Annotated in this window: 71 protein-coding genes and 2 pseudogenes; 35 read left to right on the forward strand and 38 right to left on the reverse strand. The window is 71.8% G+C overall.

The features are described 5' to 3' along the window. Positions 1–106: 106 nt before the first annotated feature. Genes ggt through ACWDLG_RS40640 form a run of 5 tightly spaced genes read right to left on the reverse strand, consistent with a single transcriptional unit; the run spans position 107 to position 6,356 of the window. Positions 107–1,945: a gamma-glutamyltransferase gene (ggt, locus tag ACWDLG_RS40620; RefSeq protein ID WP_449930274.1), complete on the reverse strand. Its 1,839-nt coding sequence runs from the start codon at positions 1,943–1,945 to the stop codon at positions 107–109. A gap of 3 nt (positions 1,946–1,948) precedes the next feature. Beyond that, on the reverse strand, positions 1,949–3,412 hold the full coding sequence (locus ACWDLG_RS40625) for an APC family permease (protein WP_449930275.1): 1,464 nt from the start codon (positions 3,410–3,412) through the stop codon (positions 1,949–1,951). Between the two features lie 22 nt (positions 3,413–3,434). Then, complete coding sequence (locus ACWDLG_RS40630; protein WP_354915409.1) at positions 3,435–4,058, reverse strand: flavin reductase family protein; 624 nt, start codon at positions 4,056–4,058, stop codon at positions 3,435–3,437. Next, the gene (locus ACWDLG_RS40635; RefSeq protein WP_449930276.1) at positions 4,055–5,167 is read right to left on the reverse strand and encodes a hypothetical protein; all 1,113 of its coding nucleotides are present in this window, start codon (positions 5,165–5,167) and stop codon (positions 4,055–4,057) included. The genes ACWDLG_RS40630 and ACWDLG_RS40635 overlap by 4 nt, the downstream gene beginning before the upstream one ends. A 10-nt stretch (positions 5,168–5,177) precedes the next feature. Further along, entirely contained in the window at positions 5,178–6,356 is a 1,179-nt protein-coding gene (locus ACWDLG_RS40640) for a cytochrome P450 (RefSeq protein ID WP_354915404.1), read from the reverse strand. Positions 6,357–6,753: 397 nt separating this feature from the next. Between ACWDLG_RS40640 and ACWDLG_RS40645 the strand changes: the two genes are divergently transcribed. Genes ACWDLG_RS40645 through ACWDLG_RS40670 form a run of 6 tightly spaced genes read left to right on the forward strand, consistent with a single transcriptional unit; the run spans position 6,754 to position 23,163 of the window. Then, positions 6,754–11,214, forward strand: coding sequence for an amino acid adenylation domain-containing protein (locus ACWDLG_RS40645; RefSeq protein WP_449930279.1), 4,461 nt, complete (start codon positions 6,754–6,756; stop codon positions 11,212–11,214). A 13-nt stretch (positions 11,215–11,227) separates the two neighbouring features. Then, entirely contained in the window at positions 11,228–11,425 is a 198-nt protein-coding gene (locus tag ACWDLG_RS40650; RefSeq protein ID WP_354915398.1) for an MbtH family protein, read from the forward strand. Further along, a complete protein-coding gene (locus tag ACWDLG_RS40655; RefSeq protein WP_449930281.1) occupies positions 11,422–14,676 on the forward strand; it encodes a non-ribosomal peptide synthetase in 3,255 nt (1,084 codons plus the stop codon). Before ACWDLG_RS40650 ends, ACWDLG_RS40655 begins: the two co-directional genes overlap by 4 nt. A 12-nt stretch (positions 14,677–14,688) precedes the next feature. Then, positions 14,689–15,981 (forward strand): LLM class flavin-dependent oxidoreductase, encoded by a 1,293-nt coding sequence (locus ACWDLG_RS40660; protein WP_449930283.1) that lies wholly within the window; start codon positions 14,689–14,691, stop codon positions 15,979–15,981. Next, entirely contained in the window at positions 15,974–17,680 is a 1,707-nt protein-coding gene (locus ACWDLG_RS40665; protein ID WP_449930285.1) for a fatty acyl-AMP ligase, read from the forward strand. Before ACWDLG_RS40660 ends, ACWDLG_RS40665 begins: the two co-directional genes overlap by 8 nt. Beyond that, the gene (locus ACWDLG_RS40670) at positions 17,677–23,163 is read left to right on the forward strand and encodes an SDR family NAD(P)-dependent oxidoreductase (protein WP_449930287.1); all 5,487 of its coding nucleotides are present in this window, start codon (positions 17,677–17,679) and stop codon (positions 23,161–23,163) included. Before ACWDLG_RS40665 ends, ACWDLG_RS40670 begins: the two co-directional genes overlap by 4 nt. Before the next feature lie 82 nt (positions 23,164–23,245). Here the strand turns inward: ACWDLG_RS40670 and ACWDLG_RS40675 are convergent, their stop codons facing one another. From ACWDLG_RS40675 to ACWDLG_RS40685, 3 genes are read right to left on the reverse strand one after another with little or no spacing between them, the layout of a single operon-like run. Next, positions 23,246–23,599: a DUF3703 domain-containing protein gene (locus tag ACWDLG_RS40675; RefSeq protein WP_449930289.1), complete on the reverse strand. Its 354-nt coding sequence runs from the start codon at positions 23,597–23,599 to the stop codon at positions 23,246–23,248. Next, on the reverse strand, positions 23,596–24,312 hold the full coding sequence (locus ACWDLG_RS40680; RefSeq protein ID WP_449930291.1) for a cation transporter: 717 nt from the start codon (positions 24,310–24,312) through the stop codon (positions 23,596–23,598). The genes ACWDLG_RS40675 and ACWDLG_RS40680 overlap by 4 nt, the downstream gene beginning before the upstream one ends. Continuing rightward, the gene (locus ACWDLG_RS40685; RefSeq protein WP_449930293.1) at positions 24,309–24,719 is read right to left on the reverse strand and encodes an ArsR/SmtB family transcription factor; all 411 of its coding nucleotides are present in this window, start codon (positions 24,717–24,719) and stop codon (positions 24,309–24,311) included. Before ACWDLG_RS40685 ends, ACWDLG_RS40680 begins: the two co-directional genes overlap by 4 nt. Positions 24,720–24,909: 190 nt before the next feature. Here ACWDLG_RS40685 and ACWDLG_RS40690 point away from each other — a divergent pair, with 190 nt between their 5' ends. Both ACWDLG_RS40690 and ACWDLG_RS40695 read left to right on the forward strand, forming a co-directional pair. Beyond that, positions 24,910–25,932, forward strand: a complete 1,023-nt coding sequence (locus ACWDLG_RS40690; RefSeq protein WP_449930295.1) for an MASE1 domain-containing protein — start codon at positions 24,910–24,912, stop codon at positions 25,930–25,932. 127 nt (positions 25,933–26,059) lie between these two features. After that, the gene (locus ACWDLG_RS40695; protein WP_449930297.1) at positions 26,060–26,992 is read left to right on the forward strand and encodes an NAD-dependent epimerase/dehydratase family protein; all 933 of its coding nucleotides are present in this window, start codon (positions 26,060–26,062) and stop codon (positions 26,990–26,992) included. A gap of 252 nt (positions 26,993–27,244) precedes the next feature. Here ACWDLG_RS40695 and ACWDLG_RS40700 read toward each other — a convergent pair whose 3' ends face one another. Next, the gene (locus ACWDLG_RS40700) at positions 27,245–27,484 is read right to left on the reverse strand and encodes a hypothetical protein (protein WP_449930299.1); all 240 of its coding nucleotides are present in this window, start codon (positions 27,482–27,484) and stop codon (positions 27,245–27,247) included. A gap of 214 nt (positions 27,485–27,698) precedes the next feature. On the opposite strand from ACWDLG_RS40700, the gene ACWDLG_RS40705 reads away from it, so the two are divergent. The 3 genes from ACWDLG_RS40705 to ACWDLG_RS40715 all read left to right on the forward strand — a co-directional run bounded on the left by ACWDLG_RS40705 (position 27,699) and on the right by ACWDLG_RS40715 (position 31,611). Beyond that, positions 27,699–29,657 carry a S9 family peptidase gene (locus ACWDLG_RS40705; protein WP_449930301.1) on the forward strand — a complete coding sequence of 653 codons (1,959 nt, stop codon included), beginning with the start codon at positions 27,699–27,701 and terminating at the stop codon, positions 29,655–29,657. A gap of 108 nt (positions 29,658–29,765) precedes the next feature. Next, entirely contained in the window at positions 29,766–30,311 is a 546-nt protein-coding gene (locus ACWDLG_RS40710; protein WP_449930303.1) for a GNAT family N-acetyltransferase, read from the forward strand. A 97-nt stretch (positions 30,312–30,408) separates the two neighbouring features. Further along, positions 30,409–31,611 (forward strand): DUF6004 family protein, encoded by a 1,203-nt coding sequence (locus ACWDLG_RS40715; RefSeq protein ID WP_449930305.1) that lies wholly within the window; start codon positions 30,409–30,411, stop codon positions 31,609–31,611. A 202-nt stretch (positions 31,612–31,813) separates the two neighbouring features. Here the strand turns inward: ACWDLG_RS40715 and ACWDLG_RS40720 are convergent, their stop codons facing one another. Beyond that, a complete protein-coding gene (locus ACWDLG_RS40720) occupies positions 31,814–32,794 on the reverse strand; it encodes a LysR family transcriptional regulator (protein WP_449930307.1) in 981 nt (326 codons plus the stop codon). A gap of 92 nt (positions 32,795–32,886) precedes the next feature. Between ACWDLG_RS40720 and dnaE the strand changes: the two genes are divergently transcribed. From dnaE to ACWDLG_RS40740, 4 genes are all read left to right on the forward strand, one after another. Next, a complete protein-coding gene (gene dnaE / locus ACWDLG_RS40725) occupies positions 32,887–36,429 on the forward strand; it encodes a DNA polymerase III subunit alpha (RefSeq protein WP_449930309.1) in 3,543 nt (1,180 codons plus the stop codon). Further along, positions 36,429–36,746: a DUF6300 family protein gene (locus ACWDLG_RS40730; RefSeq protein WP_449930311.1), complete on the forward strand. Its 318-nt coding sequence runs from the start codon at positions 36,429–36,431 to the stop codon at positions 36,744–36,746. Before dnaE ends, ACWDLG_RS40730 begins: the two co-directional genes overlap by 1 nt. A gap of 254 nt (positions 36,747–37,000) precedes the next feature. Beyond that, positions 37,001–40,402 (forward strand): protein kinase domain-containing protein, encoded by a 3,402-nt coding sequence (locus tag ACWDLG_RS40735; RefSeq protein ID WP_449930313.1) that lies wholly within the window; start codon positions 37,001–37,003, stop codon positions 40,400–40,402. Beyond that, entirely contained in the window at positions 40,399–41,775 is a 1,377-nt protein-coding gene (locus ACWDLG_RS40740) for a protein kinase domain-containing protein (RefSeq protein ID WP_449930315.1), read from the forward strand. Before ACWDLG_RS40735 ends, ACWDLG_RS40740 begins: the two co-directional genes overlap by 4 nt. 120 nt (positions 41,776–41,895) lie before the next feature. Here the strand turns inward: ACWDLG_RS40740 and ACWDLG_RS40745 are convergent, their stop codons facing one another. Beyond that, positions 41,896–43,053, reverse strand: coding sequence for a cytochrome P450 (locus tag ACWDLG_RS40745; protein ID WP_449930317.1), 1,158 nt, complete (start codon positions 43,051–43,053; stop codon positions 41,896–41,898). A gap of 44 nt (positions 43,054–43,097) precedes the next feature. After that, a complete protein-coding gene (locus ACWDLG_RS40750; protein ID WP_449930319.1) occupies positions 43,098–44,561 on the reverse strand; it encodes an MFS transporter in 1,464 nt (487 codons plus the stop codon). A 130-nt stretch (positions 44,562–44,691) separates the two neighbouring features. Between ACWDLG_RS40750 and ACWDLG_RS40755 the strand changes: the two genes are divergently transcribed. The 4 genes from ACWDLG_RS40755 to ACWDLG_RS40770 all read left to right on the forward strand — a co-directional run bounded on the left by ACWDLG_RS40755 (position 44,692) and on the right by ACWDLG_RS40770 (position 48,051). Continuing rightward, positions 44,692–45,204, forward strand: a complete 513-nt coding sequence (locus ACWDLG_RS40755; RefSeq protein ID WP_449930321.1) for a MarR family winged helix-turn-helix transcriptional regulator — start codon at positions 44,692–44,694, stop codon at positions 45,202–45,204. 328 nt (positions 45,205–45,532) lie between these two features. Then, positions 45,533–46,549 (forward strand): alpha/beta fold hydrolase, encoded by a 1,017-nt coding sequence (locus tag ACWDLG_RS40760; protein ID WP_449930323.1) that lies wholly within the window; start codon positions 45,533–45,535, stop codon positions 46,547–46,549. 170 nt (positions 46,550–46,719) lie between these two features. Continuing rightward, positions 46,720–47,076 (forward strand): PRC-barrel domain-containing protein, encoded by a 357-nt coding sequence (locus ACWDLG_RS40765; RefSeq protein ID WP_449930325.1) that lies wholly within the window; start codon positions 46,720–46,722, stop codon positions 47,074–47,076. Between the two features lie 447 nt (positions 47,077–47,523). Beyond that, entirely contained in the window at positions 47,524–48,051 is a 528-nt protein-coding gene (locus tag ACWDLG_RS40770; RefSeq protein ID WP_449930327.1) for a carboxymuconolactone decarboxylase family protein, read from the forward strand. Between the two features lie 77 nt (positions 48,052–48,128). Here the strand turns inward: ACWDLG_RS40770 and ACWDLG_RS40775 are convergent, their stop codons facing one another. The 3 genes from ACWDLG_RS40775 to ACWDLG_RS40785 form a co-directional block, all read right to left on the reverse strand. Continuing rightward, entirely contained in the window at positions 48,129–49,361 is a 1,233-nt protein-coding gene (locus ACWDLG_RS40775; protein WP_449930329.1) for an MFS transporter, read from the reverse strand. Continuing rightward, on the reverse strand, positions 49,358–50,428 hold the full coding sequence (locus ACWDLG_RS40780) for a PLP-dependent cysteine synthase family protein (protein ID WP_449930331.1): 1,071 nt from the start codon (positions 50,426–50,428) through the stop codon (positions 49,358–49,360). Before ACWDLG_RS40780 ends, ACWDLG_RS40775 begins: the two co-directional genes overlap by 4 nt. Before the next feature lie 72 nt (positions 50,429–50,500). Continuing rightward, entirely contained in the window at positions 50,501–50,881 is a 381-nt protein-coding gene (locus ACWDLG_RS40785; RefSeq protein WP_449930333.1) for a hypothetical protein, read from the reverse strand. A gap of 133 nt (positions 50,882–51,014) precedes the next feature. Here ACWDLG_RS40785 and ACWDLG_RS40790 point away from each other — a divergent pair, with 133 nt between their 5' ends. Together ACWDLG_RS40790 and ACWDLG_RS40795 are read left to right on the forward strand one after the other, a co-directional pair. Next, the gene (locus ACWDLG_RS40790; RefSeq protein WP_449930335.1) at positions 51,015–51,386 is read left to right on the forward strand and encodes a hypothetical protein; all 372 of its coding nucleotides are present in this window, start codon (positions 51,015–51,017) and stop codon (positions 51,384–51,386) included. Positions 51,387–51,468: 82 nt separating this feature from the next. Next, positions 51,469–52,089: a DUF305 domain-containing protein gene (locus ACWDLG_RS40795; RefSeq protein WP_449930337.1), complete on the forward strand. Its 621-nt coding sequence runs from the start codon at positions 51,469–51,471 to the stop codon at positions 52,087–52,089. Positions 52,090–52,284: 195 nt separating this feature from the next. Here the strand turns inward: ACWDLG_RS40795 and ACWDLG_RS40800 are convergent, their stop codons facing one another. From ACWDLG_RS40800 to ACWDLG_RS40825, 6 genes are all read right to left on the reverse strand, one after another. Beyond that, entirely contained in the window at positions 52,285–53,826 is a 1,542-nt protein-coding gene (locus tag ACWDLG_RS40800) for a multicopper oxidase family protein (protein WP_449930339.1), read from the reverse strand. 82 nt (positions 53,827–53,908) lie between these two features. Next, positions 53,909–54,499 (reverse strand): hypothetical protein, encoded by a 591-nt coding sequence (locus ACWDLG_RS40805; protein WP_449930341.1) that lies wholly within the window; start codon positions 54,497–54,499, stop codon positions 53,909–53,911. 54 nt (positions 54,500–54,553) lie between these two features. After that, complete coding sequence (locus ACWDLG_RS40810) at positions 54,554–54,988, reverse strand: cupredoxin domain-containing protein (protein ID WP_449930343.1); 435 nt, start codon at positions 54,986–54,988, stop codon at positions 54,554–54,556. A 322-nt stretch (positions 54,989–55,310) separates the two neighbouring features. Continuing rightward, a complete protein-coding gene (locus ACWDLG_RS40815; RefSeq protein WP_449930345.1) occupies positions 55,311–57,689 on the reverse strand; it encodes a heavy metal translocating P-type ATPase in 2,379 nt (792 codons plus the stop codon). Between the two features lie 103 nt (positions 57,690–57,792). Then, on the reverse strand, positions 57,793–58,221 hold the full coding sequence (locus ACWDLG_RS40820; protein ID WP_449930347.1) for a pyridoxamine 5'-phosphate oxidase family protein: 429 nt from the start codon (positions 58,219–58,221) through the stop codon (positions 57,793–57,795). Positions 58,222–58,328: 107 nt separating this feature from the next. After that, positions 58,329–59,351, reverse strand: a complete 1,023-nt coding sequence (locus ACWDLG_RS40825; RefSeq protein ID WP_449930349.1) for a fatty acid desaturase family protein — start codon at positions 59,349–59,351, stop codon at positions 58,329–58,331. Between the two features lie 292 nt (positions 59,352–59,643). On the opposite strand from ACWDLG_RS40825, the gene ACWDLG_RS40830 reads away from it, so the two are divergent. Next, a complete protein-coding gene (locus ACWDLG_RS40830) occupies positions 59,644–60,321 on the forward strand; it encodes a response regulator (RefSeq protein ID WP_449930351.1) in 678 nt (225 codons plus the stop codon). A 43-nt stretch (positions 60,322–60,364) separates the two neighbouring features. On the opposite strand, the gene ACWDLG_RS40835 is transcribed toward ACWDLG_RS40830, so the two are convergent. The 4 genes from ACWDLG_RS40835 to ACWDLG_RS40850 all read right to left on the reverse strand — a co-directional run bounded on the left by ACWDLG_RS40835 (position 60,365) and on the right by ACWDLG_RS40850 (position 63,220). Beyond that, positions 60,365–60,724 (reverse strand): hypothetical protein, encoded by a 360-nt coding sequence (locus ACWDLG_RS40835; RefSeq protein WP_449930353.1) that lies wholly within the window; start codon positions 60,722–60,724, stop codon positions 60,365–60,367. Between the two features lie 8 nt (positions 60,725–60,732). Then, entirely contained in the window at positions 60,733–60,855 is a 123-nt protein-coding gene (locus ACWDLG_RS40840) for a hypothetical protein (protein WP_449930355.1), read from the reverse strand. 32 nt (positions 60,856–60,887) lie between these two features. Continuing rightward, positions 60,888–61,913 (reverse strand): alcohol dehydrogenase catalytic domain-containing protein, encoded by a 1,026-nt coding sequence (locus ACWDLG_RS40845; protein ID WP_449930357.1) that lies wholly within the window; start codon positions 61,911–61,913, stop codon positions 60,888–60,890. Positions 61,914–62,335: 422 nt separating this feature from the next. Continuing rightward, complete coding sequence (locus ACWDLG_RS40850; RefSeq protein ID WP_449930404.1) at positions 62,336–63,220, reverse strand: RNA polymerase sigma-70 factor; 885 nt, start codon at positions 63,218–63,220, stop codon at positions 62,336–62,338. Between the two features lie 255 nt (positions 63,221–63,475). On the opposite strand from ACWDLG_RS40850, the gene ACWDLG_RS40855 reads away from it, so the two are divergent. The 3 genes from ACWDLG_RS40855 to ACWDLG_RS40865 all read left to right on the forward strand — a co-directional run bounded on the left by ACWDLG_RS40855 (position 63,476) and on the right by ACWDLG_RS40865 (position 68,553). Beyond that, entirely contained in the window at positions 63,476–63,952 is a 477-nt protein-coding gene (locus ACWDLG_RS40855) for a carboxymuconolactone decarboxylase family protein (RefSeq protein WP_449930359.1), read from the forward strand. A gap of 28 nt (positions 63,953–63,980) precedes the next feature. Continuing rightward, positions 63,981–65,321 (forward strand): FAD-binding oxidoreductase, encoded by a 1,341-nt coding sequence (locus ACWDLG_RS40860; RefSeq protein WP_449930361.1) that lies wholly within the window; start codon positions 63,981–63,983, stop codon positions 65,319–65,321. A 325-nt stretch (positions 65,322–65,646) separates the two neighbouring features. Then, the gene (locus tag ACWDLG_RS40865) at positions 65,647–68,553 is read left to right on the forward strand and encodes a YbhB/YbcL family Raf kinase inhibitor-like protein (RefSeq protein WP_449930363.1); all 2,907 of its coding nucleotides are present in this window, start codon (positions 65,647–65,649) and stop codon (positions 68,551–68,553) included. Positions 68,554–68,639: 86 nt separating this feature from the next. On the opposite strand, the gene ACWDLG_RS40870 is transcribed toward ACWDLG_RS40865, so the two are convergent. The 7 genes from ACWDLG_RS40870 to ACWDLG_RS40900 all read right to left on the reverse strand — a co-directional run bounded on the left by ACWDLG_RS40870 (position 68,640) and on the right by ACWDLG_RS40900 (position 74,510). Further along, complete coding sequence (locus ACWDLG_RS40870; protein ID WP_354915282.1) at positions 68,640–69,308, reverse strand: hypothetical protein; 669 nt, start codon at positions 69,306–69,308, stop codon at positions 68,640–68,642. A gap of 103 nt (positions 69,309–69,411) precedes the next feature. Next, a complete protein-coding gene (locus ACWDLG_RS40875) occupies positions 69,412–70,386 on the reverse strand; it encodes an Rv1681 family radical SAM protein (RefSeq protein ID WP_449930365.1) in 975 nt (324 codons plus the stop codon). After that, complete coding sequence (locus ACWDLG_RS40880; RefSeq protein ID WP_449930367.1) at positions 70,380–71,171, reverse strand: Rv1680 family SBP-like protein; 792 nt, start codon at positions 71,169–71,171, stop codon at positions 70,380–70,382. The genes ACWDLG_RS40875 and ACWDLG_RS40880 overlap by 7 nt, the downstream gene beginning before the upstream one ends. Further along, positions 71,171–72,289: an Rv1679 family acyl-CoA dehydrogenase gene (gene fadE16 / locus ACWDLG_RS40885; RefSeq protein ID WP_449930369.1), complete on the reverse strand. Its 1,119-nt coding sequence runs from the start codon at positions 72,287–72,289 to the stop codon at positions 71,171–71,173. Before fadE16 ends, ACWDLG_RS40880 begins: the two co-directional genes overlap by 1 nt. 41 nt (positions 72,290–72,330) lie before the next feature. Next, positions 72,331–72,672 carry an Rv1678 family membrane protein gene (locus ACWDLG_RS40890; protein WP_354915270.1) on the reverse strand — a complete coding sequence of 114 codons (342 nt, stop codon included), beginning with the start codon at positions 72,670–72,672 and terminating at the stop codon, positions 72,331–72,333. Further along, positions 72,669–73,187, reverse strand: a complete 519-nt coding sequence (locus ACWDLG_RS40895) for a DoxX family protein (protein WP_449930372.1) — start codon at positions 73,185–73,187, stop codon at positions 72,669–72,671. Before ACWDLG_RS40895 ends, ACWDLG_RS40890 begins: the two co-directional genes overlap by 4 nt. 96 nt (positions 73,188–73,283) lie before the next feature. Continuing rightward, a complete protein-coding gene (locus ACWDLG_RS40900) occupies positions 73,284–74,510 on the reverse strand; it encodes a hypothetical protein (RefSeq protein WP_449930374.1) in 1,227 nt (408 codons plus the stop codon). 185 nt (positions 74,511–74,695) lie between these two features. Here ACWDLG_RS40900 and ACWDLG_RS40905 point away from each other — a divergent pair, with 185 nt between their 5' ends. The 3 genes from ACWDLG_RS40905 to ACWDLG_RS40915 are packed head-to-tail and all read left to right on the forward strand — an operon-like array spanning position 74,696 to position 77,041. Then, the gene (locus ACWDLG_RS40905) at positions 74,696–75,361 is read left to right on the forward strand and encodes a glycosyltransferase family 2 protein (RefSeq protein ID WP_449930376.1); all 666 of its coding nucleotides are present in this window, start codon (positions 74,696–74,698) and stop codon (positions 75,359–75,361) included. After that, positions 75,358–76,035, forward strand: coding sequence for a TIGR04282 family arsenosugar biosynthesis glycosyltransferase (locus ACWDLG_RS40910; RefSeq protein ID WP_449930378.1), 678 nt, complete (start codon positions 75,358–75,360; stop codon positions 76,033–76,035). The genes ACWDLG_RS40905 and ACWDLG_RS40910 overlap by 4 nt, the downstream gene beginning before the upstream one ends. A gap of 10 nt (positions 76,036–76,045) precedes the next feature. After that, complete coding sequence (locus ACWDLG_RS40915; RefSeq protein ID WP_449930380.1) at positions 76,046–77,041, forward strand: NAD-dependent epimerase/dehydratase family protein; 996 nt, start codon at positions 76,046–76,048, stop codon at positions 77,039–77,041. Between the two features lie 73 nt (positions 77,042–77,114). Here ACWDLG_RS40915 and ACWDLG_RS40920 read toward each other — a convergent pair whose 3' ends face one another. From ACWDLG_RS40920 to ACWDLG_RS40930, 3 genes are all read right to left on the reverse strand, one after another. Then, the gene (locus ACWDLG_RS40920; protein WP_449930382.1) at positions 77,115–77,963 is read right to left on the reverse strand and encodes a cytochrome c biogenesis CcdA family protein; all 849 of its coding nucleotides are present in this window, start codon (positions 77,961–77,963) and stop codon (positions 77,115–77,117) included. Positions 77,964–77,993: 30 nt separating this feature from the next. Beyond that, a complete protein-coding gene (locus ACWDLG_RS40925; protein WP_449930384.1) occupies positions 77,994–78,539 on the reverse strand; it encodes a TlpA family protein disulfide reductase in 546 nt (181 codons plus the stop codon). Between the two features lie 99 nt (positions 78,540–78,638). After that, positions 78,639–80,516 (reverse strand): LamG-like jellyroll fold domain-containing protein, encoded by a 1,878-nt coding sequence (locus ACWDLG_RS40930; RefSeq protein ID WP_449930386.1) that lies wholly within the window; start codon positions 80,514–80,516, stop codon positions 78,639–78,641. 255 nt (positions 80,517–80,771) lie between these two features. Between ACWDLG_RS40930 and ACWDLG_RS40935 the strand changes: the two are divergent. Together ACWDLG_RS40935 and ACWDLG_RS40940 are read left to right on the forward strand one after the other, a co-directional pair. Further along, positions 80,772–81,059 (forward strand): annotated as a pseudogene (locus tag ACWDLG_RS40935) (acyl-CoA-like ligand-binding transcription factor); the annotation flags it as partial. A 73-nt stretch (positions 81,060–81,132) separates the two neighbouring features. Continuing rightward, positions 81,133–82,635 carry an FAD-dependent monooxygenase gene (locus ACWDLG_RS40940; protein WP_449930388.1) on the forward strand — a complete coding sequence of 501 codons (1,503 nt, stop codon included), beginning with the start codon at positions 81,133–81,135 and terminating at the stop codon, positions 82,633–82,635. 396 nt (positions 82,636–83,031) lie between these two features. On the opposite strand, the gene ACWDLG_RS40945 is transcribed toward ACWDLG_RS40940, so the two are convergent. Then, positions 83,032–83,871 (reverse strand): LysR family transcriptional regulator, encoded by an 840-nt coding sequence (locus ACWDLG_RS40945; protein WP_449930390.1) that lies wholly within the window; start codon positions 83,869–83,871, stop codon positions 83,032–83,034. Between the two features lie 105 nt (positions 83,872–83,976). On the opposite strand from ACWDLG_RS40945, the gene ACWDLG_RS40950 reads away from it, so the two are divergent. From ACWDLG_RS40950 to ACWDLG_RS40965, 4 genes are all read left to right on the forward strand, one after another. Next, positions 83,977–84,702 (forward strand): SDR family oxidoreductase, encoded by a 726-nt coding sequence (locus ACWDLG_RS40950; RefSeq protein WP_449930392.1) that lies wholly within the window; start codon positions 83,977–83,979, stop codon positions 84,700–84,702. 73 nt (positions 84,703–84,775) lie between these two features. Beyond that, positions 84,776–85,699 (forward strand): NADP-dependent oxidoreductase, encoded by a 924-nt coding sequence (locus tag ACWDLG_RS40955; protein ID WP_449930394.1) that lies wholly within the window; start codon positions 84,776–84,778, stop codon positions 85,697–85,699. Positions 85,700–85,796: 97 nt separating this feature from the next. After that, entirely contained in the window at positions 85,797–86,525 is a 729-nt protein-coding gene (locus ACWDLG_RS40960; protein ID WP_449930396.1) for a DUF1876 domain-containing protein, read from the forward strand. A 145-nt stretch (positions 86,526–86,670) separates the two neighbouring features. Next, positions 86,671–87,750, forward strand: coding sequence for a carboxylate-amine ligase (locus ACWDLG_RS40965; protein ID WP_449930398.1), 1,080 nt, complete (start codon positions 86,671–86,673; stop codon positions 87,748–87,750). A gap of 116 nt (positions 87,751–87,866) precedes the next feature. Here the strand turns inward: ACWDLG_RS40965 and ACWDLG_RS40970 are convergent, their stop codons facing one another. After that, positions 87,867–88,238 (reverse strand): isoamylase early set domain-containing protein, encoded by a 372-nt coding sequence (locus tag ACWDLG_RS40970; protein ID WP_449930400.1) that lies wholly within the window; start codon positions 88,236–88,238, stop codon positions 87,867–87,869. Positions 88,239–88,430: 192 nt separating this feature from the next. Then, positions 88,431–90,944: a cation-translocating P-type ATPase gene (locus tag ACWDLG_RS40975; RefSeq protein WP_449930402.1), complete on the reverse strand. Its 2,514-nt coding sequence runs from the start codon at positions 90,942–90,944 to the stop codon at positions 88,431–88,433. A gap of 225 nt (positions 90,945–91,169) precedes the next feature. On the opposite strand from ACWDLG_RS40975, the pseudogene ACWDLG_RS40980 reads away from it, so the two are divergent. Then, positions 91,170–91,383 (forward strand): annotated as a pseudogene (locus tag ACWDLG_RS40980) (histidine kinase); the annotation flags it as partial.

Here is a 91,383-nt window from a genome sequence, read left to right on the forward strand (position 1 = left end):
ATTGAAATGGTGAGTGTAGTCAAGACGGGTGATCTCCCGAGCGGGCCCGGGCCCGGCCGGGCGGCGCGGTGTCCGGGGGCGGTCCCCCGGACACCCGGGTCGTGCGTCAGCGGGGGCGGACGACGAGGGCGCTGCCGCCGCCGAGGCGGGTGGGTTCGGCCACGGCCAGCACACGGTCGCCGTCGAGGAACTCCAGGGCGGTGGCGGCGCCGAGCGGCCACGGGGCCCAGGGGGGCGGCTCGAAGGCGTGGCCACGAGCCGTCAACGCGGCGCCGTACTGCTCGACGAAGCCGGGTTCGGCCAGGGTGACGGGCAGGTTGAGCTGGCCGGCCCGGGGAGCGGCCACCGCCTCGGGCAGGGGCATCCCGAAGTCGACCCGGTTGAGCAGGATCTGGATCACGGTCGTGATGATGGGCGTGCCGCCCGGTGACCCCAGCGCGAACAGCGGCCGGCCGTCACGGAGCACGATCGTCGGCGCGATGGAGGATCGCGGCCGCTTGCCCGGCCCGGCCAGGTTCGGCCCGCCGGCCGAAGGGTCGACGGTGAACCCGGACAGCTGGCTGTTGAGCAGGAACCCGCGCCCGGGGACGACCAGGCCGCTGCCGCCGATCTCACCGAGGGAGACGGTGTAGGAGGCCACGTTGCCCCAGCGGTCGGAGACCACCAGGTGCGTGGTGTGCCCGCCTTCGGCGGACGAAGCGGCGGACGGCGAGGCCGACGAGGGCGCGCCCGGGGCCTGGCACGGCTGGTAGGAGCCGTCGGGCGAGCCGGGGGCGGCGGGGTGCGGCATGGCGGCAGGCCCGATGAGGCAGGCGCGTTCGCGGGCGTAGCCGGGGGACAGCAGCTCCGACACCGGCACCTCGGCGAAGTCGGGGTCGCCGACGTAGCGCTCGCGGTCGGCGAAGGCCAGCCGCGAGGCCTCCAGGTAGCGGTGCAACGCCTCGACCCGGTCGGCGGGCGCGTCCATGGCCGACAGGATGGCGAGAACCTCGCCCACGGTGGTGCCGCCGGAGGAGGACGGCGGCATGCCGTACACCTCGAGGCCACGGAAGCGGGATCGGGTGGGGGCGGGTGACAGCGTGCGGTAGGCGGCCAGGTCACGGGCGGCCATCAGACCGGGGCGGATCCGGCGGCTCGCCGAGGGGGCGACGGGCGGCTGCTTGACGGTCCTGACGATCTCCCGCGCGACCGGGCCGCCGTAGAACCAGGCGGACCCGTGCCGTGCCAGTTCCTCGTAGGTGCGGGCCAGGCCGGGGTTGCGGAAGACCGAGCCCACCGGCGGCGGCCGGCCGCCGGGCAGGAAGAGATCCTTGGCGGAGCTGACGTCGGCGAAACGGTCCTGGTTCAGCGCGGTCTGCGCGTTGAACTCGGCGTCGACGAGGAAGCCGGAGCGTGCCACGCGGATGGCCGGGCGCAGCGCCTGCCGCAGCGGGATGGTGCCGAACGCGCGCAGGATCGTCTCCCACTGGTGCACCACGCCGGGGACGCCCACGGTCAGGCCGCTGGTGACGATCTCGTCCTCGGGGATGGGCGTGCCGTCGTCCAGGAAGGAGTCGGCCCGCATGGCGGCGGGGGCGCTCTCCCTGGCGTCCAGGCTGTGGACGCGGCCGGTGCGGGCCTCGTAGTACATCAGGTAGCCGCCGCCTCCGATGGAGGTCATGTGCGGTTCGGTGACGCCGAGCGTGGCCGCGGCGGCGACCGCGGCGTCGGCGGCGTTGCCGCCCCGCCGAAGGATCTCGAGGGCGGTACGGCTGGCGTCGGGGTCGACGGTGGCCACGGCGCCGCCGGTGCCCTCGGCGACGGGCCGTCTGCCGTCGGCGGTCACCGGTTCGGCCGTGCCCTCGGTGGCAGGCCGCTCGTCGTCCGAGACGGCGGCCGCTCCGGGCACGGGGATCATGCAGGTGCCGACGATGAGGCAGAGCGCGGGGTGCAGGATCTTTCGCATGGCTCACGGCTCCCTGTCGGCGCCGAGCCCGATGCCGGCGTACACGTCGGGGCGGCCGGCACGGACACGCAGCGCCCAGACGACGCCGGCGACGGCGGCCAGCGGGTAGATCGCGGGCAGGATCCAGCGCCAAGGCGAGCCGGGGCCGACTCCGAGCACGGTGTCGAAGTTGCCCACCCCGAAGGCGAGGACGACGCCCAGCGCGCAGCCGGCCAGCCCGGGGGCGATCAGCCGCCGCCAGAGGTTCTCGACGCCCGGCCGCCGGGCGAAGAAGACGATCACCGCGACGGAGGTGACGACGAGCAGGGCCAGGGTGCCGAACCCGCCGAAGCTGCCGACCGCGACGAAGAGCTGCCGGACGGGGTCGAGCCCGGCGGCCGCCCACAGCACGATGACGAGCAGCGCGGCCCCGCTCTGGGCCAGGGAGCCGGCCACGGGCGCGCCGCGCCGGGAGGTGCGCGCGAAGACGGCGGGCAGGGCGCGCTCGCGCCCGAGGGCGAAGACGTAGCGGGCGATCGCGTTGTGGAAGGCGATCAGCGAGGCGATCACGCTGGTCGACCAGACGATGTAGGCGACCGAAGCCGCGCCCGCCCCGGCGTTGGCGCCGAGCAGGTTGAAGAACAGCGCCGAGCTCTCCCCCTGGGAGCGCGCGACGACCTGGCCGGTGCCGGTGGAGACCGCGGTGCTCCAGGCCGACAGGGCGTACAGGCCCGCCAGGACGGCCAGGGCGAGGAAGGTGGCCACCGGAATGGTCCGCGCCGGGTTCTTGGCCTCCTCGGTGAAGACCGCCGAGGACTCGAAGCCGGCGAAGGAGGCGATGGCGAAGACGAACAGCGCCCCCACCCCCGGCACGAAGAGCTGCTGCGGGCTCAGCGGCGCGAGATCCAGGCCGCCGGCGGCCGGGTTGAGCAGGTTGGCGGCGTTGAAGAGCAGCACGACGGCCAGCTCGCCGAGCAGCAGGACGGCCAGCACCTTGCTGTTGACGTCCACGCGCAGCATGCCGAGCAGCGCGACCACGGCCCAGGCCACGAGCGCGACCGCCCACCAGGGCACGGTCAGGCCCGACAGTTCGGCGACCAGGGGACTGGTGGCGGCGCCGACCAGCCCGTAGAGGCCGATCTGCAGGCCGTTGTAGGCCAGCAGCGTCATCCAGGCCGCACCGACCCCCAACGGCCTGCCCAGCCCCTGCGCGACGAAGGCGTAGAAGGCGCCCGCGTTCCGCACGCGGCGCGCCATCGCCAGATAGCCGAAGGAGAACAGCGCGAGAACCGCGCCCAGCAGCAGGAAGGCCAGGGGGAGGCCGAGCACGCCGGTGATGGCGTAGGCGGCCGGCACGCCGCCGGCCACCACGGTGAGCGCGGCCGTCGCCGAGATCACGAAGTAGACCACGGCGGGGATGCCGAGGCGGTCGCTGGCCAGGCCCCGCGCGGCCGGCCGGAGTCGGGGTGGTCGGTCGGTGATCGTCATCGGGCAGCTCCGTGGGTGTGCGTCACGTGAACACGTGTGGTGCGGGTTCTTCCTCGGGCGTCATCTCGGGGCTGAGCCGCCCGTAGCGCCGGGACAGCCGGAGCACCGGGTCCAGCAGCGCGCTGTCGACCCGCCCGTCGTCCCACACGCTGGGCTCCACGTGGATGTGCACGACCCGGCCGATCACGAGGTTGCCGTTGCCCACGGGGTGCACGTCGACGAGCCTGCACTCCATGTGCGCCTTGGCCTCGGCGACACGGGGCGCGCGCACCACGGCCGACGGCGCCGCGGTGACCCCCACCTCGACGAACTCGTCCAGCTCCGGCGGGAAGGACGAGCCCGAGCGGTCGAGCATGTCGAGCAGGCTGCGGTCGGCGACGTTGACGACGAACTCCCGCGTCGCGCGGATGTTGCGCAGGGTGTCCTTCTCGCCGATGGAGCTCACGGCGATGTGCGGCGGGTGGTCGGCGACCAGGCTGAAGTAGGAGTACGGCGCGAGGTTGCGCCGGCCCGACATGGACTGCGTCGACACCCACGCGATCGGCCGCGGCACGACGAGGGAGGTGATGAGCTGGTACAGGTCGGGCTTCGGCAGCGCGTCGGGGTCGATCTCCCGGCCCGTGGCGAGTGTCGGGGACACGGTCATCTGGTCGTCACCTCATCGGGTCTGCGGCTTGTCGCGGTCACCCAGCGATCGCCGAACCGCATGTACTGGCAGTAGGCCGCGGCACGCAGGTGCCGCATCTTGCGCAGCGTGCTGGCGGCGTTCTGGACGGTCGTGCCCGGCTGGACCAGCGAACGCTCGCCGCCGACCATCGTGTCGGCCACGATCACGTGCCGCTCCAGGTCGATCAGGTCGGCTTCGAGCACGGCGTTCCTGGCCTCCGCGAGGGCCGGCGCGCGGGCGGCGAGCTCGTCGTAGGGGGCCGGCAGCTCCTCCAGGAGGCGGCCGAGCGCGGCGCGATACCTGCGGTGCTCGAGCTGCATGACACCCGTCAGGTTGGTCCGGACGTGCGGCGGGGCCATCGTGGGCCGGACCACGTCCAGGTAGTAGCGGGCGGGGAAGGCGCAGGAGTGCACCATGGCCGCCGTGAACCCCCTGACCAGCACGGCCGCCTGGTCCATGGCCGCGGCCGCGGGCTCGTCGCGGCCGTCGCGGGCCAGCTCCGCGGCCCGGTCGAGCCGTTCGGCCGCGAGCAGGTTGAGCAGGAAGTAGTAGTGGTGGGCCAGGAACCAGCGGTCCATCCAGTCGCCGCCGGGCACGTACCACGACTCCGGCGCGCTCTCGGAGGAGGGGTCCGCGAGCTCGTGGCTGGGCTGCGGGCGCAGCAGCTCCATCACCGTGATCATGCTCTCGACCTCGCACAGGAGGTCGTTCGGGTCGAGCATGGCGACGTCGAGGTCGGCGAGCATGCGGGAGATCAGGATCGCGGCCGTCGTGGCCTGCTGCTCGGCGGTGAGGGGAGCATGCCGGATGCGGAAATAGTCCGAATGCACGGGCACGGGGGGCGGGTACGCCGACGGATCAGGCAGCGGGACGGCCGCCGCCAGCGACCTGGCCACGGCGTCGGTGGCCACCGCGGCCTGCCGTACGGGCCGGCCCGAGCCTGAGCCGACGGCGGCCACGACGGCGCGCAGGGCGGCCAGGCCCTCCGCCCAGAGCCCGCACAGGGAGGGGCGGAGCAGGGCGGTGGCGCGCTCCACCGGGTCGGCCAGCAGCGCCATGGGGACGGCGCTGCCATGGCGGGTGTTCATGGCCTCTCCCTCAGCCGATCGTCGCGGACACCCGGCCCAGGCTGACCGGCATCCGGGACAGCCCGCGCAGCGTGGCGTTCTCCCACCACTGCAGCTCGCCCGCCAGCCGCACCTCCGGATAGGTGCGGAACAGCGTGGTGAGCACGACCCGGCCCTCGATCCTCGCCACGGCGTTGCCGAGGCAGGAGTGGGTGCCGCGGCCGAAGCCCAGGTGCGGGTTGGGGTGCCTGGTCAGGTCGAGCTCCTCGGGCCGGTCGAAGCGCTCCGGGTCACGGTTGGCGGCGGCGAGCACGGTGACGACGAGGTCGCCGCGGCTGATCTCCCGCCCGCCGACCTCGGTGTTTTTGGTGCACATGCGGCTGACCACGTGGACCGGGCCGGAGAAGCGGACCAGCTCCTCGACCGCCGTGTCGACGTCCTCCAGCGTCCCCTCCAGCAGCTCGGGATGCCTGAGGAGGGTGGTGACGGCGTTGCCGAGGAAGCGCGCGGGCACCTCGAAGCCGGCGTGCCAGAAGGCGCGCAGCGAGTTGCACAGCACCTCGTCGGAGTAGTCGAGCTGGCTGCGGTTGTCGGCCACGTAGGCCGAGATGCCCTCGGTGGGCTCGCCGGCCAGCCACCGGGCGACGTAGTCGCTGAAGGCCTCGCGGGCCGCCAGGCCGGCCTCCTCGCTGTCGGGGTCGAGCCCGGCGTCCATGCTGCGGTGCAGCTGGTCGTTGCGCCGGCGCCACTCCTCGTCGGCCTCCGGCGGCGGCATGCCGACCAGGCGCGAGATGGTGCCCAGCGTGAACGGCGTGGCGAAGTCGTGCACGAAGTCGAAGGTCTGCCGGTCGCGCAGGCCGTGGAGCAGGACCTCGGCCCGCTGCCAGGCGTCCCGCTCCAGCTCGCCGAAGTCCTGCGCGCGCATCGCGTCGATGGCGAAGTGCCGCAGCGGCGTCTGGTCGGGCGGGTCCAGGGTCTGCAGGCTGAGCAGCGGCCCGGGGGTGGGCACGCCGACCTTCCTGAAGTCGGTGGTGAACAGGTCGGGGTTCTTCAGCGCGTGGGTGCAGTCGGCGTGCCGGGTCAGGATCCACGCGCCGAGCTGCTCGTGCCAGTAGACCGGATCGGTCTCCCTGAGCCTGCGGTAGATGGGATACGGATCGCGGATGACTTCCGGGTCGAGCGGGTTGAACAACTCGTCTCGCTTGCTCACGGCGACCTGCCCATCCGGCCTGAGGGCCGACTCTGATTCGTGCGGCGGTGGCGGGAATCGCGGCCCGAATTCCGGTAATTGATTCAGGCCGCGATCCACCGGTTTTCATTAGTGGAGGTAACGCACGTCGATCCCCTCCTCTCCGGTTCCCGGCAGGGCTTGGAAGTCGAGGATGTAGGGCGTGATACCGCCTCCGCATAGCCCTCATCATCGAGCGCCAGCACCTCGGATTCTTCGGACCATCAACCGATCCCGTCAAGAAACTCAGACAGATCTTTCGATCCCCTTCAGATACGCAAGAAGTCCGTCAGGAACGGCCGTACGGCATTTTCACTTATTAATGTGACCAGAACTGGATAGTCCAATGAATTGCGCCCGACAGAGAGGACGCGGTGCGGTGTCAACAGTTGCCGATGAGGTCGGCCGGCTATCGGAACAAGACAAACGCGCGCTCCTGGCACAGCTCCTCGGCCAGGACGGTGACCAGGGCGGGGAACGCCTGCTACCCGCGCAGCGCCGCTACTGGGTGTTGCACCAGATGGCTCCCCAGCTGCCCACACACGTCGTCCGCGTGCTCGAGGTCGGCGGAGAGCTGGACCACGAGGCGTTGCGGTCGGCGCTGGCCGCGCTCACGGACGCGCGCGAGGAACTGCGGGCGCGCTTCCTGTCGATCGAGGGCAGGCCGGTACGGCCCGTCGCCGACGCAGGGACCGTCGCGCCGGAGCTGAAGACCTTCTCTGTCGCCGACGCCGAGGAGCTTCGCAAGGTCAGGCACCGCGAGGCCGGCCGCCCCTTCGACCTGGAGACGGCGCCGCTGCTGCGGGCGGCGGCCATCAGGGTCGCGGAGGACCGGCACGAGGTGGTGCTGACGGCTCACCAGGTGGTCTGCGACGAGGTCGCCATGGACCTGATCGTCGGCCAGTTGCTGGAGGCCTACGACGCCGTCCGGCGCGGCGAGCGGCCCGAGCCGCAGCCCAGCGGGATTCCCTACGCCAAGGTGGTCGACCGCCAGCGCGCCTGGCTGCGCACCCCGCTGGCGCGCCGCCAGCTGGCCTTCTGGGCCAAGGCGCTCGCCGGGATCACGCCCGTCGACCTGCCCACCGACCACCCCAGGCCGGTGGGGCGCATGCCGTCCCTGCGCGGCGCCAGGCGAAGCCGTACGCTCGGCGCGCAGGCCGCGCGCGGCGTCGGCGAACTGGCCGCGCGGTGCGAGGCGAGCAGGGCGTCGGTGCTCCTGGCCGCCTACGCGGAGGTGCTGGGCCGCTACACCCGCGAGCGTGACATCGCCGTCGGCATCCCCGCGCCGGGGCGCGACCACACGCAGAGCGAGATCCTCGCGCCGCTGGAGAACACGCTCGTGATCCGCGCTTCCCTGGCCGACGAGCCCACCTTCGAGGAGCTGGTCCGCAGGGTCCACGCCGCCTGGGCCAAGGGCCGCGACCACCAGCTGATCCCGTTCGAGCACATCGTCGGCAAGGTGCAGCCGGACACCGACCTCGGCAGGGCGCCGTTGCACCAGGTCCGGTTCGTCCCCCACCAGGCGGCCGAGCCGCGGCGTTCGGGCGGCGCCACCTGGACCGCGACCCCGGCCGATGTCGGGCTGTCCGCGTTCGACCTGAGCGTGCACCTCGTCGAGGGCGCCGACGGCGGCCTCGACCTGCACGCCGACTACAGCACCGAGCTGTTCAAGCCGGACAGCGTGGACCTGGTGCTCGGCCACATCGAGGTGCTGCTGGCCGCCGCGGCGGCCGATCCCGGCAGCCCGAGCCACCGCCTGCCCATGCTCTCCGACCGCGAGCTGGACACGGTGATCGAGCAGTGGAACCGCACCGACAGCCCCTTCCCCGGCGACCGGTGCCTGCACGAGCTCATCGCCGAGCAGGTGGCGCGCACCCCCGACGCGCTGGCCGTGGTGGCGGGACCCGACCGGCTGACCTACCGCGAGCTCGACGAGTGGGCCGGCCGGCTGGGCAACCGCCTGCGCGCCGAGGGCGTCGGCCCCGAGACCCTCGTCGGCGTCGTCGCCGGCAGGCGGGTGGCCACCGTGGCGGCCTTCCTCGGCGTGCTCAAGGCGGGCGGCGGCTACGTCCCGCTCGACCCCGAGCAGCCGGCCGAGCGCACCCGCGCGATGATCGCCGACGCGGGCATCAGGATCGTCGTCGTCACCGACCCCGAGGCCGCGGCGCCGCAGCCCGAGCCGGGCGAGGCGTGGATCGACGTCCACGGGGTGGGCGAGGAGTCCGCGGACCTGGCGCCGGCGGACGTCGACCCGGCCAACGTCGCCTACGTGATCTACACCTCGGGCTCCACCGGGCAGCCCAAGGGCGTCGTGGTCCCGCACCGCCAGATCGTCAACTCCACGCTGGCGCGCGGCGCCGACGGCCGTCCAGCCCCCGAGGCGTACGCGATCCCGGTCTCCCTGACCTTCGACGCCTCCGCCGCCGGGCTGTACTGGACGCTCGTCAGCGGCGGCCGGATCGTGCTGCCCAACGAGGACGAGGTCGGCAACCCGGCGCTGCTGGCCCGGCTGGTGCAGGCCGAGCAGGTCACGCACATCACCCACATGCCCTCCTACTACCAGCTGCTGCTGGCGGCGGGCGGGCGCAAGCTCATCTCGCTGCGCGACATCTCGGCCGGAGGCGACGTCTTCCCCTCGCAGCTGGCCGTCGACCACTACCGGACGCTGCCCTGGGCCAAGCTCTACAACGACTACGGGCCCACCGAGGTCACCGTCTGGGCGACCGCGCAGCTGGCCAAGGCGGACGAGGACGGCGCCAGCGTGCCGATCGGCCGCCCGATCCAGAACACCAGGATCTACCTGCTCGACGAGGAGCTGAACCCGGTCCCGATCGGGGTGCCGGGGGAGATCCACGTCGCGGGCGAGGGCCTGGCCCGCGGATACGTGAACGCCCCGGGCCAGACGGCCGACCGGTTCATCCCCGACCCCTTCTCCCCGGCCCCGGGCGGGCGGCTCTACCGGACCGGCGACCTGGCCAGGTACCTGCCCGGCGGGCAGCTGGAGTTCATCGGCCGGGCCGACACACAGGTCAAGGTCCGCGGCTTCCGGATCGAGCTCAGCGAGGTCGAGAACGCGCTGCAGCGACACCCCGAGGTGCTCAGCGCGGTGGTCGACGTCCGGCGCAACCTGGCCGGCGACGAGAACGAGCTGATCGCCTACGTGCTCCCGGCGGAACCCGGGCGGGAGGTGGACACCGAGCACCTCACGGCCCACCTGCGCACGATCCTGCCCGACTACATGATCCCGGCCACCATCGTCGTGTGCGAGCGGTTCCCGCTGAACGCGCACGGCAAGGTCGACCGCAAGGCGCTGCCCGACCCGCAGGTGCGCACCGTGACGGTGCCCACCGAGGCCGTCCCGCGCAGGCGCATCGAGCGCGAGATCGCCGAGGTGTTCGCGGAGGCGCTCGGGCTGCCAGGGGTCGGCCTGCACGACGACTTCTTCTCCTTCGGCGGCAGCTCGCTGCAGCTGTCCAAGGTGGGCGCCAAGCTTGCCCAGGTCTACGGGCTGGAGCTGCCGCTGCACGCGCTGTTCAGCACCCCGACCGTGGCAGGCGTGGCCTCCCGCATCGAGCTGTTCGAGCGCGAGGGCTTCGAGGGACTGCGCGCCACCCGCGACCCGGCCGACGACCTGGACAGGGAGGCGTTCCTGGAGGAGTCGATCACCGCGGAGAACCTGCCGCTGGCCGACATCTTCTCGCCCAGGGCGGTCCTGCTCACCGGCGGCACCGGCTACTTCGGCGTCTTCCTGCTCGACCAGCTCATCGCGCAGACCACCGCGGACATCTACTGCCTGGTGCGGGCCAAGGACGCGGCCGCCGGGCTGGCCCGGCTCAAGGCCAGCTGCGAGCAGTACGAGGTGCCCTGGGACGACCGCTTCGACCGGCGGGTCAAGGCCGTCAACGGCGACCTGGGCCGGCCGCTGTTCGGGCTGTCGCCCGAGCAGTTCGACGACCTGGCCAAGCTGGTGGACGTCATCTACCACAACGGCGCCCTGGTCAACTTCTCCATGCCGTACTCCGCGCTCAAGGCCCCCAACGTGGACGGCACCGTCGAGATCCTCCGCCTGGCCTCCCGCTACAAGGCCAAGCAGGTGCACTTCGTCTCCACGATCGACGTGTTCATCGCGGGCCACATGACCCGGCCCTTCCTTGAGGTGGAGCTGCCCAGCAAGCCGCCCCAGGTGCCCTTCAGCTACCCGCAGAGCAAGTGGGTCAGCGAGAAGATCATCCTGAAGGCCAAGCAGCGGGGCCTGCCCATCACGATCTTCCGGCCGTCGATCATGATGGGGCACCCCAAGACGGGCGCCTGCCACGCGCAGAACTACGTCCTGACGGCGCTGCGCGGCTTCCTCGAGTTCGGCATCCTGCCCGACTACGCCGAGTCGATGAACGCGATCACGCTCGACTACGCGAGCGCGGCCATGGTGCACGCCTCCCGGCAGGAGTCGTCGGTGGGCAACATCTTCCACCTGTGGAACACCGACGCGATCTCCCACAACATGCTGTACCCCTGGATCCGCTCCTACGGCTACCCCTTCGAGGTCGTGCCGTTCGACGAGGCGCTTGAACTGGCCATCAACGCCGGTCCCGACCACCCGATCTACCCGATGGTCCCCGTGCTCCTGCTCTACTCCAGCGGCGACGCCGGCGTGGAGATGACCATGGAGACCGAGGACGCCATCGACAACCGGCTGGAGTGCGTCAACCTGCTCGAGGCCATCAAGGGCACCGGCTGGGAACCCGCGCCGCTGAACGAGAAGTACATGCACGACTGCCTGGACTTCCTCGTCAGACACGGCCAGCTCGACCCGCCCGACCGTTACCCGCGCAAGCGCTGACAGGAGAGGACCGATGAGCGACATCGACGCCGCCACCTTCACGGTGGTGGTCAACCACGAGGAGCAGTACTCGGTCTGGTGGGCGGACCGGAGCCTGCCGGCCGGGTGGCGGGAGGCGGGCTACCGCGGCACCAGGAGCGAGTGCCTGGCCCACATCGACCAGGTCTGGACCGACCTTCGTCCCCTCAGCCTCAGGGAGCGGTCACAGTGAGCGACGCGAAGCAGGGCTCCGAGCTGTCGGAGCTCAAAGCGGCCCTGCTTCGCCAGTGGCGTGAGGGCAGGGTCGCGGCACCGGCGACACCGGTCATCCCGGTGCACGGTCCCGGCCCCGCGCCGCTGTCGTACGCCCAGCGCCGCCTGTGGTTCCTGGACCAGCTGACCCCAGGCTCCTCCGCCTTCAACCTCAGCCACTGCGTGCTGCTCGACGGCCGGCTGGATCCGGCCCTGCTCGCGCGGGCACTGGACGACCTGGTGGCACGGCACGACACGCTGCGCACGGTGATCAGGGTCGTGGACGACGAGCCGCTCCAGATCGTGGACGAGACGGCCAGGCCGTCCCTGGAGACCGTCGACCTGCGTGACCTGCCCGCCGCGCAGGCTCTCGAGGCGGCCCTGAGCAGGGCGAGGGCGGCGGTGGACGGGCCGATGAACCTGGCCGGCGGCCCGCTGGCCCGCCTCCTGCTCATCCGGCTGCCCGAGCAGGACATGCTCGTCATGGTCGTGCACCACATCATCGGCGACGGCTGGGCGCTGGCCGTCGCCCTGCTGGAGCTGTCGTCGGCCTACCAGGCCAGGGCCGCGGGCAGCGCCCCCGTGCACGACGCGCTGCCGATCCGCTTCGCCGACGTCGCCGCCCACGAGCGCCGCAGCGGCGGCCAGGCCGGCGACCTGGCGTACTGGCGCGACCGGCTGGCCGGGATCAGCCCGCTCCGACTACCCGCGGACGAGCCCCGGCCGCCGGAGTTCACCACCGCCGGCGACTGGCGGGCGCTGCCGTTCCACGACGACGACGACGCCCTGATCCGCGCCGCCGCGCGCGCGGCCAACGCCACGCCGTACATGGTCCTGCTCACCGCGCTGGCCGTCCTGCTCAGGCAGACGACCGGGGTGCGGGACATCGCGATCGCCGGCGTGGTCGCGGGCCGGGACCTGCCGGAGACGCGGGGACTGATCGGCAACCTGACCAACACCGTGGGGCTGCGCGTCGACGTGGAGACCCGGCAGAGCTTCCACGAGCTGCTGGCCTCCGTCAGGCGGACCTGCCTGGAGGCGCTGGAGCACCAGCACGTGCCCTTCGACCTGCTGGTGGAGGAGCTGGACCTGCCCAGGGACGCCTCGTCGAGCGGGCCGTTCCCTGTGACGTTCGTGATGCAGCCGCCCTCTCCCGTCAGCGACTTCGCCGGCCTCCGGTTGGAGCCGGTCCAGCTCGGCTGGCGTACCGCCCGCGCCGACCTGGAGTTCTTCCTCTGGGAGCGGCCCGCCGTCCACGGCAGCCTGGTGTTCCGCGCGGACCTGTTCGGCCCGGACACCGCCGAGCTGCTGGCGCGCCGGTTCGTGGCGACGGTGCGGACGCTGCTCGCGCGGCCCGACACGCCGATCGCCGAGCTCGACCTGCCCTCCGCCGAGGAGCGGCGGGAGCTGGCCCGCCTGGCGACCGGCCCGCGGCGGGAACGGCCGCCGGTGTGCCTGCACGAGCTGATCGCCCGGCACTGCCGCGAGCGGCCGGAGGCGGTCGCCGTGACCGGCGCGCTGACGTACGGCCGGCTGGACCGCCGGGCCAACCGGCTCGCGCGACGCCTGGCCCAGCTGGGCGTCGGGGCGGAGTCGATGGTCGCGGTGTGCCTGGAACGCTCGCCCGACCTGGTCGTGGCCGCGCTCGGGGTGCTCAGGGCGGGCGCGGTCTACGTCCCGATCGACCCGGCGCACGGCCCGCGCCGCCGCGCCGAGGTCCTGGCCGACAGCGGCGCCACCGTCGTGATCGGGACGGCGGCGCCCGACCTCGTCCTGGACGAGGACGAGGACGACGCGCCCCCGGACGTCCCCGTGGCACCGGAGAACCTGGCCTACATGATCTACACCTCCGGGTCGACCGGCACGCCCAAGGGCGTCGAGATCAGCCATCGCGCGGCGGTGAACTACGTGCACTCCCTGTCCGAGGTGCACGGCATCGGCCCGGACGACGTGGTCGGCGCGGTCGCCAGCCCCGCCTTCGACGCCTCGATCGCCGAGATCTTCGGCACCCTGGCGCTCGGCGGCCGGATCCACCTGGTCGATCAGGACGACCTCGGCGACGGCCTGGAGAACGCGTTGGCCGAGGGCGGCGTCACGGTCCTGTCGGCCACCCCGACCCTGTGGCGGCTGCTGCGCCCCGGCAACCTGCTCCTCACGGCGCTGGTGGGCGGCGAGCGGGTCAGCCGGCGGCTGGCCACCGAGCTCGCGGCCACCCAGCGGGCGGCCTGGACGCAGTACGGTCCCACCGAGACCACGGTGTGGGTGACGGTGGCCGCGCTCACCCTCGACTCCCCGGTTCCGCTGGGCGAACCCATCGCCAACACCCGGGTGCACCTGCTGGACGAGGAGCTGAGGCCGGTCCCGATCGGGGCGGTGGGCGAGATATGCGTGGGCGGGGTCGCGCTGGCCAGGGGCTATCACGGCCGGGCGGCGGCCACGGCGGAACGCTTCGTGCCCGACCCGTTCGCCGCCGTGCCGGGCGAGCGCCTCTACCGGACCGGCGACCACGCCCGCTACCGCCCCGACGGCACCCTGCAGTTCATCGGCCGCAACGACGACCAGGTCAAGGTGCGCGGCCACCGGGTGGAGCCGGGCGAGATCGAGGCGGCCATCGAGGCCAACCCGCGGGTGCGTGAATGCGCGGTCGCCGTCCAGGACGACCTGCTGGTCGCCTACCTCGTCAGCACCAACAAGGCCCTGTACGAGGACACCGAGCTGATCCCCGCGGTGCGCAGGCGGCTGCGCGAGCAGCTGCCCGCCTACCTCGTGCCCGACCGCTTCGTGCTGCTCGACGAACTGCCCAGGACCCGGACCGGCAAGACCGACAGAGCGCGGCTGCCGGCGCCCGCCCAGGGAGAAAGGACATCCGGCACGCCGTACGTCGAGCCGTGCACGGAGCTGGAGATCGAGCTGGCCGCGCACGTCGCCGAGTACCTCGAGGTGGACCGGATCGGGCTGCACGACGACTTCTTCGACCTGGGCGGCAACTCCATCCGCGCCGCGCAGCTGGTGGTGCACCTGCAACGCCGCTACGACGTCGAGCTGGTGCTCCAGAAGGTGTTCCGCACCCCGACGCTGCAGAACCTGGCGCGGATGATCCAGGAGGACCTCGACCGGCGGCGGCAGCTCGCCGACGAAGGGGAACGCATCCGCTCCCTGGTCGAGGAGGTTCCGGCGGACCGGCTCGACGCGTTGCTCGCGGGCCTGCTCGGCGAGCGAGAACAGAGTTAACGGAGGTGAGCCATGCGGTTCGGCATGTTCTTCGAGCTCCAGCTGCCCCGGCCCTGGCGCCAGGACAGCGAGCAGGAGCTGGTCTCCAACGCCCTGGAGTGGGCCGAGCTGGGCGAGGCCGCGGGCATCGAGTACGCCTGGGCGCAGGAGCACCACTTCCTGGAGGAGTACTCCCACTCCACCGCGCCCGAGGTGTTCCTGGCGGCGGTGAGCCAGCGCACCACGCGCATGCGGCTGGGGCACGGCATCACGCTCATGCCGCCCGCCTACAACCATCCCGCCAGGGTGGCCGAGCGTATCTCCATGCTCGACCTGGTCAGCGGCGGGCGGGTCGAGTGGGGCACGGGGGAGTCCAGCTCCCGGCTCGAACTGGAGGGCTTCAGGGTCAACTACATCGAGAAACGCGCCATGTGGGCCGAAGGCGTGCGCGAGGCGGCCCGGATGATGACGGCCGAGCCGTACCCGGGCTACCAGGGTGAGTACTTCTCGATGCCGCCGCGCAACGTGGTGCCCAAGCCGGTCCAGCGGCCCCACCCGCCGCTGTGGGTGGCCTGCACCAACCGCGACACGCTCAAGCTGGCCGCCCGGCTCGGCATGGGCGCGCTGACCTTCTCCTTCATGGACGCCGGGGAGGCGCGGTTCTGGGTGCGGGAGTACTACGACACCTTCAAGCGCGAGTGTCAGCCCATCGGGCAGACCGTCAACCCCAACATCGCGATGCTGGCCGGGGTCATGGTCAACGAGGACGGCGACCTCGCCCGCGCCCGCGGCGTCGAGGGGCAGCAGTTCTTCAAGTGGGCGCTGGCGCACTACTACCGGTTCGGTGCGCACGTGCCGGGCCGTACCAACCTGTGGGAGGAGTTCAAGCGCACCGAGCCCGAGCCGATGGCGGGGCTGGGGGCGGTCGGCACCCCCGAGGAGGCGGCCGAGCACTTCCGCGGGCTGGAGGAGGCCGGGGTGGACCAGCTCATCCTGCTCCAGCAGGGCGGCCGGTACGAGCACGAGCACATCTGCGAGTCCCTGGAACTGCTGGGTCGCCGGGTGCTGCCCGAGTTCGCCGAACGGCACGCCGAGCGCGAGCGGGCCAAGCAGGCCGACCTGGCGCCCTACATCGACAAGGCGATGGACAGGGTCACCCCCATCGAGGACGTGCCGCCCCCGGTCGTGGAGTCCTACCCGCGGCTGTGGGAACGCGACGGAGTCACCGTGCAGCAGGTGGGCACCCAGCGCGCGCTGGACGCCGCCTCGCTGTGGCGGCTGCACATCGGCGGCGCGGGCGGGGGAGAGAGGCCGGGTCATGGCTGACACCCTGGTCGGGCTGGTCCGTGAGCGTGCGCAGGCCGGCGGTGACGGACACGCCTACGGCTTCCTCGTGGACGGGGAGCAGGACCTCAGGTCGATGACGTACGGCGAGCTGGAGCAGCGGGCCGCCGCGATCGGCGCGCTGCTCGGCGAGCGCGTCGCCCCGGGCGGGCGGGTGCTGCTGGTCTTCGAGCCCGGCCTGGACTTCCTGGCCGCCTTCTTCGGCTGCCTGTTCGCGGGCGTGGTCGCGGTGCCCGTCTACCCGCCGGCGCCCGCGCGGCCCGACGCCGGGCTCGCGAGCGTGGCGCGGGTGGCCGCCGACTGCGGCGCCGAGGCGGTGCTCGCCTCCCCGCTGACGGTCGCCCTCGCCCAGGTCGCCGCGGGCCTGGACGCGCTCCGGGGGCTGCCGTGGCTGGTGCCCGACGGACGGCCGGCGGACGCGTGGCGCGCTCCCAGGGTCCGGCCGGACACCGTGGCCATGCTCCAGTACACCTCCGGTTCGACCGGGTCGCCCAAGGGGGTCGTGCTGCGCCACCGGCACCTGCTTGGCAACCTGGCCTCGATGGACTGGTTCACCGGCCGTCCCGCCACCGGGACGGTGGTCTCGTGGCTGCCGCTCTACCACGACATGGGCCTCATCGGCACCGTGCTCTACCCGCTGTTCCGCGGGATGCCCTGTTACCTGATGTCCCCGATGCACTTCCTGCACCGGCCGCTGCGCTGGCTGGAACTCATCAGCAGGGTCGGCGGCACGATCAGCGGCGGTCCCAGCTTCGCCTACTACCTGTGCACCCGGCGGGCCGACGCGATCCCGCAGGACCGGCTCGACCTGTCCAGCTGGGAGGTCGCCTTCAACGGGGCCGAACCCATCAACCCGGACGTGGCGCGGGCCTTCGAGGCCGCCTTCGCGCCCAGCGGCCTGCGGCCGGGCACGGTGGTCGGCTGCTACGGCCTGGCCGAGGCGAGCCTGATCGTGACCGGCGCGCGGCGCGGCGAGCCGAGGTTCGCCCATGTGCTGCGCGGGGAGCTCGGCGAGGGCAAGGCGGTGGAGTGCGACTCCGCCGACCCGCGCGCGGTCGAGCTGGCCGACGCGGGTGGCCTGCCCCCTGATCACGACGTGCGGATCGTGGACCCCGGGTCGGGGCGGGAGCTGCCCGACGGCGTGGTGGGCGAGATCTGGGTCGCGGCGCCCGGCGTGGCCGACGGCTACTGGCGCAAGCCCGAGGAGACCCGGGCGGCGTTCGGCGCCCGGCTGCCCGCCACGGACGCGGGCTATCTGCGCACCGGCGACCTCGGGGTGCTGCGCGACGGGCGGCTGTTCGTCACCGGCAGGCGCAAGGACGTCGTGATCGTTCGTGGCCGCAACGTCTACCCCCACGACATCGAACGGGTGGCCCAGCAGGTGGACCGCCGCCTGCGTCCGGGCGGCGGGGTGGCGTTCTCGATCCAGGGGGCGGACGGCGAGGGCGTCGCGTTGCTCCAGGAGGTCACCACGCGGGATCCGGAGGAACTGCGCACCCTGGCGGCGGCGATCGCCGGGGCCGTCCTCGCCGACCAGCAGGTGCCGATCTCGCGGCTGTACCTGGTGCCCCCTCGCAGCGTGCTCAAGACCTCCAGCGGCAAGCCCCGCCGGTCGGCGACCAGGGACGCGCTGCACAACGGAGACATCACGATCTTGTACACGGACGGTGATATCTCGTGAACCGGGATGATCTGCGGGAGTGGCTCACCACCCAGGTCGCCGAGCTGGGCAGACGGAAGGACGCCGACCCTGAGCAGACCTTCGCGGCCAACGGCCTCGACTCGGTGCGCGTCGCCGAGCTGGCCGAGCGCATCGGCCGCCGGCTGGGGCGGCTCATCGACCCCGCCCTGCTGTTCGAGCACTCGACGATCGCCGCGCTCGCCGCCCACCTGAGCCGCCTCGACGGCGGCGGGGACGCCTCGGCGCCGCGGCCCGTCGGCGGCTGGGCCGTGCCCGCTTCCGGTTCCGGGCCCCTGGGCGCCGCCACGGCCGCGGCCGGCCCGGCCCCCGGCCCGGTCGCCGTGGTCGGGCTGGCCTGCCGCATGCCCGGTGCGGCGGACGCCGAGCAGTACTGGAACCTCCTGTTGACCGGCACCGAGGCGGTGCGGGAGGTACCACAGGACCGGTGGCCCGACGGCGTGGCCGACTCCGACCCGGCCGCACCCGGAAAGCTGATCAGCACCCGAGGCGGTTTCCTGGACGGCCTGGCCGATTTCGACGCGGCCTTCTTCCGCGTCTCGGAGGCGGAGGCGCTGCGCATGGACCCGCAGCAGCGCCTGTTGCTGGAGACCAGCTGGGACGCCATGGAGGACGCGGGCAGCCCACCGGGCCGCCTGAGGGGCTCACGCACCGGGGTCTTCGTCGGCATCGCCACCGGCGACTACGCCCATCGCCAGGTGTCCGACCCCGACCGCATCAGCGTCCACACCACCACGGGCAACTCCTTCGCGGTCGCCGCCAACCGGCTGTCGTACTTCTACGACTGGCACGGCCCCAGCGTCGCGGTGGACACCGCCTGCTCCTCCTCGCTGGTCGCCACCCACCTGGCGATCCGCGCCCTGCGGGCGGGCGACTGCGACCAGGCCCTCGCCTGCGGGGTCAACGCGCTGATCGAGCCGGAACCCTCCATCGGGCTGAGCAAGGCGGGCATGCTCGCCCCCGACGGCCGCTGCAAGCCGTTCGACGCCGCCGCCAACGGTTACGTGCGCGGTGAGGGCTGCGGCGTCGTCGTGCTCAAGCGCCTGGAGGACGCGCTGGCCGCGGGGGACCGGATCTACGCCGTCCTCAGGGGGAGCGCGGTGAACCAGGACGGGGCGTCCAACGGCCTCACCGCCCCCAACCCGGCCGCCCAGCGCGCCGTCCTGCACGAGGCCTACGCCGATGCCGGGCTGGCCCCCGCCGACGCCCGGTACGTGGAGTGCCACGGCACCGGAACCCCGCTCGGCGACCCCATCGAGGCCGGCTCGCTCGCCGCGGCCCGCGGTCCCGAGGCGGGCGAGTGCCTGATCGGCTCGGTCAAGGGCAACATCGGGCATCTGGAGGCCGCGGCCGGAGTGGCCGGGCTGATCAAGACGGTCCTGGCCGTGCACCACGGCCTCATCCCGCCCAGCCTCCACTACTCCACCCCCAACCCGCGCATCCCCTTCGACGAGCACCGGCTCCGGGTGGCCGCCCGTCCGGCGAACTGGCCGGACGGGCGTCGCCTCGCGGGCGTGAGCAGCTTCGGTTTCGGGGGGACCAACGCGCACGTCGTCGTCGGCGAGGCTCCCGCCACCGCGCCGGCGGCCCCGAGCGCGGGCCCCCTGCTGCTGCCCCTCACCGCGCGCGGTCACGACGAGCTCGCCGAACTCCTCTCCCGTACGGCCCGCCGCATCGACTCCGCCGACGAGCCGGAGATCCTCGCGGTGGCCGCCACCATGGCCACCCGGCGCACGCACCACCGCCCCTACCGGACGGCCGTGGTCGCGGGCGGTCCGGCCGAGCTGCGCCAGGCCGTCGCCGCGGCCCGGCCGGAGGCGTCCCCTGTCCCCGCCGCGCCGCCGCGCGTCGCCTTCGTCTTCTCCGGCCAGGGCAGCCAGTGGCCCGGGATGGCCCGCGCGCTCCTGACCGGCGAGCCGCTGTTCCGCTCGGTGATCCGCCGCTGCGACGAGGCGGCGCGCGAGCTGCTGGGCTGGTCGATCGAAGCGGCGCTCGACGGCGGTGAGCCGGTGGACCTCGAGCACACCGCGGTGGCCCAGCCGCTGATCGTGGCCGTGCAGATCGCCATGACCGAGCTTCTCGGCTCCTACGGCATCGTGCCCGCCGCCGTGGCGGGGCACAGCGTGGGCGAGATCTCCGCCGCGGTGGCCGCCGGCGAACTGGACCTCGAGGCGGGGATGCGGCTGGCCGTCGCGCGCGGGCGGCTCATGGCCGAGGCCGCACCCGGCGGCGGCATGCTCGCCGTCGGCCTGCCCGCCGCCGAGGCACGCCGGTGGTGCGAGGACGGCGTCGAGGTGGCCGCGGTGAACGCGCCCACCGCCACCGTGCTGGCCGGCCCGGCCGACAGGCTGGCGGAGGTGGCGCGGGCCCTGACCGAGGCGGGCGTCTTCGCCCGGCGCCTGCCCGTCGCCTACGCCTTCCACTCCGCGTCGATGGCGCGGGCCGCCGAACTGCTCGACGCCGAGCAGGCCGGGTCGGCCGGGTCGGCCGGGTCGGCCGAGCCGGAGGTGCCGCTCTATTCCACGATCACCGGCCGCCGCGTGACGGTGACGGACGGCGAGCGGTGGGGCCGCGGGGTCCGCGAGCCCGTCCTGTTCGCCGACGCGGTCACCGCCGCGCTGGACGACGGCGTGGACGTGCTGCTCGAGGTCGGGCCGAAGCCGGTGCTCCAGGCTTCCCTGCGCGCCCTGGCCGGAACCCGCGCACGGGTGCTGACCTGTGTCGACGACGGCGATGGGCAACAGCTCGCCGTGCTGCGCACGCTGGGCGCGTTGTTCGCGCTGGGCGCGGCCGTCCGGTGGCGGCGCCTCTACCCGTCCGGCTCGCCCGTCGTGAGCGCCCCGGTCACGCCGTGGCGCCGCCGCCGCTTCTGGCTGGACCGCCCCGCGGGCGACCGCCGCGCCGGCGCCGACCCGCTGCTGGGCGGCGCGCTGGACCTGGCCACGTCGCCGGGCCACACGATCTGGCAGGGCGACCTGGACCCGGTGACGCTGCCGTACCTGTCCGACCACAAGGTCGGCGAGCAGGTGGTCTTCCCCGCGGCGGGCTACGCGGACCTGCTGCGCCGCGCGGGCGGGCGGCACGAGGCGGTGGCGGGGCTGCGCCTGCACCGCCCGCTGGTGCTGGGCGGCAGACGCCGCCTGCAGACGACCCTCGACAGGGAACGGCGGACGGTCACCGTCCACGCCCGCGAGGACGACGGCCAGTGGCGCGAGCACGCGGCCGGACGTCTCGTGGCCGCCGCGCCCGCCCCCGCCCCCCTGGACCTGGCGCGCGTGCGGGCACGCTGCCCGCACGAGGTCGCGGGCGCCGAGCTGTACGAGCTGCTGCGCCGGCACGGCCTCGACTACGGGCCCGCCTTCCGCGGGGTCGAGCGGGTGTGGAAGGGGAGCGGCGAGGCGCTGGGCGTGCTCTCCGGCGGTGGGGATCGCGTCCGCCTGCTCGACGCGGCCTTCCACGTGGTCGCCGCGCTCGTGGACCCGGGCCGCGGCCCCGCCCTTCCCGTCGCCGTCGAGGAGCTGACGTGGTGGGCCGAGCCGGACGCGGCCACCCACGTGCACGTGACGCTCGGAGCGTCGAGTGGCGCGGAGCTGACCGCGGACCTCGACCTGACCGGTGAGGACGGGGCACCGGTGGCCCGCGTCACCGGGCTCACCCTGCGGCGTGCCGTCCTGGACCCGCAGGCCGCCCGTCTGCCCGGACTCCGGCTCTACCAGGTGACCTGGCGCCCCCGGCCCGTCCCCGCCTGCCCGACCGGCCGGTTCCCCGGCGGCTGGGTGGTGATCGCCCCGCCGGGGGAGCGGCTGGCCGACCGGCTGGCCGAGCGGGCGGGATTCCGGATCTGCCGCACGACCGGAGATCTCCGGCTGGACGCCGGGGAACTGTCGATCGACCCGGGCCAGGCCGGCCACTACCGGCAGCTCGTGCACCACCTGACGGCCACGGGCCCGCTGCGCGGCGTGATCCACCTGCCCGGCGCCGACGCGGACACGGGGACGCTGTCGGCCGCGCTGCTGCTGCGGGCGCTGTCGTACGGCATCGCCGGGCAGACCCCGCGGGTGCTCTTCGCCACCACCGGCGCCCAGCCCGTGGGCGGGCACCCGGTGCGCGACCCGTTCGCCGCGGCCGTCTGGGGGCTGGCGAAGGTGATCCCGCTGGAGCACCCCTCGCTGGAGTTCCTCTGCCTCGACCTCGACCCCGACGATCAGGACCCGGTGTCCACGATCCGCGAGGAACTGGCGGCGCCATGGGCGGACGCCGAGGTCGGGTACCGCTCCGGCCTGCGGTACGTCAGGCGGATCGCGCCCGACGACGGACCGGTGGGCCCGCCGGTCACGGTCCGTGCCGACGGCGGCTACGCCATCACCGGCGGCACCGGCGCGCTGGGCCTGCGGGTGGCCGCGCACCTGGTCGAGCTGGGCGCCCGCCGGCTCGTGCTGATCGGCAGGACGGCACGCGAAGGCGCCGAGGTGTCCGCCTGGCGGGCGCGCGGCGTGGACGTGCGCGTCCTGGCCGCGGACGTGTCCGACCGCCACCAGCTCGACGGCGCGCTGCGACAGGCCCGGGCCGGCGGGCCGCTGCGCGGCGTCGTCCACGCGGCCGGGCTGCTGCACAACGGCCCGCTGCTCGACCTCGAAGCCCGCGGGGTGCAGGACGTCTTCGGCCCCAAGGTGTCGGGCGCCCGGCACCTGCACGAGCTCACCTCCGGTGACGAGCTGGACTGGTTCGCCCTCTTCTCCAGCGCCGCGGGAGTGCTCGGCTCGCCGGGCCAGGCGGGGTACGCGGCGGCCAACGCCGTCCTCGACGCCCTGGCCCACCACCGCAGGGCCGAAGGCCTGCCCGCGGTCAGCTTCGACTGGGGACCCTGGGCGGCGGGCATGGCCGCCGCCTGGGAGACCGACAACGACCGCGAGCTGCGCACCGCGGCCAGGGCCATCCTCCCCGACGCCGGGGCGGCCGCGTTCGCGAGCCTGGCGGCGGGGGAGCGCGCGCAGCCCGTGGTGCTGCCGTTCGACCTGCGGAACCTGGCGCAGTTCTACCCGTCCGACACGGGCCGGTCGTTCCTGTCCGAGATCGCCACGGCCGAGGTGGACCGGCTGCGGTCCATCGGCACGCAGTCCTCGCACCGGCCCGACCTGGCGACGGAGTACGTCGCGCCGCGCAACGACCTGGAGCGGCAGATCGCGGCGATCTGGCAGAAGGCGATGAGCATCCAGCCCATCGGCGTCCGGGACGGATTCTTCGAGCTCGGCGGGGACTCGGTGATGGCCAACCAGATCCTGATCGACGTCAACCGCGCCCTGGGCGTCACCGTCTCGCCGGAGCGGGCCTTCGACGACTTCTCCATCGCCAACCTGGCGGTGCTGGCCGAGCAGGAGATGCACCGGCTGCTGGACTCACTCACCGACGAGGAGGCCGAACGGCTGCTGGCCCAGGGCAGGGCCGCCCACAGCACGAGCACCTGAGCCGACGGCGGCCCGCGACCGGGATCGGGCGCCTCCACCGGGAAGGCCCGATCCCGTCGCGGGCCGCCGGCGACGCCCGCGATCAGGCGGCGGCGTGCAGCAGCTCGGCGAGGTCGGCAGGCATCGGCATGGGCTGGGTCAGGCCGACCCGGGCGCGGCCCGTGTTGCCCTCGGGATAGCGGCCCAGCGCGGAGCCGGGCGCGGCCACGATGATCCTGATCACCTGCCCGAACGCCTCGCGGCGATCGCGCTGGGCGACGGCCAGGGCGAACATGGCCACGTGGTTGCGGGTGTGCGGCCACGGCCAGGGCTGGGACAGGATGTGCGCCCGTTCCAGATGCCGCCATCGGGCCGCGTCGTCGGTGGCGGCGCGGGCGGCGCTCATCTCGGCGCGGTACGCGGCCCGCACGTGAGCGGGCATCGGACGGCCGGTCATCGGGTGTCCTCCGTGGTGTTCGAGCAGCAGCCATCGCCGCAGGCGACGGACGTGGCAGCGGCCGACCGGCGCGACGACGTGGCCGGTACGGCGCAGCAGCCGTCCCCGCGCCAGGCCGCCCGCCCTTCCCTGACCGCCACGCCGGCGATCACCAGGGCGGCGACCGGGTCGGCCCACGACCAGCCGAACAGGCTGTTGAGCGCCAGCCCTGCGAGCAGGACCGCGGACAGGTAGGTGCACAGCAGCGTCTGCCGGGAGTCGGCCACCGCCGAGGCCGAGCCGAGCTCGCGGCCGGCCCGGCGCTGCGCGGCCGACAGGAACGGCATCACCAGCAGGGACACCGCGGCCAGGATCAGCCCCGGCGTGGAGTGATCGGACTGCCCGGCGCCGAGGAGCGCGCGCCCGGCCTCGACGGCGACGTAGGCGGCCAGCGCGAAGAACGAGATCGCGATGACCCGCAGCGCGGTTCGCTCCCGCCGCTCGTGGTCGGCGGCGGAGAACTGCCAGGCCACCGCCGCGGCCGAGGCGACCTCGACGACCGAGTCCAGACCGAAGCCGATCAACGCCGCCGAGGAGGCGATGCCGCCGGCCGTGATGGCGACGGCCGCCTCGATCACGTTGTAGGTGATCGTCGCCGCGACCAGCAGCCGGATGCGGCGCCGCAGGACGGCGCGCCGCGCCGGGTGCGGGCCGGGCAGGTCCAGCGCGGTCACGACCCGCCCTGTCCCGCGACGAGATCGGTCCCGTCCGTGTGCTCGTCCGCCGCGATGCCGTGGACGGGGCACAGGGCGACTGCGTGGCCGGTGGCGGCCAGCAGGTGCTCGGCCGAGGCCAGCAGGTCCATCAGCTCGGGCCGGGTCAGGGAGTAGAACGACTGGCGGCCCGCGGGCCGGTAGTCGACCAGGCCGCAGTCGCGCAGGCAGGACAGGTGCTTGGAGACCGTGGACTGGGCCAGGCCGAGTTCGCAGGTCAGATCCACCACCCTCGCCTCGCCTCTGGCCAGCCGCTGCACGATGCGTAGCCGGTTCTCGTCGGACAGGGAGTGGAACAACGCGGCCGCGGGGGACATCCCCGCGGCGATGTCGGCGCTGACGCACCGGCCACCATCGTTGATCGCCATAGGGCGATGATATCCCAAAATTGGATCGATATGGAGGGCGCTGCGAGGTGCGGCGGCCTTCGTCGCGGTGGGCTGAGTGATCGCGTCGTCCCAGGTCGGCGGGCATGTCAAGCCTTATACCGGGAGCCGCGGAGCGATAAGGTGGGGCAGGCAGCCTCGGCCTGTTCGACTTTCTGCGTGGTGAGGCTTCGTGGGGCACGACGGAGGGCTCCGGGGTCATGCTGCGACGGGCCTGCGCGTCCTGCTGGTCGCGGGCCTCTACGTCGCGGCGGCCAAACTGGGGCTCCAGCAAGAGCTGGTCCGGGGGCAGGTCACGCCGTTGTGGCCACCCACCGGCATCGCCCTGGCGTGCCTTCTGCTGCTGGGCGTGCGCATGTGGCCGGGGATCACCCTGGGCGCCTTCATCGTCAACATCACGCTCGGCCCGTCGATGCCCGCGGTCGTGGCGATCTCCGTGGGTAACACGCTCGCCCCGCTGTGCTCCTACCTCCTGCTCACCAGCGTGGGGTTCCGCAGCTCGCTGCTGCGGTTGCGGGACGCGCTCGCGCTGGTGTTCCTCGGCGCCCTGGCCGGGATGCTGATCAGCGCCACGGTGGGCAGCGCCACGCTGGTGCTGGCCGACGTGGTACGGCCGGGCGAGTTCTGGCCGACGTGGTCGGTGTGGTGGACGGGTGACGCCATGGGCGTGCTGGTGGTCACGCCGTTCCTGCTCGCGCTCCACCGGGCCTTCCAAGGGCCGTGGCACCCGAGTCCGGCCCGGGTGGCGGAGGCGGTGGCGTTGCTGGTCAGCATCTTCCTGGTGACGCTGCTGGCGACGAGCAGCTCCATCAACCTGCTGTTCCTCGTCTTCCCGTTCCTCATCTGGGCCGCCCTGCACTTCAGGCTGCTGGGCGCGACGGCCTGCGCGCTGGTCGTCTCCACCGTCGCGATCGTCGCCGCCGCCCGCGGCACCGGCCCGTTCGCGCACCATGATCTGCTGGTCGACATGGTCACGCTGCAGGCCTTCAACGGGTCGGCGGCGCTGACCGCGCTGCTGCTCGCGGTGATCATCGCCGAGCGCGACCAGGCGTACCAGAACATCGAGCAGATCTGCGCCCGGCTCGTCGCCATGGCGACCAGCCTCGAGCGCGGCCAGATCGTGAAGCCGTGGCCGGCCCCGCCTGAGCAGGACTCGTCACCGACCCGCCACGCCGACAGCGAGCTGCCGGGCTGACCTGTCCCGAACTGTCACATCCGGACGGGCTGTCTCGTCCCATCCACCGGAGCGGCGCACGCCGACGTCGATGTGCACAGGGAGGACAGGTGTCGAACCACAAGCACCACGCGAAGCGAGGGTCGCGATGAAGGTGCTGCTCGCCGGGGCGACCGGCGCCATCGGGCTGCCGCTGCTGTCCGCGCTGGAGGCGGCGGGTCACCAGGTGACCGCGATCATCCGCGACCCCGCCAAGGGGCGGCTCGTCGAGGATCGCGGCGCGATCGCGGTGGTGGCCGACGTGATGGACCGGGACGGACTGCTGCGCGCCGTGGACGGCCGCGCCGTCGACGTGGTCATGCACCAGGCCACGGCGCTCCGCGGCGCGCGCCGCACGCTGCGCCCCGACGACCCCACCCTCGCCCTGCGCGGCAGGGGGACCGCGCACCTGCTCGAGGCCGCGCGCGTGACAGGCGCCCGGCGCTTCGTCACCCAGTCGCTGATCACCGGGTACGGCTATCGCGACCACGGCAGCCGGGTCCTGACCGAGGACGACGTCTTCGGCCTGCGCGTCGGCAACGTGGGCGATCTGGTGACGGACGCCAGCGTGGCCACCGAGCAGCAGGTCTTCGCCGCGGACGCCATCGAGGGCATCGCCCTGCGCTACGGGATGTTCTACGGCAGGAACGCGTTCAGCGACATGTTCGCGGACCTGATGCGCAGGCGAGCTCCCGTGCTACCGCGGGGCAGGACGGCAACCACGTCGTTCATCCATGTGGAGGACGCGGCGGCGGCCGCGGTCGCGGCCATGGAACGCGGCAGGGACGGGCAGGCCTACAACATCGTCGACGACCACCCGGCGAGCTGGCGTGACTTCATCACCGCGGTCGCCCGGGCACACGGCACCCCGCGGCCGCTCGCGCTGCCCCGGTGGATGATGCGCCTGGCCGTTCCCTACCTGGGACATCTGATGATCGACACCTCGATGCGGGTCTCCCATGCCAGAGCGACGCGAGAACTCGGCTGGACCCCGACCTACCGCGACCTGCGGGCGGGTCTCGGCCTGGCACCTTCGAGCTGAGCCGCGGTCGTGACGCCGAAGCGCGTGGTCGGCCGTCCGTGTGATTGATCACGAGCCCCGGTCCGCCTTCCCGGCGCACCGGGGCGTTCTCACCGACACCCGTCATCGCCGACCGGGCGGAATCTGCACGCCGTGTGCCTGGAGCCGAGAAACGATCAGATCTCGAAGCTCACGTTCCTGAGCGGCCCTGTCGTGATGTCCCACCCGGTCACCGGTTGCCGCCCAGCGCTCGAGGACGTCAACCGTGAGAAGTCATTGGGCGATCGTGAGTTTGGGTTTCACGATCTCGTCCGGCGGCGGCCACTTTCCTGAGTCCGGAACGCCGGGTGTCCACTGGGCGATCTGATCCCAACCGGCCCGTCGGACGCTGCGCGCGAGGTCGGCCCGCTGACGACTGCCGTCGACCGTCTCGACGCCGGCGTCGTTGTCCATGCACGCGTCGACGAGCCCCCACTGACGGAGGGGCATCGCGATGACGAGGCCGACACTCATGACGGGCATGGTGCCGAGATCGCGGGAGGCGGTCAAGGTGGGAATCCGGGAAAGGCTACGTCGCAGCCCTCGGAGGTCCTTTCATCACTGGTAGCTGATCTGGTGCTGATCTCGTTCCGGGTGGAGGGCCTGCCGGAGATGCCCGGTCGTCACGGATCTGAGGCATGATCGCCGTCGGGCGGATCAGCACCTTCGACGCTGGGGGACGAGTCTCATGAGTAAGGTCACGCCGCAGCTGATCGTGGACGGTGCCGCGCCGCTGCACCCGGTGATCTCTCCGGACGGCCGGCGGGTGGCCTACACGGTCGCCGCGATCGGGCGGAACGAGCAGCACTCGAGCAGCGCGATCTGGGTCGCCGCGACCGACGGGAGCGCACCGCCCAGGAAGGTGACCGCGGGTACGGCGAAAGACTTCATCCCGCGCTGGGCGCCCGATTCCGGCTCGCTCTTCTTCGGGTCGGATCGGGTGGAGCGAGGCGCCGTCCAGATGCATCGGATATCGCTCGACGGCGGCGAGGCAGAGGTGCTGACCACCTGGAAGAGCGGGATCTCCGACCACCTTCCGCTCGCCGACGGCCGGCTGGTCGCGGTGGTGGCCGAGGCGCAGCCGACGGATGAGGACGAGTGCCGGCAGGCTGAACGCGACGACGCCAAAGTGTGGGGAGAGCGGGTGCCTCACGGCCGGTTGTGGCTGCTCGACCTGGACACCCGTCAGTTCCGCGAGGTGGACGGATTCGGCGACAGGCACGTCGTCGAGCTGGCGCAGCGTCCGGACGGCGGACCGCTCGCGGTGCTCACTTGGGCCACCCCGGACATCGATCCTGTCCGCTTCACCTGCGACCTGCATGTCGTCGACCTGGAGACCGGCAAGGTCCAGGATCTCGGCCCGGCGGGGTTGGAGGCGTCCTCGCCGACCTGGTGGAACACGGACGGCAGCTGGCATCTGTGCTACCTGGCGACGACGCCGCCTGGTCCGGTCGGGGGCCGCGCCGTCTTCGATCTCACCGTGCCCGAGTCCGGCGCTGCGGGGAATCATCGGAATCTGACCGGCGGCATGACCGTCTGCCCGTCGGGTCTGGCGCAGGTAGCCGACGGGCCGCCGCTGGCGCTGTTCGCCGACGGGCTCGACACCGCGGTCTACCGGCTCGATCCCGAATCGCGGCGGTTCCAGTGGATGTCCTCCGTGGAGGGCCACGCCGCCTCACTCACCGCGAGTCGCTCGGGCGAGGTCGTCGCCGCGCTGGCGAGCACGGCGTACGAGCCGATGAACGTCCACGCCGGGCCGCCTGCCGGTCGGCTCATCCGGCTCAGCGACACCAGACCTGAGCTGCGCGAGCTCGGGTGGGGAAGGCAGGAACGCCTCTCGTACAAGGCGTCCGACGGGCTCGACCTCGACGGGTTGCTGATCCTGCCGGCTGGGAGAAGCCGCCACGACGGCCCGTTCCCGCTCATCACGCTGGTGCACGGCGGGCCGTACGACAGGCATGCCGACCGGTTCATGCTCAGCGTGAACCCGTCCGGGCAGTGGCTCGCGACCGCCGGCTACGCCGTCTTCCTGCCCAATCCACGGGGCGGCGAGGGGCACGGGCACGCGTTCGCCGCGGCCGTGGCGGGCGCGGCCGGCATGGACGAATGGACGGACATCGTCAGCGGCATCGACCTGCTGATCGCCGACGGCGTCGCCGATCCGGAGCGGCTCGGAATCGGCGGGTGGAGCCACGGCGGGTTCATGGCCGCCTGGGCCGTCGGACAGACGAGCCGGTTCAAGGCCGCGGTGATGGGCGCCGGCATCAGCGACTGGGGCATGCTCGTCGCGACCGGTGAGTGGGGAACCCTGGAAGCAGGGCTCGGTGGAAGCTGCGGCTGGGAGGACACCGGCCCACACTGGCACGACCAGGTCAGCCCCATCGCGTACGCCTCGAAGATCCGCACGCCGGTGCTGATCCTGCACGGCGAGGACGACACGAACGTGCCGGTCGGCCAGGCCACGTACTTCCATCGTGCGCTGCGGTGGTTCGGGGTCGAGCACGAGTTCGTCGTCTATCCGAGAGAAGGCCACGCGATCCAGGAGCGCAACCACCAGCTCGACGTGCTGCGGCGCACCCGCGCGTGGTTCGACCGGTGGCTCGCCGATCCCGCATCGGACCGCACCCACGGAGCGGCGGCTCGTTGATCTCCCATCTAGAGTGCGAGCACGGGGTGTCCGGGTCTGCCGCCGCGAACCGATGGTGGGCGCCTTCCCTGCGTCTGCGGAGCCGACTGCCTGAAAGGTGACTGACTGGTGACGGGGTTGAGAACTGAGCGGCTGGTGCTGCGCCGCTGGCGTGAGGAGGATCTGGACCCGCTGGCCGTGATCGACGGAGATCCGGAGGTCATGCGCTTCATCGGCGACGGTTCGGTCCGCACCAGGGAGCAGACGGCGGCCGCGCTCGCGTTCATGGAGCGGAACTGGGACGAGCGTGGCTTCGGATTGTTCGCGGTGGAGCTGCGCGAGACCGGGCAACTGGCCGGCTGGGCCGGGCTGACGGTCCCCGGCTTCCTGCCCGAAGTGCTGCCCGCTGTGGAGATCGGTTGGCGGCTGGGACGGCAATTCTGGGGCCGGGGTATCGCCACCGAGGCAGCCGGAGAGGCACTGCGCTTCGGATTCGCCGAGGCCGGCCTGGATCGGATCATCAGCATCTGCCACGTCGATCACCACGCGTCCGTCCGCGTCATGACGAAGCTGGGCATGCGCCAGGAACGCGAGACGGTCGTCCCGGCCCACGGGCAGCCGGTGCGGGTCATGGCGATCACCCGGAGCGAGTTCGAGGCCGTCCACGGCGGCTGATCCGCAGGGGTGACGCCGTATCCTCACAGGTCATCGTCATCATGTCCGGCTGGTGGTCCTGCCGGATCAAGCCGAATCCGTAACGTACTGTGATTGCATGAGTGCTTTGCGTGAGACTTATGAGTCTCTGAACCTCGAGCCCAAGCCGATCCGGCCTCACGTCCTCGCCTGCGCGAGCGTGGTGTTCGGCGACGACTACTACGCCGGCCGCCGTGAGGAGATCAGCCTCTCCGGGTTCGTCCAGCTCAACAAGTGGCCGATGCCCGGCTTCGAGCACCGTGTGGACGAGCACGGCCATGCCGAGTTCGACCTGGAGCTCATCAGCGCTCCCGAGGTCGGCATCAAGGGCTTCAGCTACGAACTCGACGACCGCGTCCAGGTGCTGGCCAACCCGTTCCTGCCCAACACCGGCCGCATCCGGCAAATCGTGCCAGGCAAGAACTTCCCCGCGGAGCTTCGCCTGCGGCACTTCGGCATCCTGGAGAGCAGCACGCTGCGGCTGGCGCACCGCAACGTCATCACCCTCTGCGGGATCGTCGACCATGTTCCGCCCTTCAAGAAGCCGCTCACCGGGCCCCTGTTCGGCCGTCCTCGCGGCGACGGCCCTTTCGACATCGCCCAGGCGCCGAACGTGCTGCGCGGCACCACCCTGCCCGAGGCGTGGTACCCGGCGGACGACGAGAACGAGCCAGTGGGGATCACGCCCACACTGTTCTTCGCCCCGAGCGCGGCCCCGTACCTGTTCATGCTGGTCGACCCTTCATTGATCATGCAGGTGTCAGTGGAAGGCGCCATCGAGGTCGAGGTCGGCGGCAAGACGGAGCGCGTCGAACTGGCCGGCGACCACGCCAAGGCGGCGGGGGCCGAAATCCTGCTGTTCGGGCCCGACAAGCACGGCGAGGGCACCGGGGTGCTGGCCCAGTTGGCTCGCGCCGCCCTGGTGGGCCACTGCCCCGCGCTCGGCGGCCGGGTGATGTTGCGGGCGAGCTGGTCCCGGCCGTCCGGCGGCACGCTCGGCGAGGGCACCGAGGACAGCCTCAGCCGGGTGCGCTTCCCCAGCGAGCTGCACCTCGACGCCGAGTTCGAACTCGTCACCCCGCACGGCACCCTGTACGCGGCCAATCCCGTGCACGTCGGCGGCAAGCTCACCGACCTGGAGCTCACCGGCAGCGAGCTGACCCTGCAAGGCGCGGACGCGCCGCTCGTCACCACCGACGGGACGGTCAAGGCGCGCCTGACCGGCATTCGGCTCGCCCTGCGGGCAGCGATCGTCGGCGAGCACGCCGCCGTCAACAGCTGACACCCCGCCACAAGGCAAGCGACCATCGCCCATCAGGGCAAGCCTGCTCTCTGTCCTGTCGACCTTCCCCGGGCACGCCACACAGGGTGCCCGGGGAAGGTGTATCCAGCGCCGCAATGTGTGATCTGAGCGGCCCATCGCCTGGCTGCCGGCCGGGGCCGTCTGCCACTCCGGATGCTTGGCGATCAGGCCCAGGCGCCGGCTAGCGCGGTCCTGGGCCGGCGGCGATGACGGCGCGGTCGGGGTCCGGCAGCCACTGGTGCCGCGGGTCGAACGGCCGGAAGGTGGCCTCGACGAAGCGGATGAGCCGGGCCAGCACCGGGTGCTGGTTCTGCCGGTGGCACAGCAGCGAGCACGGGTACACGGGCACGGGCTCGACGATCGGGACCTGGACGGTGCCCGGATGCCAGGGGAGCCGGCACAGCTTCCCCACAAACCCGATGCGCTCGACGGCGCCGATCTCCTCCACGAAGTACTCCCAGCCGAAGTCCGGCCCCGAGGCGTCGATCCGGATGTCGAACGCGGCGCCGAGGAAGCGGTAGAACTCGGCCCACTCGCTGTCCGGGACGTTGCCGGGCATCCACACGGTCGATCCCGACAGCTGTTCCATCGTCACGTCCCGCCGCTCGGCGAGGGGATGGTCGCGGCCCACCAGCAGGTGCAACGGTTCCAGGTAGGCCGGGACGTACCGGAGGTCCTCCTCCAGCGTCCCGCTGACGCGGGCGAAGGCGGCGTCGACGGACCCGCGGGCGAGCGCGCCGCGCGCCGATCGCAGCCCGTTGGAGGTGACGACGTCGATGTCGACGTCCTCGGCGGTCTGGTGGAAGGCCCGGATCAGGTCGATGGACCCGAGCCGGGTGTCCAGCACATCGACCCGGAGCGACCGGCGCCGGCCGCGCAGCACCTCGAGTGCCTGGTCGGCGATGCCGACGAGGGCGCGCGCGTGATGCAGGAACGTCCTGCCGTCCTCGGTGAGGTCGGCCCCGTTGCGTGACCGGAAGAACAGCCGCACACCGAGGTCGGACTCCAGCTTCGCGATCCGCTTGGAGACGGCCTGCTGGCTGATGCCCAGCCGGGCCGCGGCCTCGCTGAAGGACCGGTCCTCGGTGACGGCGACGAAGGCGCGGACCGTGCCGAGATCGAGGTCCGCCCCGCCTCGCTCGACAACCGATGGTTGTGGCATATCGGCGTGTCGATTGTTGGACAACCGGGCCTGCTCTCGGGTCGAATGCTCGGGTTCGCAGCCGAGCCTACAACTGGGAGGCGTGGTCTTCGGTGAGGTCATTCGTCCATCTCCACGTGCACACCGAGTACAGCATGCTCGACGGCGCCGCCAAGGTCGGCCTGCTGATGGACGAGGTCTCCCGGCAGGGGATGCCGGCCGTGGCGATGAGCGACCACGGCAACGTGCACGGCGCGTACGAGTTCTACCGAACGGCTCGCCGGGTGGGGATCAAGCCGATCATCGGCATCGAGAGCTACGTCGCGCCCGCCTCTCGGCACCAGCGGCAGCCGGTGTTCTACAGCGACAACCTGGCGCTGCGCCGCTCCGACGACGAGACCGGCGAGGGCGGTGACGTCTCCGGGCGCGGCCTGTACACCCACATGACGATGTGGGCGGCCGATGCCCGGGGCCTGCGCAACCTGTTCCGCCTGCAGTCCCGCGCCTGGCTGGAAGGACACGTCCAGAAATATCCGCGCATGGACGATGAGCTGCTCGCCGAGCACAGCCAGGGCCTCATCGCCACGACCGGCTGCCCGTCCGGCCAGGTGCAGACCCGGCTGCGGCTCGGCCAGTACAGCCAGGCCGTCGAGGCCGCCGCCCGCTGTCGCGACATCTTCGGCCCGGACAACTACTTCCTGGAGTTGATGGACCACGGCCTCCCCATCGAGCGCCGGGTCCGCGACGACCTGCTCAGGCTCGGCAAGGAGCTCGACCTGCCGCCCCTGGCCACCAACGACTCGCACTACGTCACCGAGGACCAGGCCCAGGCGCACGACGTGCTGCTGTGCGTCGGCACCGGCAAGCGGCTCACCGACGCCGGCCGCTTCCGCTTCGGCGGCAGCGGCTACTTCGTCAAGTCCCCCGAGCAGATGCGCGCGCTGTGGGACGGCGAGGTGCCGGGCGCCTGCGACAACACCCTGCTGGTCGCCGAGCGGATCGGCGACTACGACGAGGTGTTCGCCCATCGGGACCTGACGCCGCGCTTCCCCGTCCCCGAGGGCGAGAGCGAGTCCAGCTGGCTGCGCCAGGAGACCCTGCGGGGCGCGCGGCGCCGCTACGGCGGGCACCCGCCGCAGGAGGTGCTCGACCGCATCGACTACGAGCTGTCGGTCATCGACACCATGGGCTTCCCCGGCTACTTCCTGGTGGTGGCCGACATCTGCCGGTACGCCCGGGAGAACGGCATCGGCCTGGGCCCCGGCCGCGGCTCGGCGACCGGGTCACTCGTCGCCTACTGCACGGGGATCACCCAGCTCGACCCGATCGAGCACAAGCTGATCTTCGAGCGTTTCCTCAACCCCGAGCGCGTCTCCATGCCGGACGTCGATCTCGACTTCGACGACCGGCGGCGCGACGAGATGATCGACTACGTCACCCGCAAGTACGGTGACGACCGGGTCTGCCAGATCGTCACCTTCGGCACCATCAAGGCCAAAGCCGCCATCAAGGACTCCTGCCGCGTGCTGGGCCTGCCGTACGCCCTGGGCGATCGCATCACCAAGGCGTTCCCCGCGGCGGTCGGCGGCAAGGAGATCCCGCTGGCCGCCATCCACGACGAGCACCACGCGCGCCACGGCGAGGCGGCCGAGCTGCGCCAGATGTACGAGCAGGACCCCGACGTCAAGCAGGTGATCGACACCGCGGTCGGCATCGAGGGCCTCACCCGCGGCACCGGCATCCACGCCGCGGGCGTGATCCTGTCCAGCGAGCCGCTGATCGACGTGATCCCGCTGGCCAGGCCCAAGGCCGACGGCCCGGTCATCACCGGTTTCCCGTTCACCCAGGCCGAGGACATGGGCCTGCTGAAGATGGACTTCCTCGGCCTGCGCAACCTCACCGTGATCGGCGACGCGATCGCGGGCGTCCGCGCCAACAAGGGCATCGACATCGACATCTTCGACGTCCCGCTCGACGACGCCAGGACGTACGAACTGCTGGCCCGCGGTGACACGCTCGGCGTCTTCCAACTGGACAGCGGCGGCATGCGGGTGCTGCTGAGACTGATGCAGCCCACCACGTTCACCGACATCGCCGCGGTGAACGCGCTGTACCGGCCCGGCCCGATGGAGATGAACGCCCACACCAACTACGCGCTGCGCAAGACCGGCAGGCAGCCGGTCGAGCCGATCCACCCCGAGCTCGGGGAGGTCCTCGAGCCCATCCTGGGCGACACCTACCATCTGGTCGTCTTCCAGGAGCAGGTCATGGCCATCGCCCAGCAACTGGCCGGGTACTCCCTCGGCGCCGCCGACATGCTGCGCCGCGCCATGGGCAAGAAGAAGAAGGAGGTCCTGGACGCCGAATGGGACCGCTTCTCCACCGGCATGCGCGAGCGCGGCTTCGCCGAGGAGGCGATCACGGCGGTCTGGGACGTCCTGGTCCCCTTCAGCGGCTACGGCTTCAACAAGTCGCACACCGCCGGCTACGGGCTGGTCTCCTACTGGACCGCCTACCTCAAGGCCAACCACCCCAGCGAGTACCTCGCCGCGCTGCTCACCTCGGTCGGCGACGACAAGGACAAGATGGCCGTCTACCTGGCCGACAGCCGGCGCCTGGGCATCAGGGTGCTGCCCCCCGACGTCAACGCCAGCCGGCTCGACTTCGCCGCCGTCGGCTCCGACATCCGCTTCGGGCTGGGCGCCGTGCGCAACGTCGGCGCCGGTGTCGTGGACGCCATCGTCGCCACCCGGGAAGCCGCCGGCCACTTCACCGACTTCAACGACTTCCTCGCCAAGGTCCCGTCCGCCGTCTGCAACAAGCGCGTCATCGAGTCGCTGGCCAAGGCCGGCGCCTTCGACAGCCTGCGGCATCATCGCAAGGCCCTGGTCGCGGTCCACGAGCAGGCCGTCGACGCGGTCATCGACGTCAAGCGGAACGCGGCCCGCGGCCAGGAGTCGCTGTTCGGGCAGCCGGGCGAGAGCGGCGCCTTCTCGATCGCGATCCCCGAGGGAGAGTGGGACAAGGCCACCCTGCTCGCCTTCGAACGCGAGATGCTCGGCCTCTACGTCTCCAGCCACCCGCTCGACGGCGCCGAACGCGTCCTGGACGCCAACCGCGACACCACCATCGCCGACCTCCTGGCCTCCGGACGGCAGGACGGCGTGTGCCGCGTCAGCGGCATCGTCTCCGGCCTGCAGCGCAAGGTCACCAAGCAGGGCAGCCCGTGGGCGATCGTCACCCTCGAGGACCACGACGCCGCCGTGGAATGCCTCATCTTCCCCAAGACCTACACCCTGTACGGCGAAGCACTGGCCCAGGACCGCGTGATCTCCGTGCGGGGACGGATCAACGTACGCGACGAGACGGTGAGCGTCTACGGCGAGGAGGTCAAGCTCCTCGACGTCTCCCAGGCCGGCACCGAGCCTCCCGTGGTGATCTCGGTCCAGGAGGCTCAGCTGAACCCGCGGCTGGTCCGGGAGTTCAGGCACATCCTGACCGCCCATCCCGGCCGGGCTCCCGTCCACGTGCGCGTGCACCGCCACGGGACCACCAGCGTGCTGATGGACCTGCAGCCCTTCCGGGTCGCACCGGAACCGGCGTTCTACGGCGACGTCAAGGCGCTGCTCGGGGCCAACGCGATCGGCCACGCGTGATGGGCGACTGGCCGTGCCCCCGATGCCGCGCCGACAGCGTCCTCGCCGTCCTGCGCCGCCCCCACGCCTGGACGAACACATCGGGAAACCCGGTCCGGGGCCACAGCGACGTGCTCCTGTGTGCCCGCTGCGACGCGGACGATCCCCTCACCGGCCCGATCATCACGTACTTCGCCGTCCACGGATCGGCGCGGCCGGAGAACGTGGGGCAGCTCGCCCGGCTCCTGCTGCGCTGGGTCGACCGGGCGCGACCGCCGGCGCCGGACGAGAAGGCGCTGCGAGCCGAGGCCGAGGCTTGGCGCCGGGGCGAGCTGTGACCGCCGGCGATCAACGCCGCCCGCCCGGGTGGCGGGCCGGCGGCGGGTCCCGGCATCGGACCGGGTTCCCGTGCGAGACACGGGGGTGTGGCGCTGGACGGCCGGGCGGCGGCGGCCACCACCAGCGCCGATCCGACCCGTGATCGCGAAGTGTCACTGGAGCTTCCAGTGCCGTGAAATTTTGCGCCATCAGTGCCGATATCCCCGTACGGACATTGGCTAGGGTGATGCGGGTGGATGACGCGGCGGGGTCCATGAGCGAGCCTTGGCGGGTCGGTGATGTCATCGACGGCCGGTACGAGGTGACCCGCGTACATGAGCACGGCGGGATGGGGCTGGTGTACCGGGTCCGGCACCTGCTGTGGGGCGCCGATCTCGCGGTGAAATGCCCCCGCTCCGAGCTGTTCCGCGACGCAGCCGACAAGGAGCGGTTCGTCACCGAGGCCGAGGTGTGGGTGTCGCTGGGGCTGCACCCGAACGTGTGCGCCTGCCACTACGTTCGCACGCTCGGCGGCATTCCTCGCGTGTTCGCGGAGTACGTCGCGGGCGGCAGCCTGCGTGACTGGATCGACGACCGCAGGCTGTACGAGGGTACGGAACGTGAGGTGCTCACCCGCATCACGGATTTCGCGATCCAGACCGCGTGGGGCCTTGAGCATGCGCACAGCCGTGGCCTGGTGCACCAGGACATGAAGCCCGCGAACGTCCTGCTCGATGAAGAGGGCACCGCGAAGGTCACCGACTTCGGGCTGGCCAGGGCTCGCGCCGTCGCCACGACGACGCCCACACGCGACAGCGCGCCCGGCGTCAGCGTGCTGGTCCCTTCCGGTGGCCTGACCCGTGCCTACGCCTCGCCTGAACAGGCCTCTGGCGAGGCGCTGGGCAGGCGTACCGACATCTACAGCTTCGCGGTGTCGGTGCTGGAGATGTTCACCGGCGGGATCAGCTGGATGGCGGGGCCGATCGCGGGGGAGGCGCTCGCGGCCTACCGCACCGAAGGACCGGGCGCAGCCGGGCTTCCTGCCATGCCCGGTGAACTCGCCGACCTGCTTGAGCGGTGCCTGAGCTTCGACCCCGCGGATCGGCCGGGCACGATGGCCGAGGTCGCCACCAGCCTGGCCGGGATCTACCAGCGGATCTCGGGTGGCCTCTATCCACGTGCCACGCCTGTGGCGGCCGATCTGCGGGCCGGCGAGCTCAACAACAAGGGAGTGTCGCTGCTCGACCTCGACCGCACGACCGAGGCTCGGGAGACGTTCACCGCGGCGCTGGCGGCGGACCCGCAGCACCTGGAGGCCACCTACAACGCCGGCCTGCACCAGTGGCGCCACGGCGAGATCACCGACGAAGAGCTCGTCACCGGGCTCGAAGCGATCCGCGCCGATGCCGGGGACCCGCGGCAGGCCCGCCACCTGCTCGCCCAGGTACAGCTCGAGCGCGGCGACCTCACCGCCGCCCGCGCGCTTCTCGAAGAGATCGGTGACGAGCCCGAGGTCCAGGCGGCCATGCGGACCGTCCAGTCAGGACGACTCACCGACGCGCGCTGTGTCGAAGCCAGAGCGATCCCGTGGGCGCTGTATCGGGATGACGAGCTGACCGAACCTGACGGGCCGTACAGGATGGGCCCTTACATTCTCACCAGCCTCACCCCCGACGGTCGGCTGCTGCTGACCGGTGGCCGCGACGGCATGGCGAAGTTATGGGACCTGCGCAGCGGGGAGTGCCTACGGGAGATCAGGGCGCACAGCGGAGAGCTGTGCTCGGTCGCTCTCACCTCTGACGGACGCTTCGCCGCCTCCACGGGCAAGGACGAAACCCTGCGGCTGTGGGATCTCGGGACAGGACGCTGCGTGCGCGCGTTCCCACTCGAACCGCCGCCCCGGTTCGGATACGCGACCAATCCTGTCGCGCTGAACGCCGACGCGAGCACGGTGCTGGTGTCGAACGCGGACGGGCCGATCCAGGTCTTGGACGTCCATGGCGGAAAGATCAGGCGGACCCTCGCAGGGCTCGCAGGCGGCGTGCGCTCGATCGAACTGACCGCCGACGAGGGCTTCCTGCTCTCCACCGGCAAGACCACAGGCGAAGTCCGGCTCTGGGATCTGAGCTCAGGCCGCCACCGGACGATCCGCGCCGCCGACACTCCGACGGTCAGCGCCAGTTGCCTTGACCCGGGGGGCCGTTTCGCGGTCATCGGCGCCAAGGACGCCACGATCAGCTTGTGGGACCTCCGCACCGGCCGCTGCCTGCGGACCATGAAGGCACCCTCCGAGGTGGAGACCCTGTCACTGAGCGCGGACGCGCGTTTCGTGCTCTCCGGCTCGATGGACAAGACCGTCCGCCTCTGGGATGTCGCCGGCGGGCGTTGTCTGCGGACCTTCCGTGGGCACCGCTCCGCTGTGCGTGCCGTACGGCTGAGCGTGGACGGCCGCTCCGCGGTCTCCGCGGGCCAGGACAACGCGGCCCGCACGTGGGGCCTCCCCCTCGATTGGAGCGCCGCACCGCAGCTGAGCAAGCCGCGGCGGCACGAGGAACTGAGCCGGCTCGCCACCGAGGTCGAGGCCCTGGTCTCCGAGGCGGAGCAGGAGATCGCTGCCTCCCGGTACTCGCACGCGCTCGACCTGCTCACCCGGGCAAGGGCGATCCCTGGTCACGAGCGAGCGGCTCAGGTGCTCACCGCCTGGCGGGCGCTGGGCCGGCACACGGTCCGTATCGGCCTGCGGGGGGTCTGGCCGACGACGACCTTCGCCGGGTACTCCGTCGCACTCTCCGCCGACGGCAAGATCGCGGTCACTGACGGCGGCGACGGGGCCGCCCGGCTCTGGGACGCCGCCAGCGGAGCCTGCGTGCGCGTCCTTGAAGGCCCTGCGAGCGCGTTGAACGACCTCGCCCTGAGCGCCGACGGCCGACGAGTGCTGGCGGCAGGGCACGATGGCAAGCTCCGGCTGTGGGACGCGGGGACCGGTAAGTGCCTGCATGTTCTGTTCGCGGCCACTCACAGCGCGCACTCGGCGCGGTTCTACGACGGCGGCCGGAAAGCGGTGGCCGCCGTCAATGACAGGCTGCAGTTCTGGGACCTGGCCGAAGGCCGCCTCCTGCGGGCCGTCGAGAAATGTGACATGGCGGACTCGATCTGGGTCAGCCCTGACGAACGCGTCGCCGTGACAACCGGTCGAAGCACGAAGATCACGCTGTGGAATCTCCGAAGGCAACGGCGGTTGCGCGTCCTGGAGGGGCACGAGGACCGGGTGAGGTCGGTGTCCATGAGCACCGACGGGCGTTACGTGGTGTCGAGCGGCGACAGGTGCATCCGGTTGTGGGACGTCGCGTCGGGGGCGTGCGTGCGAGTTCTCGAGCACCCGGGCTATGCCATGGAAGCCAGGCTCAGCAGCGACGGGCGCTTCGTGCTCTCGGCTGACGGCGACTCCGTCCTCAGGGTCTGGGATGTCCAGAGCGGGCAGATGCTGCGTGCCCTGGAAGGACACCACAGGCGGATAAGCGGGCTCGCGTTCGCCCCCGACGGTAGCTTCGTCCTGTCCGCGGGCGGCGGGACCGTCCAGCGCTGGGAGCTCGACTGGGAACTGGCCGCACGCGAACCAGTGGACACGGCCGAACACCGAGGCGCGATGTGGAGCAGGATTTGGAAACGGCGATGACGCGGCCGGCCACCGTCACGTTGAAACTGGTCAAGGGCACGCTCGCCACGACCGACTACGTGTTCGACGAGCGGACCACCTGCGTGCTCGGCCGCGCCGACGACTGTGAGCCGCAGTTGCCGAACGACAAGGACCACAGCACCGTCTCCCGGCATCACTGCCTGCTCGACCTCAACCCGCCCGACGCGCGCATCCGCGACTTCGGCAGCCTCAACGGAACCTACGTCAACGGCAAGAAGATCGGCCAGCGCGAGGCGCACCAGACGCCCGAGGAAGGCGCAGCGCTGTCGTTCCCCGAGTACGACCTGGCCGACGGCGATGAGATCAGGATCGGCGAGACGGTCTTCAGGGTCGGCATCCTGCCCGCCGAGGGCGTGGTGAAGCGCACGCTGGAGCTGGCCAGGTGCAAGGTCTGCGACAGGGAGGTGGGCAGCGAGGTCGGCGCCCGCTCCGGTGCGTACGTCTGCGCCGCCTGCCAGGCCAAACCGGCGGAAGTGGTCGCGATGCTGCTGAACCTCGCACGCGGCGGGCGCCGCGACCTCGCCTCCGTCGCCGGGTACACGATCCTTCGCGAACTCGGCCGAGGCGGGATGGGCGCGGTGTTCCTCGCCCGCCACGAGAGCACAGGCGAGGAAGTGGCACTGAAGGTGATGCTGCCGAGGGTGGCGGCCGGCGCCGAAGCGCACGCCCGATTCCTGCGCGAAGTGCAACTCACCAGGGCGCTGCGACACCCGAACGTCGCCGCCCTGTACGACGCCGGATCAGCAGACGGCACGTTCTACTTCACCACGGAGTTCTGCGCGGGAGGCAGCCTCGACCAGCTCCTGAACCGCAGGGGCGGGCGCCTCCCCGCCACGGAGGCCGTCAGCCTGGCACTGCAGGCGCTGGAAGGCGTGAGACACGCGCACGAGCAGGGCATCGTCCACCGCGATCTCAGTCCGCAGAACATCCTGCTGAGTAAGGAGGCCGACGGCACCCTTGCGGCGAAAGTGGGCGACTTCGGCCTCGCCAAGGCCTTCGACCAAGCCGGACTGAGCGGGCTGACCAGGACGGGAACGGCCGCGGGCAAGCCCTGGTACATGCCCCGCCAGCAGGTCGTCAACTTCCGCAACGCCTCGCCCGCCGTCGACGTCTGGGCGCTCGCCGCCTGTCTCTACCACGCCCTGACCGGCCAGTACCCGAGGGATTTCCCCGCAGGAAGGGATCCGTGGCAGATCGTCCTGCAGTCACCGCCGGTGGCGATCCGCCGCAGGGACCCAGGCGTACCCAAAGCACTGGCCGCCGTCATCGACAGAGCGCTGCAGGAGAAGCCCGCGATCGGTTACCAGAGCGCGGCCGACCTCCACGACGCGCTCCGCACCTTGACCCCGTGACCGCGGCTTACGCGCCCACCCGGCAGCCGCGATGGCCCTGGTCAAGATCGCCGGGGGGCGAGGGAGACGCCGACGCCACCAGGCCACGGCCGCCGGCCGGCTACAACTGTCGAAGGGTTATCACCCCCGGAGGTTCACCGGGAGAGCGGTCAACCGGCTTCCCTGGATGCCGCCGAGGTCGGTCTGCTGGAGTTCGGCGAGCGGCACCGCGAGGCGTGCGCTGGGGAAGTCGGCCCGTACGACCGCGACGATCGCGCTCAGCTCGAGTTGGGCCAGTTGGGCGCCGGTGCAGTAGTGGGGGCCGGCGCCGAAGGTCAGGTCCGGTCCGATCGACCGGCCGGGATGGGTGTTGATGCCCTGGATGTCGATGAGCACCGGGGAGCGGGCGGGCAGCCGTACCCCGGCGAGCTCGATGTCGGCGGCGGTGAACCGCCAGAGGCTGAAGGGCGCCGGCGCGTGGCGGCGCAGCGTCTCCCGGACGAAATCCTCGATCGTGACCTCCTCCGCTGGGACGCCGTCGCCGTCGAAGACGTGAGCGAGAAGGAATCCCAGCGACGGGTCGGTGGTGAGCTGACCGGCGTAGATCAGCGTGAAGATCAGGTAGTGCATCTGGGCCTCGGTGAGCTCTTCGGGGACCCGTTCGCGCAGCTCGGCGGCCAGGCCGTGCCGGCCCTCGTCGAGTGCCGCGGCGGCCAGTTGCCCGAAGGCGGCCATGGCCGCGCTCACCTCGCGGGGGTCGGCGCTGTGCATGCCCCGGCAGGCCGCGATGGCCTGGTCGATCCGGTCGAGGGGTACGCCGAGCACGTCGCAGACCACGGTGAGGGGGAACCGGGTGGTGAAGTCGGCCATCAGGTCGACCGTCTCACCGGTTGCGGCGAGTGCGGTGAGCTGATCGCGGGCGAAGCTCGTGATCCGTCCGGCGTAGTCCTGCATCCGCCGGGCGGTGAAGAGGGGAGCGTGCGCCCGGCGCAGCCGCGCGTGCGCCGGGCCGTCGAAGGTGGTCAGCGACGGCTGCGCGGCTGCGGTCGGCTCCAGTCCCGCGGTTCGCGGGTCCCAGTGCGCCGGCGCGTAGGCGGTGTCTTTCACGATGTGCGGGTGGACGAGGGCCTCCCGGGCGAGGGCATCGTCGGTGATGATCCATGCCGGGCCGCCGGCCGGGGCGTCGGCCCGGACGATGGGACCGGCGGCGCGCAGGGCGGCGCGGGCGGGATGGGGTTCGCCGATCCCGCGGACGGTGACGGCGAACGGGTCGACGGTGGCACGGGGCGCGTCGGTCATGGAGTCTCCTTGGGGGTGGTCTGGATCGGAGGGTGCGGCAGGCGTCACGTGTGGGTGTTCTTGGGGAGGAGGAACATGAGCGCGGCCGCGGCGGCGTAGCAGGCGATCTGCCAGGGCAGGATCGTGGCGAGGGCGTCGCCGTACGCGACGAGACCGGAGGCTCCGTCGCGCAGGGAGCCGTCCAACCGGGCGAAGAACACGACGCCGAGGACGGCGACGCCGAGCGCGTTGCCGATCTGCGTGATGGTGGTGAGGACACCGCCCGCGGCTCCGGCGTCCTGGGCGGGCACGCCGGCGAGAACGACGTTGATCAGGGACGGGGCGGTGAGACCCAGCCCCAGACCTCCCATGAACAGGGGCATGGCCAACTCCCAGGAAGAGGGCTCGCCGCCATCGCCGACGACGAGGAGCAGTACGACCTGGGACGCGGCCAGGAGCAGCGCGCCGTAGACGAGAAGGGCTCGACCGGCACGGTGAGCGAACCGGACGCCGATCCCGGAGGTGATGATCGAACCGACGGCGTACGGCAGGATGACCAGCCCGGTTTCGAGGGCGGTACGTCCGGCGCCGAGCTGGAGGTAGAGGGACAGCAGCAGGAAGAAGGAACCGAGCGCTCCGAAGAACAGCACGGAGACCGACAGGCCGGTGGCGAAGGCGCGTACGCGAAGGAGCGCGGGGTCGAGGATCGGCTGCGCGCCCCGGGCGACCAAGCGCCGCTGCCTGAGGAGGAACACGGCCGTCGCGGGAGCCGAGAGCGCCAGGACGGCGAAGCCCCACCAGGGCCAGCCCCACTCGCGTCCCTGGATCAGGGGCAGGAGCAGGAGCGTGGCGGCGGTGGCGGCCAGAACCGCCCCCGTCAGGTCCAGCCGGGTACGGCCCGGCGAGCGGGATTCGGGCATGGCTCGGGCCCCTACGATCAGCGCGATGATCGCGATCGGCACGTTGACCCAGAAGATCGCCCGCCACCCCAGACCGAACAGGTCGGCTTCGACCAGAAGCCCGCCGAGCAGCGGTCCGGCCACCGAGGCCAGACCGAGCACGGCACCGTAGGCACCCAGAGCCCTCGCGCGTGCGCCGGGCTCGAATGATGCGCGGATGACGCCGAACACCTGCGGGATCATCAGGCCGCCGGCCAGGCCTTGCGCGACGCGCATGCCGACCAGCGCTCCGGGGCTCGGCGCCAGCCCGCAACCGGCCGAGGCCAGCATGAACGCGGCCAGCCCCAGCAGGAAGACGCGGCGGCGCCCGTACAGGTCACCGATGCGGCCCCCGGTGATCAGGCCCGCTCCGACCGAGAGCGTGTAGCCGGCCAGCATCCACTGCAGTGCGGCCTGGCCGGCGCCGAGGTCCTGGGCGATCGCCGGGGCCGCCACGCTGACGATCGTGGCATCGAGGAGCTCCATGAAGGACGCGGTGAGGACCGCGGCCAGGACGACGGTCGCCGTGCGGCCGGTCAGGAAGAGCGCAGGTGCCGTTCGGTCGCCGTGGCGGCGGGTGGGGGTGGTCATGCTGGGCTGAACTCCCTTGTCAGGAGGCAATGGGATAGCATGTCTGCGCAACACAGTAGCTGCGTCACGCAGCAAAAGTATCACGAACTTCACTGCGCGACGCAGCGAAATAATGGGGAGGGGTGCCACGATGGCGGAGCCGGGACCGGGCAGAGAAGCGCTACTTGCCGAGGTCACGAAGGACGTGGTGCCAAGCTGGGCGATCCTGGTCGTTCAGCTCAACAGCCTGGTCGCCGAGCGGCTGGGGGTCACCGACACCGACGTGCAATGCCTTCACGTACTGGGCCGTCACGGCCCGACGACACCGGGCATCCTGGCCAAGCACGTGAACCTCACCACCGGATCGGCCTCACGCATGATCGACCGGCTCGTCGCCGCAGGCTGCGTCCGCCGGGTGGCCGACCCTCACGACCGCAGGAAAGTGCTCATCGAGCCCACCCAGGAAGGACTCGACCGGGTCAGTGCCGCCTACTCGGGACTGATCACCCGCACACGAGACGACCTCGGCGACTTCGACGACGCGGAGCTCGCCACTATCGTCCGATTCATGAGAACGGCCGAACGCAGCACCGCCGCCGAAATCCACCGGCTCCAAGCCATGGACGGCAGCGCGGGAGTGCACGCCCAGCACACCGCTGGTTAGCCGACGTCGGGAACCCATCGAACGACGGCGGGAAGGGACTGGCGCGCAGCATTGCCCAGGTCGAATTCGCCCGGCCAGGAGAGCACGCGCGGTTGTCCGACGAGAACGTCGCGCCTGCTGCCCGGCCGTTACCGGCGTTGCCGGCCACTGCGGGCTGCTCGCGGTGTGGTCTGGCCATTGATCGTTTCTGGTCGCAGGACCGGCGATGTCGGTGGTCGGTCGGCGGGTGTCCACGATCCCCCTCATCTGGTCGCCCTGACGTCGGGATTAGGGTGAAACTCGGCGGAGGAATGAGGTGCCGAGATCGACGATCGGCAAGGAGACCTCGATGGACTACGACCTATTCGAACAGGGCGACATCCAACTGCAGAGCGGCGCCACACTGCGCGACGCCAAGCTGGCTTACAAGACCTACGGCGAGCTCAACGCTGACAAGAGCAACGCGATCGTCTATCCGACGTGGTACTCGGGCCAGCACTACGACAACGAGTGGCTCATCGGCGAGGGCATGGCACTCGATCCGTCGCGATATTTCATCGTCATCCCCAACATGTTCGGCAACGGGCTCTCGTCGTCGCCGAGCAACACCCCGCCGCCACATGACGGGGCACGGTTCCCGGACGTGACGATGTACGACAACGTCCGAGCCCAGCACCGTCTCATCACCGAGCGGTTCGGCATCGAGCGCCTGGAACTCGTCACGGGCTGGTCGATGGGGGCCGGGCAGACCTACCAGTGGGCGCTCAGCTACCCCGAAATGGTCCGTCGGATACTCCCCTTCTGCGGCTCGGCGAAGACCAGCATCCACAACATCGTCTTCCTTGAGGGCGTCAAGGCTGCGCTCACCGCCGACTCGGAGTGGAACAACGGCTGGTACCGCGAGCAGCCGCGGGTCGGACTTCGGGCGATGGCCCGCGTCTACGCCGGCTGGGGTTTCTCCCAGCAGTTCTACCGGGAGAAGCTCTACGAGCGCGAGCCGCTCCGCTACGGCTCTCTGGAGGACTTCCTCGTCGGCTTCTGGGAGGGGTTGTTCCTCAAGCGCGACGCGAACAATCTCCTCACCATGCTGTGGACGTGGCAGAACGCCGACATCGGCAAGACCCCGGGTTTCAGCGGCGTCGAGGCGGCACTCGCCGCCATCCGCACACCGGCGATCGTCATGCCGGCCCAGCAGGATCTCTACTTCCCGCCCGAGGACAACGAGTGGGAGGTCGCCCACATGCCCCTTGCGGAGCTGCGGATCATTCCCGGCTCGTGGGGGCACTTCGCCGGAGGGGGGCTCAACCCGGTGGACACGAAGTTCATCGACAACGTGCTCAAGGAGTTGCTCGCGCGGGAGGTCTAGGAGCTGTTTCTCAGCTCTCCTGACGGTGGGCACCGGTTTGTCGCTCTTGGTCATCCCAGCACCGTGACCGGCAGATTTGCGCAATCCCGTGCGGGTAGAGGTGCCGCGACCGGCCCACCGTGGCGCCGGTCCGGGGGCGCAATCTGCCACTGAAACGCATGGAGACGCGTATGACGTACGGGATCTGGGAGTATCGGCCCTCGTCCAACTACAGCGCGGACGCCGGCCTGGTCGGCTACAAGGTCGAGGCGACCGACGGCTCGATCGGCAAGGTCGACGAGGCCAGCGAGCAGGTCGGCTCGGCCTACCTCATCGTCGACACCGGGCTGTGGATCTTCGGTAAGAAGGTCATGCTGCCCGCCGGCACCATCGACCGGATCGACACCGAACAGCAGAAGATCTACGTCGACCGTACCAAGGAGGAGATCAAGAACGCTCCCGAGTACGACCCCGACAGGGGCCACGACGACGTGGACTACCGCGAGCGGATCGGCGGCTACTACGGCCCGTTCTACGGCGGTGCCTAGCCCCGATGCCGTGCAGTTGACGGCGGATGTGTGGCCGCTCCCGCAGACGACCAGTCGGCGCAGGCTGGGCAGGTGCAACGTCTCCAGAGCGACCTGGATCAGGCTCGTGGTGTGCGTGAGCAGCCGGTGGGCGAAGGGAGGAGCTGCGTCAAGCGCGCGCCTCAGCCCTGCTGGATGCGGCTGGTCCTGGGTCCGATCATCAGAGCGCTGATCGCGGCCCTGGGTTCAGCCTGTTACGCCCGCCACAGCGCGACCGGGCGTATTCGTCGGCCATGACCCCGCCGCCGACGGGTCGCATGGGTGCATGCCGGAGAAGTTGATCACACGTGCCCTGGCGGGTCCCGCGCCCCGCGTGGGGGCGCCGCACCCATCAGGGCCGCGGCCAGGTCCGGACCGGCCTCCTCGTGTTATACGGTAGGGGGGTACCGTACGTTGAGGAGGAGACGCATGCGACGCCTGACGGCACTGGACCCGGCAGACGCACCCGAGAAGTCCCGGGAGCTGTTGAACGACATCATCGGCAGGAGGGGCGGCGTGGGCCAGATGGTGTCCACGATGGCCCACTCACCTGCGCTGCTGCAGGGATACCTCGACTTCTCCAAGGCCATGAAGCGGACGAAGCTCCCGCGGCCGCTCAGCGAGAAGATCTCGCTGGCCGTACAGGAATGGATCGGTTGCGCCTACTGCCTCGACGCGCACGCCGAGGCCGGTCGCGCGGCCGGCCTGAGCGAGGCGGACATCGCGCTCGCCCGCCAGGGCACCTCCGTCGACGCCCGTGAGGCGGCACTCATCGCCGTGGCCGTTCGCGTGCTGGCCGAGCCGTCCTCGCTGACCGACGAGGACGTGGCGGAGCTGCGGGCGCACGGCTGGAGCGACCGGATCATCGCGGAGATCGTCGGCCTGGTCACCCTCAACCTGCTGACGGGCGCCTTCAACCTTCTCGCCGGCCTGGAGCCGGCCGAAGAGAGCGTGTAGGGGGCGGGCCGTCACCCCGGCCGGCTCCGGGACGGCCGCGGCCGATGGCGCCCGCGGCCGTCCCGGCGGAGGCCGTCCTACGCTCGGGCGATGCGGCCGGTCGCCGGGGCGCGGTCATCGCGGCCGGCGGGGCCGGCGGGGGCTCGGCCCTGCAGGTGCACGGCCGCCGCGCACGCCCACCCCACGACGGCCAAGCCGCACCACGGCAGCGCGGGAAGACCCAGCGACCGGCTCGCGTCGAGGGCCGCGCCGGTGAGCAGGTTGCCCACCGCGACGCCGATGCCGGACAGCGTGCTGTAGAACCCGTAGGAGGTCCCCACCAGCCGGTCGCCGCCCAGCTCCGTGATCGTCGCCATCTCGAACGGATAGACGACCATCGTGGCCACGGTCAGCAAGGCGGTGGTGAGCAGCACGGGAGCCAGCACGAGAGCCGGTGGCGGTGTCATCGGAACGGCCAGCGGCAGGAACGACGCCCCCATGAGCGTCAGACCCCGCACGATGGCCTGCCGTGCCGTCCATCGGGCCCTGATCCAGGCGGTCAGCCGTACCTGGCCCGCCACGGCCAGCCCGCCGGACACGGCGAACAGCAGCATGACGCCGACCTCGCCTCCCGTGAGCCGCCGCACCTCCAGCGGCAGCCCGAGATAGACCTGGAAGTTCAGGACGTACGAGCCGGCCATGGCCAGGGAGAACAGCAGCAGGGGGCGGTTGCGGAGCACCTGCCGCCAGCCGTACAGGATGGATCCGTCACGGTGGCCGGCCCGCGCGGGCATGGCCCTGACCTGCGCGACGGCCAGGAGGGCGAAGAGCGCGGCCGCCACCAGACACGTCAGCCGGAAGCCCGCGCCCTGGAGAAGCAACCCGATGAGCGGCCCGATCAGGATGCCGGCCTGGTAGAAGACGTTGAAGGCGGCGAACGCCGCCACCTTGCTGTCGCCCGCTTCGTGGGCGAGGTAGGCGCGCGCGGCCGGGTTGAACAGGGCGCCGGCCAGCCCGGTGAGCGCGGAGGCGATGATCAGCACGGGTACCGCCTCGGCCAGGCCCAGCAGCGCGAATCCGGCGGTGCGCAGGACCAGCCCGGCCAGGATCATCGGCTTGTAGCCCAGCCGGTCGGCCAGGCTGCCGCCGAGCAGGAACATGCCCTGCTGGCTGAGGTTGCGCACGCCGAGGATCAGCCCGACGAGCCAGACGGCCAGGCCGAGGTCCCCGGCCAGATGGTTGGCCAGGTACGGCATCAGCATGTAGAAGCCGATGTTGATGGTGAGCTGGTTGACCAGCAGCAGCCTGATCGGCTTGGTGAACGACCTCATGGCGCCACCGGGTCGATGACGGTCGTGCACCGGGTCCAGCGCCGCACTTCGGTGTCGAGCGGGTGGCCCACCTCGTCCGGCTCGGGATCCGGCTTGCGGGAGAGCAGGCCGTGGTCGTCACAGTAGGCGTCGTTGTAGATCGTGTCGGCGTAACGGTGCGGACCGTCGGGGAAGATCGCGGCGATCCGCGTGCCGTCGGGGTGCGTCCTGGCCAGCCACGAGGAGACCAGGGCCACCGCGCCCACGCTCCAGCCGCCGCTGGCGTAGTGCCCCGACGCCAGGCGCCGGCAGGCCCAGACCGCCTCGTCGGGCGCCACCCAGTGGATCTCGCTGAAGCTGTCGTAGGCGACGTTGCGCGGATGGATGCTGCTGCCCAGGCCGCGCATCAGCCGCTGCCGGGCGGGCTGACCGAAGATCGTCGAGCCGATCGTGTCGACTCCGACCAGGCGAACGCCGGGGCAGAGCCGCCGAAGCGTCCGATAGACGCCCGCGCTGTGACCGCCGGTGCCGACGCTGCAGACGAGCACGTCGATCCGGCCGAGCTGGTGGGCGAGTTCCCTGGCCAGGTCGTCGTAGGCGCTGACGTTGTCGGGGTTGTGATACTGGTCGGGGCAGTGGCTGCCCGGGTTCTCCTCGAGGAGCGCGCGCACGCGCTCGCGCCGTGCCTGCTGCCAGCCGCCGGTGGGGTGCGGCGCCGGCACCGTGTCGACGCGGGCGCCGTAGGCGCGCAGCAGCCGATGCATGGCGGGCTCCATGCCGGGATCGGTCACCAGGACGACCGGGTGGCGGTAGACGATCCCGGCCAGGGCCAGTCCCAGTCCGAGCGTTCCGCTGGTCGACTCGATGATCGAGGCTCCCGGCCGGAGCGCTCCCCTGCACCGCGCTTGCGCGATCATGTACAGCCCGGGGCGGTCCTTGATGCCGCCGGGGTTGCATCCCTCCAGCTTCGCCCAGAAGCCGCGCTTCCCGTCGCCCCAGAGTTCCGGCACCCACAGCACCGGGGTGTCGCCGACCAGGCTCGACAGTTTCGGCGCACGGCAGAGCCGGCGCCTCTCGGTGGTTCCCATGATGAATGTCCTTGCCATGACGCGTGCGTACGGATGTCTCGGGCAGGCGTGTGCCGGGCACACGCCTGCCTGCTACACCCGTGTCACGCACACCATGGTGAGGATGGCGACCCCGCTCGGCTTGGCGGCGTCGGCCGGCCGGTCCGGCCGCGACAGGGGCCGCTCCGTCAGTTCCTCGGCGGCCACCCGCGCGCCGGCCGGTACGGCGAGGCCGGACCCTGGGCTCGGCTGGGTGGCCGGCATGTCGCAGCTCTCGGTGTGTTCGTGGCTGCCTGGAGCATGGTGGTGCGAGTGAGAGGTGGTGGCGCCCGCCGCGTGAACGTCGGCGGCGGCGTGGTGACCGTGCGGGCCGAAGGCGCACATCAGGAGGTGGAGCACGACGGTGACCGCCAGCAGCCCGAGCACGATGGAAGCTCGGCGAGCTGGCGTCCGTGGCGCGCGGCTCCAGGTCACGCTGACGACGCTAGCTCACTGAACGTATGCATTGCTTCTACACTGAGTTAACGAGATGTGCGAGTCGCGACGCTGTCCTTTCCGGAGTTCGCGATCTACTACAGTGGATAGGACGTGTGATCGGGGGAGTGCTGTGATCAAGGGAGCGGGCGCGAGGCTGCCGCGCTGGCTCGTCGTGGTCGCGCTCGCCTTCGGTGTCGCCTGCATGCACTCGCTGGGCCACGTGAGCGCCGATCACGCGATCTCCGAGCACGCGATGCCGCACCACGGGCAGACGCCCCAGGTGGTGCCGCAGGGCGGTGACACACCCGGGCTCGACCCGACGGCGGTGTGCCTGGCCGTCATGACGCCCTTCCTGGTGCTGTGGCTCATCGCCGTGAAGGGGAGCGCCGGACGGCGCCTCCTCGTCGTGCCGGTCTCCCTCCCGGGCCCGGACCGGTTGGCCAGGCCGCCACCCAGGAAGACGGCGGTGCGCCTGGCCGAACTCTCGGTTCTCCGCGTATAGGCCGGCCACTTCCGCGGACAGCCGGACCGGCCCTGTCCGCGGCACGGTCCAACGCATCGGAGATCGAGAGAAGGCAAGCAGTATGGACGACAACCGATCCGGAATCCGCAGGCTCGCGCTGACCGCGGTCGCGGGAGCGGCATCCCTGGCGGTGCTGACGGCGTGCGGCGGCGGCGCGACGGCCGGGCACGGCATGAGCGCCACCGGCGCCCCCGCCGTGACGACGACCGGCGCCCAGCCTGGCGCCGGCTTCAACGACGCGGACGTGATGTTCGCGCAGATGATGATCCCGCACCACCAGCAGGCGGTCGAGATGGCCGAGCTGGCCGGGACCCGCGCGTCCGGCGCGGAGGTCAAGGACCTGGCCGTGAAGATCAAGGCCGCGCAGGATCCCGAGATCCGGACCCTGCGGGGCTGGCTGAAGGACTGGGGCAAGCCCGAGTCGGCCGGGCACATGGCGGGCCACGGCATGTCGGGGATGATGAGCGAGGACGACCTGAAGAAGCTCGAGGCGGCCAAGGGCGCGGCCTTCGACCGGCTGTTCGCCCAGCAGATGATCGCCCACCACAACGGGGCCATCGAGATGGCCAGGACCGAGCAGGCCCAGGGGTCCAGTCCCGCGGCCAAGGAGCTCGCCAAGACGATCGAGACGACGCAGCAGACCGAGGTCGCCCAGCTGCAGCAGATCCTCGATCGGCTCTGAGCGGGTCAGCGGCGGCGTCAGGGCGAACCGACGCCGCCGCTGAACGGCCGATCGTCCGGGTCCCGGTCGCCGGCGACAGCGGCGGCGTGGGGCGAGCCCCGATGCCGCCCCCGAACGGCCGATCGCCCGAGGCCCGGCCCTACCGGGACGCGGGCGATCGGGGCCTGCGCCCGTCGCGGGCGCAGGCCTGGCCGGTTACCGCAGGTAGCCGAGGAGCGTCATCATGCCGGACTCGGCGTGGTAGACGTTGTGGCAGTGGATCATCCACAGCCCCGGGTTGTCGGCGTCGAAGTCGACGTCCAGCGTGCCGTTCGGCATGACGATCGCGGTGTCCTTGCGGATGCCTCCCGAGGCCAGCGCGAACGTGTGGCCGTGCAGGTGCATCGGGTGCCACATGGTGGTGCGATTCACGAACGACAGGCGGACCCGCTCCCCGGAGCGCACCGCGGAAACGAGCGCCGGGTCGTACTTCCTGCCGTTGATCCCCCAGTCGTAGGCCATCATGCCGCCGGTGAGCTCCAGCTCGATGGTGCGGTCGGGCTTCCTGGGTGCGAGCCGTACGGCCTCGCCGGGGCGGAGCTCGGCGTAGCGCACCACCTCGCCCTCGAGTTCGCGTGGGCGCAGGTCCGGCTCGGGCGGCGCGGGGGTGCGGCTGGTGCGGATCAGCCCGCGCGCCACGGCGTCCTTCCCTTCCGCGAGGGCGACCAGCGGGAACACGCCGTCCTTGAGGGTGACCAGCACGTCGTAGCGCTCGCCCATGCCCAGCAGCAGGGCGTCCGTCTCGGCCGGCCGGACGGCGAAGCCGTCGGTGTGCGTGACGGTCATGCGGTGCCCGGCCAGGGCCACGCGGAAGGCGGTGTCACCGCCCGCGTTGATGATCCGCAGGCGCAGCCGGGTGCCCGGCCTGGCGCGGAAGGTCTCCGGCGCGGTGGCGATCCGGCCGTTGAGCAGGAAGTGCGGGTAGCGCACGTCGCCCGCGTCCCCGCCGAGAAGCACGCTGGTCGCGCCCATCAGCATGTGCGTGGCCGTCTCAGGCCGGGGCGGGGTCGTGCCATGGTCCATGCCCGGCATCCGCTCAGGCGTGGCGGTCGCCGTACCCCCGCCGTGATCCATGCCCATGCCGCCGGACAACGCGGCGAGCACCTCGTCCGGGGTGCCGGTGATCCCGTCCAGCCAGTCGTCGAGGACCACGATCCATTCGTCGTCGTAACCCAGCCGCTCGTCCGGGTCCTCCACGATCAGCGGGGCGTACAACCCGCGGTCGAGCTGGGTCCCGGTGTGCGGATGGAACCAGTAGGTGCCCGGATCGGGAGCGGCGAACTCGTAGGTGTACGCGGTGCCGGCGGTGACGGGCCGCTGGGTGACGGCGGGCACGCCGTCGGCGTCGTTGCGGAGGGCCAGACCGTGCCAGTGGACGCTGGTGTCGGTGGGCAGGTCGTTGGACAGGCGGGCGCGGACCACCTCGCCGGCCTTGACCCGCATCGGGGTGCCGGGGATCCGGCCGTCGTAGGCCCAGGTCCGCGCGATCGGGCCGCCCAGGTCCACCTCGGCGGGGGCGGCCCTCAAGCGGAAGTCGCGCACCGCTCCCGTACGGCGGGCCCGCTCGGCGGCGCGGACCTGTTCGCTGGTCGGGCTGAGGAACGGGGACGAGGGGGTCTGGGCGCACGCGGTGAGGGCGGCGCCGCCCAGCAGGCCGAGACCGGCCCTGAGCAGGGTACGCCGGCTGATGTGGTGCATGATCGATGCCTCGCTGAAGGTCGTGCTGACGGATGGGCGGGGACCGGACCGGGCGTGGAGCCGCCGCGGTCCGGGTCTCCGCTCAGGTCCGCAGCACGACCGTGCGCGTCAGGGTGAGCGACAGGGGAGGCGTCCCCGCAAGCGCGGGCGGCGCTCGCCGTCCGGTACCTGGTCGGAGCCATGCGTCGAACGGGTCGGCCAGCCGCATCCGCAGCGGGGCCAGGGCCAGCAGTGCGGCGATGATCGCCAGGCAGATCGACACGGTGCCGGGCGCCCCGCCCGGTGCGTGGCCGGGATCGGCGTCCGCACGGCCGGGATCGGCGTCTGGACGGCCGGGATCGGCGTCTGGACGGCCGGGATCGGCGTCTGGACGGCCGGGACCCGCATCCGGGTGGCCGGGATTCGCCTGTGGGTGGCCGGGACCCGCATCCGGGTGGCTGGAATCGACGTCTGGACGGCCGGGGTCGGCCTGTGGGCGGTTGGGGCCGGCGTCCGGCCTGGCGGGGTGAGCGCCTTCCGGGTGGAGCGCGCCCGTCGTCGTGTGGGGCGTGGCGTCGTGCCGGTTGTCGAGGTGCCCGAAGGTGTGCATCGCGGCCACGCCCACCATGAGGAGCACAAGGAGCAGAAGGCGCGACAGCGCGCCGGTCAGCGATGCCTTCCGCTCCATTCCCACGGTCGCATGCTACCGGTATCTCCTATGGAGCGTCGTAGAAAGGTGGTCCGCCGCTCAGGTCACGGTGAGGGTGGTCTGCATGCCCTGCGCCCGGTGATTGTCGATCGGGCACCACACCGCGTACCGGCCGCGCTGAAGGGTGACGGTGAACCGGCCCTTCTGGCCGGGTTCGACGGTCTTCGACTGCTGTCCCTTCTTCATGCCCGGCCCTGTGATCGCCATCGCGTGGGATGTCTTGCCCACGTTGTCCAGCACGAAGGTGTAAGTGCCGGCGGGCAGGGCGTTCCTGGCGAAGGCGAAGGAGAACTCCTTCATCGTCACCTCCACCAGGGAATTCTTGGCGGCGGCGGACGGCGACGCGGTCGCGGTGGCAGGACCGGGCGCCGCGGACGCGGCCTGGAGACCGCCGGCGCCGGCGAAGCCCGTGACGGCGAGCAGGACGACCGCCGCTCCGGCTCCGGCCAGTGGAAGCTTGTTGATCGCACGCATCGAGTGATCTCCTCCCTGCGATCGCGACGCCCGGCGTGGAGGCTGTCGGGCGCGGCCGTTCCGGATCGGCGGCGGGGCCGCCGCCTCTGCCGAACACGTACTACCAGCCATAGTGAATTCTGCCCGGATGTCGGGCGGCTATCCTCCGCGCCGCGTTTTTGCCGTCAGCCGCCGGTCGGCCGTGAGCGCCGCCCGGACGTCATCCGCCGGTCGGCCGAGACCCTCCGCTCGGCCGTCAGCCGCCGCCCGGCCGTGACCGTCGCCCGGCCGTGACCCTCCGCCCGGCCGTCGGGCGTCCGGGCGGTGGCTCAGGGCCGCGGGGTCATCGAGGCGGCCCGGGGAGGCGGAGCCGCTTCAGGGCGAGCGCGTTGAGCGCGACGATGACGCTGGACCCGGACATCGACAGGGCGGCGATCTCCGGACGGAGCACCAGGCCGAAGGCAGGTTCGAAGACGCCCGCCGCGATCGGCAGCGCGATCGCGTTGTAGCCGACCGCCCAGCCCAGGTTCTGCCGCATCTTGCGCAGCGTGCCGCGGCCGATGGTCAGGGCGGTGGGGACGTCCAGCGGATCGGAACGCATGAGCACCACGTCGGCGGTCTCGATCGCCACATCCGTGCCCGCGCCGATGGCGATGCCGAGGTCGGCCCTGGCCAGTGCGGGGGCGTCGTTCACCCCGTCGCCCACCATGGCGACCTTCCGGCCGCCGGCCTGCAGCTCGGCGATCCTGGCCGCCTTGTCGCCCGGCAGCACCTCCGCGATCACCGTGTCGATTCCCAGCCGCTCGGCGATCCGCCGCGCCGTGGCCTCGTTGTCGCCCGTCAGCATGATGACCTCGACGCCCGCCTCGTGCAGGGCCGCCACCGCCGCCGCGGACGTCTCGCGCGGCGCGTCGGCGATGCCGAACAGCCCGGCGGCCCGACCGTCCACCGCGGCGATCACGGCCGTGCGCCCGCCGGCGGCCAGCTCCTCACGGCGGCCGGCCAGCTCGCCCAGCTCGATGCCTTCGGCCGCCATCAGCCTGCGGTTGCCCACCACGACGCGGCTCCCGTCCACGACGGCGATCGCGCCATGGCCTGGGACGTTCTCGAACGTGACCGCACGCGCGGAGTCGACTCCCCGCCCGTCGGCCTCCCGGACGATGGCCTCGGCCAGCGGATGCTCGGACTCACGCTCGACGGCGGCGACCAGGCGCAGCAGCCGGGCCTCGCCGATGCCCTCGGTGATCACGTCGGTGACCTCGGGCTCGCCCTTGGTCAGCGTCCCGGTCTTGTCCATGACGACCGCCTGGATGCGGGCGGCGCTCTCCAGCGCCATCGCGTTCTTGAACAGCACGCCACGCTTGGCGCCCAGTCCCGTACCGACCATGATCGCGGTGGGTGTGGCCAGGCCCAGGGCGTCCGGGCAGGTGACGACCACCACGGTGATGGCGAAGAGCACCGCCGTACTGAGGCCCGCCCCCGCCACCAGCCAGGCGGCGAAGGTCAGGGCGCCGCCGACGAGAGCGACGAGGACCAGCCAGAACGCCGCCCGGTCGGCCAGCCGCTGGCCGGGCGCCTTGGAGTTCTGCGCCTGCTGGACCAGCTTGACGATCTGGGCGAGCGCGGTGTCGGCTCCCACCTTGGTGGCCCGCACGCGCAGGGTGCCGTTCCTGTTGATGGTCGCCCCGATGACGGTCGAGCCGGCGGTCTTGTGCACCGGCAGGCTCTCGCCGGTGACCATGGACTCGTCCACGTCGCTCTCGCCGTCCTCGGCCACTCCGTCGACGGGGATCTTGGCGCCGGGCCGTACCAGCAGGAGATCGCCCGTGACCACCTCGGCCGTGGGCACCTCGACCGGCTCGCCGTCGCGGACGACGAGCGCCTTGGGCGGCGCCAGGTCGAGCAGGGCCCGGATGGCGTCGTTGGCCCCGCCTCTGGCGCGCATCTCGAACCAGTGGCCGAGCAGCACGAAGGCGGCGAGCACGGTGGCCGCCTCGTAGAACACCTCGCCGCCGCCGGTGAAGGTGACGATGACCGAGTACAGCCAGCCCGCCCCGATGGCCACCGCCACCAGCACCATCATGTCGAGCGTGCGGGCGCGCAGGGCCCGCACCGCGCCCTCGAAGAAGATCCACGACGAGTAGAAGATCACCGGCAGGCTGAGCAGCAACGCCCACACGTCCTCGCGCAGCCCGAACGGAACCGGCACGCGCAGGCCGAACACTTCGCGCCCGATCGGCGACCAGATCAGGATCGGCACCGACAGCACGGCCGCCACCAGGAACCGGTTGCGCATGTCGGCGACCATCGCCTCCATCGACATGCCGGCGTGATCGCCGTGCCCCGTCAAGTCGTGCGGCGACGGCTCACCCTCGTGGCCCGCACCCGCCGCCTTCTCCCGTACGGCGGTCGCGGCGCCGTGGCGCGCGTGCGCATCCCCCGGCGGGTCGGGCTCCAGCATCGGATCGCAGATGTGGGCCGGCACGGACTGCCCGGCGCAGTGATAGCCGCACTCCCGCACCCACCGGCGCAGGTCGGCCACCGACGTGGCCCTGGGGTCGAACACCACGGTGGCCGTCTGCGCCACCGGATTGACCTCGACGTCCAGCACCCCGGGGCGGCGGCTCAGGACCGCGTGCACGACGCTCTGTTCCGAGGCCCACCGCAGCCCGCTCACGTCGAGGATCGCGGTGCTGCGGTCCTTGAGCTCTCCGATCGACACGTCCGCCTCCGTCCGTCCGGCGGCGCCGCGCCCCACGGCGCCTGTCCCGTTAACTACTATGCAAAATAGTTAGGCGTGGCGCACGCGAGGGTCGGCGCCAGCGTCAGGAAACGTCCAGGGCCGTGCCGTACAGGCGGGAAAGCTTGATTTTGATCACCACGCGCCGCTCGAGCGCCTGCTGCTCCAGGAAAGCCGTCGGATCGGTCACCTCTCCGGCGAACGCCAGCAGTTCCTCGGGACTGTCCAGCACCTCGGCCTGCCCCTCGGCCACCGCGAACGACCACACGTCGGGGCCACTGACATGAAGGGCGACATGCGGGTCGTTACGGACCTGCCGCGCCTTCAGCCGGTCGGCCGTGGTGGAGATCCGGATGACGCGCTCGACGGGGCTCCAGCGGTACAGGACGGTCGACATGGCCGGGTGGCCGCTGCGCTTCACCGTCGCCAGCACCCCGAACTGCTGCTTCTGCAGGAGTGACTCCAGTTCCTCGGGGGTCAGGCGGCGCGGGGCGGGTCCAGTCTGCTCACTCATGGGCCCTTCCTATCAGCCGAACCCGCGCACCTGGCGCCCCACCGCCTCGCGCGGGATCGGCGGCCCCTCGACCAGCAGCCTTCGCCCTGGCGGGCGGCGCCGGGGCGCTACACGGCGCGGATCGGCGCGCCCACCGTGTGCAGGTGGCGGAGCATCAGCCGGTAGGACTCCAGCAGCCCCGTCTCGCAGTAGGGGAGTCCGATCTCGGCGCAGTACTCCCGCACGATGACCTGGGCCTTCCCCAGGTGCGGCGTGGGCATGTTCGGGAACAGGTGATGCTCGATCTGGTAGTTCAACCCGCCCATGGCGGTGTCGATGAACCAGCCGCCGCGAACGCCGCGGGTGGTCAGCACCTGGCGGCGCAGGTAGTCCAGCTCCTCCCCGGGCTTGAGGGTGGGCATGCCCTTGTGCCCGGGCGCGAACACCGACCCCATGTAGAGACCCCACAGCCCCTGGTGCACCACGAGGAAGACCAGCGCCTTGCCGGGGGAGAGCACCAGGAAGAGCGCGGCCAGGTAGGCGATCACGTGCGCGGCCAGCAGCGTGCCCTCGACGAGGCGGTGCTTGACGGCCGGGTTGCGCAGTGAGCGGAAGCCCGACACGTGCAGGTTCAGGCCTTCGAGCAGGAGCAGCGGGTAGAACAGCGCCGCCTGACGACGTCCGATGAACCTGGACAGGCCGCTGCTGGCCCTGGCCTGGTCGGTGGACCAGACCAGGATGTCCGGCGCGACGTCCGGATCCAGCTCCTCGTGGTTGGGGTTGGCGTGGTGGCGGGTGTGCTTGTCCATCCACCAGCCGTAGCCCATCCCGATCATGAGGTTGCCGGCGACCCACCCGCTGATCCTGGTCGGGCGCATGGTGCGAAAGACCTGGCGGTGGGCGATGTCGTGACCGAGCAGTGCCACCTGGGCGAACATGATCGCGAAGAAGGCGGCGACGAGCACCTGCCACCAGGAGTCGCCCAGGGCGAAGAAGGCGGCCAGCCCGGCCAGGTAGAGTCCTGCGACCAGCGCGATCCTGCGCGCGTAGTAGCCGGGCCGGCGCCTGAGCAGCCCGGCCGCGGTGACGCGTTTGAGGAGCCGAGCGTAGTCGCTGCCGGTCTGGGGCCGGACACTCTGAACGTTGGACATGCCGAGGAGTCTGGCCAGGATCCCTCCTGGCGGGGATCATGGCTGCACCCGTCTCGATGGGAGGGTAAGCCCTACCATCGGAGTACGGTTGCCCGCCGGTCAACCGGTCGCGGACCGTCGGGTACATGACCGCTCCTCGCTGCGGTGGGCCGGATGCCGGGCGGGTCCGCTGTTCGGCGGACCCGGCAGGCCGGCAGGGTCCGCCATCCGGCGGAGTCGGCCGATGCCGCGGATGGTTACGATCGGTGGCCATGACGATGACCCGGCTGCCGGACGTCCGAGGAGCGACATCATGACGATCTCGGTAGCGCTCGTCGACGACGAGGTGATGGTCCGCGTGGGCCTGCGCATGGTGCTGAGCGGCGAGCCGGACATCGAGGTCGTCGGCGAGGCCTCCGACGGTGTCGAGGCCCTCGACCTGGTCGCGCGCACCCGGCCGGACGTCGTGCTGATGGACGTGCGCATGTCCAGGATGGACGGGCTGGAGGCGTCACGGCGGCTCGTACGGGATCACCCGGACAGCAAGGTCATCGTGCTCACCACGTTCGACGAGGACGAGCACGTCGCCGCCGCCCTGCGCGCCGGGGTCAGCGGCTTCCTGCTCAAGATCGCCCCACCCGAGCAACTGGTCGAGGCGGTCCGGACGGTCGCGGCCGGCGGGGGACTGCTGCACCCGGCGGTGACCCTGCGGGTGATCGCCGCCTTCGCCGGTCAGCCGGAGCCCACCCGCACGACGAGCCGGACAGCCGAGCTGGACTCGCTCACCAGCAGGGAGACGGACGTGCTGAGGATGCTGGCACAGGGCCTGACGAACACCCAGATCGCGGCCCGGCTGTACCTGGGCGAGGCGACGGTCAAAACCCACCTGTCCCGGATCCTCATGAAGCTCAACCTGGCCACCCGCGTCCAGGCGGTGGTCTTCGCCTACGAAAGCGGCCTCGTCCGCCCCGGAGAGCACGACCGTCCCTAGCCGGATGTCGCCGGCCTGTGTCCTCCTCGTCGAGGTGCCTGCGTCAAGGCTTCCAGGCGTAGCACTCGACCTCGGCGCGGCGGAAGGGGAGACCCTTCGCGACCGAGTCCTTCACGCACGCGCGTTCGGAGGGGCTCAGTCTCAGCTCGCCGCACACGCTCACCCCGGAATACGTGCGGCAGTCCAGCGTCGGGTCGGCTCGCCCGATGCGATAGGTCCGCCTGACCTCCGAGCGGCACTCGGCCCGCGCATCCGGCGTGTCCGCGTACCGGCACTGATTGATCAGGATCTCGTACTGCTGCTCGCTCACCTCATGCACGGGGCCGATCCCGCCCTGGGCTGAGCCCGCGGACAGGCCGAGGACGGCCACCACCCCGAGCCCGGCGACGACGATTCTGTTCATGATTCCCCCTACAGCGATCCCACCAGGCATCCTTCGGGATGCCGTCGGTCGAGCAGGCAGAGCTGGTTGTCCTCGGGATCGGCCGGCACGACGAAGCCCTCGTCGCCGGCCCGGACCGGTGGGGCCGCCACGGGAAGGGCCAGGCGTCCCGCACACGAGATATTCAGTTACCGGTGGTCAGGACCATGCGGAAGCGGGCCTGACCGGACATCATCTTCTGGACCGCCGCGCCGGCCTCCTCCAGCGGGACCTCCTCGGTCCAGGCCCGGACGCCGCTCTGGGTCGCGAACCTCATGGTGTCCTGGGTGTCGACCGCGATGCCCGAAGCGTGGCCGTACACCCGCCTGGCCCCGCTGACGAGCTGCAGGGGCGTGATGTCCAGCGGCTCCATGTCGACGCCGACGATGATGAGCTCACCACGGCGCCCCATCCCGTCGACCGTCGCGGACATCGCCGCGGCGTTGGTCACCGTCGCCAGCACCACCTTGGCTCCCCCGTACGTCTGCAGCGCGTCGGCGGTCTGCTCGGTGGCGCTGTCGATGTAGCGGGACGCGCCGAGCTTGTGAGCCAGCGACGCCTTGTCGGGACCGCGGGCCATCGCGACGGTGTTGAAGCCCATCCTCGCGGCGAACTGCACGCCCAGGTGCCCCAGGCCGCCCAGGCCGAGGACCGCGACGGTGTCGCCGGGACGCGCGCTGCTGCGGCGCAGCGCGTTGTACACGGTCACGCCGGCGCAGGCCAGGGGCGCGGCCTCCACCGCCGTCAGCTCGTCCGGGACCGCGGCCAGGGCGACGGCCGGCACCACGACCGAGTCGGCGAACCCTCCGGCGTACGCGGCACCCGGCACCTGGAGCTCGGGGCACAGGACGCCGTCGCCCTCCCTGCAGGCGTCGCAGTGGCCGCAGCTGCCTCCGTACCAGCCGACCGCCACCCGGTCACCGACGGACCAGCCGGTGACGTCGCCGCCGACCGCGTCGATACGTCCGGCGATCTCGTGTCCTGGCGTGACAGGGAAGGTGGTGCCCGGGAGGTGTCCGCCGGTGATCAACGCGTCGGAGTGGCACACCCCGCACGCCTCGACGGTGATCCGCACCTGGCCCGGGCCCGGCTCCCGGGTATCCACCCGGACCAGGGACATCTCCCCGCCGGGCTCGGCGACCTGCATGGAACGGTGTGTGGTCGCAGCCATGCCGGCTCCTTTCTCTCGAGGCTTCGCCGGCTGTCCTTCGCCGGCAGGAGGAGCACCCGTCACCCTGCCGTTCGCATCGGGCTCACCGAACGGGGCGGAAGAAGGGTGGCTCTGGCGGTCCGGAACCGGGCTGGACACCCGTCGTGCTCCGGTCCCCGCGTGGGGCAGCGCCCCGGCACCTGAGCGCCCGGGAGAAGTCCTCGGCACGGTCCACGTCGGCGACCGGCCCCACCACGACCTCGAGCTTCATGTCCACGAGCTCGGCTCCTCCCGTCCGGTGCCGGTGGCCTGTGCGTGCCGCCGGGGCTGCTGTCGTGCCGGGGGGAGTGCTCCCTTCTACAGTCGCGCCCCTCGCCGCCGAAGTCCAGGCGACCACCCTGCGTCCTTCGCTGTCGGCGGTGCGGTCGGGCGGGTCGCCGGGTTCAGCGGTGCAGGGCGGTCTCCCGCTCCATGCGCGACAGCTTCTCGGGATTGCGTACGGCGTAGAGCCCGGTGATGAGGCCGTCGTCGATGCGTACCGCCATGACGGTGTCGATCTCGCCGTCGCGCCGGAGGACCAGCGCCGGGTAGCCGTTGACCTGTGCCGGCCGCAGCGACGCCGTGGGGGTGATCCTGCCCAGCACGTGGGCCACCCGGTCGGCCCCCACGACGGGCGCCGGCGCGGCCTGCACGACTCCGCCACCGTCGGCCAGGAGGACGACGTCCGGCGCGAGGATGTCGAGCAGTCGTTGCAGATCGCCGGTTTCGATCGCCCGCTGGAACGCCTCGAGCGCCTGGCGGGTCTCGGCCGCGGACACGACCCCGCGCGGCCGGCGCGCGGCGACGTGCGATCGTGCCCGGTGGGCGATCTGGCGCACCGCGGCCTGGCTCTTGCCGACGGCTTCGGCGATCTCGTCGTACTCCAGATCGAACACCTCGCGCAGCACGAACACCGCCCGCTCGGTCGGTGTGAGTGTCTCCAGCACCAGCAGCATCGCCATCGAGACGCTGTCGGCCAGCTCGACGTCCTCGGCCACGTCGGGCGCGGTCAGCAGCGGCTCGGGCAGCCAGGGGCCGACGTAGGACTCCTTGCGCCGGCCGAGCGTACGCAGCCGGCCCAGCGCCTGCCGGGTGGTGATGCGGACCAGGTAGGCACGCTGATCCCGTACGGTGCCGAGGTCGACGCCCGCCCATCGCAACCAGGTCTCCTGCAGGACGTCCTCGGCGTCGGCGGCCGAGCCGAGCAGCTCGTAGGCGACGGTGAACAGCAGGTTGCGGTGGGCGACGAACGCCTCGGTGGCGGAGCGCCGGTTGTCGTCCTGGCTCATGCCCCCGCCGCGGTCTTCGGGCGGGGTCTGCGACGTGCCGTCCAATGTGTGGCTCCTGTTCGCTGTCGACTGTGTCACCCACCAGACACCGGGTCCCGCCGTTTTGTGACACCGGGACGGCAGCCGGTCCGTACCGCCCGCGGCGCCGGTTGTGGCGCACGCCACACACCAGCGCTGTCACAAGGATCGGGTCGTCGGCATCTTGTGTTCGTTCAGCGCAGCACGCGACAACACGAACAACGCAAGGGACGCATCATGGAACCTCGCTTGAACCTCTTCAGCAGCCCGCTCGCGGCCAAGTCCATGAGGTACTTCGCCTCGGCGAGCAAGGTGATCACCGATGGCTCGACGCTGCCGGCCGCGACTCGGGACCTGGTGATGCTCCGCGCCAGCCAGATCAACGGCTGCGGCTTCTGCACCGACATGCACACCAAGGACCTCGCGCACGCAGGGGAGAGCTCGGTGCGCATCAACCTGGTCGCGGCCTGGCGGGAGACCACGGTGTTCACCGACGCCGAGCGCGCCGCCCTGGAGCTGACGGAGCAGGGCACCCGCATCGCTGATGCGGCCGGTGGCGTCCCCGACGAGGTCTGGGCGAACGCCGCCAAGCACTACGACGAGGAGCAGCTCGCCGCGCTGGTGTCGATCATCGCCCTCATCAACGCCGCCAACCGCCTGAACGTCATCGTCCAGCAGCCCGCCGGCGACTACCAGCCCGGCCAGTTCGGATGACGAGATTCTCCCGTGTGGAAGGAACATCATGAGCTCAGCGCTTGAAACCCTTCGCCGTCACTTCGGCGGCGACATCATCGAACCGGGCGGAGCGGAGTACGAATCGGCTCGTCGCTCGGTGCTGGCTTCGGGCAGTCCGGCCTATGTCCTGCGGCCCGAGAGCGTCGGTGACGTGCAAGCAGGTCTCAGATTCGCTGCCGGCGCGGGGCTGGTGCTCGCCGTGCGAGGCGGCGGCCATGGCTTCCCGGGCTTCGGCACCAACGACGGCGGCGTCGTGCTCGACCTCGGCGAGCTCGCGGACGTCGAGATCATCGACAAGGAGCGCCACCTCGTGCGGATCGGCGGCGGCGCCACCTGGGGGCAGGTCGCGGCCGTCCTGGCCCCGCACGGCCTGGCGATCTCCTCGGGCGACACCAAGAGCGTCGGTGTCGGTGGGCTGACGCTGACCGGTGGCATCGGCTGGAAGGTCAGGAAGTACGGCCTGGCCCTGGACAACGTGGTCGCCGCAGAGGTGGTCACGGCCGCCGGAGAGGTGGTGCGTGCGAGCGCCGAGGACAACCCGGAGCTGTTCTGGGCGATTCGCGGTGGCGGCGGCAACTTCGGGATCGTGACCGCCTTCGAGTTCGCGGCACACCCGACGACAGACGTCTTCTACGGCAGGATCGCCTTCCCGGCGGCGGAGGCGGCCGGCGTGCTCCAGGGGTGGGCGGACCACCTCCGCACCGCCCCCGAAGAGCTCACCTCCATCGTGGTCTTCGCCAATCCCTTCGCCGGCGGGCCGGAAGCGCCGGTCGAGATCCAGGTCGCCTTCGACGGCGATGACCCGCGGCTCGCGGCGCGGGCGATCGACCCGATCCGCCGGCTCGGCACGGTGATCGACGACGATGTCGCGCTGAGACCCTATGCGGACACGCTCGTGGATGGCGCGACCCCGCCGCCTGGCATCCAGCTGCTCACCCGAAGCGCGTTCGTCGACAGGGGATCGGTGCCCGAGGTCCTTCGGATCCTTGCTGAGGTGGGGGCGTCGGAGCGGTCGCCGTTGATCGCCGTTCGCAGCGTCGGCGGGGCGGTGTCCCGGATTCCGGACGATGCCACCGCCTACGCGCATCGCCGAGCCGAGTTGATGTTCGTGACCACCACCGCGGGTCCGCGGCCGGTCGTCGAGGCCGCTCGTCCTGCTCTGGAAGCGATCTGGGAGAGACTCGCGCCTCACGTCAACGGCGCCTACGCGAACTTCCTCGCCTCCGCCACCGAGGAGGACGTCGCCGCGATCTATCCACCGCAGACCTATGAGCGGCTCGCGGCGGTCAAGCGTCAGTACGACCCCGGCAATCTGTTCGCCGGCAACCACAACGTCCGACCCCGGTAGGCCCGGCGGACGAGTTCGGACAGCAGGGAGGAGCCGGCACCCCTTCCTCGACGGGACGCACGGCATGCGGGAAGCGGTCGGGCGACCGCCGCCGATCGTCAAGACGCGTCGTAGACGGAACCCCCCGGCTGGAGCCGGGGGGTTCCGAAGCGCTCCATCGGGGTGCCGCGCCCGGCGTGCGAGCTGCGCGGTGATCGGCCGGTACGCCAGTGGCGGGAGGTCTCCCGGGATGTGTCATCTCGCTTGACAGGCCTCGTCGGGAATGATCCCATCAATCGCAAGTTAGGAAATATTCTTAACTATCACCCCCCGCTTAGGAGGATCCATGCGATCTCTCTCCCGGGCGCGCGCGTTGGCCGGCGCGCTCGTGGCCGCATTACTGGTGAGCGCGTTGCAGGCGGTGCCCGTCGAGGCCGCGCCTACCCGGTACGAGGCCGAGGACGCGACCGTCTCCCAGGGCGTGGTGGAGTCCAACCACGCGGGCTTCTCCGGCGCCGGCTTCGTCAACGGCGACAACGTGGCGGGCAGCCACGTCGAGTTCACCGTCAACGCCGCCACGGCCGGCCAGGCCACGATCGGCATCCGCTACGCCAACGGCACCACCGCCGACCGGCCCGCCGACATCGCGGTCAACGGCAGCGTGATCTCGGCCGGGCACGTCTTCGCCGGCACCGGCGCGTGGACCACGTGGACCACCGCCACGTTCACCGCGCCCCTCACCGCCGGTACCAACAAGATCCGTGTCACCGCCACCACGGCCAACGGCAACCCGAACCTCGACTTCGCCGACGTCGAGGTGGCCGCGCCGAGCACCGAGCTGCAGGCGGAGAACGCGACCATCTCCCAGGGCGTGGTGGAGTCCAACCACGCCGGCTTCACCGGGACCGGCTTCGTCAACTACGACAACGTGGTCGGCTCCCACGTGGAGTTCACGATCAACGCCGCCACGGCCGGCAACTACGAGGTGAAGTTCCGCTTCGCCAACGGCACCACAGCCGACCGGCCGATGGGCGTCTCGGTCAACGGGGCGGCGGCCACCAACGTCAGCTTCCCCGGCACCGGCGCCTGGACGACGTGGGTGGAGAAGACCGTGACCGTCCCGCTGATCGCCGGCGCCAACAAGCTCCGCGCCGCCGCCACGACGGTGAACGGCGGACCCAACCTGGACCGCATCACCGCCACGGTGCCGCCTGACGGGCAGCCGCCCACCGCGCCGGGCAACCTCAGGGTCGTCGGCGACGTACGGCCGAACGCCGTGGACCTGGCGTGGGACGCCTCGACCGACAACGTGGGCGTCTCCAGCTATGTGATCTACAACGGCGGCAACGTGGTCAAGACCGTCGGCGGCAACCAGACGACCGCCACGGTCACCGGCCTGACGCCCAACACCACCTACGTGCTGAGCGTGCTGGCCTACGACGCCGCCGGCAACGGCTCGCCGGCCAGCGGCAACGTGTCGATCACGACGCCGCCGAGCGACGACCACGAGGCGCCCGGCGTGCCCGCGAACCTGCGCTCCACGAACGTCAGCGCCACCAGCGTCACCCTGGCGTGGGACGCATCGACCGACAACGTCGAGGTGACCGGCTACAACGTCTACCGTGGCGGCGTCAAGTTCGCCACCGTGCCCGACCTGACCGCCACCGCGGACGGGCTCACGCAGAACACCGAGTACTCCTTCGCCGTGGAGGCGTTCGACGCCAACGGCAACGTCTCGGCCAGGAGCCCGGCGCTGATGGTGCGGACCTCCACGCAGGCCACCGGCGGCGACCCGCTCTTCGACCGCGACGTCGCCAAGCTCGACCTGCCCTGGGGCGTCGCCTTCCTGCCCGACGGCAGCGCGCTGGTCGCCGAGCGCGACCGCTTCGAGGTCGTCAGGGTGACCGCCACCGGGCAGAAGACCACCGTCGGCAAGGTCACCGAAGCTGTGACCACCGTCGGCGAGGGCGGCCTGCTCGGCCTGGCGCTGTCGCCGACCTTCGCGACCGACCACTACGTCTACGCCTACCACACGGCCGCCAGTGACAACCGGGTCGTGCGCTTCAAGTACGAGAACGGCTCCATCGGCCCGCGCGAGCCGATCGTCACCGGCATCTCCAAGGCCAAGTTCCACAACGGCGGGCGGATCAAGTTCGGTCCGGACGGCATGCTGTACATCACCACCGGAGACGCGCAGACCAGCAGCCGGTCGCAGGACCTGAACTCGCTCAACGGCAAGATCCTGCGCGTGACGCCCACGGGCGCCGGCGCCCCCGGTAACCCGTTCCCGAACGCGCCGCGCGTCTACAGCCTCGGCCACCGCAACCCGCAGGGCATCGCCTGGGACTCGCAGGGCAGGCTGTGGGAGTCGGAGTTCGGCGACGGCACCTGGGACGAGCTCAACCTCATCCAGCCGGGCAAGAACTACGGCTGGCCGACCTGCGAGGGCACCTGCAGCGACACCCGCTACGTCAACCCGGTCAGGGTGTGGAGCGTCTCGTCGGCCTCGCCGAGCGGCCTGGAGATCGTCAACGACTGGATCTACATGGCGGCCGTCCGCGGCCAGCGGCTGTGGGTCATGAAGATCACCGGCAACACCACCGACACCCCGCGCGCCTTCTTCAACGGCCAGTGGGGCAGGCTGCGCACCGTCGTCAAGACTCCCGACGGCGGCCTGTGGCTGACCTCGACCAACAACGACAAGGACGGCGGCACACCCACCGTCATCGACAACGACATCGTCAGGCTGAAGTTCGCCGGCCCGCCGTTCACGCTGACCAGCACGGCCTTCGCGCACAACGGCACCATCCCGGCGAGGTACACCTGCGCGCAGGACGGGGTGTCAGGCAACGACATCTCGCCCGCTCTGGCCTGGGCGAACGGACCGGCCACGGCCAAGAGCTACGCGATCACCTTCATCGACACGGCCAACGGCGGCAAGCACTGGGCGATCTGGGACATCCCGGCGGCCAAGGCCTCGCTGCCGGAGGGACTCGGGCTCGGCTACGACGTGCCCGGCCAGGCTCCGGCCAGGCAGAAGGCGATGAGCAGCGGCAACAAGGCCCTGCAGTACTTCGGGCCGTGCCCGGGCGGCTCCACGCACAAGTACGAGTTCACCCTGTACGCGCTGGACACCGCGACCCTGCCGGGCGTGACGCAGAGCTCGTCGGTGGCCGCGGTCGAGACCGCGATCCTGGCGCACGACCTGGCCGCCACCAAGCTGGCGGGCAACTCCAACGCCGCCACCGGCTGACCCGTTTCCGGGGGCCTGGAGCGCCCAGGCCCCCGGAAACATCGGACGGGACGCGCGATCCCGGCGGGAGAGATCCCGTCTCCACTCTAGGGGCGAGCTGGGGCCGGGCCGACGGCCTCGCCGGCCAAGGCGAAGCGGGCGACGACCTCGGTACAGGTGCCGTGCTCGCCCATCACGCACAGCGCGAGCGTGTCGAAGGCCGCCGTGAACGACCGCGCGGGTGGCAGCAGCGCCGGCGCGACTCCCTGACCAGGCTTCTGGAAACGGGTCAGGGTGATGTGCGGGCGGAACAGCGCGCCGACCTCGTCGTAGCCGTACCGCTCGAGATTGTCGCGGGCGGCCGCGGGAGCGGTGCGCCGGTAGTCCGCCAGGACGCGCCCGACCGGATCGCGCCGCCGCCATCCCGTGCGCAGCGGCGCCACCGTGGCCAGGATGTCCTCCTGCAGCGTGGTGACGGCCGCGGTCTTCTCGTAGAACAGCTCGAACATGCCGTGCTCGTTGCCCGCGAAGTGATCACCCCGCAAGGGGATCATCGTCGTCCGCGCGCTGATGTCACCCAGCAGCCGCACGGCGGCCGCGCACTGCTCAGGTGCGAAGGTGGCCATGAACAGCGACAGGTGCGGATACACCCGCTCCTCGGCCAGGACGAACTCGGCGGGAGCCGCCTCCGCGCACTGCTCGCTCAACCGGACGGCCGCCGCGGCGACGTCGGCCGGGGGCAGCAGCACGACATCGTAAACGGGAAGATCACCCATGCCGCGCAGTCTACGACCCGCCGCCTCTCCATGGCAGCGCGGAGCGCGCACCAACCAGGACGGCGGGCCGGATGGCGAGAACGACCACCGCGACGAGGACGCTTCACGCGCAGGGGAAGCTCGCGGCCGCCTCCATCGCGCCACGCCGGTACTCGGCGAAGCGGCGCCGTACCTCCTCGATCGCGGCGGAGAGCGGGAAGATCTCCCGAGTGACCAGCTGGTCGAGGTGGTCGGCGCCGACGGGATGCCAGTAGACGCCTTCGGCGGTCACCGTCACCTCGGGCACGAGGGTCTCCACGGTGAGGGCCACTCCCTCCTCGGCGGACCCGCGCCTGGCCACCGGGCGGACGACCCGATCCTGGACGGCGATGCCGAGCCCGTCGAGACAGGCGTGGAACGCTTCGGCATCGGCGTCCTCCCCCGGCGCGATGGTGGCCGCCACGCGGACGCGGAACCCTTCGTCGAGCGCGGTCCTGATGCCCGCCATCGCGCGGTTCCAGCTCCCCTTGCCGCGGTGCCGGTCGTGCCGGTCGGGGGTGGGCGAGTCGAGGCTGATCTGCAGCGCCAGCCGGTCGCGCGGCATGGCACGCAGCATGTCGAGCCGGTGGCCGCGGAAGAGCATCCCGTTGGTCAGCAGCGTCGTGTGGAACCGGTCGGTGCAGGCGCGCACGATCTCGTCCAGGTCCGGCAGGAGGAACGGCTCCCCGCCGGTGAGGAAGACCTCGGTGACCCCCTCGGCTTCCGCCATGATCCGGCGCACCCGGTCCAGGCCGAGCGCGCGGCGCGCGGTCCGTGGCGAGGAGCGCGAGCAGCAGTAGTCGCAGGCGAGGTTGCAGTCGAAGTTCGTGTAGAGCCAGAGCCGGGCTCCCGGCCGCCGGTCGGCCGGGAGGTCGGCGACGGGGTCGGCCGGGCGGCCCCGCCGGACCACGGCCACGCCCCGGCCGATCTCGACGAGCTCGTTCCCGGTCCGGGCGCACCAGCGTTCGACGAGCTCGGCCTCCCCGGCGCCGAGCGGGACCTCGGCCGTCGCCCCGACGGGGAGCGCGCCCATCCGCTCGACCAGGTCGAGGATCACCATGTCGGCGAGAGTCCCTGCCGTCGCACCGCCTCGAACAGCGAGGCGTAGCCGTCCAGCTCGGGCCGCACCCACCGGCGCAGGCCCTCCATCTCGAGGATGGGCCGGTGGGTGGGATCGTTCCAGTCCATCGCGAGAAGGTGCTCCACCCACGGCTCGGTGCGCTCGGGCGGCAGGAGGGTGGTGAAGTTGCAGTGGCAGTACGGCTCGGAGCGCCACACCTCCTCGAGCGCGTCCGGCATGAGCTCGTCCTTGCCGATGGCCTCCCAGGTGGTGATGCCGATCGCGGCGGCGTCGGCCTGGTCGTCGAGCACCGCGCGGATCGCGTCCAGCTCGCTGCGGCCGGTGTCACCGTGCTTGCCCAGATCGCCGTCGATGCGGAGGTACTCGACGTCGGTGACGCCGGCGCGGGTGAGGAAATGCACGGGCAGGATCGCCGCCTGGGCGGAGTCGCGGGATCCGAGCGCGATGCGGCGATGGTGCAGGGCGTCCAGACCGCTGAGGCCGCTGCCCGCTCGCGCCACCAGGACGCTGGCGAAGGTCAGGTCGGTGTCGCGCATGGCCAGGGCGCGGCAGCTCCCGCCGGTCTGGAGCACGGTTCGCACCCAGGCCAGGTTGGTGTTCCAGGCGATGTCGACGGTGCCGGCCAGGAGGGAGTCGACCTGCCTGCCGTAGTTGGAGAACAGCACGAAGTCCATCTCGGCGCCGCTGCCGTCGAAGTAGCCGCGGATGCCCTCCCAGATGGGCACGACGTTGGGTGTGTAGGCCACCGCGCCGATCGTCAGCATCAGAACAGCTCCCGTCCGGTGATCGCCTTGCCGTAGAAGTCGTAGAGGACGTCCGCGGTCGGCGCCATGACATGGCCGGCTCGGGCGTCCCGGAAGAACCGCTCGAGCTGAAGGTGCTCGGAGAAGGCGGCGCCGCCGCAGACCCGCATCGCCGTGTCGGTGACGCGCAGGGCCATGTCGTTGGCGGCCGCCTTGACGCCGAGCACGTGCAGCATGGTCGAGTCGTCGGGCGCGGCGAGGCTGCGGGCCGCCTTCTCCACGTAGGCGCGGGCCATCGCGAGGTCGAGCGCGATGCGGGACAGCTGCGCGCGGATGGTCGGCAGGTCCGCCAGGCCCTCGCCGGTGTGCTGGAACCTGACGCCGCTCGCGTGCGCCACGGCCGCGTCCACGGCGGCCTGCGCCAGGCCGAGCGAGACGGCGGCGTTGCCGAGGTTGAACCACGGCATCACCGACTGGAGCATCAGGGGGAAGCCGCCGCCCGGCTCGCCGATCCGCTCGTGGTCGCCGGCGAGCACCTCGAAGCGCATGGGAGAGGACGCGTTGCCGCGCAGGCCGAGCCCCCGCCACGAGCCCGCGACCTCGACCCCGGGATTCTCGGCGAAGACGGCGTAGAGGTCGACCGCCCCCTCCTCGCCATCCGGGGCGAGGGTGGACACCACGTACACCTGGGCATGACCCGCCGAGGTGACCCAGCTCTTGGCGGCCCGCACGGCGATCGTGTCCCCTTCACGGCGGGCCTGCGAGACCGGTGCCCAGAAGTGGGAGCGCGATCCTGCCTCGCTGAATGCCAGCGTCGCCAGGCAGTCCGAGGCGAGCCGCTCGAGCAGCGCGGGATGGCCGCTGGGCGGTGCCGCGGCGACCGCCATGGCCGCGCTCACATGCATCAGATAGACCATCGCCGTGGACCCGCAGACGGCCGCGAGGCTGCTCAGCACCTCCACGAGCGCCTCGGGACCGCCGCCGAGACCGCCCCGCCGCGGCGGCAGGGTCAACCCCAGCAGGCCGGAACGGCGCACGGCGTCAACCGCCTGGACCGGGAAGCCGCCGTCGGCGTCCACCGTCCTGGCCGACTGCCGTGCGATGTCCAGGACAGGTTCGAGGCGGGCTGAAAGATCCATGTCGCTCCTTCCCATGGTACGGCGGGGCGTGCGAGGAGCCCTCACGGCTCCCGCGGCGTACGGCCCGCCGACACCAGCCCGATGCCGAGCCCCAGCCAGAGGCTCGCCGTGGACGCGCTGCCCGCGGTCAGCGAGAACCCGAAGGCCAGCTCCGCGAGAACCAGCAGGGCGGACAGGACGAACAGCGCGCCGGCGGTCGTCTGCATCGGCGGACGCCGGAGCGCTCCGGCCAGGCAGGCCAGGACGCCGAGGACGATGGCGACCGGGACCGCCTGGCCGGTCATCTTGACCAGCTGCCACGGGTCGCCGTGCACGAAGACGAACACGGCGCTGAGCACCGAGGCGACGCCCAGGGCAAGCGCGAACCGGTCCGGGGCCCTCATGAGAACCTCACCAGCCACCGGGCCGGCAGGTTGGGCGATCTCTCCCAGGAGGGGCGCAGCAACCCGTCGGCACCGTAGAACCGGCCCGCGGCGGTGGCGAACAGCGCCACGTGCGCCAGGATCATCAGGAAGTAGGACCAGTGCCACTCGTGCGGCGCGTAGAGCACAGAGAACGTGATCGCGAGCGACTGCCCGATCCCGATCAGGGCCCACAGCCGCGTCGCCAGCCCCGCGAGCAGGAACGCCCCGAGCGAGGTCTCGACGAGCAGCGTCAGCCAGCCGAAGATGACGAAGTTCGGCAGCACGACATGCTCGACAAGCCACGTGAACGGCGGGAACACCGGATGTTCGACCGCGTAGCCGGTGAACAGGTACAGCCCCCGCCGCCCCATCCGGCCGAAGTCGTCACCGGGTGTCTTCCAGCCCGAGTTCTGGATCCACAAGCAGGCGACGGCCACGCGGACGAAGGCCATCATGGCGGGGCCGCCCCGTGGCAGCGTCACGGCGTCGACCATCAGCGCCTCCCTGGTTACGGAATGTCATTCATCCAGTACCCAGACGATATCCCTGGCCAACTACCTCGATTCTTACCGAGTGCGAACGTCGCCGGCTCACCAGGGCGAGTCGACCAGGGCCTGCAACAGCAGCCCCGTGAACACCTGAGCCGCGAGCCACCGGCGGCCCGGCGACATCCCCGCCGCCAGGCCGATCCACACCGCGTAGGGCAGCCAGATGCGCTCGACCTCGCCACGGGTCACCCCGCTGAGGTCCAGTGCGAGCACCGCCACCCCCGCCGCGGCGACGACGGCCCGCACGCCGTACGGCGGGAGCCGTACCAGACCCGCCGCCGTCGCAGGTCCGGTGAGCATGGCCAGCACGGCCAGGTCGGCCACCAGGAAATACAGGTACGGCCGGGCGGCGGCGCCCGGGTCGGGGGCCCATTCGGCGTATGTCGCGAGCACCCCGGCCGGCCACAGGAAGCCCCCCGCGGCGAAGGCGGCCGTCACCGACGCCGCACCGGCCAGGGCCGCGAGCACGGTCGCGCGCGGCACCCTGGCCACCACACCGGCCACCACGGGGATGAGCAGGTACGGCACCAGCCCGTAGCTGAGGTACGGCAGCGCGCCGAGCAGCAGCCCCGCCGCGAAGGCGATCCAGGCCCGGCCGAGCACCAGCAGGGCGACCCCCCATGCGCCGACGCCGGCGAAGAAGGCGTCCATGCTGGTGGCGATCCAGACCGCGGCGGGGGTCAATGCCAGGTAGGGGAGAGCGCGGCGGGCCATCGTCTCCCCGGCCAGCCGTCGCACCGTCACGGCGATCGCCACGGTGGCCGAGCAGCCGACCGCGACGACCAGCAGCGCCGCCCAGGCCGGCCCGCGCAGCCCGGCCGCCGCCAGGGCCCACAGCACGAGCACGGCCAGCGGTGGATGTCCTCGCACGTGGGTCGGATAGTCAGGCAGGTGTCGGGTGAAGCCGGCCAGCCAGCCCATCGGATCGTTGCCCACGGCGGGCAGCACGGCGAGATAGTCGGTGGCATGGGTGAGCGGCGCCGCCAGCCCGTCGTCCGAGACCGCCAGCAGCACCGTCCAGGCCAGCGCGAAACCGTACGACACGAACAACGCCCAGCCGAAGCGCGCCCGCGCCACGAGGGGCGGCAACGTGAGGACGGCGATGGCCGCGAAGACGGCGGCGGGCAGCAGCGTGACCGTCAGCAGGCGGAGGTCGCCGTGCAGCGGCGCCAGGCGGTCGATGGGGAGCGCGCCCCGTGCGCGCAGGGCCGCGCCTTCGAAGAAGGACCACCCGATCAGCGCGGCCCAGACGGCCACCGCGACCGGCACCCGCCGGCCTTGGCGGGCAGGCGGCCGCCCGGCAGGGGCTTCGCCGGCCGTGCCAGGCCGATCCCCGGAACGCTCGACCACCTTTCCCACGGTAGGCCCACGGCAGGTCCGAGCTGGAAACTCTTTGGGCACACCGCACCGGCGCATAGGAGTTCGCCGCCCCGGTCGGCCCTACCGTGAAAGCTGTGACCGTCGACGTGGTGCTGCCGTGCCTGGACGAGGAGACGGCCCTGCCGTGGGTGCTCGGGCGGATGCCGGACGGCTACCGCCCGATCGTGGTCGACAACGGCTCGACCGACGGCTCCGCACGGGTCGCGGCCGAGCACGGCGTGCTGGTGGTGAACGAGCCGCGGCGCGGGTTCGGCGCGGCCTGCCATGCGGGGCTCCTGGCCGCCGACGGTGAGGTGGTGTGCTTCATGGACGCCGACGCCTCCATGGACCCGCGCCAGCTGCCCAGGACGGCCGGCCCCGTGCTGGCGGGCGGGTGCGATCTGATGCTCGGCCGCCGCATGCCCCGCGCCGGCGCGCGCTGGCCCCTGCACGCCCGCCTCGGAAACCTCGTCCTGGCCGCGACGGTGCGGCGCCGTACCGGCGTCCAGCTGCACGATCTCGGCCCGATGCGGGCCTGCAGACGGGCCGAACTGCTGGCACTGCGGCTGACCGACCGGCGGTCCGGCTATCCCCTGGAGATGGTGCTGCGCGCGGCGAGGGCCGGCTGGCGCATCGCCGAGACCGAGGTGGACTACCTTCCGCGCGCCGGCCGGTCCAAGGTCACCGGCACCGTGCGCGGCACGCTGAGGGCGCTCGGCGACATGCGGCGGGTGCTGGCCGAGCAGGACGGACAGGCATGATCCCGCTCCGGCACGCCGCCGCGCAGATCGTCGTCCTCGCGAAGGAACCCCTACCCGGCAAGGTCAAGACCCGGCTCACGCCGCCGTTCACCCCCCAGGAGGCCGCGCGGCTGGCGGCGGCCTCACTGGAGGACACCCTGGCCGCCGTGGCCGCGGTCCGGGTGCGCCGGCGGGTCCTCGCCTTCGACGGCCCGCCCGGCGCGTGGTCGCCCGACGGTTTCGTGGTCATCCCTCAGCGCGGCGGGCCGTTGGACGAACGCCTCGCCGCCGCGTTCGAGGACGCCTACCGGCGGTGCCCGCTGCCCGTCGTGGTGATCGGCATGGACACGCCCCAGGTGACCGCGGACCTGCTGGCCGAGGCGGTCGCCGCGCTGCGGACCGGGGACGCGGTGTACGGCCCCGCCGCGGACGGCGGGTTCTGGCTGCTCGGCCTGCGCCGGCCCGACCCGGCGCTGGTGCTGGGGGTGCCGATGTCCCGGCCCACGACGGGAGACACTCAGCTACGGCGCCTGCGGCAGGCCGGGCTGCAGGTGGCCGTGATGCCGGAGCTGACCGACGTCGACTGCTTCCAGGACACGATCCGCGTGGCGGCCGAGGCGCCACGCTCCCGCTTCGCGGCCGCTCTCGCCGGGATGAACCTCGTTCCCGGACGGCGGGCGCGGCGCCGGTCGTAGTCTCGCCAGCGTGAAGGTACTTCTCACCGGTTCGGCCGGGTTCATCGGCGGCCACGTCCGCGCGGCCCTGGCCGGGGCCGGCCACGAGGTGGTCGGACTCGACCTGCGGGACGGCGCCGACGTGCGGGACGGCGCGGCGCTGGACCGGCTGCTGCCCGGCGTGGACGCCGTCGCGCACCAGGCGGCGAAGGTGGGGCTGGGGGTCGACGTGGCCGACCTCCCCGACTACGCCTCGATCAACGTCCACGGCACCGCCGTCCTGCTCGCCGCGATGGCCAGGCACGGCGTCGGCAGGCTGGTGCTGGCCTCGTCGATGGTGATCTACGGTGAGGGCGCCTACGACTGCGCCGAGCACGGCCGGGTCCGCCCCGCCGCGCGCGCCGAGGAGGACCTGGCACGGGGGGTGTTCGAGCCGCGCTGCCCGCGATGCGGCGGCTGCCTGTGCCCCGCCCCGATCGGCGAGGACGCGCCGGCGGACCCGCGCAACGCCTACGCCACGACCAAGCTCGCCCAGGAACACCTGGCCGCCGGATGGGCGAGACAGACCGGCGGCACGGTGGTGGCGCTGCGCTACCACAACGTCTACGGCCCGCGCATGCCCAGGGACACGCCGTACTCGGGGGTGGCGGCGATCTTCCGCTCCGCTCTGGAGGCGGGCAGGGCGCCCCGGGTCTTCGAGGACGGCCGGCAGCGCCGCGACTTCGTGCACGTGCGCGACGTGGCGCGGGCGAACCTGGCCGCGCTCGGGGCGGGGCGGCCAGGCACGCTGGTCGCCTACAACGTCGCCAGCGGCGAACCGCGCACCGTCGGGGAGATGGCCGCGGCGCTGGCCGCCGAGCGGGGTGGTCCCGCGCCGGTCACGACGGGGGAGTACCGGCTCGGCGACGTGCGCCACATCGTGGCCTCGCCCTCCCTCGCGGGTGCGGAGCTGGGGTTCACGGCCGCGATCGGGTTCGCCGAGGGCATGCGCGAGTTCGCCTGGGCACCCCTGGCTTCAGCAGGGTGACGCCGGCGCCACTCCCGCAGCGGTGCCCGCCGCCCGGCGTGCCGCGCTCACTTCCCGCGCTCACTTCCCGCGCTCACTTCCGGCGTGATCCGGTACGGCCGCGCCCCAGCCCGAACGCGGCGAGAGCGGCCACCGCCAGCGCGACGGCGATCCAGCCGGCGCCCAGGGCCCCGACCCATCCCGCCACCGTTCGCTGCACGGCCCTGGCGGCGCCGACGATCGGATCGCCGCTCGAGGCGCCCGTGAGAACGCGCAGCTCGTACCAGCCGTAGTAGGCGACGTACAGCCCGGCGAGCAGGAGCAGGCCGCCGCCGATCCGTGACACGTACGGCAGGACCCGCCGCAGCCCGCCCACGACCGCGTCCCTGGCCAGCGCGACGGCCAGGGAGAGAAACGCGACCACCAGCCCCATGCCGAGCGCGTAGGCCACGAAGACCGCCAGCCCGCCGAGCACCCCGCCACCGACCAGGGCGGCGGAGACGACGGCGAGGAACGGGCCGACCGTGCACGACAGCGAGGCCACCGCGTAGGTCAGCCCGTACCCGTACAGCGATCCCACCGACATCGCCGGGCGGCCGGTGGCCGGCTTCGGGATGCGCGGCGACAGCTCCCTGCCGCTCAGCAGCCACAGCGCCAGGACGGCGAGGACGACGCCGATCACGATCGTCAGCCAGGGGAGGTACTGCCCGACCGATACGGCCAGCGGGGTCAGGACCAGGCCGGACAGGCCGAAGACGGTGACGAACCCGCCCGTCATGGCCAGCGAGAGCTTGAGCGCCCGCGGCACGGGACGGCAGCGAGGCTCCGAGTCGTCGGACAGCAGCATGGCCAGGTAGGCCGGGAGCAACGCGAAGCCGCACGGGTTGAAGGCGGCCAGGGTGCCCGCGGTGAGGGCCAGCGCGAGCGGCAGGTCGGCGTTCACCACCGTCGTGGCCCCGGCGGGGGCGTCGTGCTAACCGGCCAGCGTCGCGGTGACATAACCGGTCAGCTCTTCGGTGGTGAGCGGCCCCAACGTCCGCCTGGTCGAGCCGTCCGGCCTCATGAACACGAAAGTGGACTGTTCGGTGACCCCCAGCTTGGTCCACACCACGCCCTTGTCGTCGGAGAGCTGGACGATGGTGCCGGTCTTGGTGCGCTGGACGAAGTCCTTCATCGCCGCCTCGGTGTCGAGGCCCGCGACACCGATGAAGGCGACGTCACCGAACTTCGCCGCGGCCGCCCTGACCGCCGGCGCCTCGTCCCAGCAGTTCCCGCACCACGGCGCCCAGAACCAGAAGACCACGTGCTTTCGCGCCAAGCTCTCGCCCTTGAAATCCTTGCCGTCCAGGGTCCTGGCGGTGAACCTCAACGCGGCGGGAACGGTCTCCGGGGCGGAAGCGGCGGCGGGGGCCGACGGCCAGGTGGGCAGCGCGCCGGCCGGGCCGTCCCCCTGCGCTCCGCATGCGGCCGTCAGCAACGCGGCGGTCATGAGGACCGCCGCGGTACGGGTCCCCACCACCACTCCAGCGTAACCCCCGCACCCGGGCGACCTGCCGCAGGTCGCCGCCGGCCGGCGACCCGCGGCGAGCCCTGACCGGCACCCGGCACCCGGCCTGCGTCACGCGTTCATGAACTGCTCCACCGGCAGGGCCCGGTCGACGATGCGCACGTCGCCGACCCAGCCGTGCAGCACCTGGTCCAGCTTGCCGCCGTACTCGTAGCCGCCCAGCAGCCACGGCTGTCCCACCGTGGACAGGCCCACCGCCTTGGTGGCGGGGTTGCGCGCGACGGGGCAGCCGTCGACGTACATGGTGGTGTGGCGGCCGTCGTTCACGACGGCGACGTGCCACCACGTGTCGAGCGGAAGTTCGTGCCCCCAGTTGGTGACGGGTCCCTGCAGGTTCACCGGGTAGACGGCCCACTGCGGTTCGCGGCCCGGCGACAGGCTGAGCGTGGCCACCGGCTCGTCGGGGTCGCCCTGCGTCTTGCCCGCCTCCCTGCTCAGCCCCCAACGGCTGAGCAGGGCCGCCCAGCCGTTCTGGCCCGGATCCCAGTCGGCGGGCAGCTTGACGAAGGCCTCGACGGTGTAGCCGGTGGGGAAGGTGGCGGTGTTGATCGGCGCCGTCGGGACGGTCTGCAGGTAGGCGCCGCGCAGCGGGCTCTTGGCGCCGCCGAAGCAGAGGCTGCCGTGCCCGGGCTGGTCGGGGTGGTGCTGGGCCGACCAGGTCAGCGCGGTCGCGGGGCTGCCCTGCACGGTGACCTTGGCGAGGTCGTTGCCGCGGCCCGACAGGTCCGCCACGGTGTCGGCGGCGGGCGAGCCGTCCTCGTGGGCGCCGTCGAAGCGCCAGTAGGCCACCGTGCCGGGGATCACCATGGACGGCGCGGGCCGCGACGGGCGGGGGACGACGGGTGCGAATCCCGCGAAGCGCCGATCGAAGTCGATCGCCACCGAGAAGGAGTCCTGCGGGCCCGTCTGCTCGATCTCCAGGCGCTCCAGCGCGTTGAGGCGGCCGTCGTCCTGGCCGAGCAGCCACGGGGAGAAGGTCTCGACGTCGATCGTGTTCCTGGACAGGTCGAACCGGTAGAGCCTGATCATCCCGGCGCCGCCGTAGTAGCGGTTCTGGTAGTTCGCGATGTGCGCGTGGACGTCGTTGCCCGCGGCGTTCTTCCTGGCGGTCCGCGCGGGCGGCCAGTAGTGACCGTTCAGGGCCAGGAAGATCTGGTCGTTGCCCGCGACGAGCCGGTCCCACATCTGCGCGCCGAAGTCGGAGAAGCGGCCCTCCTCGCCGTAGGTGTCGGCGTAGATCAGCTCGTGGACGGTCAGGATCACCGGCGCCGTCGGATGCCGCCTGATGACGTCCGCCGCCCAGGCGATGCCCGCCGCCGACGGCCGCCAGTCCAGCGCGAGCACCAGCCACTCCCGGCCCGCGGCGCGGAAGGTGTGGAAGGTGTTGTACCCGTCGGGGCTGGCCCCGCCGAAGGAGCGCGAGCGGCGGAAGCGGCGCGGCCCGAAGGCGTCCAGGTACGGCGTGGCGCCGCGCTGGTCGTCGGTCGAGGAGTCGATGTCGTGGTTGCCGGCCAGCACGCTGTACGGCAGGCCCCGCCGGTCAAGGAGCTCGAAGGCCTTGCCGATCGGCTCGAACTCGTGCTTCAGACCGTTCTGGGTGAGGTCGCCCAGGTGCGCCAGGAAGACGATGTTGTCCTCGCGGCCCCTGTCCAGCAGGTAGCGGAAGGACGCCTCGACGGGTTCGGGCCTGATGCTCGTGTCGTCGAAGAGGTACTGGGTGTCCGGCATCACGGCCACGGTGAAACGCGGGCTGTCCGTGTCGGGCCGCCATCCGGCCGTCCCGGCCTCGCTCGAGGCGGCCGCTTCGGACGCGGCGGCCGGCGTGACCGTCAGGCCCATCGCGGCCGCCGTGCCGACGCCGGCCAGCCCGGTGGCCCGCAGGAACGAGCGGCGGCTGGAGGCCGACGATCCGCTGGAGTGGTGCTGCATGCCGTGCTCCCCATCTCCGCCTGCCACGCGGGCATCCGGAGTCTCACAAATCCCTGGAATCGCCCACGTCTCGTGAGCCACGTCCTGATTGTGGGAGCGAACGGAAGCGCCCGGCTGATCTCCCGGCAACGGCCGAGGAAGCCCGGGTGAACATCACAGCGGAACGGCCGCGCCGCCCTGCGACGGCGGATCCGTTGTCCGCCGCCGAGGTAGAGGCAGGCACGAGGTCTCCAGGCGCCCCACGAGGCGCCCTCCGACGAGGGCTGGAACGCCGGCATCCGGCTGATGCTGCAGCACCCGGCGATCCAAGGGGAACTCCTGCGGGCGAGCCGGGCCGCGCAGGAGGAACTGGCCGCCACCGTGGCCGAGCGGACCGGCACCGATCTCGACCGCGATCTCTACCCGCACCTGGTCGCCGGGTCGGTCGCCGCCGTCTTGTCGGCGGTGTCGGACCTGCTGCTGCGTGCCGACTCGCGGCCTCCGGTCGCCGAACTGCTGCGCGACGCCTTCCGCCAGCTCACCGCGGGGCTCCCCACGCCCTGACCCCCACCCGCGAGATCAACCGGCCGCGCGCCGGTCGATCCGTCATGCCCTCGAACACCCTAGGAGAGGTGTCATGGTCACAGACGTCGTCATCGCCGGAGCAGGCCCGAACGGTCTCATGCTGGCCTGCGAGCTCAGCCTGGCCGGCGTGCGCCCGCTGGTCGTGGAACGGCTCCCCGAGCGTACCCAGGAAAGCCGGGCCAACGGACTGGTCGGCCAGGTCGTGCGGATGCTCGACCGGCGCGGCCTGTACGAACGGCTCGCCGGAACCACCGACCCGCCCGCGCCGACCCCCGGTTTCGTGTTCGGCGCCCTGCCGCTGAACCTGCGCATGCTCGAGGACAACCCGCTCCACACCCTGCTGGCCCCACAGCGCAAGATCGAGCAGATGCTGGAGGAGCGGGCGATCGAGCTCGGCGTGGAGATCCGCCGGGGCCAGGAGGTCACCGGCTTCACCCAGCACGAGGACCGCGTCGTCATCGAGGTCTCCGGCGCGGCCGGGCCGTACCGGATCGAGGCCCGCTACCTGGTCGGCGCGGACGGCGGGCACAGCATCACGCGCAACCTCGCCGAGATCGCCTTCCCCGGGGTGACCACCGACCACACGATCTCGCGCACCGCCCACGCCAGGGTGCCCGCCGAGCTCGTCGACCCGGCCACCGGCGGGCTGGACCTGCCCGGATACGGCCCGATCCCGCCGATGCTGCATCACCGCACCGAGCGCGGCATGTTCGTCTACGCGCCGCTGCCCTCCAGCCCGTGGCCACTGGTCACCACGACCGAATGGAGCCAGGAGGACGCCGAAGGGCCGCTGACCATCCCCGAGCTGCGGGCCAGCATCGGCCGGGTGCTCGGCGTCGACATCGAGCTCGGCGCGCCCGAGGGCGAAGGGCCGCACCTGCTGCGCAAGCTCACCGGCGGCAACACCCGGCTGGCCGAACGGTTCCGCGACCGGCGCGTGCTCCTGGTCGGTGACGCCGCCCACGTGCACTCCGCGATCGGCGGCCCCGGGCTCAACCTCGGCCTGCAGGACGCGGTCAACCTCGGCTGGAAACTGGCCGCCGTCATCGGCGGCCGGGCCGAGGAGGACCTGCTGGACACCTACGAGGCCGAGCGCCGCCCGGCCGCCGAGCGAGTGATCATGTCCACGCGAGCCCAGGCCGCCCTCGTCGCCCCCGGCAGCGAGGTCACCGGGCTGCGCGAGCTGTTCACCGAACTGCTCGCCGACCCGGACAGCCTGCGGCGCGTCGCCGATCTCATGTCGGGCAACGACATCCGCTACGCCGCAGGCGACCATCCGCTGGTGGGCCGGTGGGCGCCCGACCTGATCCTCGACGACGGAGCGCGACTGGCCGAGCTGACCAGGGACGCCGGGCCGCTGCTGATCGACTTCACCGGCGGGGACTGGGGGCACCCCCAGGTGCGGGGACGCTCCGCCGGGTCCTGCACGGCCCTGCTGGTGCGGCCCGACGGGTACGTGGCCTGGGCGACCGACGTGCCGGAGCCTGACGACAAGTCGCGCGCGTCGCTCGAAGCCGCCCTCGCCCGCTGGTCGCTGACGCTCACCGCCGCCTGACCTGCTCGCAGGAGGCGTTCTTCGAACGTTGCCTGGCCGGCAGGACCATTGACCCCGGCGAGCAGGCCTGACGGCTCTGGGCGCGGAATGCGGGCGGGGAGGAGTCTGAGACAGGCACCTCCTTCAAGGGGCGGAGGGATGACATGAAACGCTCCATGACCGTGGCGACGCTGACAACCGCAGCTGTGGCAACCGCCGTAGCGGTGAGCGGAGGCGTCCTCGCCACCGCCGACCGCCGGCCGGAACCCACCGCCACGGCCGCCGGGTGGCAGCAGCCCTGCCGGCCGATGGGAGCGACGCACCGGATCGTGGCGGGGAAGTAGCCGACTTCGCCCGCACGGTGCGCGACAGCCAGCACGCTGAGATGTTCCAGATGCAGCGCTACGCGGGTATCGGCTAGAGGCGTGTCGCGGTGCGGACGAGGTCGGCGACGGCTTTGGATGTGCTGTGTGGTGGCCAGGCGATGACGGTCGTGACGGCCGGTGCGTCCGGCACCGGCACGATGGCGTGGTCGTCGCGTAGCCGGTCTCGGAGCGACTCGGGTACGACGGCGCAGGCCAGTCCGAGCGCGATCAGTTGGAACAGTTGGGTATGGTCGCGCACCTGCGGGCCGGGGCCGTCCGGATGGCCGCCATCTCGTCGAGGCCAGCGCGGCAGGGGCAGGTCCGTCTGGGCGTTGACCTCGACCAACGACAGATGCGCCCGGTTGGCGAGGGGATGACCCTTGGGCAGGACCACGACCTGCTGTTCGGTGTGCAGATCCTCGGTGTCGAATCCGGCTGTCGTGTCGTAAGGCCGGTGGAGCAGAGCAACGTCGGCACGCCCGGTGCGCAGCAGACTTTCCGGCTCGCCCGGCCCGCACAACATCACCTCGACTGCCACGGAGCCCGGTTCAGCGGCGTAGGCGTCCAGAAGCTTCGCCAACAGTTCCCTGGACGCTCCGGCCTTGGCGGCCAGCACCACACCCGGCTGGTCGCCCGCGGCACGGCGGGTTCGCCGCTCGGCGGCTTCGACCGCGTCGAGCGCGGTCCGGGCCTCCCGCAGCAGCACCGACCCGGCCTCGGTCAAGGCGATGGCGCGAGCAGTGCGGTGCAGCAGAACGACTCCGAGCCGCCGTTCCAGCTGCTGGATCGCCCGCGACAGTGGTGGTTGCGCCATCGCGAGCCGTTGTGCCGCCCGCCCGAAGTGCAGCTCCTCGGCGACGGCGACGAAGTATCGCAACTCCCGCGTCTCCACCCGCTCATCGTATCCAGCGCTGACCACGACCAATACCCGTGCGGTATCGCCGCCCACCCGACCGGTCTTGGACGCCCCACCCGAGTCCGCAACATGATCGACGGTATGAGTGAACGGACGATCGCGCTGGTGACCGGCGCGAACAAGGGAATCGGATACGAGATCGCCGCTGGCCTGGGCGCGCTCGGCTGGCGAATCGGTGTGGGCGCGCGCGATCGGCAACGCCGCGACACCGCGGTGGAGAAGCTGCGCGCGGCCGGGACCGATGCGTTCGGTGTGCCGCTCGACGTGACCGACGACGCAAGTGTGGCCGCGGCGGCCGAGCTGATCGCCGGCCATGCCGGAGGGCTCGATGTTCTGGTCAACAATGCCGCGATCACCGGCGGCGTGCCGCAGACACCGACCACGGTCGATCCCGCGACCGTGCGAGCTGTCGTGGAAACCAACGTGATCGGGGTCATCCGGGTCACCAACGCGATGCTGCCGATGCTGCGCGACTCGGCATCACCACGGATCGTCAACATGTCCAGCAGCGTCGGCTCGCTCGCCCTGCAAACCACACCCGGCATCGACATGGGCCAGGTTCCGGCCGCCTACTTGGCCTCGAAGACCTTCCTCAACGCCCTCACCATCCAATACGTCAAGGAACTGAGCGACACCAACATCCTGATCAACTCCGGCTGCCCCGGTTTCACCGCCACCGACCTCAACGGCTTCCGAGGCGTCCGCACACCACAACAGGGCGCGGCCATCGCGATTCACCTCGCGACCCTGCCCGACGACGGCCCGACCGGCGGATTCTTCGACGACGCCGGAACGGTGCCCTGGTGATCAGCACACCGGTGCCCACCATTCCCGTTCTCGAGGTCAGCCGCGCGTCGTGCATCGAAGGAGAAGCAAGACAATGGCAAAGGCAGTCAGGTACGACGAGTTCGGCGGAACCGAGGTCTTGCGGGTCGACGATGTCGACCGCCCCGTGCCTGACGACGGGCAGGTCCTGGTTCGGGTCAAGGCGGCAGGCATCAACCCCGGTGAGGCGGCCATTCGAACCGGCGCGATGGCCGGCATCTTTCCCTCGACGTTTCCGTCCGGGCAAGGCAGCGATCTCGCCGGGGTCGTCGCCGAGGTCGGCGTCGGAGTCGACCGATTCTCGGTCGGCGACGAGGTGATCGGGTTCTCCGAGAAGCGGGCCGCCCAGGCCGAGTTGGTCCTGGTCGACGTCGACAACCTCACACCCAAACCGAACGGCGTCCCCTGGGAGGTGGCTGGCGGCCTGTACGTCGCCGGGGTGACTGCCTGGGGGGCAGTGCATTCCGTGCAACTCGACAAGGGGGAGACCGTTGTCGTCTCCGCGGCAGCCGGAGGAGTCGGCTCGCTCGCCGTTCAGCTCGCTCGCCGTGCCGGAGCCACGGTCATCGGCCTGGCGAGCCGGCACAACCATGAGTGGCTGCAAGCACACGGTGTGATCCCGGTCGCATACGGCGACGGCGTCACCGACCGGATCAAGGCCGCCGCACCGAGCGGCATCGATGCCTTCATCGACACCCACGGCGGCGGGTACGTCGAACTGGCCCTTGCCCTCGGTGTCGCGGTCGAACGGATCGACACCATCGCCGATTTCGCGGCAGCCGCCAAGTACGGAGTCAAGACCGAACCCGGAACCAACGCCAGACCGGGCGCCGAGGTACTTGCCGAACTGGCCGCCCTGATCGCCGACGGACACCTCGAAGTCCCGATCGCCAACGTCTACCCGCTGACGCAGGTCCGCCAGGCCTACACCGAACTCGAACGCCGACACACCCACGGCAAGATCGTGCTCAGACCCTAACCGGCACCATGCGACGCAGCGCGCTCAAGGCTCTGCTCAACCGCAGGATGATCCCCGTCGGCGGGCCCGCCCGCCGGGCAGCGCGCGCCGGGGCGGGGTGCCGGTCGCCGCCTATCCGCGTGAGCCCGCCGACACCGGGTTCCCGCAGCGTGACTACCCGTGGGGCATCGAGGGCGAGCAGTCGGCGGTGGCGACCGGGGTGGTCACGGTGCTGACGACGGCGAAGGACGGCAGGTCGGAGTGGATCGCGGCGGGTCAGGCGTTGCAGCGGGTGCTGTTGTACGCGTGCGCGTACGGGGTGAGCGCGGCCTTCCACACGCAGGCGCTGGAGGTGCCGCTGCTGCGAGAGTTCTTGCGTGAGGAGCTGTGCGGAGGCGCGCGTCGTGCCCGGAGTACAAGGTCACCGCCGTGCGCCTGGGCGGCGGGAGGTGCGGGACGTGACCTTCGCCGCCGCACCCGGGGTCTTTCGCCTCTTGGCAGGCGGCTCGCAGAGGGGGTGGATGGGAGTGAAGTCTCCATCGCGGAGAGCCGACACCTGGCTGAGGAAAGCGGCACCATGAAAGCCAAACAGTGGACCGTGCAGATCTACATCGCCGAGGACGGAGACGACACCACGGCCAAGGCCGAACTCATCACGAGGGAGGGCACGCATCTGTCCGGAACCGGCCGGGCGCGGCGCAATCCGACCGATCCGTCGATCCCCGAGATCGGTGACGAGCTCGCGGCCTCGCGCGCACTCGCCGATCTCGCCGACAAGCTGGCCGTCGTCACGCAGCGCGACATCGCCCGCTTCGTGGACGCTCCGATGCCCAAATGGTCGTGGTGAACACCCGTGCCTGCTCGCCACCCGCGCGGGACACCGGCGCCACGCTGACGAATGTGACGGACGTGACGGACGGCCGGGCTCTTCGGCGCCGGATCCGGGACCTCAGCCCCCTGTACGGAACGTTCCAGACGCCGATACTGGAGTCATGACACGGTCGGACCCCGGCGCGTTCCCGCTGACGTTGGGGGTCGAGGAGGAGTTCTTCCTCCTCGACTCGGACACCGGCGTGCTCGCTCCCATGGCGACGCAGGTACTGGCCGGTCTCGACGGCCACGACGGCATCAAACCCGAGGCTCTGCGCTATCAGCTCGAGACGGTCACCGGCGTCTGCGCGACGATCGACCAGGTGGAACGCGAGGTCGCCCGCCGGCGCGTGATCGCGGCGACGGCGGCAGAGCAGGTCGGCTGCCATCTGGTGGCCTCCGGGGTCGCACCGGGATTCCTCCCGGACCTGGTGCCCCTCACCGACCATCCGCGCTACCGGCGGCTGGCCCAGCGCTATCCGCGGCTGGTGGCCACGACCGGCACCTGCGGGTGCCACGTGCACGTCGGCGTCCCGTCGCGCGAGCTGGGACTGCAGGTGATCGGGCGGTTGCGGCCATGGCTGGCGACGCTGCTCGCCATCAGCGCCAACTCGCCCATCGCCGGACACCGGGACACCGCCTGGGCGAGCCGGCGGTACCTCCGCTGGTCGCGATGGCCGTCGGCGGTGGCCCCCCGCGCCTGGCGCGACGTCGAGGAGTACGACGCCGAGGTGCGCGAGCTGGTCAGGACCGGCAAGATCCTGGACGAGCGCTCGGCCTACTTCCACGCCCGGCTGTCACCCCGCTACCCGACCGTCGAGGTGCGCGTCATGGACACCTGCCTCAGCGTCGACGACACCGTGCTCGTCGCCGCGCTGGTGCGGGAGCTGATGGCCGCCGCCGTGGCGGACATCCGGGAGGGCGTGCCCGTCACGCCGCTGACCGACGACCAGGTGGCCGCGGACCTGTCGGCCGCCGCCCGGCACGGGCTCGGCGCGGCGGCCGCGCTGCCCGACCGCGTCGCCCTGGCCGAGCCGGTCTGCACGCTGCTGGCCGCCTTCGTCCAGCGGGGCACCGGCGCGGACCGGCAGCGGGTCTTGTGGCAGCGGGCCGGCACGCTTCCCGCGTTCGCCAAGCTCATGGCCGAGGCCACGCTCGGCTCGGCGGTCGCCGCCCTGTCCCGCGGCACCTGCCTGGTCTGACCACCAGCGCGCCCTGGCCCCCTATGTCTGGAAGGGCCGGCCGCCGTCGTGGTGCCAAGCCGGCCGCCGTCGCGGCACCGAGCCGGACGGCGACCGGGCGACGATCACACCGCGCCTCAGGCCGACACCGGCTCGGGCTCGTCGCTGCTGTCCTTGCTGTCCTTGCTGTCCTTGCCGTCCTTGGCGGCCGGACGGCCGGCGTCCGCGGCCGGGACGTGGAGGATGCCGCCCCGCGCGTCGTACTCGTCGGCCTGCGGGTCGTCGAACCAGATGCCGCCGTCCCGCAGGTAGCGGAAGGCGAAGGTGAGCCCCTGCGGCACCGTCACGGTGACGGCGTGCCGGCCGTCGGGGCCCTTGGTCATCGGGTGGACGTAGGGGTCCCAGTCGTTGAAGTCGCCGACGACTGAGACCGGCCCGGTGACCTCGCCGGGCAACGAGAAGGTGATCGCGACCATGGCATTCTTGTCCGGCTTACCGCGCGAGATCATCTTTTCCCCCTGCATGCAGTGATGACTGGTGATGTCTCCTGCCGTCGTACGGCAGTCCGCGTACCCGGACAACGGAGCCACGCCGTCCATGACAGGCTCTTGACCGCGAAAGCACGTTCACCCCCGATTCCGGGCTTTTCGCCGCTGCCCGGACGTCACCTCGCCCGCGAACGGTCCTACCCACCGCCGACGTCACTTCCGCGATCGGTGCAGGATCCGGTCCAGGCGCGCGGCGGCGTAGCCGAGGACCGACAGCGCCGTGACGACGAGGAGATCGCCCGCGGCCAGCGGCTCGGTGCCGAGCAGCTCCCGCAGGGGCGGCAGGTACAGCCCGGCCAGTTGCAGGACCAAGGCGCCCGCGACGGCGAGCAGCAGCAGCGGGTTGGCCAGCGAGCCCGGCCGGGTGCGGGAGCCGAGCGCCACGCCGAGCTGGGCGGCGCCGAGAGCGAAGAAGATCATGCTCTGCCAGGGGCGGTCCGTCTGGTAGGCCCACACGCCGACACCGAGGCAGACCGCGGTGAGCACGACGGCGACGCGGACGACGCGTTGCCACAGCCCGGCGCCCAGGATGCTCTGCGACGGCGGACGGGGCGGTGTCGCCATGGCTTGCGGGATGGCGGGCTCGCCGCCCAGCGCCACCCCGGGCAGCCCGTGGGTGAGCAGGTTGATCCACAGGATCTGGGCGGGCAGCAGCGGAAGCGCGAGGCCGACGGCCGGGCCCAGCAGCATGACGGCGATCTCGGCCGCGCCGCCGGACAGGCCGTAGACCAGGAAGCGGCGGATGTTGGTGTAGACCCGGCGACCCTCCTCGACCGCCGCCACCACGGTGTTCAGGTCGTCGTCGGCCAGCACCAGATCGGCGGCCTGGCGGGCGACCTCGGTGCCGCGCCTGCCCATGGCCACCCCGATGTCGGCGCGGCGCAGGGCGGGCCCGTCGTTGACGCCGTCGCCGGTCATGGCGAGGATCTCGCCGCGTTCGCGCATGCTCTGGACGAGGACCAGCTTCTCCTCGGGGGTGGCTCTGGCGTAGACGGCGGCGTTCTGCCCGTCGAGCCCCCCGGCGGCGCGGCAGTCGACCACGGCGTCGCCGGCGTCGATGATGCCCAGGTCGGTGGCGATGGCGCGAGCCGTACCCGGATGATCGCCGGTGATCAGGACCGGCCGGATGCCCGCCCGCCGGCACGCGGCGATGGTCGCCGCCGCGGCGGCGCGCGGCGGATCCATGATCGCGACGAGCCCGAGCAGGGACAGGCCCCGCTCCTCGGCGTCCTGCGGTACGTCGGCCAGGTCGGCCCTGGCGACGGCCAGCACCCGGTAGCCGTCCCGGGCGAGCTCGTCGGCCCGCGCTCTGGCCCTGGCCAGCAGGGCGGGCTCGTCCACGAGGGCAGCCGCGTGGAGCAGCGCCTCCGGGGCGCCCTTGCACAGCACCACGGCGCCCCGGCCACCGGCCCGCCGGTGCACGGTGGTCATGCGCTTGCGCCCGCTGTCGAAGGGGATCTCGGCGTACCGGGGCAGGCCGCGCTCCAGCTCCGGACGGCGCAGGCCCGCCTTGGCCGCGGCCGCGAGCAGCGCCGCCTCGGTGGGATCGCCGATCGCGATCCACTCGCCCTCGTCGCCGGCGGACAGGGTGGCGTCGTTGCACAGCGCCGCCGCGGTCAGCAGGCCGGTGAGGCTCCGGTCATCGAGGGTTCCCTCCCGGGTGATCTCGCCGTCCGGCGCGTAGCCCGAGCCGGAGACCGCCGCCTCACCGGCGGGTGTCCACAGCCGCCTGACCACCATGCGGCCCTCGGTCAGCGTGCCGGTCTTGTCGGTCGCCAGCACGGTCACCGATCCCAGCGTCTCCACCGCGGGCAGCCTGCGCACCAGCGCATTGCGGGCGGCCATCCGGCGGGCGCCCAGAGCCAGGCTCAAGGTCACGACGGCGGGAAGCGACTCCGGTACGGCGGCGACCACCAGACTGATCGCCGTGATCACCATCAGCTCGATCGGCTGGCCGCGCACCAGCCCCAGGGCCAGCACCAGCGTGCACAGCAGGACGGTGACGCCGGCCAGCAGGCGGCCGACCCCCATCAGGCGCCGCTGCAGCGGGGTCAGGCCCGACCCCTGGGCCATCAGGGCGGCGATCCGGCCGGTCGCGCTGGCCACGCCGGTCGCGCCGGCCACCGCCCGCCCACGGCCCCGCACCACGACGGTTCCGGACGACACCTGCTCCTCACGCGCCTTCTCCACGGGGACCGACTCACCGGTCAGGGCCGACTCGTCGACGAGCAGGGCCGCCGACTGCGTCACCCTGGCGTCGGCGGGCACGATGTCGCCCTCGGCCAGCACCAGGAGGTCGCCCACCACCACGTCGGCGGCCGGCACGTGCTGCTCCACGCCGTCCCTGATCACCCGGGCGGCCGGGGCGGTGAGCCGCGTCAGCGCCGTGATGGCACGGTCGGCCCTGATCTCCTGGCTCACACCGACCGCGGTGTTGACCACGATCACCAGCATGATCACCGTCGTGTCGCTCCAGTCGCCGGTGACGATGGTCAGCACCACGGCCACCAGCAGCACCAGGATCAGCGGATCGCGCAGCTGGGACAGGATCCGGCGCCACAGCGGCACCGGGGGCTTCTCCGGCAGCAGGTTCGGTCCGTCGCGATCAAGGCGGTCAGCCGCCTCGGCCGATGAGAGCCCGTGGGGCGCGGTGGTGGTCGCCGACATCCTGCCCGTCCTCCGGTGTCTCCGTCGAGTGTCTTCGTCGAGTGCCTGGCACGTGATCTCAGTCTTCGGCGTGCCGCGCGGCCTGAACAGGGACGAAGGTCCCCGATACCCGGCCGTGCGAGGTGGCGTGCCGCACACCGGCGGGACCGCCGGGCAGCGAAGAGCACGCCAAGGGTGACCCCTCGCCGCGCTGCTGAGAAGATGTGAAACGTGCCCGATCCACTCATGCCGAACATGCGACTCGACGAGCTGCTGGCCGAACTCCAGGTCCGGTTGAACGCCGTGCTGGCCACCCGTGACCGGGTGCACGCCTTGCTGGACGCGGTGGTGTCGGTGGGCAGTGACCTGGATCTGGAGACGATGCTGCGCCGGATCGTGGAGACGGCGACCGATCTGGTGGACGCCAGTTACGGGGCGCTGGGCGTGGTGGGGGAGGAGC

The sequence above is a fragment of the Nonomuraea sp. NPDC003727 genome (assembly GCF_053586935.1).

Excerpts from the sequence above, each read along its gene's own strand:
- ACWDLG_RS40870 (WP_354915282.1), bottom strand. The coding sequence starts at position 69,308 with ATGGGTGATCTTCCCGTTTACGATGTCGTGCTGCTGCCCCCGGCCGAC.
- ACWDLG_RS40755 (WP_449930321.1), top strand. The coding sequence starts at position 44,692 with ATGGCGGAGCCGGGACCGGGCAGAGAAGCGCTACTTGCCGAGGTCACG.
- ACWDLG_RS40910 (WP_449930378.1), top strand. The coding sequence starts at position 75,358 with ATGATCCCGCTCCGGCACGCCGCCGCGCAGATCGTCGTCCTCGCGAAG.
- ggt (WP_449930274.1), bottom strand. The coding sequence starts at position 1,945 with ATGCGAAAGATCCTGCACCCCGCGCTCTGCCTCATCGTCGGCACCTGC.
- ACWDLG_RS40695 (WP_449930297.1), top strand. The coding sequence starts at position 26,060 with ATGAAGGTGCTGCTCGCCGGGGCGACCGGCGCCATCGGGCTGCCGCTG.
- ACWDLG_RS40720 (WP_449930307.1), bottom strand. The coding sequence starts at position 32,794 with ATGCCACAACCATCGGTTGTCGAGCGAGGCGGGGCGGACCTCGATCTC.
- ACWDLG_RS40780 (WP_449930331.1), bottom strand. The coding sequence starts at position 50,428 with ATGGGAACCACCGAGAGGCGCCGGCTCTGCCGTGCGCCGAAACTGTCG.
- ACWDLG_RS40830 (WP_449930351.1), top strand. The coding sequence starts at position 59,644 with ATGACGATCTCGGTAGCGCTCGTCGACGACGAGGTGATGGTCCGCGTG.
- ACWDLG_RS40715 (WP_449930305.1), top strand. The coding sequence starts at position 30,409 with ATGAGTGCTTTGCGTGAGACTTATGAGTCTCTGAACCTCGAGCCCAAG.
- ACWDLG_RS40800 (WP_449930339.1), bottom strand. The coding sequence starts at position 53,826 with ATGCACCACATCAGCCGGCGTACCCTGCTCAGGGCCGGTCTCGGCCTG.
- ACWDLG_RS40660 (WP_449930283.1), top strand. The coding sequence starts at position 14,689 with ATGCGGTTCGGCATGTTCTTCGAGCTCCAGCTGCCCCGGCCCTGGCGC.
- ACWDLG_RS40965 (WP_449930398.1), top strand. The coding sequence starts at position 86,671 with ATGACACGGTCGGACCCCGGCGCGTTCCCGCTGACGTTGGGGGTCGAG.
- ACWDLG_RS40835 (WP_449930353.1), bottom strand. The coding sequence starts at position 60,724 with ATGAACAGAATCGTCGTCGCCGGGCTCGGGGTGGTGGCCGTCCTCGGC.
- ACWDLG_RS40940 (WP_449930388.1), top strand. The coding sequence starts at position 81,133 with ATGGTCACAGACGTCGTCATCGCCGGAGCAGGCCCGAACGGTCTCATG.
- ACWDLG_RS40875 (WP_449930365.1), bottom strand. The coding sequence starts at position 70,386 with ATGGTGATCCTCGACCTGGTCGAGCGGATGGGCGCGCTCCCCGTCGGG.
- ACWDLG_RS40855 (WP_449930359.1), top strand. The coding sequence starts at position 63,476 with ATGGAACCTCGCTTGAACCTCTTCAGCAGCCCGCTCGCGGCCAAGTCC.
- ACWDLG_RS40820 (WP_449930347.1), bottom strand. The coding sequence starts at position 58,221 with ATGAGTGAGCAGACTGGACCCGCCCCGCGCCGCCTGACCCCCGAGGAA.
- ACWDLG_RS40625 (WP_449930275.1), bottom strand. The coding sequence starts at position 3,412 with ATGACGATCACCGACCGACCACCCCGACTCCGGCCGGCCGCGCGGGGC.
- ACWDLG_RS40865 (WP_449930363.1), top strand. The coding sequence starts at position 65,647 with ATGCGATCTCTCTCCCGGGCGCGCGCGTTGGCCGGCGCGCTCGTGGCC.
- ACWDLG_RS40850 (WP_449930404.1), bottom strand. The coding sequence starts at position 63,220 with ATGAGCCAGGACGACAACCGGCGCTCCGCCACCGAGGCGTTCGTCGCC.
- ACWDLG_RS40705 (WP_449930301.1), top strand. The coding sequence starts at position 27,699 with ATGAGTAAGGTCACGCCGCAGCTGATCGTGGACGGTGCCGCGCCGCTG.
- ACWDLG_RS40860 (WP_449930361.1), top strand. The coding sequence starts at position 63,981 with ATGAGCTCAGCGCTTGAAACCCTTCGCCGTCACTTCGGCGGCGACATC.
- ACWDLG_RS40630 (WP_354915409.1), bottom strand. The coding sequence starts at position 4,058 with ATGACCGTGTCCCCGACACTCGCCACGGGCCGGGAGATCGACCCCGAC.
- ACWDLG_RS40845 (WP_449930357.1), bottom strand. The coding sequence starts at position 61,913 with ATGGCTGCGACCACACACCGTTCCATGCAGGTCGCCGAGCCCGGCGGG.
- ACWDLG_RS40825 (WP_449930349.1), bottom strand. The coding sequence starts at position 59,351 with ATGTCCAACGTTCAGAGTGTCCGGCCCCAGACCGGCAGCGACTACGCT.
- ACWDLG_RS40810 (WP_449930343.1), bottom strand. The coding sequence starts at position 54,988 with ATGCGTGCGATCAACAAGCTTCCACTGGCCGGAGCCGGAGCGGCGGTC.
- ACWDLG_RS40775 (WP_449930329.1), bottom strand. The coding sequence starts at position 49,361 with ATGAGGTCGTTCACCAAGCCGATCAGGCTGCTGCTGGTCAACCAGCTC.
- ACWDLG_RS40685 (WP_449930293.1), bottom strand. The coding sequence starts at position 24,719 with ATGGCGATCAACGATGGTGGCCGGTGCGTCAGCGCCGACATCGCCGCG.
- ACWDLG_RS40975 (WP_449930402.1), bottom strand. The coding sequence starts at position 90,944 with ATGTCGGCGACCACCACCGCGCCCCACGGGCTCTCATCGGCCGAGGCG.
- ACWDLG_RS40930 (WP_449930386.1), bottom strand. The coding sequence starts at position 80,516 with ATGCAGCACCACTCCAGCGGATCGTCGGCCTCCAGCCGCCGCTCGTTC.
- ACWDLG_RS40700 (WP_449930299.1), bottom strand. The coding sequence starts at position 27,484 with ATGAGTGTCGGCCTCGTCATCGCGATGCCCCTCCGTCAGTGGGGGCTC.
- ACWDLG_RS40750 (WP_449930319.1), bottom strand. The coding sequence starts at position 44,561 with ATGACCACCCCCACCCGCCGCCACGGCGACCGAACGGCACCTGCGCTC.
- ACWDLG_RS40665 (WP_449930285.1), top strand. The coding sequence starts at position 15,974 with ATGGCTGACACCCTGGTCGGGCTGGTCCGTGAGCGTGCGCAGGCCGGC.
- ACWDLG_RS40890 (WP_354915270.1), bottom strand. The coding sequence starts at position 72,672 with ATGAGGGCCCCGGACCGGTTCGCGCTTGCCCTGGGCGTCGCCTCGGTG.
- ACWDLG_RS40635 (WP_449930276.1), bottom strand. The coding sequence starts at position 5,167 with ATGAACACCCGCCATGGCAGCGCCGTCCCCATGGCGCTGCTGGCCGAC.
- ACWDLG_RS40880 (WP_449930367.1), bottom strand. The coding sequence starts at position 71,171 with ATGCTGACGATCGGCGCGGTGGCCTACACACCCAACGTCGTGCCCATC.
- ACWDLG_RS40950 (WP_449930392.1), top strand. The coding sequence starts at position 83,977 with ATGAGTGAACGGACGATCGCGCTGGTGACCGGCGCGAACAAGGGAATC.
- ACWDLG_RS40675 (WP_449930289.1), bottom strand. The coding sequence starts at position 23,599 with ATGACCGGCCGTCCGATGCCCGCTCACGTGCGGGCCGCGTACCGCGCC.
- ACWDLG_RS40795 (WP_449930337.1), top strand. The coding sequence starts at position 51,469 with ATGGACGACAACCGATCCGGAATCCGCAGGCTCGCGCTGACCGCGGTC.
- ACWDLG_RS40650 (WP_354915398.1), top strand. The coding sequence starts at position 11,228 with ATGAGCGACATCGACGCCGCCACCTTCACGGTGGTGGTCAACCACGAG.
- ACWDLG_RS40730 (WP_449930311.1), top strand. The coding sequence starts at position 36,429 with ATGGGCGACTGGCCGTGCCCCCGATGCCGCGCCGACAGCGTCCTCGCC.
- ACWDLG_RS40745 (WP_449930317.1), bottom strand. The coding sequence starts at position 43,053 with ATGACCGACGCGCCCCGTGCCACCGTCGACCCGTTCGCCGTCACCGTC.
- ACWDLG_RS40970 (WP_449930400.1), bottom strand. The coding sequence starts at position 88,238 with ATGATCTCGCGCGGTAAGCCGGACAAGAATGCCATGGTCGCGATCACC.
- ACWDLG_RS40760 (WP_449930323.1), top strand. The coding sequence starts at position 45,533 with ATGGACTACGACCTATTCGAACAGGGCGACATCCAACTGCAGAGCGGC.
- ACWDLG_RS40735 (WP_449930313.1), top strand. The coding sequence starts at position 37,001 with ATGAGCGAGCCTTGGCGGGTCGGTGATGTCATCGACGGCCGGTACGAG.
- ACWDLG_RS40765 (WP_449930325.1), top strand. The coding sequence starts at position 46,720 with ATGACGTACGGGATCTGGGAGTATCGGCCCTCGTCCAACTACAGCGCG.
- ACWDLG_RS40895 (WP_449930372.1), bottom strand. The coding sequence starts at position 73,187 with ATGGTCGACGCCGTGACGCTGCCACGGGGCGGCCCCGCCATGATGGCC.
- ACWDLG_RS40770 (WP_449930327.1), top strand. The coding sequence starts at position 47,524 with ATGCGACGCCTGACGGCACTGGACCCGGCAGACGCACCCGAGAAGTCC.
- ACWDLG_RS40740 (WP_449930315.1), top strand. The coding sequence starts at position 40,399 with ATGACGCGGCCGGCCACCGTCACGTTGAAACTGGTCAAGGGCACGCTC.
- fadE16 (WP_449930369.1), bottom strand. The coding sequence starts at position 72,289 with ATGGATCTTTCAGCCCGCCTCGAACCTGTCCTGGACATCGCACGGCAG.
- ACWDLG_RS40955 (WP_449930394.1), top strand. The coding sequence starts at position 84,776 with ATGGCAAAGGCAGTCAGGTACGACGAGTTCGGCGGAACCGAGGTCTTG.